Raw genomic sequence first — 115,343 nt, 5'->3', positions numbered from 1 at the left:
CCGCCTGTATGTAAAATTATTGATTTAGGCAAACTAAAATATCAAAATCAAAAAAAAGCAGCTGAAACGCGTAAAAAACAAAAAACTATCGAAATTAAAGAAATTAAAATGCGGCCTAATGTTGATATTCATGATTATGAGGTCAAGCTAAAAGCGATCCGTCGTTTTATTGACAATGGCGACAAAGTGAAGATTACTTTGCGTTTTCGTGGTCGTGAAATGGCGCACCAAGATCTTGGAATAAAGCTTCTTCAGCGGGTTAAAGAAAATACAAGCGAAATTGCCAAAATCGAATCTGAACCAAAGTTTGAAGGTCGTCAAATTATGATGGTAATAGCGCCTAAATAATTTTAATGACAATTTCAACCTTATAAAGCTTATTGAAAATGTATAAATGCGGTTTTGTACATTGCAGAGGTGTTGTGTTATACTTTTTAATAAGAAATTAATGATTAATCCGTAGAAAAAAGGTTATTTATCAGAAGCCCTCCAACTCTCCTATAAAGGATGATTTGATATTGCATAAAAAAGTGATAGAAGTGCTGCATGGCCAAAACACAAATATCCTCTTCTGATAAACATCTCATCATTCGGCTTTTAAAAGAAAATTTTCATAAACATATATGCTGGTATAGTGTAGCCATTGTTTCAATGATCATTATTTCCTTTACCACTGTCATCAGCGCGTGGATTATGCGCGATGTGGTCAATCATATTATTGATGGACAAAATTTTAATATGATTGTTTTTATTTCCAGTGTTATTGCTTTTATTTTCATTCTTAAGGGGATTGCAACTTTTACTCAAACTTATTTTCTAAGCAAAGCAGGCAATAGTATTGTTGCTGAACAACAACGTAAAATTTATACACGCCTCATCAAACAAGGCGTCTCTTTTTATCAAAATAATACTTCATCGGATCTTCTTGTTCGTGTAACCCACAGTGCAACAGCAGCGCGCAATATTATTGATATTATTATCACAACATTTGTGCGTGATTTACTTTCTGTTACTGGTCTTTTGTTTGTTATGTTTATTCAAAATTTCACATTAATTGCCATTACCTTAATAGTAGGTCCATTAGCATTTTTAGGAATTCGAATAGCCTTAAAGCATGTTCGTAACCTTATGGAAAAAGAACTTCTTTCACTCGGAGAAATTATCAAAATCGTACAAGAAACAACGACTGGTATTCATGTCATAAAAGCTTTTTCACTCGAAAAATTGATGCAAAAACGCATGAATAAAGCTATTTATGATGTTGAACAACAAGCAAATAGTATTGCAATGCTTGAAGCTGCTACAAATCCAATTATGGAAACACTTGCTGGCATTGTGATTGCAGGTATTATTTGTTTTTCCGGCTATCTTGCAAGCCAGCGTACAGGCGTTCAAGGTGAATTAATGTCCTTTATTGTTGCTTTACTTTTAGCCTATGAACCAGCCAAAAGACTGGCAAATGTGCGTGTTAAAATTGAATCTGGTCTGGTTAGCATCCGTACAATGTTCGAAATACTCGATCATCCTCTTACAGTTATAGAACATAAAGAAGCTAAAGATCTTAATAAAATAAAAAATTCTATACGCTTTGAGCATGTTTCCTTTGCTTATACTGATAATCATATGGTGCTAAACGATATTAATCTAGAAATTGAAGCAGGGAAAATGACAGCATTAGTGGGGCCATCGGGTTCAGGAAAATCAACCTTTATTAATCTTCTTATGCGCCTTTATGATCCCACTCAAGGGCGTATATTGATTAATGAACAAGATATTCGCTACATCACATTTCGTTCCCTTAGAAACCTTATGGCCTATGTAGGACAAGATACTTTTCTATTTCAAGGAAGCGTTAAATACAATATCAGACTTGGAAAAGAAGGAGCAAGTGATAACGATATTATTAAAGCAGCAAAAGCAGCCAATGCTCATGACTTTATTATGGCTTTACCCGATGGTTATGATACACAAGTTGGAGACAATGGTAATAATCTGTCAGGTGGACAAAAACAACGTATTGCCATCGCCCGCGCCATGCTTCATGATAGTGAAATCTTGCTTCTTGATGAAGCAACAAGTGCGTTAGATTCACAAACTGAGATACAAATCAATGAAGCTCTTGATCACCTTACACAAGGACGTACAACTATTGTTATTGCTCATCGTCTTTCAACGATTGCACGTGCTCATAAAATTATTGTGATACAAAATGGGCGTCTCATTGAACAAGGAACCCAACAAGAATTACTCGCAAAGAAAGAAGGCGTCTATAAAAAACTTCATCACATCCAATTTAAAGAACAGAACTTTTAAATAATAAACTTTATCCCTATCACTAATTTTTAAGTTAATAATCTTTTTCATAAAACAAGCCAAAACTCGTATTTTCTTCACTGCCTATAGCGCCTTTAGCTTTAAGATGGCGTGAAATATCCAAATTAATTGTTCCTTTCGTTGTTCCATTGGATCCTGCTTCAAAACCCAAGTAAATATTATCATGGATATAGCGTCCAACACGTAAACCTGTGTTGCCTTTTTTATCGACAACAACATCAAGATCATCGAGACCAATATGGGTGCGTAAAGTATTCAATAAAGATGTATTAGAAGCACCAGCAAACTCAGCTGCCGCTGCTGTAAGCTGAACAATTTGAAATGGCGATAATTCGTTAAGGGAGCGATTGAAAATCAAACGCGCTAATACCTCATCCTGTGGCAAAACAGGTTGTGAAGAAAACTGAATATCAAGATTATCAATTGTCCCTCTTACTATCACATTAACACGAATATCGCCATTATTATTATTGGTAATAAAATAAACAGTAGGATTAAGATTACCGTTAAAGCTTGCCTGTCCTTTTTCGAAATTGAGACGTTGTGAAAGAATATCAAACCTTCCGCGAATCATTTGTAATTCACCAACCGGACGCATACCTTGCAAAGGACCTTTTAAATTAATACTTCCTTCTAATTCAGCATCTACCCCTCGACCACGTACAAAAAATTTGTTGTGTGCATTAATTTTTATATCCAACCGCACAACAGAAGAGGACTCTTCAGAAACATTTTGATTATGACCGTAAGTTTTAACATTAGCTCGTTCAAGTGTTTTTTGAATCGGTGTGATTAAATTCTTATGTTTAAGATCTAAAAATGCTGAATTTTTAAAATTATCAGGGATAATAAACTCTGCTTTTTCAACTGTGATATCCCCACCAATAACAAGATCACGCAAAAAATAACCAGTTACTGTCATTTCGCCTGTCAATGTTGCAAAAACCATAGATCCATCATTATAATGGGCATGATCAAGATAAATCACTAAATTAGTCTGTAGATCATTAGAAATGCGACCTGAAGCAGAAAGAGACCCTCCATAAGATGAAGAAGCATAAGCATTCTCTAAAATTATATGATCACCATTCAGTTTGCCTTCAAACCTTATATTATTCAATTCTAAATTTGTTTGTGTATCTAAAAAATGACCATTAGATACAGAAAAGTGTCCTTCTAATTGTGGCTGAGACAATGCACCACTGATGGTGCTATCTACCTTTACTATTCCCCCTACATGTGCACCACGTTCAGCTACAAATTGATTCATAAAGCCAAGAGGCATCATGCCTTTAACACGCAATGCAACTTTCGAATTATTCAAAGAAATTTGTCCATTAACAGAAAGATCCAAATCCTTAGCGCCTGATGCTATTATATGCTCAATATGAAATGTCGATTTTTTATAAAAACCACGGATATTCATATTAATTGGCTCTTGTCCTTTATGAGTCATAACTGTCAAATTTTGACTAGAGAGATCAAAATGGGCAGACAAACTCTTCCAATCTCCACCAATATCAATCTTACCAACCACTTCTCCTCCGAGAAGCTGCCCCTTGATAAAACCATTGATCAAATGTGCAGGAAAATTTTTTAAATTAACATGTAAATCAAAATTGCTCTTATCGAGAGGGACTTTTCCTTGTGCTTGCGCTTGCAATCCATCTCCACTCATCTCAGCATATAAAAGAAGATCCTGATTGACCGTTTTACCCTTAGCAGAAAAAGCAAAAGGTTTTACTTTCTTTTCTTGAAAAGAAGCAATCGTCAACTCTTGACCTCTTATATCATAGATTATCTCAGGCTTTGTAAAGCTCCCATGAACCATAATATCTCCTGTTAAAGTCCCGGCAGCATCAAGATCTGGTTTCCAAAGATTCGCTAATGTAGCAGGAACAGCACTCATTGTAAGATGCAAATTAAGAGTATCTTGAATATTGCCTGAAAGCGCGATCTCACCTTCATTGATAGAAATTCCTAACTTACTCATCGTTATTCCATTTTTATCAAAGAGGATGGTCACTGGTTTAAGTAACGCTGCGTGCAAACTGGCTTGTTTCAAATCTATAGTTTCAAGCTGCACTTTTTGTTTCACATCTGCAGATAGCCCTTCTGTTATAACGCGTCCAGAAAGCTTTGCATCCGTATCATTATGCAATACTGCCTGAACATTAAAAACCGTTTGTCCATTGTTATTCACAGCTTGAGCATTCAAATGATTTACCATCATGAATGGTGTCCGAATATGTTCTGCATTAACGGAACCTTTAAATTGTATCGCGCCAAAAGGATTGAATATATCAGCTTGTATAGCCAATTTTTTTATTTCATTTTTTGCAAGTATAAAACGGTTAACATCAGCTTTTAAATTTGCTATTTGTTGGTTATTTACTTCATCAAAGACAAAATCTCCTTTCACTTTCCCGCTCCCTTTTTGCAAAAATAATGCAGAAAGAGTTGAAATATCGTCCGCATCAATATGCAAATTTCCTTTCAAAAAACGTTCAAACGTTTGAGCAATATCACCGGTTATACGCGCATTACCTCCTTGAATATTTATATCCTGAAGTTTCCAGATATGGTCAGTATTATTAAAAGCAGCGGATAGCTGTAATGGTTTCTCAGCAAAAGTCCCCTTTCCCTCTATAAAGCCCGTTAAATAGGAGTTAACTGGTGATGTATTATCCATAAGCACATTAACATTGAATATTGTATTTTGAAGCTTTTTCCCAACCAAAAAAGCTTCAACAATTTGAGCCTTTGTACTGATTGTTATAAGACTATTATGTCCTCTAGCTGCACCTTTAATTGTAGCAGAGCCTTCCATTTTTGAATCTAACAGACTAAGATTAGATATTTGAGCAGAAAAATCCATTTCAGCACTTTCTCTGCCAAAATAGCCATCAGCTTTTATATTGGCAAACTGATTTTTTAAATGGAAATCGTTTACAATTAAACCTATTGCATTCCGCGCAATATCACCTGAAAGAAAAAGTTCTCCCTTTAATAAATTATCAATTGCTCCCCTTCCTACTGTAGCATTGTCAGTTATGCCTAAAAATTTAAGATCAAAAGTACCTTTAATTAAATTAAAATTTCCTTTTGCTTTAATATCCGCACCACCAGAAAATGACTGCCCATTCAACAAACCTAAAGGTGCTAATGTCCGCGCTTTTACGCCAAGATCGCCTTTAAAAATGAAACGATCCATTTGTCCTTTTAACCAAATAGAAAAATCCTGAGCTGTAATACTAAAATCACGGATTGATATTGGTTTCCCAGAAAAAATATCCGTATCAAAATGTATATAAACCGGTTGATTTAGATCTTCTGCAAAACCATCTTTAATCTTTGTAATTCCCTGAAGAGTACCATTAATCTGAATACCTACATGACGAGAAATTAAATCATCAAGATTTTCACTCACACCCCCCATATCAAAAACGGCATCACGAATATGAACATTGTCATTGCTCAAATGATGTATGGCAAGCCGCCCTTTCCAAGTTTGTTGTCCTTTACGGCCATAATCAACTGTTAAAGCAAGATTATCTAGGCGTGTTCGTGTCTCTAATTGTGGTAAGGGAGTTGATGATTTTTCTTTATCAAAAGCTATTTTTCCATCAATAAAAAGACGTCGTAAAAATCCATCATTCGCTATTTCAGCATTAGCTACAACATCAATTGCATCTCCTTGAATAGTCATATGATTAAGCTGCATTGCACCTTCGTTTGTCACCGTTGCTTTTGCTTTTAAAGCAACATTAGATTCAAAGAAACTACGATATTGAGATTGAGCAGGCATTAAAAAACCGATTATTCCTCCTAAATTCGTTACAAGACTATAACCTTCTGGAGCTCCTGCAAGAATAAAATTGCCCTCTACAATAGGTTGCTGATTAACTTTTAAGTGAATCATAATAACCAAATCATCAAAAGTTCCATTACCTTTAATTGAGAGGTTTAATGCAGGACGCTTTTCAAGATCAAGAATATTAGCCATAATACCATTTTGCGGTTCATCAGCAATAATATCAATTGTAGCTGTACGATTGTCCTTGGATATTTTTGTCAAGATAGAAAAATAACCTAATTCATCTAAACGTTGAAACTTTATATTGGTATCCAGCTCATCATTATCTAAGGTTAAATGCCCTTTTAATGATACATCAGAAGCAAAGCCAAAAATGTCCTTTTCAAAGGTCAGACGCTCAACCATCAATGTATTAACAAAAATTGCCATAGGCAATTTGGGTATAGAAAACTGATCGGCTTCAAAAAAAGAAATTGAGGACGAGTTCTGTGGTTTACGTAAAAATATAATTTTTTCTGCTGAAAGTTGATTAATTTCAACACGTCCTCGCAACAAAGGTAAACGATTCCAATCGACCTTAGCGTTGTTAATTTTAAGCCAAATACCTTTATTATCACTTATAGTAATTGTATCAATAGAGGCCTGTGAAGATAATACTCCCCGGATATTATGCAAACGAATTTGTCGATTAGGTGCTGAAATTTTACGTTCAATAAAAGAAACAAGCCATGAACGATCATTTCTTATTTCTTCTCCAGTGAATGAATTTCCTCTCTGAACAAGTAAAAAAAAGCTTATCATCAAAAGAGAAAATCCAAATAAAAAAAACCTCAAATACCACATTTTTTTCATTAGAACGCTTGTCCTATACCCACATAAAAACCAATACGAGGATCACCTTTCTCTCGCTTAAAAGGAAAAGCTACATCAAACCGAAAAGGGCCAAAACCAGTCATATAACGACCTCCAATACCCACTCCCCATTTCATTTGTTGTGAAAAATTAAAATGCGTTTTTTCCCCTACAAAACCGCCATCAATAAAACTCACAAATCCTATTTTATTATTAAAGAAAAAGCGTAATTCAGCTGACCCTTCAACAATAGAACGCCCACCAATAATAGTATCATTTTCTGTTTTTATGCCAATATTGCGATAAGCATAACCTCTAACAGATCCACCGCCACCGGCAAAAAAAAGCGTATCTGAAGGTAATTCAGCTATATTACCTCCAATAATTGTACCAAGCTTTACTCGTGTTGAAAAAATAAAATGATCTTTTACATCAAACGCCCAATAAGACCGACCTTCTATTGTCATTTTTGTCACAAAATTATCAAAACGCATTTCATAAAGCGGTTCAAGAACTGCTTCACCATATAGGCCTTTTGTTGCATTAACTGTACTATTACGGCCATCATAAATCATACCACTCAATAATCCAATTGTGGTGAAATGACGGTTCCCAAAATAATCATCACGTGAATAACCATTAAAAGTAGCTAAAGCAACTCGCCCTGATAACTTATCATTAAAGATATGCGTAATCCCTAACTGCGCTTTGAGAGCTGTCGTAGTATAATTATCTAAAACATCTTGTTCTCCTTTCAATTCTACTGCAAAATCCGTATCAGGAGTAATGATGCCAGGCTTAATGAATGTTGCTCCCAAAAGATAATCAAAATTTTTCGGATGATAAGATTCTTCTTTTCTACTACCAATATCACTTATTTTAGTCTCAATTTTAAGGTGTTCTGCCTGCCCAAAAAGGTTATTGTGCATCCAATAGGCTTCAAGCCCTGCACCATCTAATGTTGAATAGCTACCACCAATGCCAAAACGTCGTGGTTTACGTTCTTCTAAAGTAAGTGTCAGTGGTAAATGACCATCGGAACTAATTGTTTCAGCCTCACGCAAAGTCACTGCACGAAAAACATCAAGTCGTGCAAGCCGTTTATTTGCTTTGATCAACTCATCAGGATTATATTGTTGATCTAATTTTAATCCTGTCATCCATGCAATATAGGCTGAATCCATACGTGGTTGTTCACTCACATTACGCACATTTAAAGAGCCGTAATAAGCCTTTTTTCCAGGATTAACTGTAATCTGCGCATCAACAAAGCGCGCTGCATGATCAGCAACCATATCACGATTCACAATATTTGCCTTAGCATAACCGTGTTGGCGCCATCTTTCTATTAACCACCGTTCTGCTTTAAGAACAGTCTCAGATTTTGCAACAGCACCAACCTTATAACCTAAATTTTCCACTAAAAGAATTTCACCTATTTTATACTTTTCAAGAGAAAAATCTTTATTGAAATTCGCAACATTAAAAACATATTGTGGACCAGCATCAATTGTAATGACAATACTCGACTGCGCAGGTAATTGAGCCAAAGGGCTTAAGTCAGAAACTTCTAAACCATTAATCTTAATACTAATGATACCACCATAACGTCCATCAGCATAAAGAGCTGCAAGTATTGTCCGATAATTTGAACGGGCTTTAGCTAACAAACCAGATGAATTTGCTACTGCTTTACCTTGATCAGAAACAAGAGAAGACGCAGCTTTAGCTATTTTAATCCCTTCTAATGAAGCCCCCGGTGGAGCAACTACCTCAATTGTATAAGATTTTTCTGCACTATTTATTCCATATGGAAAAGAAGCTGATTTTTTTTTTCCAAATAAATGAAAACCAAAAAGCTCAAATGCCACAACTGACCGTGTAAAAGTAAAAATTAGCCATAAGGCTACCATTACGCTGTATGCGGTTATTAATTTCAGCGAAATTCTTGTCCGACATATTCCCAAATCAGGTACTCTTAACAAACATTTTGATGTTTTTTTCTTATAAATAAAATCAACTAAATAACCATAAACATTGTTTTTTATTTAAGTTCTTCACCTCTTTAATTACATTAAATAATATCTTTTTCTTAAATATGTTATTTCATATTTCTTTTCCGTTTTTCCTTTGTATTCACAAAATTTTGAAGAACTGTGAAACAAGGCTTTGTGTAGTGTTATATTTTTATGTTTTTAATACATTCATCTAATTGATGTTAAATACTTTATTGAAGCATATATTATTATAGTTAAATTTATACAAACGGTCCTTCATTACAGTGCTATCAAATCTTTCTATATAACTTCATTAAAAAGCGTGTAGAAGCACTTCTTGATTTTTATACATAGATATGATTGTGTCTTTCAAATAAAAGAAGGGGGGAAATAAAATAATGGTTGCACATATTACAACGGTTGCTTTTCGTGGTTTAGAAGCAATTCCTGTTGATGTACAGGTTATGATTTCCTCTGGTAAAATAGGAATGGCTATTGTTGGATTAGCCGACAAAGCAGTCGCAGAAAGCCGTGAACGGATACAAGCAGCTCTTCATGCTTGCGGGCTTTCTATGCCAAACAAACGAGTTACTGTTAATCTTGCACCAGCTGATTTGCCCAAAGAAGGTTCACATTATGATCTTCCCATTGCCATAGGCTTAATGCTTGCTATGAATCTTCTCCCTTCCGAGATAGGCCAAAAATACATCATTTTAGGTGAATTATCACTTGATGGATCTATTAACTCCGTTAATGGTGTTTTACCTACTGCAATGACGGCATTATCGCTTGATAAAGGATTAATTTGCCCTCACAAATGTGGTCCCGAAGCAGCATGGGCAAATGCAGAAATGGATATTCTTGCTCCTGAAAATCTTCTTACTATAATCAACCATTTTAAAGGAACACAGATTCAAAAAAGGCCACAACCACGTCAATATACCACATTAACCGAATTACCAGATCTCTGTGAGATTAAAGGACAACAATCTGCAAAACGGGCATTGGAAGTTTGTGCAGCTGGACGGCATAATCTTCTATTCGTAGGTCCTCCTGGTGCAGGTAAATCCATGTTAGCCCAATGCTTACCTTCCATTTTACCACCTCTTGATAGCCGTGAGCTTTTAGATGTCGCTCTCATTGCTTCTATTACAGGAGAAACAACACATAATGCTATATCACGCCATTGCCCCTTTCGTTCCCCACATCATTCTGCCTCTATGGCGGCAATGATCGGTGGTGGGCTCAAAGGACGACCAGGAGAAGTATCACTTGCTCATAATGGTGTTTTATTTCTAGATGAATTTCCTGAATTTTCTCCTCAAGTTCTTGATTCTCTTCGTCAACCTTTAGAGAGCGGAGAATGTGTTATTGCCCGTGCCAATCATCATATAAGCTATCCTGCTCGTATCCAACTCATCGCTGCAATGAATCCTTGTCGATGTGGTATGGCTGGTGAAAAAGGCCATGTTTGTTCCAAAGGTATACGGTGCCAAATTGATTATCAATCCCGTATTTCTGGTCCTCTACTTGATCGCATTGATTTACGTATTGAAGTCCCTGCTTTAACAGCTATGGATCTCATGCAACAAAAACAGTCAGAAGAAAGTTATAAAGTCGCAAAACGAGTCGCACAAGCGCGTTCTATTCAAGCTAAACGTTTTGCAACACTTGATCTTCCCCACATCCGCACTAATAGTGACTGTCCTGCAAAAATCATTGAACAAATTGCTATTCCCGATCAAAATGCAGCTACATTACTACGCGATGTTAGCGAAAAGATGCACCTTTCCGCACGTGCTTATCATCGTATTCTCAAAGTCGCACGCACTATTGCTGATCTTGATGAAGCACAACACCTTGCACGCCATCACCTTGCAGAAGCCATTTCCTATCGGTTAAACAACGAAAGACTTGTAACTATCACTTAATGAGTTTTTGAATTAATAAAAACTAACTGGAAAATAACGTAAATAAAGCTCTGTAAGCTTTCCATCACGCTCTAAAGATTTTAGGGCATAATTAAGAACATCAACTAATTCTGCATTCTTTTTTGCAACAGCGATTCGCATTCCTGCTCCTAAAAATTGTGGAGCTATGTAAGCTTCACCAACAAAATGACAACAATCTATTGATTGCGGATCATTTATCCATAAAGACAAAGCCAGCCCATCATCAAAAATAAGATCAATTTCATGATCCTGTAATGCTTTATAGAGCATTTTTCTATCATTAAACCCCTGCCATTTAGCTTTAGGAAAATAACTATGAAACAGTTTTTCATATACACTATTAATCAAAAATCCACTCTTTAAATACTCAAGTTTATCACTTATTAGGTCATTAAGATTCAAAGACTTATATGATACAAAACGTGCAGGAAAACGCAAATAAGTTTGGGTAAAAGCAAAATATTGATGCATTTCCGTTGTTTCTTCTAAACCAGCAATCATTGCCTCTGCTTCATCGCTGTTGAGATGATTTACCAATTCCTCCCGAGGAACAACTTCTACTTCACACAGTTTTTCAAGTGTCAGCTTTACGCAAATAGCACGTAATAAATCAGCATTATAACCTGCAAGATGGCCTGTTTTATCAAGAAAGTTAAAAGGAGGAAAATCAAAAGTTGTAACAAAACGTAAACGCGCTATATTGGCTATATCAGGCTGTATCAAATGTTCGTGCGCATTAAAAAAAGAAGGAAGCCTTCCTCCCATCCCAGCCTGTATAAAAGGTGAAAAAAAAAGGACTGACGCTATAAACAAAATTCTAATAAAAGAATTTAACATATTGATAAATATATTCATTTTTAAAATCTTGCCCCATAAATTATTCATAGCTAAACTGCTCTTTTCTCTTTGTCATAATGTTAAAAACTCAACTAAAAAGAGTTGGTATTTTAAATAGGTTAAAGTATTTGATACTCCTCATAATTATTAAAAAATTTAATAGTTTCCATGTATTTTTAAAATATCTATAATATGGATTTTATAGCGTGCTTTTTGTAGATAGAAATATGGAAAACAAGAGTTCTTTTAGTGCAGAATAAATTTCTATAGTAGTATCGGCTTTATTCCAGTTTTCCTTGTAATTATTGTGACTTTTCTTTATTATGCAAGAATGATACCTTATTTTATAAATACCATTTCTAGACACGATCAATGCAAAACAGTAAGGTCATAACTTCCTTTCAAGGAACGTAAATCTTATTTTAAAGCTATGAAATATAACCAAGGTAACCCTTCACTTTTTATAACAAGGTCTTCTTTCCTCATCATTTTATGATATCGTGCAATAGGTATCGACAAAACATCACCATTTCAATACGAAAAAACCTTTATATCTATTCTAGACATGACATATGTTGAATATAGATTTGATATACGGTAAACATCTAATGTTGTTATTCTATAAATAACGAGCTAAAATATCCAAGCGCACAAAAAATTGATGAAATATTGAAATTAAATACAGAAATGGATTGACCTATGAGTGATGAAACAACTTCGCCAATGTGTGGTGACTATGGTGCATCTTCCATTAAAGTGCTTAAAGGTCTTGATGCTGTGCGCAAACGTCCTGGCATGTATATTGGCGATACCGATGATGGTTCAGGCCTGCACCACATGGTTTATGAAGTTGTAGATAACGCTATTGATGAAGCTTTAGCCGGCTATGCTACTCTTGTAAATGTCACGCTTCATGCTGATGGATCCTGTTCTGTTCGTGATAATGGACGTGGAATTCCAACAGATATTCATCCAACTGAGGGTGTTTCAGCCGCTGAAGTCATTATGACGCAACTTCATGCTGGTGGAAAATTTGATCAAAATTCTTACAAAGTTTCTGGGGGATTGCATGGTGTTGGTGTCTCTGTGGTTAATGCACTTTCTGTTTGGTTGCGGTTACGCATTAAGCGTGATGGCAAAATTCATGAAATGTCGTTTACCCATGGAGTCGCCGATTCCCCATTAAAAATTGTTGGTGATTGCGATTCAGAAAGCGGAACAGAAATAACTTTTTTACCAAGTTCTGAAACCTTTACAATGGTTGAATTTAATTTCGAAACTTTAGAACGTCGTCTACGGGAATTAGCTTTTTTAAATTCGGGCATACATATTCTTCTTACTGATCAACGTCGTGCAGATGTTCAATCAGTAGAACTGCATTATGAAGGTGGATTAATTGAATTTGTCAAACACATTGATCAATCAAAAAAAGCTCTCATTGATAATCCTATTTATATCACAAACGAAAAAGATGGCATGAGTGTAGACGTTGCTTTATGGTGGAATGATTCCTACCACGAAAAAGTATTGTGTTTTACTAATAACATTCCACAACGAGATGGAGGAACTCATTTAGCAGGTTTTCGTAGCGCTTTAACACGTCAAATTAATGGTTATGCGGAATCCTCAGGGATTGCTAAAAAAGAAAAAGTTAGTTTAACTGGTGATGATTGTCGTGAAGGCTTAACAGCTATTCTTTCTGTCAAAGTACCTGATCCAAAATTTTCCTCTCAGACAAAAGATAAATTGGTTTCTTCAGAGGTACGCCCTATTGTTGAAAATTTGGTAAATGAAGGTCTTTCAGCATGGCTAGAAGAACATCCTAATGAAGCAAAAATTCTTATTAGTAAAGTAGTAGAAGCTGCAGCGGCTCGTGAAGCGGCTCGTAAAGCACGCGAACTCACACGACGTAAAGGAGCTCTCGATATCACTTCTTTACCAGGAAAACTTGCTGATTGTCAGGAACGTGACCCTACAAAATCAGAAATCTTTATTGTTGAGGGAGATTCAGCCGGTGGATCCGCTAAAAGTGGGCGTTCACGTCAAAATCAAGCGATTTTGCCCCTGCGTGGTAAAATTCTTAACGTCGAACGAGCACGTTTCGACCGAATGCTCTCATCTGAAATGATCGGAACACTAATCACCGCTCTTGGTACTTCGATTGGGAAAGACGAATTTTCACCAGATAAGGTACGTTATCATAAAATTATTATTATGACAGATGCAGACGTTGACGGAGCACATATCCGTACCCTACTTCTCACCTTCTTTTTTAGGCAAATGCCTGAATTGATTGAACGCGGATATTTGTATATTGCCCAACCACCTCTTTATAAAGTATCACGTGGTAAATCTTTTCAATATATAAAAAATGAAGCAGCATTCGAAGAATTTTTAATTGATAGTGGATTAGAAGAAACAACATTAGAACTTTCAACAGGTGAAATTTTTGCCGGCGCTGATTTGCGTAAGCTTGCTGAAGATGCTCGTATGTTACGCCAACTTCTGAATGGTCTTCACACACGCTATGATCGTAATATTGTTGAGCAGGCAGCAATTGCTGGTATTTTTAGCTTTAAAGCCTTTACAACACCAGAAAAAGCTCAACAAACAGCAGACAAGGTAGCAAATCGCCTGGATTTAATTGCTGATGATATGGAGCGTGGTTGGAAGGGTATCTGCGCACCAGAAGGAGGACTGTATTTTGAGCGTATTTTGCGTGGTGTTAAAGAAATTATTACGCTCGATGCAGGGCTTATAAATTCATCGGATGCGCGCCAAATTGATCGTATTGCTCAAAATCTCACAGATATCTATAGTTCCCCTCCTCTTTTGCATCGCAAGGATAAATCAGAGCGCATTTTTGGACCTATTGGTTTATTAGAAAGTATTTTTAAAAATGGCAAAAAAGGTTTGACTTTACAGCGTTATAAAGGTCTTGGAGAAATGAATGCCGACCAATTGTGGGAAACGACCCTTGATCCTGATGCACGGACTCTTTTACAAGTTAAAATTAATGATGCAACTGATGCAGATTCACTCTTTTCTCGCTTAATGGGTGATGAAGTTGAACCACGGCGATCTTTTATCCAAGATAATGCTTTAAGTGTTGCTAATCTGGATATCTAAAAGCACTTTTTTATCTTAAACTGTATATAAACATTATGATTTTATCTGTTATTTTTTCGTATTTGAGCATTTTTTCCACGTGTCGTTTACAATAAAAGAAAAATAAGAAAGGTCATGTATTATGGCAACGGAAATAGAACGCGTAGGAATCGAAGGAGGCATGGAACATTCTTTTGGCTTCACAAAAGTTGACGAAATGCAAAAACAATCTATGGTTGATAATGTATTTCATTCTGTTGCTGAAAGCTATGACAAAATGAATGATATCTTATCTCTTGGACTCCATCGTATATGGAAAAATTCCATGGTAGCGTGGCTGTCTCCCCCAGCCATTTCTAACTGGAAAGCTCTTGATGTAGCTGGTGGTACCGGTGATATTGCTTTTCGTATTCTCAATGCCTCACGTAAAAAAGCTCATGTTACAATTCTTGATATTAATGGCTCAATGCTAAGCATTGGTAAAAAACGTGCACAAAAAAATAATCTTGCTTCCTTTATTGACTTCATTGAAGCCAATGCAGAACTTTTACCTTTCGAGGATCAAAGTTTTGATGCTTATACTATCGCCTTTGGAATTCGCAATATACCACATATTGATAAAGCTCTCAGAGAAGCTTTTCGTGTTTTAAAACCAGGTGGACGTTTTTTATGTTTAGAATTTTCAAATGTTGAAATGCCTCTACTTGATAAAATTTATGACCTTTGGTCTTTCCATGCTATTCCAAAACTGGGTCAATTCATTACAGGTGACCGTGATGCATATCGTTATTTGGTTGAATCAATTCGTAAATTTCCTAAACAAAATGACTTTGCCCATATGATTAAAAAAGCAGGTTTTTCCTCGGTATCATATCGCAATCTTACAGGTGCTATTGCAACACTGCATTCAGGTTGGAAGACTTAAAAAATGGTGCAAATTTCTACCTATTTTCAACTACTACGTGCATTGTTTATCTTTACGCGAGAAGGAGTTATTAGCGCTCTCCCTTGCGATGGCCTTCAAGGATTTCCAGCAGTATATCACCGTATAGCGAGCGCCTTAGCGCGCCGCAAAACGAAAAAAAAGCACCGATCTGAAAATATATCATATGCTATCAATAAACTTGGCCCGTCTTACGTCAAACTTGGTCAATTTCTTGCTACTCGACCAGATATTGTCGGACGCGATATTGCAGAGGACCTAGCTCAACTCCAAGATCGTGTTCAAACTTTTCCCTGTACCGATGCAATTATTCAAATCGAAAATTCTCTTGGCCAATCTATTAATGATTTATTCACAGATTTTTACCCACCTATTGCAGCCGCTTCTATTGCCCAAGTTCATCCAGCTGAATACTATGATAAAACAGGTCACAAAAAAAAATGCGCTGTTAAAGTTATCCGTCCTAATATTAGAAATCGTTTTGCAAAAGACCTTAAAGGCTTTTATCTCATTGCCCATTTACAAGAACGTTATATACCTGCCTCCCGACGTTTATGTCCTGTTCGTGTTGTTGATACTTTGGCACAAACAACACAAATTGAAATGGATTTGCGCTTAGAAGCTGCTGCTATATCAGAAATGGCTGAAAACACCCAACATGATGCAGGTTTTCGGGTACCTAAAATTGATTGGGAACGAACAGGAAGAAATGTTTTAACAATGGAATGGATCGATGGCATAAAAATGTCTGATATTCCAGCACTTAAAAAAGCTGGTTTTGATTTAAAAGCTTTAGCCATTACGCTCATTCAATCCTTTCTCCGTCATACTTTACGGGATGGCTTTTTTCATGCTGATATGCATCCTGGTAATTTATTTGTTGATCCACAAGGATGTATTGTTGCGGTTGACTTAGGAATTACAGGACGGCTTGGAAAAAAAGAAAAGCATTTTCTTGCTGAAATTCTTTATGGTTTTATTACTCGCGATTATCATCGTGTAGCATACGCCCATTTTGAAGCAGGCTATGTCCCATCACATCATAATATGGAGAGTTTTGCTCAAGCCAACCGAGCTATTGGTGAGCCTATTCACGGACAATCTGCACAAAGTATTTCTATGGCCAAATTGCTTACACTCTTATTTGAAGTTACTGAACTATTTGACATGAAAACGCGACCTGAACTCTTATTACTGCAAAAAACCATGGTTGTTGTTGAAGGAGTAGCACGCTCATTAGATCAAGATTTTAACATGTGGAAAGCCTCTGAACCAATTGTCAAAGAATGGATTAGCAAAAACTTGGGACCGGTTGGACTTGTAAAAGATTTGAGTGAAGGAACACAAGCGTTGCTTTCACTCGTACGTCAAACTCCGCAATTGATACAAAATTTCCAACAGATAGAAGAAGGATTAAGTAAAATGACAAAGACAGGACTTTATCTTTCTCCTGCTACGCTTAAACAACTTGCTTTTGAACAAAGCCGCACTAACCGTTATGGCCGCTATAGCTTATTCATTATTGCTTCTTGTTTGCTTCTTGTTACTTTTTTTCTTTTTCCTTCTTTCTAACTTACGCAATATATTAAAGAAAACACAATTAATGAAATTACTGCTATCATTTTAATATCTCGGAGATATATTATGGCCAATATTACCCTTCGAAATGTATCACTTGAGATTCAAGAATTTTTACGTATACGCGCTGCACAAAAGGGTATTTCTATAGAAGAAGAAACTCTTCACCTATTAAATAATCTCGCAGAAACATCTATTATATCACCACGACAAACAAGCACTACTGAACAACAATCATTAAAATCAAAATCGATTCTTCTTATTATTGGTGGAAGTATTGCCGCATATAAAGCGCTTGATCTGATTCGCCGTTTGCGAGAACGTGGAGCTCATTTAAACATTGTTATGACAAGAGCAGCTCAAAAATTTATTACCCCTCTAGCCGCTGAAGTTCTCAATGGTGGTAATGTATATAACGATTTATTTTCACGTGAAGAAGAACAAGACGTTGCTCATATCCGGTTAGCGCGTCAGGCAGATTTAATTATTGTAGCTCCAGCCACTGCGAATCGTATTGCAAAAATAGCTACTGGAATAGCAGATGATTTAGCCAATTGCACCATTTTAGCAGCACGTTGTCCACTTTTGATTGCCCCTGCAATGAATCCAACTATGTGGACACACCCAGCAACTATTCGTAACATTGCAAAATTGCGTGAGGATGGAGTTCACATAGTAGGACCAGAAGTGGGCGAAATGGCTGAACAAAACGAAAGAGGTTGTGGACGTATGAGTGAGCCTCTAACCATTGTAGCTTCAACAGAAGCGCTTTTGAGTGCACAAAAAAAACCACTTTCTGGTCGTTACTTCACTGTAACTTCCGGTCCTACTCATGAACCAATAGATCCAGTACGTTATCTAGCTAATCGCTCATCAGGTAAACAAGGACATGCCATTGCAATAGCCTTAGCTAACTTAGGTGCAACCGTGACACTTATTTGTGGACCTGTCGATCTTATGGATCCAGAAGGAGTAAAAACTATTCATGTGAAAACAGCTTGCCAAATGTTACAAGCCGTACAAGAAACACTCCCTACTGATGGTGCTATTTTTGTTGCTGCTGTTTGTGACTGGCGCAGCCAAACACAATCTTTACAAAAAATAAAAAAGGAATCCAACAAAACACCATTTTCTCTGCACATGGTTGAAAATCCTGATATTCTAGCTACAATCGGTCATGCTACAAATCGTCCTCCACTTGTGATTGGCTTTGCTGCTGAGACATGCAATATCATTGCTAATGCACAAAAAAAATGTATTCAAAAAGGGGCAAACTTCATTCTTGCAAATGATGTTTCTCTTCATGCGGATGGTACAAACGTCATGGGTTCTGATACAAATGAAATTTTTTTCGTAAGCAAAGACAATGTCGAACATTGGCCACATATGAGCAAACAAAAAGTAGCTGAGAAATTAGCAAGTGTTATTGTATCATTTTTTTCTTCTCTTACTCTCATTTCATGAATAACGAATAAAATCTTATTCTAAATGAATAATAATTGATCCTAAAGATATAATTTACGAAATAAATATTATATATAAAATACTTTTCAGTCTATCTCTTGTTTTTTACTCTTCATCTCTTACTTATCGCTCATGATTTTTACAGCTGCTTATTATGCTCTACAACGTCTTTTCACTCAGCAATATCGCTCAATGATATGGAAAGTATTAGGACTCACTTTTATTATCCTTGTTATTATATGGGTATGTACATACCAGTTGTTTATGTCCTACTTTTTGGCTTTGGATTGCTCATTTTGCTTCTGGATTAACTAATTGGGAAAACTGGATAGAGTTAAGCATACTTATCATTTTTAACCTTGGTTTGTCTTTATTGATAGCCTTTTTTATTGCTCCACTTGCAGCAATGATTGGCAGTTTTTTCATTGATAACGCTGCTGCAATTATTGAAAAAGAAGATTATCCAAATGAGCCTACTGGACAAGCTATGTCATGTGGATATTCTTTTATTTTTGCTTTTAAATTTCTTATTTTAAGCCTTTTCGGAAATGGAATTGCTTTTTTCTTGTTTTTTATACCGAATATTAATTTAATTGCCTTTTATATAATTAATGGCTATCTCTTTGTCCATGAATATTTCCTATTTGCTGCTTACCGTTTTCGATCTAAACAAGAAGCTCATGTTTTTTTACATACCCACCATACCACTGTTTTTTGTGCAGGTTTATTGATAGCGTTTTTTGTTTCTATTCCTATCCTTAATTTAGTCACGCCGCTTTTTGCAGCTGCCTTTATGACGCATTTACATAAAATGCTTTCTTCCACACCAGACTCTATAACCGTCACACTAAAATAATAGCATCTGATCAATTAAAATAAGAATATACTTTTACAAAACTAACACAACTTAATACATTTTTATATTTATAATATAAAAAACATGCACTCAAATTTAGAATATGCCATCTTAAAATTATTGAAATAATTAATGTTAGAATAAAAGATCATACCTATTTTCTAACGATATTTTCTCAAAAATCCCTTACAATAAAGTTATTATTGACAATTACTCACATAATAGCGCCGCAATGTAATTTGACATTAAAATAAAAAACTAACAAAATAAATTATCTTAATTATAGAAAACATTTTTATTTGAGCTATTATCATCGCATTAAATGAAGCAGTTTATTGTCTGTTTGGAGCAAAGATAAGTTTCATTATTCGGTCCTACATTCCCTCAACCCACACATAAAGCATATAATATTTCATAGAGAGGTGACAAAGATGAACTGGATTACAAATTATGTTCGTCCTAAAATCAATTCCATATTAGGGCATCGTGAAATTCCAGATAATCTATGGATCAAAGATCCCACTAATGGTCAAATGGTCTTCCATAAAGATCTGGAAGCTAATCAATATGTGATTCCTAATTCTGGCTATCATATGCGTATTAGTGCCAAAAATCGTCTTATGCATTTCTTTGATGATGGAATTTACACACTCATTGAAAATCCGAAAGTTGTCATAGATCCATTAAAATTTCGCGATGAAAAACGTTATATTGACCGATTAAAAGACTATCGTTCTAAGCTTGGTGTTGAAGATAATATTTTAAATGCACGAGGAACTATTGAAGGTTTACCAATTATTGCTACTGTTCAAGATTTCGCTTTTATGGGCGGATCACTTGGCATGGCTGCAGGAGAAGCTATTATAAAAGCTTTTCATACTGCCATTAAAGAAAAATGCCCTTTAGTTCTTTTTGCAGCTTCAGGTGGAGCAAGAATGCAAGAAGGAACATTATCATTGATGCAAATGCCACGTACAACGGTAGCAATTGAAATGATAAAAGAAGAAAAACTACCTTATATTGTGGTTCTTACCAATCCGACCACTGGTGGTGTTACTGCTTCTTATGCTATGCTAGGCGATATCCATATTGCTGAACCTGGTGCTATGATTGGCTTTGCAGGACCACGTGTTATTCAACAAACAATTCGTGAAACTTTGCCCGAAGGTTTCCAAAGTAGTGAATATCTCTTTGAACACGGTATGATTGATATGGTTGTCTCTCGTTTGCAAATGAAAACTACTATTGCACGACTTTTACGCTTAATGACAAAAAGTCCTGCAATTCCTAAATCTTCTAATCCATCACCAATTAAATCTGCAAAAACTGCCTTCTAAAAACAAATCCATCAAATTATGAAAAAAAGCTGCATGCAACAAGTGATAGATGATCTACTAAAAATCTATCCGCAAAAGTGTGATCTTTCTTTAAACCGTATTTTACGTCTTTTAAAATGTCTTGATAACCCACATTTAAATCTTGCTCCTGTTATTCATATTGCTGGAACAAACGGTAAAGGATCTGCTTCAGCTATTTGTCGTGCTCTCTTAGAAAGTGCAGGCTATCGTGTTCATGTATACAGTTCTCCTCACTTAGTTAATTGGAATGAGCGTTTTCGACTAAATCACAAAGGAGAGAGTCAATTTGTCACAGATAGTCTATTAATCAAAACAATTCATCAAATTATAGAAGTAAATTGCAACCAACCTATCACTATTTTTGAAGTTTTTACGGCTGCCGCCTTTATGCTGTTTAGCACATACCCAGCTGATGTCATTATTTTAGAAGTTGGATTAGGAGGACGTTTTGATGCCACAAATGTCATTAACAAGCCAGCTGTGTCACTTATCATGCCTATTGATTATGATCATGAATCTTTTCTTGGTAACACAATTGAACAAATTTCTTTTCAAAAAGGAGGAATCATTAAACCAGAAGTTCCTGTAGTTATTGGTAAGCAAGATCATGATATAACTTATTCTTTTCTTAGTTCTCTTGCTATCAAAAATAAAGCACCCTATCATCTTTTTAACCAAGATTATCAAAGCTATGAAGAATACGGGCGTATGGTATTTCAAAATAATCAAGGTCTAATGAATCTTCCGCTCCCTAAGCTTATTGGTGCTCATCAAATTGCCAATGCCGGTGCTGCTATCGAGGCAATTTACCAAGCAGGTTTTCAACTTTCAGAACAAGCCATAAGCAACGCTTTGCAAAATCTTTATTGGCCAGCACGAATGCAGCATCTTACTTACGGAAAATTAGTCGATCAACTTCCTCCTGATTTTGATTTATGGTTAGATGGAGGTCATAACCCTGCCGCTGGAAAAGCCATCGCAAAAATATTAACCCAATGGAAAAAAAAATCAAATTGTCCTATTGTGATGATTGCTGGTATGCTTAATACTAAAGACAACATTGGTTATTTTCGCCCTTTAGTCAATCTCGTTAAGAAAGTATATACAGTTCCTTTGACTTCCAGTAATGCAGGTATTTGTCCTAAAATTTTAGCAGAATTAGCTCAAAAAGCAGGGCTTATCGCCAATCCACAGGCTAATCTACAAGCTGCATTTCACAAAATTAGTTCAGAATACAAAGAAGCAATTGTCCTAATTGGTGGTTCTCTGTACCTTGCAGGCGAGATTTTGCGTGACAATCAAACGCCGCCATGTTAGCAATCAGATGTTTTTAGCACTTTAATGATAGAATTTTTGATCATGAAACTTGATTACGCCCTTTATCAAAATCCTAAACTTATTACTGTTTTTGGTGGATCCGGTTTTGTAGGACGACATGTTGTGGAAACCTTAACTAAGAGAGGTTATCGGGTGCGTATTGCTGTGCGTTGTCCACAAAAAGCTTATTATATGTTACAAATAGGCGAAGTAGGACAAACACAAATGCTTAAAACTGATGTCAGGAATTATGCTTCAGTAAAACATGCATTATTCGGAGCAGATGGTGCAGTTTTTCTTCCTGGAAGCTTAGCCCAAGCAAACAAACCAAATTTTCAAAATATACAGGTTGATGGTACGAAAAATGTTTCTGAGTTAACAGCTAAAGCTGGAATTCCTCTCATCTATATGTCAACACTTATTACTGATAAAAATACCTCATTTTCTTATGCACGTACTAAAGCTATAAGCGAACAAATCGTTCGCAATACGCATTCTCAAGCAGTTATTATGCGTTCATCTGTTATTTTCGGACCAGAAGATTATTTTTTTAATTTTTTAGCAAATTTATCTCGTTTTATGCCAATCATGCCACTTTTTGGTGGTGGACAAAGTAAATTGCAACCTGTTTATGTTGGTGATATTGCTAAATTCGTTGTATATGCTTTAGAAAAACGCGTTATCTTAGGAAAAAATTATGACCTTGGTGGACCCAAAGTTCTTACATTCGAAAATACTCTTGAAGAGATATTAAAAGTTATTCACCGCAAAAAAAGAACACTTCCTATACCCCTTTCTATTGGATTTTTTATCGGAGGTTTCTTCGGAGCTCTTAGCAAATTACCCTTTTTTCCAACACTCATAACAGCTAATCAAATACGTTTTTTACAAAAGGACCATATTGTTTCCCAAGAAGCTAAAGATAATGGATATACTTTAGAAGGAGTAGGAATTACTCCTAAATCAATAACTGCTATTTTGCCAAGTTATCTGTGGCGATTCCGTCCGCAAGGACAGTTTTCTCATAATTTATCAATTTAATGTATTTCGCTTTTATAACCTGATTCACTTTCCTATAAAAAAGAAAAAGTTTAGAAATATCTGTAAGTTTTACATTTTACTCAAAATAAAATTTTATAAGAGTTTTGCTTGTATCTAAAAAACTTTAAAATTTTCTACTCAGCTTCTCACATCACTATTTAAAACGTTAATACATATTTGTTGCACAAACTTATGCACGTTTAAAAAGGTTTTTTCATATAGACAAATATTTGTATTCGCTTGCATTTCTTTTTAATTTCTCCTACCGTTTCGGAAAAATAATTTTGAAAGAAAAAAATGACTGCTCAAGATTATGTTATCAAAGATATCGCACTTGCTGCTTATGGTCGTAAAGAACTTGATATTGCAGAAACGGAAATGCCTGGTTTAATGGCTTGCCGTAAAGAATTTTCTTCCAGCCAACCTTTACGTGGAGCGCGTATTTCTGGTTCATTACATATGACCATTCAAACAGGCGTTTTAATTGAAACATTAAAAGCAATTGGTGCCGATATACGGTGGAGCTCTAGTAATATTTTTTCTACACAAGATCATGCAGCAGCAGCTATTGCAGCGATGGGGACCGCCGTCTTCGCAGTCAAGGGAGAAACACTTGAAGAATATTGGACCTATATTGATGCAATCTTTCAATGGCCTGATGGTAAACTTTCTAATCTTATATTAGATGATGGAGGCGATGCCACCAACTATATTTTAATAGGTAGCTGTGCAGAGGAAAATAAAAACATCCTATCGCATCCTAAAACAGAAGAGGAAGAATTATTTTTCAAACAAATTCAAAAACGTATAGCTACCACACCAGGATTTTTTACGCGTCAGCGTGCAGCAATCAAAGGTGTAAGCGAAGAAACTACAACGGGAGTAAACCGTCTTTATCAATTACAGAAAAAAGGGCTTTTGTTTTTCCCTGCTATTAATGTCAATGACAGCGTTACAAAATCAAAATTTGATAATAAATACGGATGTAAAGAATCATTAGTCGATGGTATCAGACGTGGAACAGATGTGATGATAGCAGGTAAAATAGCCATTATCTGTGGTTACGGTGACGTCGGCAAAGGGTCAGCAGCTTCTCTTTCAGGCGCTGGAGCACGTGTAAAAATAACAGAAATTGATCCAATTTGCGCTCTTCAAGCCGCTATGGATGGTTATGAAGTTGTTACTCTGGAAGATGCAGCTTCTAGCGCCGATATTATTATAACAACTACTGGAAACAAAGATGTTGTCCGCTTAGAACATATGCAACAAGTTAAAGATATGTGTATTCTAGGAAATATTGGTCACTTTGACAATGAAATACAAGTATCAGCTCTTAGAAATCTACCATGGACAAATATTAAACCACAAGTTGATATGATTACATTTCCTGATGGTAAACGCGTAATTCTATTATCTGAAGGGCGTTTATTAAATCTTGGTAATGCCACAGGCCATCCTTCTTTTATTATGTCCGCTTCATTTACTAACCAAGTATTAGCGCAAATTGAACTATTTACCAATGCAAAAAACTATAAAAATGAAGTAACATGTTTGCCTAAACATCTTGATGAAAAAGTTGCACGTCTTCATCTTGATCGGCTAAAAATAAAATTAAGCGTTTTATCAGAAGAACAAGCGGCCTATATTGGGGTTCCCCTACAGGGACCGTATAAGCCAGAACATTATCGTTATTAGGATATTGTCTTAGTGCAAAAGAAAAAAAGACGCATTATGCATAGCTTTGATGACTATACATTCAAAAAAAAACTACAAAAAATTACTCAAATTTGTGTTGGCGCTTTTTGTCTCTTATTTCTTTTATTTCTAGCACATGCTGCCACTCAAACCTCAGTATTTCATTTATTTTCTTTTTTCGCTCGGCCAAATGAACCGTGGCTTATCATAGTGATCTTTGGAAGTATTGCTTGCTCGTCACTTCTTATATGTGTAACAATTATTATAAATACAAAAAGAGCTTTATGGAAATCTTGGACAATGATTCAGGCTCATCTTTCTGAAAAGCTTAAACAGTATGAATGGCTTCTTGAAGAAACAGGCCAATGCCTCTTTATTTGGGACAATCCAACAGCCTTACCTTATACAGTTGGTAATATTCCTACATTACAAAAAGCAGGTATTTATAAAAAAGATTTTCAGCATTTTGATAAATGGCTTGAAAAAAGCTCTTTGCAGCAACTTGATCAAGCACTCATTGAACTACGTTGTAACGGTTGCTCTTTTGAATTTTCTGTCACTACTACAACTAAAATACTCTTGCAAGTTACAGGAATTATTGCTGGAACAGCAGCCATTGTGCGATTTCAAGATATTTCAGTACAGCAGAGTGAAAATATCCGATTACAGAAAGAAGTAACCCAAATTCTCACGGAACTGAAAATACAGCGTAATCTTCTTGAGCATATTCAAGAACCAGTATGGATTCGAGATTGTGAGGGAAAAATTTGTTTCACCAACCGCGCTTTTCGGGAAATGACAAATTTTCAAGAAAAGAATAACATTGTTGATCTTTTTGATGAAACAACACAATGCACAACAGATGAAACAGAAACAATTTTTCAAAAGCATGTTTATACAGTGGTTAAAGGAGAACGACATCATTTTCATCTCACACGTATTACAACAAAAGAAGGAATGGCAGCCTTTGCGCGTGATGATAGTGCGTATGAAAATCTTGTCAAAGAAATGGAACGAATTCTTCAAAGTCATTGTGAAACACTTGATCAAATTTCAACGGCTGTAGCAATTTTTGATGCTAACCAAAAATTAAAATTCTGCAATCATGCTTTTAAAATTTTATGGCCATTGGAAATTTCTTTTCTAGAAAGTGAACCAAGTCATTCATTGCTTCTCGAGCATTTGCGTGAGAAAGGTTTTATTGGTGAATATCCTGATTGGCGTGCATGGAAAGAAGAACTTTTTAAAGCTTATCGACAAACAGAATCGAATCAACAAATTTGGAATCTTCCTGATGGACGTACAGTACGTGTCATTTCTAGTCCTCATCCTCAAGGGGGTATTACCTGGCTTTATGAAAATCTTACAGAAAAAATTGATCTTGAGCGACGTTATAATACACTCATTAAAATACAAGGTGAAACACTTGACAAACTATCTGAAGGAGTTGTGGTTTTCGGTACTGATGGACGTCTGCGTTTATCAAACCCATCTTTATCGAAATTGTGGTCACTCCCTCATAATTTACCTGTAGAAGGAACACATATTACCGAATTAGAAAACCACTGTTCTGCTTTAACAATAGGAGAAGAATGGAAACAATTTACACAATTCATTACTGGTTTTGCTGAAAAACGTGATACCTATTCAGGCCGCATAGATTTAAAAAGTGGAATAATAATTGATTATACACTTACACCTTTATCTAATGGGCAAACAATGCTCACATTTGTTAATGTCACTGACACTATTCATATCGCACGAGCCCTACAAGAAAAGAATGAAGCCTTAGAAAAAGCTGATCGTCTACGCAACGAATTTGTTCAGCATGTTTCTTATGAATTACGCACGCCTCTTACTAATATTATCGGATTTTCTGATATTTTACGCGATCAAATTTTTGGCTCTACCAATGAGCGTCAAAAAGAATATCTTGGTTATATTCATTCAGAATCAGGCGTTCTTTTGAATATTGTTAATGATATTCTTGACTTAGCAACTCTTGATGCAGGTATTATGATATTGGATATAAAACCGGTTCACATTGCTGAAGCGATGGCACAAGCAGTCGCACGAGTAGAGGAACGTCTCCATGGACGTCACATCACACTTTTACAAAACATTTCTCTTTCCTTGAAATTTATGTCTGCAGATGCAACACGTTTACATCAGATTTTTGTGAATGTTCTGAGTAATGCTATCAATTTTGCAACGGAAAAAAGCACAATTGAATTTTGTGCAGATACACAAGATAATTATATAGTCTTTAGTGTTCATAATGAGGGATCTGATATTCCAACCGATATTCTTGATCGGATTTTCAAACGTTTTACTTCTCATTCCCATCATGGTGGACGTGCAGGAGCAGGTCTCGGTCTTTCTCTTGTTAAAAGCTTTGTTGAACTGCATAATGGACGCGTTGAAATTTTTACTGGTATGGGTAAAGGGACAACAGTTAGGTGCTTTTTCCCTAATCAAAAAGATACAGAAGTTTTGTAATCTTGTTTTTTGTATTGTTTTTATGGAAATTTGAATGAATTTTAGTTTTTTTCTTGACAATGAAGAAGCAACTATACTTTTCGCACAAGATTTAGCTCTTGCCCTAAAATCTGGTGATCTTGTTACATTTCAAGGTGACCTTGGAGCAGGAAAATCAACTCTTATACGCGAACTTATTCGTACACTTGCTAATAATTGTACTATGGATATCCCAAGTCCTACTTTCACTCTTGTTCAAAGCTACCAACTTCCACAATTTGAAGTTCTTCACGTTGATTTTTATCGAATTTCAAACATTGAAGAAATTTATGAATTAGGGCTTCATGAATCACGTAAAGAAAATGTTTTGCTCATTGAATGGCCAGAAAAAGGAGTAGAGGTTTTAGGACCGGTTACTTTTGCTATCACTTTACAACACAAAGGATGTGGACGTCATATCACCCTTGTCTCTGCAGAAAATGCTACTGAACGTCTGCAACGATCTTTTGCAATTCGTACCTTTTTAAGAATACATGGACGCGACAATATTCAACGTCGTTTTTTAGCTAGTGATGCCTCAGCACGTTCTTATGAACTGTTAGATAATGGAAATAATCAAGAAGTCCTTATGAATGCACCAACCATGCAAATGGCGCAAAACATAGATTCTTCCTATGCAGACACAACACATCTTGCAAAAGATATCAGCCAATTTGTAGGTATTAGTCAGATCATTTTAGATAATGGGTTCTCTGCTCCCCGTATTTTTGCTCAAGATCTTGAAAATGGTATTTTGATTTTAGAAGATTTAGGATGCGAAGGAATTGTAGATCAATCAGGTAATCCTATAGAAGAGCGTTATATTGCTTGCAGTGAATTGCTCGCTACTTTTCATCAAAAGTCATGGCCTTTTAAAAAAAAATTTGCAACATTTCAGCTTCAGATCCCCTTTTATGATTGCCAAACTATGCAAGCAGAACTTTCTTTATTACTGGACTGGTATCTTCCTTTTCAGCAGAAAAAAACTTTAAACATAGAACAGCGTAAAGCTTTTTTTACCTGTTGGCAACCTTATCTCGATCTTTTAACTCAAGGAGAAAATACCTTTGTTATGCGTGATTATCATTCACCTAATATTCTTTGGCGTAAACATAAAAAGGGTATTGACCGCATTGGTCTTATTGATTTTCAAGATGGTGTAAGTGGACCAACAGTTTATGATCTTGTTTCTTTAGCACAAGATGCACGTCTCTTTATTCCACCAGAACTTGAAGATAAAATTTTTAACACCTATTGCAGTGCACGCAATCAAGCACTCCGTCCCTTTGATAAAGATGAGTTCCACAAACTTTACGTACTTGCAGGGACTCAGCGAGTTTCGAAAATTTTAGGAATTTTTGTACGCCTTCACCAACGAGATGGGAAATCATTTTATCTTAAACACCTATCCCATCTTCAAAGTTATCTCATTCGTAATCTTTCACATCCAATCCTTGCTCCTTTAAAAAGCCTTTATCAAGAAATGGGACTTTTATCAGAAAATGAAGCTCTTAACAGAGATATTTTAAACACCTAACTATTTTATTCCCGAAACAACATCCTCTAGGTAATTATACATGCATTTTTTTACATTCACGTCCGCTCAACTTTTGACGAAAATAAATAAACAGGGCTTTTCGGTTTCCTCTTGAATAAAAATTGATATACAGTGGAAAATAATCAATACCGTAAATTATACATCAAAATGAAGCCAAATGACTCATAAACCCCGTGTATTTTCTATTTCTCCCGGAACTCCTTTTCTGCCTCATTTTGTTGATGCACTCCTTTCTGGAACTCTTATTGATAACTTTGCATCAAACGGGAATATCCAAATAGCTCTTACTGACACTCTTATTTATGTACCAACACGTCGCGCCGCTCGTGCTTTACGTACAGCTTTTTTTGAAAAAAGCCATACGCAATCTAGTTTTTTGCCTACTATATGCCCTTTAGGGGATATAAATGAAGAAAGTTATTTTTTTACTGAAAATAATACAAATACTCTGGTCAATACTTCCCCCATTGGAGAGAGTGAACGTCTCCTTCTTTTAGCGCGTCTCATCCGCCTTTGGCGTGAAAACTTGCCAACTCATCTACGGTCTATGTTTGGCACAGAAGATATTTTTATCCCTGCCACTACTGCTGATGCAGTCTGGCTTGCCCAAGATTTAGCACGCTTGATGGATGAAGTAGAAACAGAAGACGTAGATTGGTCAAGACTTAAAGAAATTGTACCCGATATGGTTGCCGAATGGTGGCAAATAACCCTAGATTTTCTCACTATTGTGACACAAAGTTGGCCACAAATTTTAAAAGAAAGACAACAATGCAACCCTGTTGAATGGCGTAATCAAGCATTTAAAATACATGCAGATATTTTATACCGCACACAACCTCATAAAACTATTATTGCTGCTGGTGTAACAAGCTCCATTCCTACAATTGCAAATCTTTTAAAGGTGATTGCCTGCTTACCAAAAGGAGCTGTGATTCTTCCAGGCCTTGATCTTCAAATGGATGAAACACAATGGGACGCCTTAGGTGCGCTTAATAAAGAAAAAACAACCTTTGATCCTTCTCACCATATTGCTGCTTTTAGCCATCCTCAATATCATTTAAAAAAACTTTTATCTCTCATGAAGTGCCAACGCATTCATGTCCGCGAAATTGGTCAGCAAAGCATTATAAAAACTCAACGTGCTGCTCTTTTATCGGAAGCATTACGACCAGCCTCTACAACAGATTTATGGGCCAAAATCATACGTGATGATTATGAAAATATTTGCGCAGATTGGTCATTGATTGAAGCTCCCAATGAGCGCGAAGAAGCTTTAGCTATTTCTATTGCCTTACGCAATGCCATTGAAGACCCTAAAAAAACTGCAGCACTTATTACAAATGACCGCAATTTAGCACGTCGTGTAGCAGCTGAATTACAAAGATTCGGAATTGAAGCCAACGATTCAGGTGAAATACCACTTGCACAAACTTTACCTTCAACTCTATTACGACTTCTTTTAGAAAACATTTTTAAACCTGGTGATCCCATTGCTTTTCTTTCTCTTCTTAAACATCCACTCACAACATTAGAATATAATCGTAATTATTTGCGTGAGATGGCTGAGAATTTTGAATTACTTGTCCTTCGAGGGAATGCTTGTCGTATTAATCTTTGTGAATGTGATCAATTTTTTAGAACATGGAAGCAAACACATTCTCATAATATTTCTAATAATTGTATCCCTGATTTACAAAAGATTGAAGAAGCAGATTTTCTTTGTCATCTTTTAGTCAAAGCAGTTGAACCTTTAGTATCCTTAATAAAACAAGATAGAGAATGCACCATCAATGAAGCTGCTATAGCAACTGTTGAAGTTTTTGAAAATTTTGGTCGTGATGCTGATAATTCTCTTGCACATCTTTATCAAAATGAAGCAGGAAAAGCCTTAATAACTTTTTTTCGTGAATTGGTTAGTGATCAATCAGGATTAAAATTTTGTCTTCACGAATGGCCCGCTCTGTTTTCAGCTCTTATGGCCACCCGCTCTGTGAGTCCTTCTCCTGGAGGACATCCGCGTTTGTTCATCTGGGGAACTTTAGAATCACGATTACAAACCGTTAATACAGTAGTTATCGGTAGTTTGAATGAGGGATCATGGCCGATAAAAACCCACAACGATGCTTTCTTATCACGGCCAATGAAAATAACTTTAACTCTTGAACCACCAGAACAACGTATTGGCCTTTCTGCCCACGATTTCCAATGGGCTATGGGAATGGATCAAGTGATTATGAGCCGAGCCACACGTGTTAATCATACTCCCTCTGTTCCCTCACGTTGGTTACAACGTTTAGAAACAGTTGTAGGGAAACAAGTTTGGAAGCAAATCTGTACACGAGGAGAACTATTACTGCATTGGGCAAAAATGCTGGATAATACAAACAGCATCACCCCTGCGGAACGACCTTGCCCTGTACCACCACTCGATATACGTCCGCGCCATTTTTCAATCACTGAAATAGAAACATTACGGCATGATCCTTATGCTATTTATGCAAAAAAAATCTTGCGACTCAAACCACTTAAAGCACTCATTCATGATCCTTGCTCTGCTGAGCGCGGAACACTTTATCATACCATTCTAGCTGCTTTTTGCACACAAATAAAAAATCACAACGCTACCGATATGCTCGATATATTGCTCACTATTGGACGTAAAGAATTTGATAAATTAAATTTACCTCCTGATATTGAAGCAGTTTGGTGGCCAAATTTTGAAAATCTTGCTCCTTTTCTGATTCAATGGGAACAAAGCCTTGGACCACGAGAGCGATATGCTGAAGTCATTGCTCAAAACACGCTTATAGGAGAAACAGGAGTAACTCTTTCAGGACGCGCTGATCGTCTTGATATTTTGCCAGATAAAACAGTTGAAATTATTGATTTTAAAACCAGTATTCCCCCTTCAGCAACACAGGTTATTAACTTATTTTCTCCACAATTAGCATTAGAAACAGCTTTATTAATGCAAGGAGCTTTTATAGACTTTAAAGGTCTCATCCCCTCAAATTTACTTTATATTCCCTTAAAAAGAAAAGGGGAAATTAAACCCATAGCCGTTATAAATAAAAAGACAAAAGATCAAGAAAATGCAATCTCTCTTGGTAAAAAAGCATGGAAGTATCTTATCTCACTGATTAATTATTATCAGAATCCACAACAAGGCTATCTTTCACATGCAGTTCCTTTAAAAAAATCTTATGAAGGCGACTATGACCATTTAGCGCGATTGTTGGAATGGTCTATCGGTTTCGATAAAGCAGATCAATCATGACTATTTTTTCTATTCCTCAAACAGCTCTTGATACACAAGCAAAAGCTACCCATCCAACAACAAGTGTATGGGTTTCTGCTAATGCAGGATCTGGAAAAACACATGTTTTAACCGAACGTGTCATCCGCTTACTTTTAAATGGAACACCTCCAGCGCGTATTTTATGTCTTACCTATACCAACGCAGCCGCTTCTGTTATGCAATCGCGTATTTTTCGTACACTTTCCAGTTGGAGTGAGTTTGATGATAAACAGCTTCAAATAATCTTATCGAATCTCGAAGATAAACCTGCTAATGCACAAAAACTTGCCAATGCGCGTCAATTATTTGCCCGTGCTCTTGAAACACCAGGTGGCTTAAAAATTCAAACTTTTCATGCATTTTGTGAATCTTTATTACATCAATTTCCACTAGAAGCTAACATTGCTGGCCATTTTGAACTGTTAGATGATATAAACCGAAAAAAATTATTACAACAAGCTCGTCGCAAACTTTTAACCCATCGTGATGCGCAATTAGCATTAAAAGAATTGTTTAAAATCATCAGTGAAAATACCCTCTATCAATTGCTCTATGAGGCTGCCCAAAAACAGCATGAATTATCTGATTTTTTTCCTTTTATCTTTTCTGAAAGTGGAAAAGAGCAATTTCGTGCATTTTTTAATTTAGCACCCGATGAAACAAACCAAAAACTGCTAGACAAAATCCAACAAACTGCTGCACTCCCTTCTTATGCAATCAAACATTATCAAACCTATAATACCTCAAAAAACAAACATATAATTGAGAAATTTGTACAGTTAGCAACAGCATCTGATGAATCAAATATCATCAATCTTGTTTCAAATATTTATTTTGAAAAAACAGGAAAACCACGTAATTTTTCACGCTTATTCTCTAAAAAATCAGACGAAATCTGGCCTTTTGTTGAAAAGGAAATTGAAGACAAACAAAACCAACTTCCTAGCCTTTTAGAGAAATATCGATGTGTAAAACTTATTACACTTAATATAGCTGTTTTTCAGCTTTGCGATATTTATCTCAAAATCTATGCTGATTTAAAAAAAGCCAATAGCTTTTTAGACTTTGACGACCTTATTGAACGTACACTCAATTTATTACAGCACAAAGATGCAAGCCAATGGGTACAGTATAAACTCGACCGTGGAATTGATCATATTTTGCTTGATGAAGCACAAGATACCAATCCTAAGCAATGGCAAATTATTCAACTTTTAGCGCAAGAATTTTTTACAGGTCACAGTCAACGCACAAATACACGAACTGTTTTTGCTGTTGGTGATGAAAAACAATCCATCTATTCTTTTCAAGGAGCCGTACCAGAAAATTTTGCTGAAAATGGCCGAATGATTCAAAAGAAAGTTAAACAAATTGAACAAAAATTTGAAAAGATACAACTCAATTATTCTTTTCGTTCTACAGCTGATGTCCTTAAAAGTGTTGATCTTGTATTTGAAACACCCGAAAATTATAAAGGGCTTTCAGCAGAACATGTAAAGACAGTGCATGAACCTATCCGTATTCATAGTCCAGGTGATGTCATTATATGGGACGCCATTTCTCAAAAAACAAATGAACTTCCTGATGACTGGCTCTCAACTGTTGATCATCTGAATACACCTCAAATACGTTTAGCAGAAAAAATTGCTGAAACAATTGCCAATTGGTTAAAAAATGGTGAAATTCTCTCAGCAAAAAAACGTTTACTGCGTGCCGGTGATATTATGGTTTTAGTGCGTAAACGTGACCAATTTGTTCCTGCCCTTTCTCGTGCACTCAAATTACGTCATGTTCCTGTAGCTGGTGCTGATCGTTTACAACTAACTGCCCATATTAGTGTACGTGATTTAATGGCACTTGCGCGTTTTGTTTTGCAACCGCAAGATGATCTTTCTCTTGCCTGTGTTTTAAAAAGTCCACTTTTTGCTCTTAGTGAAAACGAACTTTATCAGCTTGCCGCTCAACGAACGGGATCTCTTTGGGAAAGCCTTTCGACTCATGCTTCATCACATGCCTCTTTTAAAACTATTTTTGATCGTCTCAACACATATCGGTCTTTAGTTGATAAAATGCCTGTTTTTGAATTTTATAGCTATATTCTCAACAACGATAAAGGACGGCAGAAAATCCTTGCCCGTTTAGGAACTGAAGCAAATGAAGTGCTTGATGCTTTTATGGATCACACGCTCGCTATTCAAAAAACTGGACTACCAGGATTACAAGCTTTTTTAGAAATATTGAGTATAAATGAACCAGAAATCAAACGTGAACTTGATCAAAACTGTGAAGAAGTAAGAATTATGACAGTTCACGCTGCCAAAGGACTTGAAGGAGCTGTTGTTTTTCTTGTTGATCCAGGAAGTGCAATATGGCATCCACAATACGCACCATACTTTCTTAAATTTTCTTTAGGAGATAAACAAGCTTTCATCTGGCGTCCAAATACACAATACCACACAAAGCATTTTGACAAGTTGCTCTCACGTTTAAAAGAACGCGCCGAAGAAGAATATAAACGTCTTCTCTATGTCGGGATGACACGCGCTGAAGATCGACTCATTATTTGTGGTTATTCTAATCAGAAAGAAACCCCAAACACATGGCTACAATTAGTGAAGAAAGCCCTTAAACCTCATGCAGTTCCTATAAAAGGTCCTGCAGAAGATATTGCAGCTTGGCGTTATTGCATCACCTCTTCCTGTTCAACACCAACGTATAAAGAAATGTCTCGTGAAACTCACCAAGCTTTTCCATCTTTACCTGCTTTTTTTCATGATAAAATGCCTACAGAATCGACATTATCAAAACCTTTAAGACCTTCTGTTGCGAGTATCATCGATACCAAGACTGAATTTTTTTCTAATAATAAACACTTTAGCCTCTCACCTGTTTTAGGAGAAAAAAATACCAAAAGAACTTTTTCTATTGAATATGGTAATTTTATTCACCAATTACTGCAACATCTGCCTGATCATCCCCCTATAAAGCGCCAAGATTATGCGCAATTTTATTTAAATACCAAAGCTTCTCATTGGCATAAAACCCAAAGAGAAAATGCTCTTCATCATATTTGGACAATCTTAGATAATCCGCAACTTAAACCACTTTTTTCTAGCCTTTCACACGCTGAAGTTGCTCTCATGGGTATCGTAAAAATTAATGGTAAAGAACAAATGGTTTCTGGTCAAATTGACCGTTTATGTATCACCCATAATAGCGTTTTTTTTGCTGATTTCAAAACTGGTCTTGCACCCAAAAATGATACGGATATTGCGCAACGCCATTTATTACAAATGGCTCTTTATCAAAAATTGTTGCAAGCTATTTATCCTAATAAAAATATGCACGCTCTTCTCATTTATATTAAAAAAGCCAAGATCTTTAAACTGCTTCCTGAGAAACTTGACATACTCCTTGATGAAATCATTTTATAAAAATAAAAGGGAAAATTTTTTCTAAAAAATCTATTATAATTTATTTTTGCAATAATTTAACATAAATAAATCATACTCATGTATAAAAATAGTAAAGGATAAATCAATGACATGTATAAAAATTGATAGTAGCAACTTTGAAAGTGAAATTCTCACTTCTCCTTTTCCTATCGTTGTTGATTTTTGGGCAGAATGGTGTGGTCCTTGCAAAAGCATTGCACCAATCCTTGATGAAATTGCAACAGAAATGCAAAGCCAAATTAAAGTTGCTAAAATTAACATTGATGAAAATCCAGAATTGGCTACCCAATATGGAATACGATCGATTCCTACTTTATTGATGTTTAAAAATGGAAAGGTATCATCCAATAAAGTTGGCGCTGCTTCTAAAGGACATATTGTTGAATGGATTAAAAATAACCTTGATTAAATTCCTTCGTGACTCTTTTTCTACAATAAAGGAGCTCAAATCGCTCCTTTTCATTAAAAAATAGTTTTTTCGAATTGTAATACTATGTATCAACTTTATCAATACAATTTAAGAAAAAGAAAATCATTTAAAAGATGATGAATTATTATTAAAGTTGAAAAAACTGATAAATGCATCAGATAATAACTGTTATCATTGATGTAATTATAACGGTTAATATTTGTTTGGTTTTTCAATTTCTACTTAGATTAAATTTTGAACTGATTATTGCAGTGATTATTTTTTTATCTCTTATAAATTAAAAAATAAATATGTATGTAAATATTAAAAATTTTTAAAATTATTATAGCTTAAGTAAATATGTAGATGTTTAGAAAGAAAATACACCATAAATCTAAATAAATTAATTGCGAAGAACATAACTATTTCGATACTTAAGGAAAATTCGAAAAAAATTTACAAATTTTAGCTAAAAAGTTATATTGTCATGAATTATCCTTCAATCAAAGTAGCTTTATGGAGAAAAAAGTTATTTTTGTGAATATTATTCTTCCCTATTTTATTTTGTATCATTGTGGTTGATGATTTTATAATAGATACAGAAGTCTTAATGTTTAAAAAAAATCTAGATATTGAATAAAAAATTCATGTTTTAGTAATAACTAAAAGGTCACAATTGAACGAAAGACTTATTTTAACTAGAATAATATTTTCTTTTGTGAACAATTGAAAAAATTACCTTATATATTACACCGGCCTTTATTAAACTTTGCGAATGTAAAGAAATTTAAAAAAAATAAAAAAGGGAGCGAGATGAAGATGTTGAAAAAGATTTTTATTGTTGTATGTACTATAATTATGACTCTTGTTGGTCCAACTTGGGCACAAACACCAAACCGTTTACAGCAGTTTGAAGCTTGGGGAACTTATTCTTATAAATCACCAGAAAATATGATTTGTTATATATTATCAGTTCCTTTAAAAGCACTCCCAACAACCGTTAAGCATGGCGATAATTTCTTTTTGGTAACCAAACGTTCTAATTCCCCTATTTCGTTTGAACCACAGTTTATGGCTGGTTATACCCTTAAAGAGGGATCAAAAGTTACTGTCACCATTGGAGATAAGAATTTTGACTTTTTTACAAAGGATTCATCCGCTTGGTTAACGTCATCAGGAATGGAAAAACAACTCGTTGCAGCTATGCGTTCAGGAACAAACATGACAGTGAGAGCTATCTCAAAACGAGGGACTCATACTACCTATACTTATTCTTTAAAGGGAGTAACTGCTGCGTTAAATATGGCACAAAAATGTCACTAAATATTTGTAATTCTAAAATAGCTGATAAAATGGAAAATCATGGCCATTTCATATGACCTTAGATCTGTTGAAACATATCAAATACTAAAAGCAAAGAGTACTATAGTAACGAAACAACCTAAATTACCTTTAATTGGTTTATCGCAGGATGAAATGGCACAGGCTTTACGGGTGATCGGTGTTCCAGAACATCAAACGCGAATGCGTGTACGTCAACTTTGGCATTGGCTTTATGTACGTGGGGTTTCTCATTTTGATGAGATGTTAAATATTTCTAAGCCAATGCGGGAGATACTCAAAGATCATTTTTCTATTGCGCGTCCCGAAATTGTTGCGGAACAAATATCACAAGATGGTACTCGTAAATGGCTTTTACAATTTCCAGCTTCTGGAGCTGGGAAACCTGTTGAAATTGAAATGGTTTATATCCCTGAAGAAGGACGTGGTACTTTGTGTGTTTCATCTCAGGTAGGATGCACATTAACGTGTTCTTTTTGTCATACAGGAACACAAAAACTTGTTCGCAATTTAACAGTTGAAGAGATTTTAGTGCAATTATTGGTTGCTCGTGATTGTTTAGGTGATTTTCCTGATAAGAATACACCTGATGGTGCGATTACTCCAATTGAAGGACGTAAAATTACTAATATTGTTATGATGGGCATGGGAGAACCGTTTTATAATTTTGAAGCAGTTAAAAAAGCTTTATTGATTGCTTCTGATGGCAATGGACTTTCTTTGTCGAAACGCCGAATTACCCTTTCAACCAGTGGAGTGATTCCTGGGATTATACGAACAGGAAAAGAAATTGGTGTTATGTTAGCGATTTCGCTCCATGCAGTGCATGATACATTGCGAGATATACTTGTTCCAATTAATAAAAAATATCCTCTTGCTTTGTTAATGGAAGCTTGCCGTAATTATCCTGGCCTTTCGAATGCTAAGAGAATTACATTTGAATATGTTATGCTGAAAAATGTGAATGATAGTTTAGATGATGCGAAAAAATTAATTCAATTGCTTAAAGGTATTCCTGCTAAAATCAATCTGATTCCTTTTAATCCATGGCCTGGAAGTAATTATCAATGTTCTGATTGGGAACAAATTGAACGTTTTGCTGATATCATTAATAAAGCAGGTTATGCTTCACCTATTCGTATGCCACGTGGACGTGATATTTTGGCTGCATGTGGGCAGCTTAAATCAGCTTCAAGGCGTTTATGTAAATCTGAACGTATGCGACTTGAAAATATAACTGATAATGAATAGATTCAATTTTTTCAGATAAGTAAGAGTAGAGCAAAACTGGTAAAAATTCCTACAATAAATCAATCAAGAAAACGAACGCCAAAAGGATTGTGCAAAAAATTTTTAAAAAGTTTATTTGTAATAAAAACTATAAAAATTATAATGGGAAAAGAAATAGGAATATTAAGAAATTCCCTAAATAAGCAATTTTGTGTAACCGTCGCATCATTAATATTGATAAATTTTGGCAAGAAGGTTCCTGTAAAAAAATAACTTTAGGATTTAAGATATTTATTGCAATACCGGTTAAGTAGTCGCCTTCAAGATTATGGCGTTCTGAAAATGTTTCTTTTAAAGAAAATATTGAGTGTTAACGCAAGATTTGAAAAGTAAGCCATAAAAGCGCGTAGTGATGTGAAAAGAAGTGCTGATAAGCCGTAGCTGCAGCGATAACTTGGATAGTAAATCTATTGCACTTGCGAAAGCGCATATCATTGCAGCTTATTTACCTTATGCAATAATAAGCTCGACTGAGAAAATAATATCAAGTTCTGGAATAAGAGCTAAAATTAACATTGCTAGGGTCCAATTGTGCAACAATAGACTATTCTCGAGTAAAAATGACATACTAATTTCTTTTATGCTTAAAAATAAGTGGTCGTGACTTATATCTTTTATAGACTTTTTCTTTACACTTTTTCATTTTTTTGCATCTTTTTTTATGTTGCTTTAAAAAAGTTGTTTTAACTTATTCAGGGGGATTAGACACATCTATCATTCTCAAATGGTTCAAAGTAAACTAGAGGCTAAAATTGTAACTTTTACGGCAGATTTAGGTCAAGGAGAAGAACTGGAACTTGCAAGTCGTAAAGCCGAAATGCTTGATGTTAAAGAAATTTATAAATTTATATTGAAAATTTACGGGAAGAATTTGTGCGTAATTTTGTGTTCCCGATATTTCCAGTAAATCCAGTTTATGAAGGAGTTTATCTTTTAGGAACGTCGATTGCTCGTTTACCTATTTCAAAACATCCTGTTGAAATTGCCAAAAAAACCAACGCAAACGCTATCCCTCATAGAGCAACGGGGAAAGGCAATGATCAAGTACGTTTCGAATTTTCTGCTTATGCTCTTAATCCTGATATTAAAATTATTGCTCCTTGGCGTGATTGGAATTTTAAAAGTCAAACAGATTTAATTGAATTTGCACATGCGCATCAAATTCTGTTAGAGAAAGATAAACAAGGTGAAGCGTCTTTTTCAGTGTATGCAAATTTATTGCACTCATCATCGGAAGAAAAAATTTTAGAAGATCCAGCAGTTTCTGCTTCTGAATATGTCCATATATGCGTACTCTTTCACCAGAAGTTCACCAGATCAAGCAACCATAATCACGATTGTTTAAAAAAGGAGATGCTATTTCAATTAATGGAGAAGTTTTATCTCCTGTGGATTTGTTAGATCAATTAAATAGTTATAGGCGTGAAAATGGTATTGGCCAGTTAAATTTAGTAGAAAATCGCTTTGTAGGTATGAAATCACGTGGTATCTATGAAACACTAGGAGGAACTATTCTTTTAATAGCTCACCGAGCAATAGAATCCTTAACATTGGATCGTGGTGCAACTCACTTAAAAGATGAATTAATGCCACGTTATGCGGAACTTATTTATTACGGTCTTTGGTTTTCACCTGAGCGTAAAATGTTACAAGCAGCTATTGATTTATCTCAAGAAAATGTTGAAGGAGAAGTAACACTAAAACTTTATAAAGGAAATGTGATTGTTGAAGGTCGCCAAAGCAAAAAATAACTTTATTCTGATCAGTTGGTGATTTTTGCTGCTTTTAAATGACTATTATTGACGAAAAAGTTTAACAATCATACACCTTGTCATTAAGTAATTTATTTTTAGGACAAAGATGATGGACAATCCGTATGGTACCTATAACCTTCCACTTGAATTAATAGATTCAGCAGCTCAAGCAAAAGCTTGGCCGTTTGAAGAAGCGCGTAAGCTTATTAAGCGCTATGAAAAAACCGGCTATCCAGAGCATATTTTATTTGAAACAGGTTATGGGCCTTCTGGTTTACCACATATTGGAACTTTTGGAGAAGTTGCACGTACAACTATGGTGCGTCATGCGTTTCATATTCTGACCGAAAATAAAATTAAAACAAAACTTCTTTGTTTTTCTGATGATATGGATGGTTTGCGCAAAGTTCCTGATAACGTGCCTAATCGAAAAAAAATGGAAGACTATCTTGGTCAACCGCTTAGCCGCGTTCCTGATCCTTTCGGAGATGTGTATCCTTCTTTTGGAGCTGCTAATAATGTACGTTTACGTACTTTCCTTGATCGTTTCGGTTTCGATTATGAATTTGCTAGTGCTACTGATTATTATAATTCAGGCCGTTTTGATGAAACACTTTTAAGAATACTTTCCTATTATGATAAGGTTATGGAAATTATTCTACCAACATTGGGTGAGGAACGGCGAGCAACTTATTCACTTTTTTTACCTATTTCTCCACTTTCTGGAAAAGTATTACAAGTCCCAATGATTGCTCGAAATGTTGAGAAAGGGACTGTGACCTATATCGAACCTGAAACAGGTGATGCCATTGAAACAGAAATTACAGGTGGAAAAGTTAAGTGTCAGTGGAAAGTGGATTGGGCAATGCGCTGGACTGCACTTGGAATTGATTATGAAATGGCGGGAAAAGATCTTATTGATTCAACAAATCTTTCTTCTAAAATTTGCAAAATTCTTGGTGGAAAACCTCCTGAGGGATTTAATTATGAGCTTTTCTTGGATGATAAGGGACAGAAAATTTCCAAATCTAAAGGAAATGGTTTGACTATCGATGAGTGGTTAACTTATGCACCAACAGAAAGTTTAGGACTCTATATGTTTTTAAAACCAAAAACAGCAAAACGGCTTTATTTTGATGTTATTCCAAAAGCTGTTGATGAATATTATGCACATCTTTCAGCTTATGAGCATCAACAATGGAAAGAGCGTCTTAATAATCCCGTATGGCATATTCATCATGGGCGTCCTCCTAAAGTCAATTTACCTGTTTCTTTTGCTATGCTGTTAAATTTGGTCAGTGCTTCTAATGCTGAAAATAAAGAAGTTCTTTGGGGATTTATTTCTCGTTATGCTAAAGAAGCTAACGTGCAAATATATCCAATGCTTGACCAGTTAGTAGAGTTTGCTCTTAAATATTTTGATATTTTCGTAAAACCAAACAAAAAATTTCGTATACCCGATGAAAATGAACGCTCAGTATTGATTCAAATTGATGAAAAATTGGCTAGTTTGTCAAAAACTGTTGATGGAAATACCATTCAAAATGCACTTCTTGATATCGCACGCTTGACGGAACGTTATCAAGATCATAGCAAAAAAGGTCCAGAAGGGGGACCTGGTGTTTCAAGTGTATTTTTTCAAATGCTTTATGAAGTACTTTTAGGACAGGAACGAGGACCACGGCTTGGGTCATTTATAGCGCTGTATGGAATTGATGAGACACGCGCACTCATTGCTGCAGCACTCGCACGATCGGTGGAGGAATAATGGAACGTAGAGTGCAAGAAGTAAAACGACGGCGTACATTTGCGATCATTGCGCATCCTGATGCGGGAAAGACAACCCTAACAGAAAAGCTGTTATTATTTGGCGGTGCTATTCAGCTGGCTGGTGAGGTGAAAGCAAAAAAAGACCGTATTCAAACCCGTTCTGATTGGATGAACATTGAACGTGATCGTGGTATTTCTGTTGTCACATCAGTAATGACATTTGAATATCAAAATCATATTTTTAATTTGTTAGATACCCCAGGTCATGAAGATTTTTCGGATGATACATATCGTACTTTAACAGCTGTTGATAGTGCAATTATGGTACTCGATGGGGCACGCGGAATCGAACCGAGAACTCTCAAACTGTTTGAAGTATGCCGACTGCGCGATATTCCTATTGTTACTTTTGTTAACAAAATGGACCGTGAAGCGCGCGATCCCTTAGAAATTTTAGACGAAATTGAAGAAAAACTTGCGCTTGATACTGCTCCAATTACTTGGCCTATTGGTATAGGAAAGAATTTTGTTGGCACTTTTGACCTTCATCATAATTGTTTTCGCCAACAAGACCATGAGGTTATTTCACAAACGATTTCTGATCTTCGTGAAGTCGCAAATTTGCTTCCTGAAAATCAACAGACACTTTTTGTTGAAGAAGTAGAGCTTGCCCGCAGTGCTTGTAAAAAATTTAATCTTCAAGCTTTCTGTGAAGGGCATATGACACCCGTTTATTTCGGCTCAGCTTTACGAAATTTTGGTGTTCGTGATTTGATTAATGCATTGGTTGATTTTGGTCTAAGCCCTCGTGATCAGGTAGCCGATCAACGCAACATAATAGCTACTGAACCCAAAATGACCGGTTTTGTCTTTAAAATTCAAGCTAATATGGATCCCAATCATCGTGATCGTATTGCATTTTTGCGGGTGTGTTCAGGAATACTTGAACGCGGTATGAAGACGAAATTAGTAAGGACAGGAAAATCAATGACACTCTCAGCACCGCAGTTTTTCTTTGCTCGTTCACGCCAAATTGCTGATCAAGTGTATGCTGGTGATATAGTAGGTATCCCTAACCACGGAACTTTGCGTATTGGAGATACCTTGACTGAAGGAGAAGATATTCTCTTTAAAGGTGTACCAAATTTTGCACCAGAAATTTTACGTCGCGTTCATTTAAGCGATCCCATGAAAGCAAAAAAACTAAAAGAAGCTTTGCAACAAATGGCTGAAGAGGGAGTAGTACAATTATTTATCCCTTATGATGGTTCGCCTGCTCTTATTGGTGTAATTGGTGCTTTGCAAATTGATGTTTTGACAGAACGGCTTAAAGCAGAATATTCTCTACCTGTGAGCTTTGAATCATCGCGCTTTAACGTATGTCGTTGGATTTCTGCAGAAAATAAAGAAGAACTTAAAAATTTTCTTGCTTGTCATCAATCCGCTGTTGCGCATGATTTGGACAGTGATCCAGTTTTTTTAGCAGAAAATCATTTTTCGTTAAATTATGAAGCAGAAAGAGCGCCAAAAATTAAATTTGTAGCTTTTAAAGATTATCAGGTACGCTCTAAATAAAAAAATAAATTATTATAACTAAAAAACGTCAAAAATGAGCTATGATTCTTTAGTTAAGTTTAAAAAGTTTATAATGAGCTAGACTATTGTTTTTCTAATCCTCATAAAACACTTATACTTTATACGACAATACTTTTATTAATTTGAATATTTTAACGATAGTATCATGATTTCTTACAAAAATATACATTTATATTGTTTCTATTAAAACAGAATCAAGTCCCTATTGAAATCAATAAACGCTATTGGCTATGATAAACAATTGTATTTATTGTAAGGTTTTTAAACTTGAATATTCTTTAAAAACGGAGAAACTAAAGAGAAAACTGATTTCCCAAATAAATTTCACGAACATCAGCATTATTGATAATGTCGTTCGGGCAACCATGAACTAACACTTCTCCTGCATGAATAACATAAGCACGATCAACAAGCTCCAATGTTTCGCGCACATTATGATCCGTTACTAAAACGCCGATACCACGTTGAGTTAAATGACGAACAAGCTGTTTAATATCAGAAATAGCGATGGGGTCAATTCCTGCAAATGGTTCATCAAGTAACATAAAATTAGGGCGAGAAGCTAAAGCGCGCGCAATTTCAAGACGCCTGCGTTCACCTCCCGATAAAGAAAGAGCTGGCATTTTGCGTAAATGATCAATTTTAAATTCATGCAAAAGCGCATCTAACTCTTCACAGCGTTTCAAGCGATCTTTTTGAATTAATTCCAGAACAGCTTTAATATTATTTTCTACTGAAAGACCACGAAAAATTGAAGCTTCTTGCGGTAAATATCCAATCCCTAAACGAGCACGCCGATACATTGGCAAATGGGTAATGTCAAACCCATCAATCTCGATTGAACCACCATCCGATTTAACTAAACCTGTAACCATATAAAAACAGGTCGTTTTGCCAGCACCATTAGGACCTAAAATACCGACAATCTCTCCAGCACAAATATTAAACGAAACACGATTAACAACCTGTCTTCCTCGATAAACTTTAATTAAATTATGAGCAACTAAAGTCCTACTTGAGGTTTTTTTTAAAGCCTTACTCATAAGATTGTGTTCAATTGTCTGCTTTTCTCTTTTGATTCCAAACATGAAATCTTAACGACCATTCTTTGAGCTTGATTCTAAAATAATCGAAACACGATTCTTCTTTCCGGGCTCCTTACATCCTTCAAGAGAAGCTTTTCCTGTTTTCATATTAGCTGTTAATATGCACCCTTCAGCCACATTATCGCCATCGGTTAATACAACATTATTACCTGTTAAGATTATCATATTCGATTGTCCATCAAAAATAGCTTTATCACCCTTAGCAGTTTGTGTTGCCATTTTGATATAAACCTCACCTGAAGCTTCTACTTGTTTAATATCTGTCGAACCAATCTTTTCAGGAAAAATTGATTGTGTTTTCAACTGATTTATACCACCTGTTATATGTGCTTTATTATAATAAATAGCTAATTTTGATGTTCGTAAAAGTCGCTCACCCTGCATCACTGAAACATTGCCATTAAAAATAGCAATGCCTTCTTTATCACGTATTTCTAAAGAATCTGCGTAAAGTTCCATTGGCTCTTTTCCATTTAATCCATCGATTCCGAAATGAGTTACTGCAGCATATCCATTAATTGATCCCAATATCGCCAAATTTAAAGCTAAAATACTCACCCACTCTTTACACGATTTTTTTGTCTTCATTCTTGATTTTTTTTCTCGTATAAACCTACATATGCCTTCTATAAACACTACTCCAAATTCCTTCTGTTATTTTTCCTTCTGATCAAGAACAATACGTACTCCTTTTTGAAAATACATAACTTGCTCTTTCTCATAAATTTGCAGAGCATTCGCCATAAGATGAAAACCTGCACTTTGAATATTTAAAGGTTGATCTGTATTAAATTGACTTTTAGATAAATCAATCTTTGCAGTTGTAAATTTTGCAATTATTCCATCTTGCGTTGTAACCGTAAAAGGTTCATCCAATTTTAAATGACTCTTAATATTATCATAAACTCCTCCTTGTGCATCAATAAAAATTTGCCCCCGTCCCTCTGTAGGCACTTCAGCTGTAATATTCTTTAATCCAATAATTCCAGAAAACTTACGATCTTGAAACGCTTTTTCTGCTTTAATTCTGTAAGGCTTATGAAAATTCGTATAGCCTTCTAATCTTGGATTAAGCATTGTTAATTGTGCTATTTCCTCTTCTTCATGATTCAAAAGCACCTTATCAAAAGAAACAAAAATAGAAAAAAATGTAAACCAGCAAAAAATTAATGCTATAATCAATGCAAGAAGTGGTAAACAAATTTTTAGCAAGCGAACTTGATGGGAATGAAAATATGTTTTTTTTAAAATATTGCTAAAAGGTGATTCTATCGAAAAAAATTCATATTGGTTATGCACAGTCATGTTTTTAATTTCTCAGATATTTCGTTTTTTTATTTATAGAGTTTTTATAAGACATATTTTAAATTTTATTTATTGCAATCTTCCTTTTACTAGCTTTATTTTACTTTTAATGATTTATATATTGGAATATGCATATTCTATATATGTAACGTGCATATATGAAACACACAATTGCAACAAAAAATCTTTTTTCGTATGAATATGAAAGAGAGGCTATTTTGGTTAAATCGGAACTTGTACAAATCATTGCTCGTCATAATCCGCATCTTATGCAACGCGATGCAGAAAATGTTGTAAGTGCTATTTTTGAAGAAATTTCAGCAGCTCTTGCCAATGGTCAACGTGTTGAACTACGTGGTTTCGGTGCTTTTTCTATAAAAGCACGTTCAGCCCGCAATGGCCGCAATCCACGAACAGGTGAAACTGTTATGGTTGAAGAGAAATGGGTTCCTTTTTTCAAAACAGGTAAAGATTTACGCGACCGGCTTAATAAATGAGTAAATCCATGATCATTAAACGCTTTCTCTTAGCGGTTATTTTGGTGCCTATTACAGCTTTCTTGATTGGCTTCACCGTTGCTAATCGCCAAATCGTTATACTAACTGTTTATCCTTTTCAAAACAACTCTGAATATTTTACTTATCAAGCCCCTCTTTTTGTTTGGCTTTTTATTTTTTTTTGTTTTGGTATTGTGTTGAGTAGTATAATCAATTGGTTTGCACAACATAAAAACCGCAAAGCCTTAAAAGAAAGCAAAACTGAGATAGAGAAATTAAAAATATCAATTGCTAATAAATCTAATATAACGACACTATAGGAAAATTTCCTCTATAGTGCCCGAAAGATAATAAATCTAGAGATATTTTCTCTTGTTTCCTATACATAGTTTAATTAACTTACAGCTCTTAACCTCATAAGGACTTTAGCGAATATTTAAAATAATCCCTTTTTAGAATAATGTATTACGACACTCAATATGCCTGCACAATCTTTCCAACCACGCTCTAGTAAAGTATACCCACGAGAGAAATTACCTTTTATTTTAGAAACAAAAACGAGCACAGATTATGCTTTAATTGATTCTGGTAATGGAAAAAAACTAGAGCGTTATGGTTCCTACCGTATTATTCGACCAGAAAGTCAAGCGCTATGGCAACCAGCTTTATCACAAAAAAATTGGGCTAATGTCGATGCAATTTTTACAGGTAACCGAGATGAAGAAGGGATTGGTCGTTGGTATTTTCCTAAAAAGCCTCTTGGTGAAACATGGCCACTTTCTTGGAATGGTTTATCTTTTCTGGGACGTTTTACTTCCTTTCGCCATGTAGGTGTTTTTCCTGAACAAGATGCTCATTGGCGTTCACTAGAAGAACAAATTATTAAAACCAACCGTCCTGTCAAATTGTTAAATCTCTTTGGCTATACAGGCATTGCTTCTCTAATTGGGGCACGTTCAGGTGCAATTGTTACCCATGTTGATGCTTCTAAAAAGGCTATCATCTGGGCGAAAGCTAATCAGGAAAAAGCAGGATTATTAGATCGTCCCATTCGTTGGATATGCGACGATGCAATAAAATTTGTTGAACGTGAATTACGCCGTCAAAAAAGCTATGATTTGATTCTCCTCGATCCTCCTGCTTATGGACGCGGACCTCATAACGAAATTTGGCAATTGTTTGATCACTTACCAACCATGATTAAAAACTGCCGCAAACTCTTATCGAACAAACCACTTGCTGTCATTCTCACAGTTTATTCTATTCGTGCTTCCTTTTATACATTTCATACTTTAATGCGTGATGCATTTACAAATCTTGGTGGTACAATAGAATCGGGAGAATTGATTTTGCGTGAAGAATCGGCTGGACGTGCTCTTTCTACTTCTCTTTTTAGCCGTTGGATTGCTTGAACATGTGTAAACAAAAAATCGGCAAAGTTAAAGAAATTACATCCCTTAGCAATCCTATCATTAAAGATTTTAAAGCGCTAAACAAAAAGAAAAATCGCAATCGAGAAGGTATCTTCATGGCAGAAGGACTAAAACTGGTCATTGATGCTTTAAATCTTGGTTGGACAATTCACACACTTATCGTTTCTAAAAATTCACTGCATAATTCCATCATTGAAAACACCGCTGCAAAAACTATAGCCAATGGTGGTTCTGTAATTAAAGCCTCACAACAGGTTTTAGAATCCATTACCCACCGTGACAATCCGCAAACAGTTGTTGGTATTTTTAAGCAACAATGGCACTCTATTGAAAAAATAATAAGACGAGTCGATGATGTCTATATCGCACTTGATCGTGTGCGTGATCCTGGAAATCTTGGAACTATCATCCGTACTGCTGACGCAGCAGGAGCAAAAGGAATTGTTTTGATTGGAGAAACAACAGATCCTTTTTCACCAGAAACAGTACGTGCAACAATGGGATCTATATTTTCCATACCACTTTATCGTTGTAATGAAAGTACTTTTCTAAATTGGTCTACCCATTTTAGAGGTATGATCGTTGGTACGCACCTTAAAGGACCTGTCGATTACCGCACAATTGATTTTAAAAATGGTCCGATTATACTTTTAATGGGAAATGAACAACAAGGTTTATCGGATGTTCTCGTAAATCACTGTAATAATCTGGCGCGTATCCCACAATGTGGACATGCAGATTCACTTAATTTAGCAGTAGCAACAGCTATTATGCTCTATGAAATTCGCCGCTCTTACTTAACTTTTGAATCATGCAAGGATAAAAAATGACACGCAAGTCATTGCTCTTTCTTTTTTTCATCTTAATCTTTACAGTAGGGCTTGATCAGGCAATCAAATATTGGATTATACATACCCTACAATTAGGAGAAGAAATACCGATTTTTTCTTTTATTTCTCTCTATCATGTCCGCAATTCTGGCATTGCATTTTCATTTCTTTCTTCGTATCCTCATTGGGGGATTGTTGCTCTTACGCTCATTATTATTGTTTTTCTTTTATGGTTGTGGAAAAATACTGAAAATGACAAATTTTTATCGCATATTGGTATTGCCTTTATTATTGGTGGGGCGATTGGTAATCTTATAGATCGCATTCGTTTTCATTATGTCATAGATTACCTACTCTTTCATATTAGTGATATCTTTTCTTTTGCTGTTTTCAACCTTGCTGATACTTTTATCACACTCGGTGCTGTTGCTGTTTTAATTGACGAATTTTGTATATGGACTAAAAAAAAATGTTATTCTAACAACATATCTCTTGAATAAAGAAAACCAGATTTTTTCAAATTCTACATTACCAGTTCCTGGCGTTTTTTCTATGGGACTATCACAACGTGAGAAAAAATTGTTTCAATGTTAGTGCATAAACAGAAGTAAATAGAAAGGGCATACTTTCTCGTAGATCTGTTAAGTTTTTTATGATTATAGGATATAGATAAAAGCTATTTAAAACCTTCTTACAAATTCTAAAACTAAAGATTAATGCTCACAGAAATCATCTGTTATAACTAATTATAAAAAATTAATAGAGCTTACTCAAAAAGAAAAAGAATTCAAAAACGTTCTTGCCCCTTATGAATCGTATTGTATTCACTTTTTTCATTTTACAAGTGCATAGAAAACATCAACCATATTATATTTCTTTTTTATTTTTCTTTAGCCATTAAAACTGACAAAATCTGTATTATTGTCATGATACCGTTTTTTACATCAAGCACATTACACTTCTCTTAATAATTTAGAAAAAAATAACCTTTCACTACTAATTTTTAAACTTTATTTCCAACAAAAAACTCTTGTAATTTTCAAATAAATCTCCATAATAGGGAGAAGTGTGCTAGAATTCTGTTAGGGTCTTAAGAGTATTTATATTCGCCTTATAAATAAAGGCTTATATTAAGAACATAAAGGAGTGGTAAGCTTCTTTTGACTTGAGTGCCTTACGGAAAATATGCTAAAGGACTTATATTATGGCTGATTTTAAAAATTTACGTTCGGCATCTGTTTCTCATGCCGATGCATCAATTGATCAAGGCTTGCGCAGTTACATGCTAGGCGTCTATAACACGATGGCCATTGGTTTGCTTATTACAGCTGTTGCCGCTTACGCAATTGCCTCATTAGCTACAACAACAAATATGAGTCAAGCTGCAGCTCAAATTAATGGAAGTGTTTATTTAACATCATTTGGTGTGACGTTTTATATGTCACCGTTTTCTTATGTTATTATGTTTGCACCGCTTGTAGCTGTATTATTTCTCAGTTTTAAAATTAATGCGCTTAGTACTGGTGTGGCGCGGAGCCTCTTTTTTGGTTATGCTACTCTTGTAGGACTCTCGCTATCGTCGATTATTCTGCGTTATACGCCAGAAAGTATTGTACAAACATTTGTTATTACTTCTGCTGCTTTTGGTTCTTTATCACTATACGGTTATACTACAAAACGTGATCTCACAGCTGTAGGGTCGTTTTTGTTTATGGGTTTAGTTGGTTTAATGCTTGCTGTAATTGTGAACATTTTTCTCGATTCAAGTGCCTTGCAATTTGCGATCTCTGTGATTGGTGTTCTCGTTTTTGCTGGTTTAACGGCTTACAATACACAAAACATAAAGTTGATGTATTATGAAGGAGATGGATATGATACTCGCGGCCGTAAAATTATTATGGGTGCGTTGAATCTGTATCTTGATTTCATTAATATGTTTGTTTTTTTGTTGCAATTTCTTGGTTCAAACCGCGATTAATAAAACTATTTAATTTAAAAGCCTTGCTTTCTTTAGAAAGCAAGGCTTTTTATCTTTAATAGTAAATGCTGTCTTTAAACACATTAACATGATTAAATATTAGAAAATAACAAAAAACTAAAATTTTATTGGCTTTTTATATTGATCCAGAGAAAATTTCATAATCCTTCACTAAGAACAACTTATAATCACTCTGGTTATCATAAAAATGTAACCAATCGTAATGATAACTATGACCTTACTGTAGCCTCTTATAATATCCATAAATGTGTTGGTGTTGATAAAATTTTTAATCCTGCTCGTATTGTGCGTGTTATCACTGAATTACAAACAGACATTCTTGCTCTTCAAGAAGCGGATAGGCGTTTTGGAGAACGTACAGGTTTGATTGATCTTCAACTCTTAAAAGCTGAAACGGGGTTAATTCCAGTACCTCTAAAGACTATGTCACCGAATGGCCATGGCTGGCACGGCAATGCTCTTTTTTTGCGCCAAGGACGTATACATAATATCTCACAAATCACTTTACCTGGTTTTGAACCCCGTGGTGCTATAATTGTAGAATTAAAAATGAAATCAGGTTTTATTCGTGTTATAGCAGCTCATTTTGGTTTGTTCCGCCATTCTCGTAATAAGCAAGTAAAAATGCTTCTTGCACTTCTTAAAAAATATTCTGTTATGCCTACACTTCTCATTGGTGACTTAAATGAATGGCGTAAAGGTAAAGGTTCATCATTAAATTTTTTTTTCCCTTACTTTGATATCACATTTGGTAGCGTACCAAGCTTTCCTTCTCCCTTTCCTTTTTTAGCTCTTGATAGAATTTTTGCTTTTCCTCATCAATTAATAATAAATGTTGAAAGCCATTATTCACCACTCGCGCGTATTGCCTCTGATCACTTGCCTATCAAAGCATATCTTAACCTTTCAAAAGCAATGGCTACTCTTAAACATAAAATAAATGAAAAAAATTAATGTGCTTCGTCCCAATTTTGAGCTGCTACAACTTTTACTTCAAGCGGTACAGATAAAGATAATGCCGGCATTGTAGCATTTTCCATAACTTTTCTAATGAGAATCGCAGTTTTTGTACTTTCGGATTTAGGTACTTCGAAAATGAGTTCATCATGTACTTGCAATAACATTTTAGCCGATAATTTTTCTTTTTCTAAAGCATTTTCCATTTGAATCATAGCACGACGAATAATGTCTGCTGCTGATCCCTGGATTGGTGCATTGATAGCAGCTCGCTCATTAAAGGCACGAATTTGTGGATTAACTGCTTTTATTTCAGGATAGTGGATACGACGTCCAAAAATGGTCTCTACATAACCATGATGACGTGCAAACATTTTTGTTTTTTCCATATAATCCTCTATTCCCGGAAATCTTTCAAAATATAGCTGAATATAATGGCTAGCTTCCTTGCGCGAAATTCCTAATTGATTTGCTAATCCAAAGGGCGAAATGCCATAAATAATACCAAAATTAATAGCTTTTGCACGCCGACGTATCTCTGATGACATTCCTTCAACCGCAACTCCAAACATTTGGGATGCAGTCATAGCATGAATATCCTGACCTTGTGCAAATGCTTCTTTTAATGCCGTTATATCAGCAAAATGTGCAAGGATACGTAATTCAATCTGACTATAATCAGCTGATAACAGTAAATGTCCTTCTGAAGCAATAAAAGCTGTTCGGATTTTTCGTCCCTCAGCAGTTCGTACTGGAATATTCTGCAGATTAGGTTCTGATGATGACAATCGTCCTGTCGATGTTGTTGCTAGAGAATAATTCGTATGAACACGACCAGTTTTAGGCAAAATATAAGAAGGTAAAGCATCTGTATAGGTAGATTTTAGTTTTGTAAGTTGACGCCAATCAACAATTTTTCTTGGTAAAATATGGCCTTCAGCAGCTAACTCTTCTAAAGTCTGCGCCGATGTTGACCATTGGCCACTTTTCGTCTTAGCGCCGCCAGGTAAGCCTACTTTACCAAAAAGGATATCTCCTAGTTGCTTTGGTGAAGCAATATTAAACTTTTCACCAACGAGCTGATAAATTTCCTCTTCTAAAATTAAAGCAGCCTGTGCCAACTCTCCTGAAAGGCGTGATAAAATCTGTCGATCAACAAGAATTCCACGTTCTTCCATTCTTGCGAGAATTTCTATTAATGGACGATCAAGACGTTCATAAATTTTTGTCATCCTTTGTGCAACAAGCTGTGGTTTTAATACTTGCCATAAACGAAGTGTTATATCAGCATCTTCTGCTGCATATAGAGTTGCCTGTTTCAAATCTATTTGTGCAAAAGAGTTTATTTTTCTTCCATTATAAGTCAAATCTTTATAGGTGATTGGTTTGTGCCCAAGCCAACGTTCAGATAAAATATCCATACCATGTGTTGAAATTCCAGCCTCTAAAGCATAAGATAAAAGCATTGTATCATCAAAAGAACGTATTAAAATATTGTATTGTTTCATCACTAACCAGTCATATTTTATATTTTGGCCAATTTTTAATACGGCTTGGTTTTCCAATATAGGTTTTAAAAGTGTTAAAGCTTTTTGTGTCTCAATTTGAGGAACAATACGCCCACCTCCCAAAAGATCATTCTCTCCTGCAACATGTTCAAGTGGAATATAGGCTGCTTTCCCAGGCTGTAAGGCCAATGAAAAACCAACAAGTTTTGCTTGCATAGGATCGAGAGAAGTTGTTTCAGTATCAAAAGCAAAATAACCTTGTTCTTTTGCTTCTAATAGCCATTCTTTTAGAGTTTCCTCATCAACAATAGTCTTATAGGCATCTCTTACAATTTTTTGAATGAGAACTTGATCTTTGCGTTTTTGTGCTAAAATCTGTGGGGAATTCTCAGAAAAATCGTGAAATAAGGCTGTATCATCTTCCTTGGCGCTCAGATCAGCCTCGCATGTAATTTTTTTCCACTCAATATCTATCTCTAACGCATCAATAACCGCAGCATCACATGATGTCTCTTTTGCTACACGACGTGTTAGTGCCGTAAACTCCATAGCTTTCAAAAAAGCGATCAAACGCGGACCATTTTGTGGTTCCAAAACAAAATGATCTAAGTTTTTATCTATAGGAACATCTGTTTTAAGTTTAACTAGTTCACGAGAAATTTTTGCTTGCTCACTATAAGCTTGGATATTTTCACGTCGCTTTATTTGCTTAATTTCTGTCACACGTTGCAGTAAAAGATCAAGAGAACCAAATTGATCTAATAATTGTGCTGCAATTTTGGGGCCAATACCTGGTATGCCTGGTATATTATCTGTTGGATCTCCAGTTAAAGCCTGCAAATCAATCATTTTTTCAGGCATTACACCCCATTTCTCTATGACTTCAGAGATACCTATATGCTTATCTTTCATGCTGTCATATAGAGACACATGCATGTTTACTAATTGCATCAAATCTTTATCAGAAGAAATAATAGTTGTTTTTGCTCCGACCTGTGTCGCTAATTGCGCATAGGTAGCAATTAAATCATCTGCTTCAAATCCTTCTTTTTCGATACAAGGTAAATTAAAAGCTTCTGTTGCTTGTCGGATTAGTGCAAACTGAGGAATAAGATCCTCTGGAGGTGCTGCTCGATTGGCTTTATATTGAGGATAAATTTGCTTACGAAAAGTGTTAGATGAATAATCAAAAATGATAGCAATATGGGTTGGGATAACACCAATAGCGGTATTACGAGCATCACAGAGTAATTTCCATAGCATATTACAAAAACCAGCCACGGCTCCTACAGGAAGCCCATCCTTTTTGCGTTTTAAAGGTGGTAGAGCATGATAAGCACGAAAAATATAGCCTGATCCATCAACTAAAAAAAGGTGGTCATTTTCTTTCATAACGATTTTATCTCTCCCTTTTCATACAAAAAAATATACTTTTATGTTTTTATTGATCCTATTTTAAAATTTGCTGGTTTTGCCTCTAAAAAGCCATTTTTTATTGTCATAGGTTTAGGATATCGCTGCGTTTTATGTTCAGTACCTAGAGCTTTTCTTTGCTGTTACAGGATATAATAGCTTTATTTTGTTCCTCCTATGATAGCTGGGGTACAATGTAGTGATGAGGTCGTTGTGGTGTTCCCCTCCCCACAACGGCCGTATTTTTTGAGAAATTTTCTAACAAAAACGCAGAACAGTTTTTATTTAAGTGATTTCGAAGCGATTCCACAAAGCCTTATCACCTATCTTTTTGATTAAATTAGCATGCATATTTTTTTCCTGTTTACTTAATCTTTGAGGCAAAGCTTGAGAGCGAATTTTGTCTGTATGAAAAACATTCTTGCTATCTTGAACATTCATAACATCAAAATTTTCATAATTATCAAAACTAAATATTCCTTGTTTTCCACCAATTAACTCGATATATACATCGGCAAGAATTTCTGCATCAAGTAGAGCCCCATGAAGTACACGATGACTATTATCAATTCCAAAACGTTTACATAAAACATCAAGGGAGTTAGGTCCCATAGGGAATCTGCGCCGTGCTATAGATAATGTATCAATGACATTATCACTATTGACAAGGGGTTTATTAACTCGTTCTAATTCTGCGTTAAGAAAACCGATATCAAAATTTGCATTATGAGCAACGATCGTTGCACTATCAATAAAATCCAAAAGCGCATCGACAATGTCTTCAAAATTTTTTTCATCTTTTAAGCGTTCATTGGTTAATCCATGAATAGCGATAACTTCATCAGGAATAATAACTCCTTGTGGATTTAAATAAACATGAAATCTGCGTCCTGTAAGATAACGGTTGATCATTTCTATACAACCTATTTCAATTATGCGATCACTTTCTTTATTTAATCCTGTTGTTTCAGTATCAAAAATAATCTCACGCATTCTTTAACTCTCTTTAGAAGCATCTTTTAATAAGCTTTTTATCACCTGTAAAACTTGTTGACGAGTATCTTCCAAATCTTTCCCCGTATTAATAACAAAATCAGCATATTTTCGTTTTTGTTTATCAGATACTTGTCTAGTATTAATAATTGAAAATTTTTCTTCGTTCATATTCGGTCGGTTCATTGCACGTGCCTTTTGTATTTCTGGTGGAGAAGATACAACGACTATGCTATCAACACGATTTTCACTCTTTGTTTCAAAAAGAAGAGGAATATCAAGAACAACTAATTTTTTTTTCTGCTGACGTGCTATGTTAATAAATTCCTCTTCTTTTTTTTGTACTAAAGGATGAATTATTTTTTCTAAAATCTTTAATTTTTTACTGTTATTGACTACAATCTCAGAAAGTTTCATACGATTAACCAGGTTGTTTTCAATAACACCAGGAAAAGCGCGTTCTATAAGAGACACCGTTAGTTCATCGCTATAAAGTTGGTGTACAGCTTCATCTGCACTGAAAACAGGAACACCTGCTTGTTTAAAAAAATCAGCCGCTGTTGATTTTCCCATTGCTATTGATCCAGTTAGTCCTATAATTTTCATAATTTATCTTCACACATGTTTTCTAAAATCGCTTTCCGCAATTTCTTTGTTATCAAAGATTTCATTCCAAACTACTGTTCAAAATCAGGAACAACTTAGTGTAAAAGCATTCTAAATCCATCAACCATTTTTATTTACCTGTTATAAAAAATATTATTAATGGAATATAAATAATACCTGTTGCCAATATTATTGGCTCAGTTTTATAAAAATCACAAATTTTTTTCATTTTCAAAAATGCTTGGTATAAGCTATCGACTTCCCAAAACACTCAACCAAACCCTCTGCATGTTGTTTTATACTACTAAGTAAAGAATTTTTTCAATTTTATGTGCTTTAAGAGTATACAGAATAACACTTACAATCACCACTCATACCAAAAACGAGAGCTGTTTCCCCAACCCATTTAGGAAAAAAATCGTCAAGATTAGCAAAAAAACATAAGTATCGTGATTTGTGGTGTAAAGCTTTTTCCTTAAAATCATATTGTATTAACAACACCAACAACTGTAGCTATCTGATCTTTATAAGTTACTAAATGGAAAGCATCCTGCTTAATATAGTAAAGTAACATCACTTTCATAAAAATTTCTTCTTTTTATAGATATAAGGGGAATCTTTGAATTTTCTAAAGATTACTTTTGTGCAATATATTCATTTATCAAATTGTATTGCTTGAGCCAAAAACTATGAATTTTTAGTGATTTTAAATGATAAATTAAATAATCAACAATAAAAGCACGTAGATACATTCCCTTTTTATAATTCATTACCAAGTCAGTCATCAATAATTCCTAAGTGACGTAATTTTATTAATAAAGGTAGTAAAGGTAAACCAACAATAGTAAAAAAATCTCCTTCAATTTTTTCAAAAAGGCGGATTCCTTCTCCTTCAATCTGATAGATTCCTGCACTTCTTAAAACATTTATTCCTACACGCGCTAAATAACTTTCAATAAATTTTGGTGAAAGAGAACGTACCGTCATGTGAGCACTAAAAACCTCAGACCAAATTTCTTCACCATTTTGAACTAAAGCAATGGCACTATGAAGAATATGTTTTTTTCCTGACAAAATAAGTAAACGTTGATGTGCTTCCTGATCGTTTTTTACTTTATGAAGAATTTTACCTTCAAAATCAAAGACTTGATCACAACCAATTACTAATGCGTTAGGAAAACGATCAGAAACATTTTTTGCTTTCATATTTGCAAGAAAGCAACTGAGTTTTTCAGGATTCTCTATTTTTACTGTTTTTTCTATTTCTCTTTCGTCAAAAGAAGCTCCTTCAACAGAAAATTTTAAACCGGCTTTTCTTAATAGCTGGGCGCGATAAGGACTAAGAGATGCTAATATTAATGATTTTTTTATCATTTTTTTTCTTTTTTTCCTTCGCGAAATTGTGATAAAAGTTCAAGAACAGCTGCGGCTGTCTCTTCAATGGAACGCCTTGTAACATCAATAACAGGCCAAGAAAAACGTTCACAAATACGTTTTGTATAAATAAGCTCTTCTGCTATACTAATACGATCAGTATAACTCTCTATAAAAAAATCATCTCCTAAATCTCTATTTTCACGAATATGTGAAATTCTTTCAGCTGAAGCAATAAAACCAACAATTAAAGCATTACTTGCTTCAAAAATGGTTTTGGGTAAATCAATTCCTTGAATAAGAGGAATATTAGCGGTTTTAATTCCACGGTTTGCTAAGTAAATACTTGTTGGTGTTTTAGAAGTCCTTGAAATACCTATAAGAATTACATCCGCATCTAATAAACTATTAGGACATTGTCCATCATCATGCTCTATTGTAAAATCTAAAGCCTTAATGCGACGGAAATAATCTGCATTAAGTTCATGTTGTGCACTTACACGTAAATTTTTAGGTGTTCCAATATAAGATTGAAAGACATTAAAAATAGGATCTAATATATCAACACAAGGGATAGATATTTTTGCGCAAGTTTCATCAATCAACTGTTTAATTTCTTTATCTATAATCGTGTAAAGAACAATCCCTGGTTTTTTTCTTATCTCATTAATAACTCGCTGCAACTGCATTTTACTGCGAATCATTGGATAAACATGTTCTATAGCCTGCCTTACCTTATATTGTGATGCTACAGCTCTTCCAGCAGAAATTAATGTCTCTCCCGTTGCATCAGAAATCATATACAAATGAAAAAAATTTTTTTCACCCACAGAAAAATTAATCCCTTGTTAATCAATGTGTATAAAATTTTATAAATTTTAGAAAACTAAAATTTTTAAAAATATCATTATCATTATGCACAAATTCAAAAAAAATAATAAATAAATTTACCCTGTGGAAAAAAACAAGGATAATACTCTTAAAAGTTTATTTATTATTGTTCTTTTTTTTTTTCCTTGTTGATAAAATTGAGGATAAATAAAGTGTAAATAATAATTCACACTAAACACAGGTCTTAATAAGAAGAATCCTCTTAAATCTCAAATTTATTTATTATATATTCCGGAATTAAATTAATATGCTTTTATTAAAATATGAATGATATATATTAGCTATTAAGTTCATTTGAGCTTAAATAAAATCTTATTATAAAGGGCTAAAGTGATATAATTACCTAAAATAACTTATGAAAAAAACTCTTTTAGAGAACAAATCTATTTTTTCTTCAATATTTATGATTGAGTAATGCTTGCAGTTTAAAAGAGTTGAGTATATGATGTTTTTATCTATAGGAATATTCTTTTCCTTTTAAAATTCTAGAAACAGTTCCCCATTAATCAAAGAGCATATTTTATGCAAGAAATGAAATTACAAGAACTCAAAAGTAAAAATCCAGTTGAACTTGTTTCTTTTGCTGAAACATTAGAAGTTGAAAATGCTTCATTAATGCGCAAACAAGAATTAATGTTTGCTATTTTGAAAAAACTTACCTTACAAAATGTAGAAATTATAGGCGAAGGTGTTGTTGAAGTTTTACAAGATGGATTTGGATTTCTTCGATCTGCTGATGCTAATTATCTTCCAGGACCAGATGATATTTATCTTTCACCAACACAGATACAAAATTTTTCATTAAAGACAGGAGACACTGTTGAAGGTCCAATAAGAGGGCCAAAAGAAGGAGAACGTTATTTTGCTCTTCTTAAAGTTAATACAATTAATTTTGAAGATCCTGAAAAAATTCGTTATAAAATTCATTTTGATAATCTTACTCCTCTTTATTCAAATGAACGTTTCCAGATGGAAGTGCAAAATCCTACAGATAAAGATATGTCATCGCGAGTAATTGATTTGATATCTCCTTTAGGAAAAGGGCAAAGAGGTTTGATTGTTGCACCACCGCGAACAGGAAAAACAGTTTTATTGCAGAATATTGCTCATTCTATTACAACAAATCATCCTGAATGTTATCTTATTGTTTTATTAATAGACGAGCGTCCAGAAGAAGTTACTGATATGCAACGTTCTGTAAAAGGAGAAGTTGTTTCTTCTACTTTTGATGAACCAGCAATACGTCACGTACAAGTAGCCGAAATGGTTATTGAAAAAGCTAAGAGATTAGTTGAATATGGGCGTGATGTCGTTATTCTTCTTGATTCAATTACACGTCTTGGACGTGCATATAATACTGTTGTTCCTTCATCAGGAAAGGTTTTAACAGGTGGTGTGGATGCGAATGCTTTACAACGTCCTAAGCGTTTTTTTGGTGCAGCTCGTAATATTGAAGAAGGGGGATCTCTAACTATTATAGCAACAGCTTTAATAGATACGGGAAGCCGTATGGATGAAGTTATTTTTGAAGAGTTTAAGGGAACTGGTAATTCAGAAATTGTTCTTGATCGTAAAGTTGCTGATAAGCGTACTTTTCCAGCTATGGATATTCTTAAATCAGGGACACGTAAAGAAGAACTTTTGGTAGCTCGTCAAGATCTACATAAGATTTTTGTTCTTCGTCGTATATTAGCACCTATGAGTGTAACAGATGCTATTGAATTTTTAATTGATAAATTAAAACAAACAAAAAATAATAGTGAATTTTTTGATTCAATGAATACGTAATTTTTTTGTTTTGAATTAGGATTAAATCTGTGGATACAATCTTTGCTGTCTCAAGTGGGTTGTTGCCTTCAGGAGTTGCAATTGTTCGACTTTCTGGTCCTCATGTTAGGAATATTGTTAAGACACTTTGTGGTTGTTTGCCTAAAGCGCGATTGATGCATTATGGAGATCTTATTGCTCGCGATGGAAGCTTTTTAGATTCTGCTCTAACAGTTTTTTTTCCTGCACCTCATAGTTTTACAGGAGAAGATTGTGCAGAATTTCATTTACATGGAAGCAAAGCTGTTGTTAATCGTTTTCTTGATGAATTAATTACTTTTGAAAACTGTCGTTTTGCAGAAGCTGGAGAATTTTCACGTCGAGCATTTGTTGAAGGTAAATTGGATTTAATTCAAGCAGAAAGTCTTGCTGATTTAATTCAAGCAGAAACGGAAAGTCAAAGACGTTTAGCTATTATAGGCACAAATGGTACTTTAACAAAACTTTATAGTGATTGGCGCCAAAGACTCATAACAGCGCGTGCTTTAATAGAAGCGGAGCTCGACTTTTCTGATGAAAGTGATATTCCTAATTCCGTATCTGATAAGGTTTGGCAAGATATAGAGAAACTTCGTGATTCACTATATGAACATATTTCTGCAGGAGAGCGTGCAAGTATTTTAAATGATGGAATTAGAATTGCTATAGTAGGTGCTCCAAATTGTGGAAAATCAAGTATTATTAATCGTCTTTCTGGAAGATCTATTGCTATTGTATCAGAAGAAGAAGGAACAACACGTGATGCTTTAGAAGTTAGATTAATACTTGGTGGTTTACCTGTTTTTTTTACCGACACTGCTGGTTTAAGAGAGACAGAAAATAAAATAGAATTATTGGGAATAGAAACTGCGAAAAAACACATTATAGAAGCTGACTTAGTTATTTTTGTTTATGATATGAATAATCCTCAAGAAGTTCTTTTACCAAAGACTTCAGCTGAAATATGGCATGTAGGTAATAAACTCGATCTTTGTGAAGGAGATAAAACACGCTGGCCAATACAATTTTCGACATTAAATGGTTTAAACTTTGATTATTTTATAAAAGAAATTGAATTATTTTGCTTGCGGTGTAATACTGAAATTGGAAATGTTATTCCAGCAAGAAAAAGGCAACTTCAATTATTGAAGGAGGTTGTTGAGGAAATTAATGCATCATTGAATTCTTTTTCTCTTGATTTAAGTTTACGTGCAGAACACCTCCGTCGAGCGAGTCATGCGCTTGGACGAATTACAGGTGATATTGATATTGAAGATTTACTTGATACTATTTTTTCACGATTTTGTGTCGGTAAATAGTGATTCACGTGAAACATTTAAATTTGTTTTAATTATTTGATAGACAGATTTATAATATAATATTATGTATTTTATACATTCTTTTTTATATAAAATTAAAAATCAATTCTTTATGGAATGAATTAAATGCAATCATATGATGTCATTGTTATAGGAGGTGGACACGCTGGTTGTGAAGCAGCTTCAGCTTCAGCACGTGTTGGAGCAAGGACAGCACTTGTTACATATCAAATATCAACAATTGGAACGATGTCATGTAACCCAGCTATTGGTGGACTTGGAAAAGGACATTTGGTTCGTGAAATAGATGCTTTAGATGGTTTGATGGGGCAAGCTGCAGACGCTGCTGGAATTCAGTTTAGACTTCTTAATAGACGAAAAGGACCAGCAGTGAGAGGTCCACGTACACAAGCTGATAGAGAATTGTATAAAAATAAAATTCAACAACTTTTACAGAAACAAGATAATTTAATTCTTATTGAAGATGAAGTTATTGATTTAATTGTTAAAGATGGTCATATATCAGGTGTTTTTTTAAAAAAACAAGGAAAGATTCTTTCGAATGCAGTTGTTTTAACAACGGGCACGTTTTTACGTGGACTTATCCATATTGGTAATAAAACATGGCCCGCTGGTCGCATGGGTGAAAAATCAAGCATACAACTCGCTGAACATCTGGAAAATTATGGTGTGAATCTTAGACGATTAAAAACAGGAACACCTGCTCGTCTTAGCAAAAAAACAATTTCTTGGAATAAACTTCCTAAACAACAAGCTGATGAAGAACCTATTCCGTTTTCTTTACTAACAGAAAAAATTGAGCAACCTCAAATTGAATGTGCAATAACACGAACAAATGAAAAAACGCATCAAATTATTCGTGAAAATATTCATAAATCAGCGTTATATTCTGGAGCTATTGAAGGATTAGGACCACGATATTGTCCTTCAATTGAAGATAAAATTATCAAATTTGGTGATCGTGATGGACATCAAATTTTTCTAGAGCCAGAAGGATTAAATAATGATACGATTTATCCAAACGGTATTTCCACATCTCTTCCTGAAGAAATACAATTCTCTTTTTTGAGAACAATTGAAGGACTAGAAAATGTCGAAATTTTACAACCTGGCTATGCAATTGAATATGATTTTGTTGATCCTATACAACTTTCCAAAACGTTAGAATTAAAATCTTTACCAGGTTTATTTTTAGCAGGACAAATTAATGGTACAACAGGCTATGAAGAAGCAGCTGCTCAAGGTCTTTTAGCTGGGTTAAATGCTGCTCGTCAGGTTGGTGGTTTGGAAGAAATTATTTTAAGTCGTTCTACAGCTTATATAGGTGTCATGATAGATGATTTAGTTTCACGCGGGATTTGTGAACCTTATCGAATGTTTACATCACGGGCTGAATTTCGCTTATCACTTCGAGCTGATAATGCGGATACTCGTTTAACACCTTTAGCCCAAAAATGGGGAATTGTTAGCCAGACTCGTTGGATTTGTTATCAACAAAAACAACAGCTTCTTGATCAAGCACGTTTAATGTGTCAAAAACTTTTTTTAACACCTAACGAAGCATCTATTCATGGTTTGCAAATAAATCATGATGGAATTAGACGTTCTGCTTATGATCTTTTAGCACGTCCTCATATGAGTGTAGCACGTCTTGCACATTTTTGGCCACAATTACGTTCAATTGATGCTAAAACAGTTGAAGCTTTGGAAATTGAAGCTCAGTATGCGGTCTATTTAGAAAGACAAACACAAGATATTATAGCTCTTCAACGAGATGAGCGTTTAGAAATACCTTCTTCTCTTAATTTTCAAAAAATTTCTGGTCTTTCGAATGAGTTAAAAACAAAAATTCAACAAATATCGCCGCGGTCAATTGCTGATGCACAGAAAATTGATGGTATGACACCAGCAGCATTATCACTAATCCTTACATATATTCAACGCCAACGACGTGAAAAAGCGAAATTAGCTTAATGGTTATTTCTTCAGAACAAAAATATCAAGATACTTTAAAAATAATACCCTCCGTTTCACGTGAAACGATAAAACATTTAATAGAATTTGAATCTCTAGTAATTCAATGGAATGTACATATTAATTTGATCTCTACTACAACAATACCAGTTTTATGGACACGTCATATTTTAGATTCTGCACAAATTTATCCTTTAAAAAGTCAATTTTTACATTGGTGTGATCTTGGATCAGGAGGAGGTTTTCCTGCTATTGTTATTGCTATTTTTCTCAAAGAGAAAAAAGGTGGACATATTGATTTAGTTGAAAGTAATGGAAAAAAAGCAGCTTTTTTACGAAATGTTATTGCACAACTTAACCTTCCAGCAACAGTTCATAATTGTAGAATCGAAGATGTATACAAAAAAATAAAAACACCGGATATCTTAACAGCAAGAGGTTTAGCTTCATTAGACACTCTTTTACACTTTATGTCACCTTGGTTAACACAAAAAACAATTGCTCTTTTGCAAAAAGGTAGGGATTACGTTAAAGAAATAAAAAATGCTACTGCCAATTGGCGCTTTGATCTGCTAAAACATGAAAGTAAAATTGATGAAAATTCTGTTATCTTAGAAATTTCTCATGTTCGATCATGTAAAAAGGGTAAAGCAAAATGAGCGAAACACGAATTATCGCTATTGCAAACCAAAAAGGTGGGGTAGGTAAAACAACAACAACAATTAATCTTGCAACAGCTTTGGCTGCTGTTGGTAAAAACATTCTTATTATGGATATTGATCCACAAGGAAATGCAAGCACAGGATTGGGAATCGATCGTAATAGTCGTCCTTTATCATCTTATGATGTTTTAGTTTCTGGAGTTTCAGTTGCAGATGCTGCTTTGAAAACAGCTGTGCCTAATCTGCATATTGTTCCGTCTACACTTGATTTATTAGGCATTGAAATGGAAATTGCTTCTTCACAAGATCGTATTCAACGATTGCGTAAGGCTCTTTGTCATGATTCCAAAATAACCACAAAATTTAACTATATTTTAATTGATTGTCCTCCTTCTCTTAATCTTTTGACATTAAATGCTATGGGAGCTGCAAATTCTGTTCTAGTGCCAATGCAATGTGAATTTTTAGCTCTTGAAGGTTTAAGCCAATTACTTGAAACTGTAAAACAAGTACGGTCTGTTTTAAATACATCTTTAGAAATTCAGGGTATTGTTTTAACAATGTATGATGGGCGGAATAATCTTTCAAATCAAGTTGTTGAAGATGTTCGCTCTTTTATGGGAGAAAAAGTTTATCGTACTGTTATTCCACGTAATGTACGTGTATCTGAAGCTCCTTCTTTTGGCAAACCAGTATTACTTTATGATCTCAAATGTGCTGGTAGCCAAGCCTATTTGCGGTTAGCATCGGAAGTTATTCAACGTGAAAAACAAGGGCAAGCTGCAGCTTAGAAAGTGTAAAAAATAATTGTAAAAAGTTAAAGAGAAAAATTATGAGTGATGATCAATCAAAAAAAAGACTAGGGCGTGGGTTAGCGGCATTGATTGGGGATATCAACTTAAACGGCAATCCTGCATATTCAGCAAGTTTTGATAAATTCACGTCGAAACCAAGTGTTGCTCCTATCGCTTCTGAAAGGTTTGTTCCTATTGAATTTATTTCTCGTAATCCAAATAATCCAAGACGCCAGTTTACTGATTCGGAACTTGATGATTTAGTGCAATCAATTCGCCAGCATGGTATTGTTCAACCCATTATCGTTAGACCTTCACGTACTCACCCTAATCAATTTCAATTAATTGCTGGTGAACGAAGATGGCGGGCTGCACAAAAAGCTAATTTGAATCAATTACCGGTTATTATTCGCGATGTAGATGATAAAACTGCTTTGGAATTAGCAATTATCGAAAATGTTCAACGGACTGACCTTAATCCTATTGAAGAAGGAATGGGATATGAGCTTTTATTAAATGAACATGGATATACTCAAGCAGATTTAGCAGAAATTATTGGAAAAAGTCGTAGTCACGTTACAAATACCCTTCGCTTGTTAAAGCTGCCACAAAAAGTGCAACAATTTTTAATAAGCGGTCAAATTTCGGCTGGTCACGCACGCTGCCTTATTACAGTTGAAAATCCACAAGAATTAGCTGAAAAGGTTATTCGTGAAGGACTCTCTGTGCGTCAAATAGAAATACTTGCACAAGAGTATGGAAATTCTAAGATAAAAAAACAAATTCCATTAAGAAAAGATATAGAAACACAATCCTTAGAAAAATTACTTACCGATGTGATCGGAATGAAAGTCATCATTCGTCATGGTAAAAAAGGTGGTGATTTAAAGATTCATTATTCTTCATTAGAGCAATTAGATGATATTTGTCGACGTTTGCAAAGCTAATCTAAAGATGTAAATCCAATTAGATGTATTTAAAACTGAATTTCAGATTGATCTGTTTTAAATAAGAGAGGATAATTATCATAAATATAGCTAAAAATGATCTTTTCTTTTACGGATTTCAGCAAAAACTTCTTCATCTGTTGCGTTTTCCATTGCAAGATTTTTTCGTAAAATAGAAGCATCCCAACGAAGAAATGGATTTGTTTCTTTTTCTTGTCCTAAAGTTGTTGGTAAGGTCATAGCATTTTGTGCACGTAAAGAAAAAACCTCTTCTACTCTTTGATGAAGCTTTCTATTTTGAGGCTCAATAGTCAATGCGAAAAGAGCATTTATTTGAGTGTATTCATGTCCGCAATAAAGGATTGTTTCATCAGGAAGTTGACGGAGTTTTTTTAAGGATGTTAACATCTGTGAAGGTGTTCCTTCAAAAAGACGCCCACAACCGAGCGAAAAAAGTGTATCTCCAGTAAAGAGTAAATTGGCTTGAGGAAAATAATAGGATAATGCTCCTAATGTATGGCCAGGTGTTGAAAGAGCCGTAAGAGTGTATGTTCCAAAACAAAAATTTTCGTCAGGTTGTAATGCATAATCAAGAGGGGTAATTTTTTTGCTTTCTGCTTCTGGTCCAATAATCATAGCATTATAGACTTGTTTTAATTCTGCCAGTGCTTCTATATGATCATGATGATGATGAGTGACAAAAATAAATTGAAGTGTCCAGTTACGCTGCTTTAGCATGTTGTGAATTGCATTGCCTTCAGGTGCATCAATAGCAGCTGTATAACCGCTTTTTTCATCATGAATGAGAATACCGAAATTATCTTCTCGACAGATAAATTGTTCAATTAACATCTATCTTCTCTACAGTATATGTTAAACTTATGAAGCAATTCATTGTGATGAATTCGCGATGTAAAAATAAGATTGTTAATCTTCTTTTGTTAAATTTTTTGAATGTTTTATGATAAGAGGCATTTGTGTAAGCATAAATAGAAGTGTTATAGGCATAACACCAAATACTTTAAAATTGGTCCAAAAATTATCACTAAAATTACGCCAAATGAGTTCATTCAAAACAGCAAGAAAAATAAAAAAATATGCCCAACGATAGGTAAGTTTATTCCATCCACAATCATCAATTTTCAGACCGGAATCAAAAACATAACGCAAAAGCGGTTTTTTAAAAAATAAGCCACCAAATAAAATAAAAGAAAATAGGCCATTAATGATCGTAGGCTTCATCTTAATAAAAGTATCATCGTGAAGCCAAAGAGTTAGAAAACCAAAAACAAGGATGAATATTCCTGAAATAAGTGGAATTATAGGAATTACACGCGCAAGAAACCACGATAAACTTAAGGCAAAAGTGATTGCAATCATAAAAAGAGCTGTTGCTGGAAAAATTGGTTTATCAAAGTTTTTAAAAAGCTCGATATTATTTATCAACCACTCACCTTTATAGTTAGCAAGGAAAAAAACAACCAGTGGTCCCATTTCCAAAAGAAATTTAAGAATTGGCATAGAGGTTTTTTTGTGAGTGTTATCATTTTTTTTTAAATTAGAGTCATTAGGTGAATTCGGTTTAAAAAGAGAAGTTTTCATGCATATTTTCCTATAATAGCCTCGGCAAAATCAGAGGCAGAAAAAGGCTCAAGATCCTCTACATTTTCGCCTATACCAATAAAATGAACAGGTAGTTTATGTTTGGATGCAATGGCAACAAGAATTCCCCCACGGGCAGTACCATCAAGTTTTGTCATAACTAAACCATTCACACCAGCAATATCACGGAAAACATTCACTTGGTTAAGTGCATTTTGCCCAGTGGTTGCGTCAAGTGTTTGAAGAACTGTATGAGGTGCTTGAGGATTATGTTTACCTAAAACACGAATAATTTTTGCCAATTCATCCATTAATTCAATTTTATTCTGCAAACGTCCTGCTGTGTCAATAATTAAAACATCACTATTTTCTTTTTTAGCTTTTTCATAAGCATCGAAGGCTAAGCTTGCAGCATCTGCACCAAGTTTGGCTGAAATAACAGGAGCTTTTGTGCGTTCACCCCAAATATGTAATTGTTCAATAGCTGCAGCGCGAAATGTGTCTCCAGCAACAAGCATAACTTTTAGACCTCCTGCAGTTAGTTTAGCAGCTAATTTTCCTATGGTTGTAGTTTTTCCAGTTCCATTTACGCCGACTAATAAAATCACATGGGGTTTATGATTAAGATCGATTTCTAATGGAAATGCAACTGGTTCGAGTACTTTTTTGATTTCGTCAGTTACAATAGTATAAATATCTTTTGGAGAAAAATTTTTTTCATAACGATTAGTAGCTAAGATATCAATAATACGTGTGGTTGTTTCTATACCAAGGTCTGCTTGAATGAGGATATCTTCTAATTCTTGTAGTGTGTTTTCATCGAGTTTTTTCTTGACAAAAAGTGTACCAATTGAATCACTTAATTGCTGTGAAGAGAGAGATAATCCTTTTTTAAGGCGTTCAAACCACGCTACTTTTTTTTGTTCAACAGTTGGGATGGATAAAGACGTTTCAATTTTTTTTTCTATAATCGTATCAGAAACGATCACTTTACGAGAAGATTCCTTAGAAGGAAAATTTTTAGTAGGTGCGATCTCTTCTATTTTCTTTTGCTTTTGTTTTTCTTTTTTTACATCTATGGAAGAATCTTTGCTTTTTGTATTTTCATTTTTATATTCATTTTGTTTTTCTTCATCGATTTCATGAGGGGTAAGAATCTGCCTTTTTTTAATTTCTTTTTCTTTAGATGTATTAAAGGAGAATATTTTTTTGATAAAAGACTTTGTCATGAAGACTTTCCCGCTTAGGCTGCATTCGATTCAGGAAGTGCGGCAATTAATTTATTTCCATCGTGATCAATAATGAGAGCTTTAACAATTGTTCCAGCTTTAGCACCTTTTATTTGTGTAAGTGTATAATCCTCTGTTCGTCCAATTTCATCTTTTTCAACAAGAATTGTTTGTTGACTATTTTTTAGATGAATGAGATGTTTTTTGTATGCTTTTTCTCCCTCTTTACGTAATTTTTCTGCGCGAATTTTGATTGTTTCATGGTTAATTTGTGGCATACGCGCAGCTGGTGTTCCCTCTCTTGGGCTGAAAGGGAATACATGGAGATGCGTCAAACCACATTCGTTAATTAAATTCAGACTATTTTGAAACATTTCTTCTGTTTCAGTAGGGAAACCAGCAATTAGATCAGCACCATATACTATTGTAGGACGTTTAGCACGTAAGTTTTGGCAAAACTCGATAGCGTTTTCACGCAAATGTCGTCGTTTCATTCTCTTTAAAATCATATTATCGCCTGCTTGTAAGGATAAATGCAAATGTGGCATTATTCTTTTTTCATAAGCTAAAAGATTAATCAACTCTTGATCCACTTCAATGGAATCAATGGATGAAAGACGCAATCTTGGTAAATCGGGAACATGGTGCAAAATACTTAAAACCAGTTTTCCTAAAGTAGTTTTTCCAGGTAAATCGGGGCCATAACTTGTTAGATCAACTCCTGTTAAAATAATTTCTTGAATACCATTGTCTACGAGCTGTTTAATTTGTTCAATAATGATCCCCATGGGGACAGACCGTGATGGTCCGCGGCCATAAGGGATTACGCAAAATGTACAACGATGATCACATCCATTTTGCACTTGGACAAAGGCACGTGTACGTCCTTCTAATGCGTTAATCATATGTGGAGCAATTTTATGGACTTCCATAATATTATTGACGCGGAGTTTCTCATCATGATTAATACCGAAATCAGGAAGCTGGCGGTAGGAATCGGCGTGGAGTTTTTCTTCATTGCCTAGAATCAGATCAACTTCTTTCATAAGAGCAAAATTTTTTGCTTCTGTTTGTGCTGCACATCCCGTAACAATAATGCGGGCATGAGGATTTTTACGTCTCGCTTTTCGAATTGCTTGTTTCGCTTGTCGTACAGCTTCAGCGGTGACTGCGCAAGTATTGAAAATAATGGTGTCATCTTTCAGTTTATCAAGACCAGCGGAAGTACTTTCTTTGCGTATGATCTCCGATTCATAACTATTGAGTCGACAACCAAAAGTCATAATTTCTATTGTCATTAAAAAGCATCCTTTTTGTAGTCTCCCGTTAAAGGGTTTAAAAGACCGCTAAATTCATGTTCTACTGGTCCTGTCATAATGATATGATTATTTTCTTGATAAAAAATAGAAAGATTTCCTCCCGGTGAATTAATATCAATACGGCGTTCTGTTAATCCGCGGCGATAGGCCGCTACTGCACTAGCGCAGGCTGCACTGCCACACGCTTTTGTTAAACCTACTCCACGTTCCCATGTTCGTAAAATTAAACTGTTTCGTGATGTTACAAAGGCAATAGAAATATTACACCGTTCTGGAAAAAGTGGATCATGTTCGAGTTTAGGTCCGTATTTTTCTAAAGGAATATGCTGAATGTTGTTCTCAACAAAAAAAATAGCATGAAGATTTCCAATAGAAATAAGAGAAGCATCTTTTAAAGGTCCAGCTGTTATTTCTACGTGATTGGTATCAGCTATTTCATGAGCAATAGGCATGTTTTTTGCATCGAAATTTGGGCACCCCATGTTAACAGAGATCAGACCATTGGTTTGACGTTTTCCTTCAACAATACCAGCAGGTGTTTCTAGTTGAAAACTTTCACCAAGATTATGATTTGTAAGCCATTCGATAACGCAACGCGTACCATTACCACAAGCTTTTGCTTTTGAACCATCAGCATTCCAGATTTCAATGCGAAAATCAATTTCACTTTTGGTTGACGGATGAATCGTCATGATTTGATCAAAGTGAGTTTGTGGATTTTTAGCTAAAGTAAGAATTGCTTGCAGTGTAATGTTATGTGTGCTTTCACGCATATCAGCAACAATAATTTTGTTTCCAAGACCGTTCATTTTGCTGAATGGTGTTTCCATAAGATTTCTCTATTTTTTGTGCAATAGTAAGTCTAGTAGAAAATATAATGACTGAAAATTTTCAAAATTACCAGTATTGACAGAAATAAAATGAGTGGGAGTGAATATGTTATTAAAGATGAACAATTGTCGTTGTGATCACATATTTTTTATTAGGTTTTTCTTATTTATTAATTTATCCTTGTAAAATGGCATATTTATATAAAATATGCTCACTTATTTTTTTTGAGTGAGTTTGTTATTGTCATGAGAAAGAGTAAAAATATGACATTTTCAAAAATTTCATTTTTCGTTGCATTGTCCATTATAGCGATCTTAAGTGGTTGTTCAACGTCAAGGTTTGGTAAAAGTGATGGAAATAACATAGCGGAAGTTTTTTATCCTGTTCAGCAATTATTAGAACCTGAAGCATCTGATATATTAAAGTCTGAAGTGTTAACTTCCTCAAGTGATGAAAAAGAATATACTCAAAATGATGCACAGTTAACTCGCTTTGAAGTACCGGATAATGCGATTGATTTGTTCCCTGCAAATATTGCTGGTGTATGGAATCTCTCTATTGGTGGTAAGTCTTGCCGAATAGCAACCCCACAAACAAAGTTTGGTTTAGGGTATCGTGCTGGTCCTTTAAATTGTCCAAGAATATTTGCTAAAGTCAACTCATGGGCTGTTAAGGGAAAAAAATTATATTTTTATGATCGATCTGGAAGTGTTGCTGCAGTTCTTTATTCCTTTGGGAGAGATTATTTCGAAGGACATACGTTCGATAACCAACCCGTTGTTTTAGATCGTTAATTTCTTTATAAAAAGGGAAGTATATGTGCACAAATTTGCATCATTTAATCACAGAATGATGCAAAAGGAAGTATTTATGTCTATGAAATTTGTATTTGTTGAGAATGATTTGAAAAAAGGATGTTTGGATGGTTTTAGTTTCAGAGCGTTATGAAGAGCTTGTTTCCAAAGGAGAAATTAGTTTTGATACAGCTCAACGGAATTTAACAAAACATTTTGATTGTTTATTACAAGAAATTTCAACACAAAAGATTTCTCGACCTTGGATGTTCTGGCGTTTTTTCAAAAAACAAACGCATTCTCATGCCTCAAAACAATGTGGTACTGATGATTTTGTCCAGGGATTGTACATTTATGGTGAGGTCGGGCGAGGCAAAAGCATGCTTATGGATTTGTTTTTCTCTTGTTTGCCAGAAGAGAATAAAAAACGCGCTCATTTTAATAATTTTATGGCTGATGTGCATGAACGTATTAATGCACATCGGCAAGCGTTTAAACATGCAAAATCCGGGCAAAGTGATCCTATTTTAGTGGTTGCAGAAAATCTTGCACGAGAAGCACGTGTGTTTTGTTTTGATGAATTCACGGTAACAGATATTGCGGATGCAATGGTTCTAGGTCGTCTTGTTACTGCTTTATTCAAGCAAAGAGTTATTTTTGTTGCTACGTCAAATGTCGCTCCTGATAATCTTTATTACAATGGTTTGAATCGAGAGCTTTTTATACCTTTCATTCAAATTTTGAAAAAACATGTTCGTGTTATTAATCTTGACGCAAGGACGGATTATCGTCTTGAAAAATTAAATCCACAACATGTGTATACAACCCCATTGGGGAAAGCAGCAGATGAAAATATGGATCAAGCATGGATATTAGTTTTACAAGGTCAAAAAGAAATGTCTGGTGATCTATCTGTAAAGGGACGTTCTATTCATATTCCACGTTTTGGTGCAGGATGTGCACGCTTTGATTATCAAGATCTTTGCGCAAAGCCTTTAGCAGCAGTAGATTATTTAGCGTTAGGAGAGCATTACCATACGATTTTTATTGATCATGTTCCTGTTATGGATGATGCACATCGCAATGAAACTAAACGATTTATTTTACTTATTGATGTTCTTTATGAACGCCACATAAGACTCTTTATGTCGGCAGAAGCAGAACTTGAGCAGTTATACAAAGGGCAAGCACAAACAACAGAAACATTTGAGTTTCAAAGAACGCAATCGCGCCTTTTTGAAATGCAAAGCCAGAGTTATCTCAATAGTTGGGCAGAACAATTTTTAAAGGAATAAATGAATCTTTACTTTACCTTTACGTAAACTGCTAAAATAATAACCCATTGAATTTAAAAATGTTGTAATAATTCTGTTGTATTTTTTTTTGATTCATTTTATCGATATTATTGTAATCAGTCACTAACTTTAATATTTAGGAATGAATTTCTAGCAGTTAAAAGGGAGTTTGATTAATTTTGATTATCTTATTTCTAAGTTTATTCTTAAGTGGTCTTATAAAAAAGGATTAGATTTAGGGGAAAATATTTAATCTGTTAGCGCAGGGGATCTTACGTTTAATAAAAGGAAATAAAATGGCACGAAAGAAAATAGCTTTAGTCGGCTCAGGTATGATTGGTGGTACTTTAGCGCATTTAATAGGACTCAAGGAGCTTGGAGACGTTGTTTTATTTGATGTCGCAGAGGGAATGCCGCAGGGTAAAGCTTTGGATATTGCGGAATCATCACCAATTGAAAATTTTGATGTAAATTTAACCGGGACCAGTACTTATGAAGCTATTGCAGATGCTGATGTTGTTATTGTAACAGCAGGTGTTGCACGTAAACCTGGTATGAGTCGTGATGATCTTTTGGCTATTAATTTAAAGGTTATGGAACAAGTTGGTACGGGAATTAAGAAATATGCGCCTTCAGCATTTGTGATCTGTGTTACCAATCCTCTTGATGTAATGGTGTGGGCATTACAGAAGTTTTCTGGTCTTCCAACACAAAAAGTTATTGGTATGGCTGGTATTCTTGATTCAGCACGTTTTCGTTATTTCTTATCTGAAGAATTTAAAGTTTCTGTTAAAGATGTGACAGCATTTGTTTTGGGGGGTCATGGTGATTCGATGGTACCTCTGATTCGTTATTCTACTGTTGCTGGTATTTCTTTACCCGATCTTGTGAAAATGGGCTGGACGACACAGGAAAAGCTTGATCAAATTATTCAACGTACAAGGGATGGAGGGGCAGAAGTTGTGAATTTGCTAAAAACAGGTTCTGCTTTTTATGCGCCGGCTTCTTCCGCTGTTGTGATGGCTGAGGCTTATTTAAAAGATACTAAGCGTGTTGTTCCTGTTGCTGCTTACCTTTCAGGTGAATATGGAGTTAGGGATACGTATGTTGGTGTTCCTGTTGTTATTGGTGCTGGTGGTGTTGAACGAGTTATTGAAATTGATTTTAATGACGATGAAAAAGCTGCTTTTGAAAAATCAGTAAATGCAGTGCACGCGCTTTGTAAAACATGTGTTGCTATCGCACCTAATCTCGGATGACTCAAAAGAGTTTTGTTAGGTAAGGTGTCTTAAGTGCTTTTAGGATCAATTTAGTATTTCATAGAAGAAAAGGACAAATAAATGAATATCCATGAATATCAGGCCAAACGTCTGCTTCATGAATACGGTGCACCAATAGCGAATGGTGTTGCTATTTATTCTGTAGAACAGGCTGAAAAATGGGTGAAAAAATTACCAGGACCACTTTATGTGGTTAAAAGTCAAATTCATGCTGGAGGTCGTGGGAAGGGGAAGTTTAAAGAACTTGGTCCTGATTCAAAAGGTGGTGTTCGGCTTGCAAAATCAGTTGAGGAAGTTATTACTAATGTAAAGGAAATGCTTGGTAAAACTTTGATAACTAAGCAAACAGGTCCAGAAGGTAAGCAGGTTAATCGTCTTTATATTGAAGATGGAGCTAATATTGAACGGGAACTGTATCTTTCACTTTTAGTTGATCGTACAGTTGGTCAAGTTTCTTTCGTTGTGTCGACAGAGGGGGGCATGGATATTGAAACGGTTGCTGAAGAGACACCGGAAAAAATATTTACTCTTCCTATTGATCCTACAAAAGGTGTTACTCCTACTGATTGCACGAAGCTTTGTGACTCATTAAAATTACGCGATAGTGCACGTGAAGATGGCGAAAAGCTGTTTCCAATACTCTATAAGGCTTTTTGTGAAAAAGATATGAGCCTTCTTGAAGTCAATCCCCTTATTGTAATGGATAATGGCCGTTTACGTGTTCTTGATGCGAAAGTTTCTTTCGACAATAATGCTTTATTTCGTCATCCAGATATTTTGGAGTTACGCGATATTTCAGAAGAAGATCCAAAGGAAATTGAAGCATCAAAGCATGATCTTGCTTATGTTGCTCTTGATGGGACGATTGGTTGTATGGTGAATGGTGCTGGTCTTGCTATGGCAACAATGGATATCATCAAACTCTATGGTGCTGAACCAGCAAATTTTCTTGATGTTGGTGGTGGTGCTTCAAAAGAAAAAGTAACTGCTGCTTTTAAAATTATTACGGCTGATCCGAATGTCAAAGGCATTTTGGTCAATATTTTTGGTGGGATTATGCGTTGCGATGTTATCGCTGAAGGTGTGATTGCCGCTGTTAAGGAAGTTGGTTTAAAAGTTCCTTTAGTTGTTCGCCTTGAAGGAACTAATGTTGAACAAGGTAAAGCAATTATCAGTGAAAGTGGTTTGAATGTTATTTCTGCTGATGACTTAGATGATGCTGCACAAAAAATTGTTACAGCAGTGAAGGGAGCTTAAACCATGTCAATTCTTATTAATAAGGATACAAAAGTTCTTGTTCAAGGACTTACGGGGAAAACGGGGACATTTCATACAGAACAAGCGCTTGCTTACCATGGCACACAAATGGTTGGTGGCATTAATCCCAAAAAAGGGGGAGAGACATGGAAGGGGTTAAAAGGTGAAACTCTTCCTATTTTTGCTAGTGTTGTGGAAGGTAAGGAAAAGACTGGAGCTGATGCTTCTGTTATTTATGTTCCTCCTGCGGGGGCTGCTGATGCTATTATAGAAGCTATTGAAGCTGAAATCGGTTTAATTGTCTGTATTACAGAAGGTATACCGGTTATGGATATGGTTAAGGTTAAAGCTAAATTAGAGCAATCAAAATCACGTCTAATTGGTCCTAATTGTCCAGGTATTCTCACTCCTGATGAATGTAAAATTGGTATTATGCCAGGTTCTATTTTCAGAAAAGGTTCTGTTGGAGTTGTGTCGAGGTCAGGGACTCTAACGTATGAGGCGGTTTTTCAAACGAGTCATGAAGGACTTGGACAGACGACAGCTATTGGTATTGGGGGGGATCCTGTTAAGGGGACTGAATTTATTGATGTGTTGGAAATGTTTTTAGCTGATGATGAAACCCAATCTATTGTTATGATTGGTGAAATTGGTGGTTCTGCTGAAGAAGAAGCGGCACAGTTTTTAAAGGATGAGGCAAAAAAAGGCCGCAAAAAACCAATGGTTGGCTTTATTGCTGGTCGTACAGCTCCTCCAGGACGAACAATGGGACATGCTGGTGCAGTGATTTCTGGTGGTAAAGGTGGTGCAGAAGATAAAATTGCGGCAATGGAAGCAGCAGAAATTCGGGTTTCTCCTTCACCGTCACAAATAGGCAAGACTTTAGTTGCAGTGTTGAAGGGTTAAAGGAAAATTTTATCTGAATGGGTGATATCCATTCAGATAATATAGAATAAAAAATAAAAACTTTTTTACAATTTTCCGATTCTTATTTTAAAAAGAAAAGCGGGTATATTAAGGAGACGGAACAGTTGTTCCGGAAATATATATGGCAAGGCAGGATGAGAAGAATGATCTTTTTACACAAACATCATTTTTATATGGTGGAAATGCGGATTATATAGATCAACTTTATGCTGAATATAAAAAAAATCCTACCAATGTTGATCGACAATGGCGTGATTTTTTTGAAACTTTTCAAGATAGTAAAGAAGATGTGTTCAAAAATGCTGAAGGAGCAACATGGCAACGGGATCATTGGCCATTAAAAGAAAGTGGGGAGCTGGTTTCTGCTTTAGACAACGATTGGTCTGCACTTGAAAAGCATTTTGGGGATAAATTAAAAGAGAAAGCAGCTGTTAATGCTGTACAAAATGGAAAGACATTTTGCAAAGAAGATATTATTCAAGCAACGCGGGACTCTGTTCATGCACTCATGATGGTTCGTGCTTTCCGAGCTCGAGGACATCTTCATGCGCAGCTTGATCCGCTTCAACTGGCTCAAAATTCAGAAGACTATAAAGAATTATCTCCAGAAGCTTATGGTTTTAGTCCTGCTGATTACGAACGTCCGATCTTTATTGATAATGTTTTGGGATTAGAGTACGCAACCATCCCGCAGATGCTTGAAATTCTTAATCGTACGTATTGTTCGACAATTGGTGTAGAATATATGCATATTTCAAATCCTGCTCAAAAAGCCTGGATTCAGGAGCGTATTGAGGGACCAGATAAACAAATTTCTTTCACACAAAGGGGTAAAAAAGCTATTCTCAACAAGCTTATAGAAGCGGAGGGTTTTGAACAATTTTTGGATACAAAATATAAAGGGACGAAACGTTTTGGCCTTGATGGGAGTGAAGCACTTATCCCAGCTCTTGAACAAATTATTAAACATAGTGGTGCTTTAGGAGTACAAGAAATAGTTTTTGGGATGGCTCACCGTGGTCGTTTAAATGTTCTTGCTCAAGTTCTTGAAAAACCGCATCGAGCTATTTTTCATGAGTTTAAGGGTGGCTCTTATAAACCTGATGATGTAGAAGGATCAGGTGATGTAAAATATCATTTGGGGACTTCTGCTGATCGTGAATTTGATGGTAAAAAAGTTCATTTGTCGCTTTTGCCTAATCCATCTCATCTTGAGATTGTTGATCCAGTTGTGATTGGAAAAACACGTGCTAAGCAAGATCAACTTGTTGGTTCTGAGCGTACGGAAGTTACACCGTTAAGTGAACGGTCAAAAGTTTTGCCCCTTCTTATTCACGGTGATGCGGCTTTTTCAGGACAAGGCGTTATTCAAGAAATGTTTGGTCTTTCAGATCTGAGAGGTTACCGTGTTGCTGGCTCAATTCATGTGATTATCAATAATCAAATCGGATTTACAACTGATCCAGGCTTTTCACGTTCGTCGCCTTATCCATCAGATGTTGCGAAAATGATCGATGCACCAATTTTTCATGTAAATGGAGACGATCCTGAAGCTGTTGTGTTTGTAGCAAAAGTAGCAGCAGAATTTCGTCAAATTTTCCATAAACCGGTGGTTATTGATATGTTTTGTTATCGCCGTTACGGGCACAATGAAGGCGATGAACCTTCTTTTACACAGCCGCTTATGTATAAAGCGATCCGTAATCATAAAACAACAGTTCAACTTTATAGTAGTCAGCTAATAGCTGAAGGAGTTATTGATTCTCAAGAAGTTGAACAAAAGAAAAAAATGTGGCGTGATAAGCTTGAAAGTGAATTTGAAGCCAGTGCTTCTTATAAACCTAATAAGGCGGATTGGCTTGATGGGAGCTGGACGGGTTTTAAAGCTGCCAGTAATAGTGATGAACAACGCTGTGGAACGACAGGTGTTGAATTAAAAACTTTAAAAGAGATTGGACGAAAACTTGTCGAGGTTCCATCAGGTTTTCATATACATAAAACGATTCAGCGTTTTTTAAATAATCGTATTCAAATGTTTGAAACTGGTGAGGGCTTTGATTGGGCAACAGCTGAAGCTTTAGCTTTTGGTTCTTTGTGTTTAGAAGGGTCACCTGTTCGCCTTTCTGGTGAAGATGTTGAACGTGGAACTTTTTCACAACGTCATGCGGTTCTTTATGATCAAGAAAATGAAGACCGTTATATTCCTTTAAATAATTTACAACAAGGGCAAGCTATTTGTGAAATCGTAAATTCCATGCTTTCCGAAGAAGCTGTTCTTGGTTTCGAATATGGATATTCACTTGCTGAGCCACGTGGTTTAACACTTTGGGAAGCACAATTTGGTGATTTTTCTAATGGTGCACAGGTCATTTTCGATCAATTTATTTCATCTGCTGAGCGTAAATGGCTTCGTATGTCTGGTCTTGTGTGTTTATTACCTCATGGTTTTGAAGGACAAGGGCCAGAGCACTCTTCAGCGCGTTTAGAGCGTTTTCTGCAACTCTGTGCAGAGGATAATATGCAGGTTGCAAATTGTACAACTCCTGCAAATTATTTTCATATTTTGCGTCGCCAAATTAGACGTGATTTTCGTAAACCATTGATTTTAATGACACCAAAATCACTTTTGCGTCATAAACGAGCGGTTTCTTTTTTAAGTGAAATGGGGCCCGAAACAAATTTTCATCGTTTATTATTTGATGATGCAGAATTCCTTAAGAACTCTGTGATTAAATTACAAAAAGACAATAAGATTCGCCGTGTTGTTCTTTGTACAGGTAAAGTTTATTATGATCTTTATGAAGAGCGTGAGAAGAGAGGAATTGATAATGTTTATTTGTTACGTGTTGAACAGCTTTATCCTTTTCCAGCAAAAGCTCTGGTGAATGTGTTGTCGCGCTTTTTAAAGGCAGAAATTGTTTGGTGCCAAGAAGAACCCAAAAATATGGGTGCGTGGTCATTTATTGAGCCTTATTTAGAATGGGTTCTAACTCATATTCGTGCACGTTATTCGCGTGCACGTTATGCTGGGCGTCCTGCAAGTGCATCGCCTGCGACTGGTTTAATGTCGAAACATCTTGAACAGCTTGCCGCGTTTCTTGAGGACGCGTTAGGTTCTTAATTTATTATTATATTTATTATTACTCTGATGTATGGAAAAATATTATGGCTACTGAAATCCGTGTTCCTATTTTGGGCGAATCAGTTACTGAAGCAACAATTGGCAAATGGTTTAAGAAAATTGGTGAAGCGGTGGCTATGGATGAGCCTTTGGTCGAATTAGAAACTGATAAGGTAACTGTTGAGGTTCCTTCTCCTGTTGCTGGAAAGTTATCTGAAATCATTGCAAAAGAAGGTGATACGGTTGAAGTGAATGCTCTCTTAGGGATGGTTGAAGCGGGAGCTGATGGTGTTTCTGCATCACCTGCATTGTCATCTTCTGTAACATCTACACCAACATTTGCTCCTATGGAAGCGTCTGTATCAGCCTTCTCTTTAGGAGGAACAATGCCTCCTACACCTTCAGCAGCAAAATTAATGGCTGAAAATAACATAGAGAAAAGTGATCTTTCAGGTTCTGGAAAGCGTGGACAGATTCTCAAGGGAGATGTTCTTGATGTTTTAGCACAAGGGACAAAAACATCAGCTTCTGTTTCTTCTGTTGCATCTGTGGATGCAGTGAATGAAGAGCGTGTTCGTATGACAAAATTGCGTCAGACAATTGCACGTCGTCTTAAAGATGCGCAAAATACAGCAGCAATGTTAACCACATTTAATGAAGTTGACATGTCTACTGTGACGGATTTGCGTAAACGTTACAAAGATCTTTTTGAAAAGAAACATGGTGTTAAACTTGGCTTTATGGGCTTTTTTACCAAAGCTGTTTGCCATGCATTAAAAGAACTTCCTGCTGTTAATGCGGAAATTGATGGAACAGATATTGTTTATAAAAACTATGTTAATGCTGGGATTGCTGTTGGAACAGACAAAGGGCTTGTGGTTCCGGTTGTTCGCAGTGCAGATCAAATGTCAATTGCAGAAATTGAAAAAGAAATTGGTCGTTTAGGGCGTCTTGCTCGCGATGGAAAATTGGCGGTCGCGGATATGTTGGGTGGAACATTCACTATTACTAATGGTGGTGTTTATGGGTCGTTAATGTCGACACCGATTTTGAATGCACCACAATCTGGTATTTTGGGAATGCATGCGATTAAGGAACGTGCGATGGTGGTTGGAGGACAAATTGTAATTCGTCCAATGATGTATTTAGCGCTTTCTTATGATCACCGTATTGTAGATGGGCAAGAAGCTGTTACTTTCCTTGTGCGTGTTAAAGAAAGTTTGGAAGATCCGGAACGTCTTGTTCTTGATTTATAAAAAACCAGTTTTTGAGGATGAAAGGGGAGACAGATGTCTTATGATATTGTTGTGATTGGAGCTGGTCCAGGTGGTTATGTAGCAGCAATAAAAGCTACTCAATTGGGTCTCAAAACTGCGATCATCGAAAAACGTGCAACATTGGGTGGTACGTGTCTTAATATTGGCTGTATTCCTTCTAAAGCATTGTTACATGCCTCAGAATTATTTGCTGAAACACAACATGGCTTTGATAAGCTAGGTATTTCTGTTTCTCAAGTTAAGCTTGATCTTGATAAGATGATGGCACATAAAAAGGCTGTTGTGACAGCCAATACAAGTGGCGTTTCTTTTTTGATGAAAAAAAATAAAATTGATACTTTTCATGGCCACGCAAAAATTTTAGATGCAGGTCAGATTGAAGTTCTTACCAAAGATGGGAATCAACACAAGGTTGCAACAAAAAATATTATTATCGCTACGGGTTCAGATGTATCAGGTATTCCAGGTGTGAATGTTGAAATTGATGAAAAGGTGATTCTGTCTTCGACAGGAGCGCTTGCACTTGAAAAAGTTCCTACACGCATGGTCGTTATTGGTGCGGGTGTTATCGGTTCAGAGCTTGGTTCAGTGTGGAGTCGTTTGGGCGCTAAAGTTACTATTGTAGAGTTTCTTGATAAAGTTTTAGGATCAATGGACGGTGAAGTTTCACGGCAATTTCAGAAGTTAATGGAAAAACAAGGGATTGAATATAGGCTTGGTGCGAAGGTAACAGCCGTTACTCAATCTAATTCAGTTGCTAAGGTAACTTTTGAAGCTGTTCGAGGCGGTGCTGCAGAAACTTTAGAAGCTGATGTTGTTTTGATTGCCACAGGACGCTCTCCCTATACAGAGGGGCTTGGTTTAGCTGAAGCAGGTGTTCAGATGGATGAACGCGGTTTTATTAAGATAGATGCACAGTGGCAAACCAATATTCCAGGAATTTATGCGATTGGTGATGTCGTCAAAGGTCCAATGTTGGCCCATAAAGCTGAGGAAGAAGGTGTTGCTGTGGCTGAAATTTTAGCTGGTCAAAGAGGTCATGTTAATTTTGATGTTATTCCCAGTGTTGTTTATACACAACCAGAAATCGCTAGTGTAGGTAAAACAGAAGAAGAGCTTAAAGCGTTAGGTGTTAATTATAACATTGGAAAGTTTCCCTTTATGGCAAATGGGCGTGCTCGCGCAATGCAAAAAAATGATGGATTTGTTAAAATTCTTGCTGATAAAAAGACAGATCAGGTTTTGGGTGGGCATATTCTTGGGTTTGGTGCGGGTGAAATGATTCATGAAATTGCAGTTCTGATGGAATTTGGTGGTTCATCGGAGGATTTAGGGCGTTGTTGTCATGCGCATCCTACCTTATCGGAAGCAGTGCGGGAAGCAGCTTTAGCGACATTTTCTAAACCTATTCATACCTAAAATTACTTTTTAACAGGGTTTCGTAGTCCTTTTTGAAAGCAGGATGGGAGAGTTTGTCCCCCTAATATCTTTATGTTTTGATAAAACCGCCTTTAAAAAAAGCGGTTTTATTGTATTTTCGTTGTACGAATAAACTAAAATTGTAATTTCTTATCGTTCTGTTGTTCTCTTACATAAGTTGGAAGTCCCATATGATCGAGATATTTTAGAAAAGGATGTGGTGGCAGTTCTTCCACATTCACCATAGTTTTTACATCCCATTCGCCTGTAGCAATAAGGATGGCAGCAGCCGCTGCAGGGACTCCAGCTGTATAAGAAATTCCCTGTGCACCAGTTTCATTAAAAGCTTGTTTATGGTCAGCTATATTATAAATAAAAACTTCTCTTGAATTTCCATTTTTTGTGCCTTTCACAAGATCTCCAATACAAGTTTTTCCTGTATAATTTGGTGCTAAAGAGGCTGGATCAGGTAAAACAGCTTTCACAACTTTTAAAGGAACAACTTCTTGACCTTCTGCTGTTTTGATAGGCTGTTCGGATAAGAGACCAAGATTTTTAAGAACGGTAAAGACAGTAATATAACGTTCACCAAAACCCATCCAAAAACGAATATTGGGAACATCAAGATTTTTGGACAATGAATGGATTTCATCGTGTCCTGTCATATAAGCTTTTTGTTTTCCAACGATGGGTAAATCCCATTCACGACTGATTTCAAACATTTGGTTAGAAGTCCATCGTCTATTTTGCCATGACCATACTTGTCCTGTAAATTCCCGAAAGTTAATTTCTGGATCAAAATTTGTAGCAAACCAACATCCATGATTTCCAGCATTGATATCAATAATATCAATATCGGTAATCGTATCAAAATAATTATCACGTGCTAATGCTGCATAAGCGTTAACAACACCAGGATCAAAACCTGCTCCTAAAATAGCAGTGATGCCAGCTTTTTTGCATTCTTGACGTCTGGGCCATTCATAATTGCCATACCAAGGGGGTGTTTCACAAATTTTCAAAGGGTCTTCGTGAATTGCTGTATCGATATAAGCGCATTTGGTTTCAGTACAGGCTGAAAGAACTGACATATTAAGAAAAGAGGAACCAACATTGATAACGATTTCGCATTTTGTTTTTTGAATAAGTTTGACAGTTTCTCCGACATTCATTGCATTGAGTGCATGACTTTTAATTGTGCCTTCTATTTTCATGGCTTTTTTTTCTTGAATGGAAGAAATGATTGCATCACATTTTTTTTGTGTTCGTGAAGCAATATGAATTTCACCAAGAATATCATTGTTTTGGGCACATTTATGTGCAACAACTTGTGCAACACCGCCAGCACCAATAATGAGAACGTTTTTTTTCATTGTAAGTTCATCTCCTTTTATACTGCTGCATGATGATTTTTATCTGTTATATTCATTATGAAAGGCTATTTTTATAGTCATTATAGCTAAATTTACGTTGAAGTGTTAAGACTCCATTACATTCTTTAGTAACAATGGCAGGCATTGCAACGCCATTAAACCAATTTTTTTTAACCATTGTATATCCTGCAGCGTCTTGAAAGGATAGTTTATCACCTATTTTCAGAGGTTTAGGAAATTGAAATGTTCCAAAAATATCTCCAGCAAGACAGGATTTACCGCAAACCATAATCTCATAGGGACCGTGATTTGGTTCTAATTTGGCATTTTCACGATAGATTAAAAGATCGAGCATATGCGCCTCAATTGAGCTGTCAACAATAGCGAGATTTTTTTTATTATATAATGTGTCAAGAACGCTAACTTCTAATGTGGTGCTCTTGGTAATAGCGGCTTCTCCTGGTTCCAAAAAGACAGTTATGCCATAAGTTTGAGAAAAACACTTTAAACGTTCTGCTAAATCTTCTAAAGGATAATTTTCAGCGGTAAAATGAATTCCCCCGCCGAGGCTAATCCAGTCAACTGCAATAAAGAGGTCTTTAAATTTTTCCTCAATTTGGTTAAGCATTTGATTAAAAAGATTAAAATTACTGTTTTCGCAATTGTTATGGATCATTAAACCGTTAATGAGAGGTAAGACTTCTTTAATAGCATCCTGATTGGTTTCTCCTAAGCGACTAAAAGGGCGAGAGGGATTTGCAAGATCAAAATTTGATGCACTTATCCCTGGATTCAATCTTAAACCCCGTTGCATAGTTTTTGTTGCGTTAGCAAAGCGTTGCAATTGTTGAATTGAATTAAAAATGATTTTATCTGCGTAACTACAGGCTTCGTCAATTTCATCATCGGCCCATGCAACTGAATAAGCATGAGTTTCTTTGCCAAATTTTTCTTTTCCTAAACGGAGTTCATAAAGGGATGATGATGTGGTGCCATCCATATACTGGGACATAATATCAAAGAGACTCCATGTTGCAAAACATTTTAAAGCAAGTAAAACTTTCACTCCTGATATTGCTCGTAAATGGGCAATAGTCTTCATATTTTTTATGAGTTTAGATTTATCGATAAGATAATAGGGAGTCTCAATCATTTGTTATTTGTTCTCATTTGAAGGATCTTATTGTTCATATTAACGTTTAGTACATATAGCAACAGAATGTCTCAAGGAAAAAATAGCAGTGAGAAAATCTATTTTTATTTGGCAGTAAGAAGACTTTCTGTAATTTGTTTTTATTCAGTTGTTTTGAGATGTATATTATGTTTACTATTAAAAACTTAAATTCCATTTTGTCTATTGCAACGATTGTCAGTATTTTCATTATAACGACCAATATTTCTAATATTGTATACAAGAGTGGTGCTAAGGCAAAAGCGGTTGATCAGCTTTCTGTTCAAAATGATTCACCTCTTTTGACAATTACTGGGCGTAAGGAACTGAATGGTTTTAAAGGTTATCGTCATTATCGGCATGGTTATCGCAAATATAGCGATGGCTGGTGGTATCCTGAAAAAGCATTTGTTGCATATACATCTTCAGATGTGAAAGATATGCCCCTAGAGATTATATCAACTCAAAAAGATAAATTCATTACTTCTTTAGAAAAAAAAGAGCTGTGGAATGTGAAGCAACATATTGATTATTGTAAAGCTCATTATCGTTCTTATACTCAAAATGATAATAGTTATCAACCTTTTCATGGGCCCCGCAAACAATGCTTGTCGAGCTTTTTCAAAGGGTAAAGAATATAAAAGGTAAAAACTTTGAAATATTTTATATGGGTTTTGTGCATGAAGTGATCATTTTGTAAAAAATTTTTACATTTTTAAGTTTTATTTAAATCTATTATTGTAAGTGTGAAAGGAAGAATGATTTTACATTTTTTATTTTACCAATGATAGAATATTAAAAATAAAATGGAGTTCAGCTAATGACAACACGGGAAGCAATATTAATATTGCTTGTTTTGCTTCCTTTTAGTGGTAGTGTTATCATTGGTTTTTTTCGTTCAACTGCTAGAAATAATGAAGCCTGGTTTGCTGGAGCTGTTGCACTTTTTAGCCTTCTTTTGACAATTATGCTGTATCCAGCGGTTTGTAGAAGCGGTGTGGTACGTTTAGATCTTGCTTGGATTCCAGAATGGGGAGTTAATCTAACCCTCCGCATAGACGGTTTATCATGGCTTTTTTGCCTTTTAATTACAGGGATAGGATTTCTTGTTGTTGTTTATGCGCGCTATTATATGAATCCAGCAGATCCAGTTCCACGATTTTTTTCCTTTTTTCTAGCCTTTATGGGATCAATGACAGGAATAATTTTATCAGGAAATCTCGTATTTTTGGTGATTTTTTGGGAACTTACCAGTATTTTTTCTTTTTTATTGATTGGTTACTGGTATCATAATGCCAGTGCACGTGATGGTGCGCGTATAGCTTTAACAATTACCGGTTTAGGGGGTTTTGCACTGCTGATCGGAGTTTTATTGATTGGCCATATTGTTGGCAGTTTCGATCTGGATAAGGTGTTAGAATCTGGAAATCTCATTCGGTCGAGTTCTCTTTATATTCCGGTTCTTATTTGTGTTTTATTAGGGGCATTAACAAAAAGTGCACAATTTCCATTTCATTTTTGGTTACCCAACGCAATGGCTGCTCCAACGCCCGCATCGTCTTATTTACATTCGGCGACAATGGTAAAAGCGGGTTTATTTTTACTTGTTCGATTATGGCCTGTTTTATCTGGAACAGAAGTTTGGTTTTGGCTTATTGGGATTTCGGGATTGATAACATTGCTTCTTGGTGCTTATTGTTCAATGTTTCAGCAAGATTTGAAAGGTCTGCTTGCTTACTCAACGCTTAGCCATCTTGGTTTAATTACCACGCTTTTGAGTCTTGACAGTCCCCTTGCTTGTGTTGCAGCAATTTTTCATATGGCTAATCATGCTACTTTTAAAGCATCATTATTTATGGCAGCTGGTATTATTGATCATGAAACAGGTACGCGTGATATGCGTAAACTGACAGGCCTTTTTCGTTATATGCCTATTACAGGAACTCTTGCTTTAGTTGCGAGTGCTGCAATGGCTGGTGTTCCTTTACTTAACGGTTTTTTATCAAAAGAAATGTTTTTTGCTGAAACAGTTGAAATTCATATGGAATCTTGGTTGAATAGGATCACACCTTATATAGCAACGTTAGCTAGTTTGTTTAGTGTAACTTATTCTATACGTTTTATTTATAGTGTTTTTTTTGGACCTGATCCTGTTCATTTACCCAAACAACCGCATGAACCACCACACTTTATGCGTTTTCCAATAGAATTATTAGTTTTTATTTGTTTGGCAGTGGGTATTTTTCCTAATTTAACAATGGGATCTATTTTAGATAATGCCATAGTAGCTGTTTTAGGACCAACAACATTTTCTTATAATTTGGCTGTTTGGCATGGTTTTAATGCTCCATTAATTATGAGTTTTGTTGCCTTATCAGGGGGGACATTGCTTTATATTTTAGGGCATCGCTATTTTCTATCATGTGATGAGGGAGTTCCTCTTTTTCGTTCTTTAAAAAGATTGCGTATTTTTGAGCGAATTTTTATGATTATTTCTTGGAAATGGCCATGTGCAGCAGAAGCTTTTTTATCAACACGTCGTTTACAAGTTCAATTATGTTGGGTACTTTGTGTGTGCTTTGTGTTTGTTGGTCTTTTATTGTGGCGTGACGGGTTAGTTTCAGCAGGACCAGAGCCGCTTTTTCCTCTTGATTTTCCTTTTATTGTTATTTGGTTGATTGGTGGATTTTGTGCATTTTTAGTTGCCTGGCAGGCAAAGTTTCACCGTTTTGTGTCATTAATGCTGTTGGGAGGCGCTGGTTTAATGACTTGTGCAACATTTTTGTGGCTTTCTGCTCCTGATTTAGCGGTAACACAATTGGTTGTTGAAGTGGTGACAACAGTATTGTTACTTCTTGGTTTGCGCTGGTTACCTAAGCGTTTGCATTATCCTACCTCTTCTGTATCTGTTGGATCTTTAGTGTATTTACGTCGTGTTCGTGATTTTATCATAGCATTTGTCAGTGGTGCAGGTATAGCATGGCTGTCATTTGCGGTAATGACGCGTCCACAAAGAATGACAATTTCTGATTTTTTTCTAACACGAGCTTATTCTGATGCTGGTGGGCGCAATGTTGTGAATGTTTTGTTAGTTGACTTCCGTGGCTTTGATACAATGGGAGAAATAGTAGTTTTAGGCGTTGTTGCACTTACTGTTTTTGCGCTTTTACGGCGTTTTCGTCCTGCACCTGAAAGTATAACCCCTTTTCAACAACATATGCATATGGCTTTTAATAAAGAACAGCTTAATCGTCAAGACGAGGATACTTTGTTCGATTATTTAGCTGTTCCTTCTGTTATTATGCATTGGCTTTTTCCTATTATTATTACTTTTGCAATTTATTTATTTATGCGTGGCCATGATCTTCCAGGAGGTGGATTTGCTGGAGGTATTACTTTGGCAATAGGATTTATTTTACAATATCTCGCTACTAATATTCGTTGGGTGGAAAGTCATTTAAGGGTTTTGCCTTTGCGTTGGATGGGTTTCGGTTTGTTATTATCGGTAGCAACAGGGGTAGGTTCTTGGTTTTTTAAATATCCTTTTTTAACGTCTTTTTTTCAATATACGAATCTTCCTTGGATTGGAAAAGTTCCTACTGCATCTGCCTTTTTATTTGATTTAGGTGTGTTTTCTTTAGTGATGGGCGCAACTGTTCTTATTTTAATTGCAATTGCGCATCAATCAATTCGAGTTTATCGAATTAGTAAAAAACCTAATTTGAAAAAAGGGGAAAATTAATGGAAGTTGTTCTTTCTTTAGCTATTGGTGTTCTCGTTGGATCAGGTATTTGGCTTCTTTTACGTCCACGAACTTTTCAGGTTATTCTTGGTTTGTCATTAATTTCTTATGGCATAAATCTTTTTATTTTTTCAGTAAGTAGACCTCGTAGTAATGCAGCCCCTATTGTTGATCCATCTCATACGATCAATCCAGCAAATTATGCTGATCCTCTTCCGCAGTCTTTGGTTTTAACAGCAATTGTGATTAGTTTTGCGACGACAGCTTTATTTTTGGTTATTCTCTTGGTATCACGTGGCTTAACGGGTTCCGATCACGTTGATGGACATGAGGCAAAGTGATGGAAGCTTGGTTACATCATTTACTTATTTTGCCTATTCTTTTGCCATTAAGTACTGGAGCATTTCTTCTTTTTTATGATGAACGTAATTCACAGCTTAAATCGCTTATTAGTCTTTCTTCTGTGGGTTTATTGATTATTATTTCTATTTTGCTGTGTATACGTACTCTTGAGGTAGCGCCGGCTTCAGATGTTTATCGGCTTGGTAATTGGCCTTCTCCTTTCGGTATCATTTTGGTTCTTGACCGTTTAAGTGCTTTGATGCTTTTACTTTCAAGTTTATTGATTGCCGCCACGTTTGTTTTTTCACAAACTTATTGGTGTAAGGTAGGGCCTCATTTTCAGTCATTGATGCAGTTTTTAATAGTAGGGATTAATGGTGCTTTTTTGACAGGTGATTTATTCAATTTATTTGTATTTTTTGAAGTTATGTTAACCGCTTCTTATGGGCTTGCTTTACATGGATCGGGGCAGTCACGAGTTCGTGCTGGTATGCATTATATAGTGATTAATCTTTTTGCTTCATTTTTGTTTTTAACTGGTACGGCTTTGATTTATGGAGTAGTAGGCACGCTTAATATGGCTGATTTGGCAATTAAAATAAAACATATAGCTTCTACGGATATTATTTTATTTGAAATAGGTGCAGCACTTTTGGGTGTTGCTTTATTGCTTAAAGTCGGTATGTGGCCACTTAATTTTTGGTTGGTACCAACTTATGATGCAGCAGCAGCTCCTGTGAGTGCTGCTTTCGTGATTTTGAGCAAGGTGGGCATTTATGTTATTTTACGTTTAACATTGTTATGGTTTGGTCCTGAAAGTGGATATTTTACTCATTTTGGTTATACGATTTTATTTTATGGTGGACTTGCGACTTTAACTTTTGGTTTTATTGGAGTATTGGCGAGTCAAGCTTTGGGACGTTTAGCGGCTTATAGTGTTCTTGTATCTTCTGGAACATTGTTAACAGCAATTGGAACAGGGAATATAGTGTTAACAGCGGGGGCACTTTTTTATATTGTTTCTTCAACTTTAGCGCTGGGAGCTTTTTTTCTTTTGATAGAATTAGTTGAGCGGAATCAGGATGTCGCTGCTGATGTTTTAGCTGTTACAACAGAAGTGTATAATGATGAAGAAGAGGAAGAGGAGGATGAAGTAGGTACTTATTTACCAGTAACTTTAGCAATTCTTGGTGCTTGTTTTGGTATTTGTGCTATTTTAATTATCGGATTACCACCTTTGTCTGGTTTTATTGCGAAATTTATGATGATTATGGCAATTTTTAATCCAAAAGAAGGGGATTCTGCTGCATATATACCAGTTGTACAAGATTGGCTTTTTATAATTTTTGTTATTATTTCTGGTTTTTCAACTTTAATTTCAATGACAAGAGCCGGTATTCGGATTTTTTGGGTTTCTCTTGAAGGTAAAATTCCACATGCGCAAGTAATCGAATTTACACCTATTGCTGTTCTTTTAGCTTTGTGTTTTGTTACAACAATTATGGCTGGATCTGTTAGCCATTATATGTATGAAACGGCTAAAGTTTTACATTATCCTAAAAATTATATCAGTAGTGTTTTAACTGATTTTTCTCTACAAAAGATGGAGAAAAATTGATGAATCGTTTTTTTTCTTATCCTTTTTTTAGCTGTGCGATTGTTTTAATGTGGATGATTTTAAACGGTTTTAATTTAGGTCAATTTCTTTTAGGCATTATTATTGCTTTGTTAAGTAGTTTTATGATGCAGCTTATTGAGATGAAAACAGCCACCATTAAAAATTGGAAAGCGGTTTTTCTATTATTATTTCGGGTATTTATAGATTCTATTTCTTCAAATATTTCAGTCGCTTGGTTAATTTTAACAAAAAGGCGTGAAAAACAAAAATCTGGTTTTGTTGTTATCCCTCTAGTGCTTGAGAGCCAGATAGCTTTAGCTATTTTAGCATGCATCTTGGCAGTAACTCCAGGTACCGTTTGGATTGCTTATAATAGCAAAAATAGTGAACTTTTAATTCATGTCTTAAATTTAATAGATGGAAATGATTATGAACAGTTGATCAAACAGCGATATGAGCAGTTGCTTTTGGAGATTTTTTCATGAGTATGGTTATTCTTTATTGGGGACTTTATCTTTCACAGCTTTTTTTAAGTTTGGCAATGATTCTAGCATTTTTTCGATTGATTCGTGGTCCAAGAGCACAAGATCGAATTGTTGGTTTGGATGCTCTTTATATGACAGCTATCCTTTTATTTCTGACGTTTGATATTCGTTCAGGGACAACTATTTATTTTGAAGCTGCTCTCATTATTAGCCTTTTAGGTCCTATATCAAGTATCGCTTTGGCAAAATTTTTAATGCGTGGAGAAATTATTGAATGAAGGATGATATTTCACTTTGGAGTGCTATTATAATTAGCATTTTTTTAATACTGGGATCTAGTCTTACTCTCATTGGAACGATAGGACTTGTACGTTTTTCCAACTTTTATGAACGTTTGCATACATCTTCATTGAGTACAAGTTGGGGAGGGAGTAGTATTATTATTGCTTCCTTTTTTTATTCAATGCTTGTGGATCATAAATTTGTTGTTCACGAGATATTGTTGATAATTTTTTTGTTTATGACAACACCAATAACTTCTATGTTGTTGTCACAAACAGCATCTTACCGAAATCAATCAGAGGATTCTTTAAAAAAACCACTTTCTCTTTTATTTCATAAAAAGAAAAAATCATAAAATTTAAAAGAATGTAAAACTAATTGATAAAAGCTTATTTTATTGCTTATCTTCTATTGTACAAAAAATAGGTTTCTTTTCTTCTGGATCATTGATAAGATCAAAAAGTGTAACTTCATTTTTAGCTTCCCACCAAATATACTGAGCTCCTGCATATTTTGATCCTGAAGCAGCGATAACATTTGCTCCGATAATGCGCTCGCCTTTCCATTTAAAATCGACTAACGAAATATTATCAGCATTAAGATAAGTTGCTTCGACTTTTTCTTTATTTGTTCCAGTATCACATTGATAAACAACATTTTTTATCATAGGTTCTGGAACATCTGGTACATTGATTACCAAAGAGCCAGCGAAGGCAGTAATTGGATTGAACAATAATAAACTTAAGTAGAGTTTTTTCATAATGTTTCCTTAATTATTCAAAGTAATAATTGTAATTTAAGGAGTGGTGTCTACGGCAGGATTCGAACCTACGACCCCAGGATTCATACCACTTCGATTTTCATCGCCAGCTTTATCAGAAAAACTGTTTGTGGTCTGGACTGTCTCTTCACCTTAAAGTTTATGCTTTTTAGGTGCTGCCCGTTCAGTCTCTACACTTTTCTCTTTGATTTAAAAAGAGACTTAGCTCGGGATTGACATACAAATTCTTGTGAAGTTTTCCCCGAATTTGAGCAGATTCACTTTTAGAATTTCTTCTGAAAGTGCCCAATTTTTAGGAATCCTGTGCTCTATCCTACTGAGCTACGCAGACCCAATCACATTAATTTTATAGCGAAAGCGTTAAGGTTAATCAATCATTATAAGTATTTATTAACGCGTTTTCATTAATTTTTGTTTTAAAAAATTTAGAATGACATTCGGTGTAATATGTTTTGCAATAAATAATTGATTGAGTTTGCATGTTAGGATGATAGTTAGACTATTTTTTGAAATTTTCTTATCTTGTGCTATAAAAGTCATTAACATTTCAGTCTCTGGAATATCCTGTAATTTTGTAGGTAAACCAAATGTGTTGCCAAGATTTAGTAAAGTGTATGCTCCAGTTTCATATATTTTTTTGTGCAAGGAGCATTGTGCGGATCGTATAATATTTTGTGCTACTCTACGTTTTCTGTGATTGTTAATCATTAAGTTTACTTTTAAATGGATAGGGTAGCGTTGTTCTATGAGTTCTTGATGATTTTTTTAAGTCTTTTTTTGAAGCAATAGTCGAGTGGGATACTTTAAAACACATTTAATGAGAATATTAAGATCTGTTTTTGAGCCATATAGATATCTCATTTTGATATATGATTTTCGGTATATAAGCTCTTACGCTTGTTGCTAAAATGAGAGAGATTTTTAAAGGATATTTAAATGATGCTTTGCTCAAGAGTGTGAAACTCTATTTTATTAGCATCATAAAAAAGTAAATTAGGCATGATGACAACATGTTTTTCAATGACTGATTTTTCTGTACCCATGAGACCAACGAATATGAGTGTTCATCGGTTAATATAAAGTAACAGTTGATTTTTTATTTGTGTTGTGAGGATATTTTTAGAATAATTATTATTTATGATTTTATTTCGATATCTATCTATCTTAAAGTCAATACCTGTTAATCTTTATCAGATACGATAGAAAATTAAGATTTTTTTAGAATAGTTTGTTTCATGCCAACATTAACCCGATTTTTAATAATATTTTTCATTTTAATTATTATTCTTTTTAGCATTATGATCGCACTTGTAGTTTATGTTCAACCAGTGATGGTTGATATAAATCTTGATGTGCCTTTAGATTTATTAAAGGAATCTTTGAAAGAAAATACATGAAAAATAATGCTGCCATAGATCGTTTTCTTGAAATGATGAGTGCGGAACGAGGAGCTTCTGTTCGTACACTTTTAGCTTATCAACATGATTTACAATGGGCACAAAATAAATTGTCTTCGTGTTCTATTTCATTTTTTTCGGCGCAAAGAGAAGATTTGGTCAATCTTTTATCGCTCATGCAGATTGCTGGTTGCGCTGCAACTTCACAAGCACGTCGGTTATCAACTTTACGTCAATTTTTTCAATTTCTGTATGCTGAAGGATTAAGAGAAGATGATCCTTCTAGTGATATTGATTCACCGCGCCAAGGCCGCTCTTTGCCGAAAATTATCAGTGAAGATGCGGTGACAAAATTACTTGATTTTGCACAGTTGGAGACAGATCAAGCGGAGTATGGATCGCAGGATTATTACCGTGCTTTGCGTCTTCAGGTATTGCTTGAAATGCTTTATGCAACAGGATTACGTATCAGTGAGCTAGTCAGTCTTCCGGTTCAAGCTGTACGAAGAAAAGAGCAATTTATTTTAGTTCGCGGTAAAGGTGAAAAAGAGCGAGTGGTACTTGTATCAGAGAAGGCACGTCAAATTCTGTCGCAATGGTTAATTTTGCGTGATCAGGGAAAAGATGCAAAAAGTTTTTACCTTTTTCCTGCTCGTTCATCGACCGGATATATTGCACGCCAATTTGTTGCTCGCGGATTAAAAGATCTCGCTAAAAGAGCAGGAATACGAAGTGAAAACTTTTCTCCTCATGTGTTGCGCCATGCTTTTGCAAGCCACCTGTTGCAAAATGGGGCTGATTTGCGTGCGGTTCAACATTTATTAGGTCACTGTGATATCTCTACAACTCAAATTTATACACATGTATTGGAAGCTAGGCTGCATCGTTTGGTTAATGAACATCATCCGCTTATTGATCAGTGTAAGAGTGGGTAAAAAAGATTATCTTTTGAAAAATACTTTAAAAATAAATTATAAGTGTATAAATTATACAAAATAAGTTGGATGCAATGTATAATTATCTTGATTTTGAAAAACCAGTTGCTGATCTTGATCTGCAAATTCTTGAATTAAAGAAAATCGCTCAGGAAAAGGATAGCCTTAATATGAGTGATGAGATTGCGCGTCTTGAAATGCGTTCTCAAACAGCTTTGAGAGATCTCTATAAAAAATTATCACCGTGGCAAAAAACACAGGTGGCTCGTCATCCTGATCGACCTCATTTTATGGATTATTCAGCGCAATTGTTGACTGATGTTACGCCTTTGGCAGGTGATCGTAAATTCGCTGAAGATGCAGCTATTCAAGCTGGTTTTGCACGCTTTAAAGGTGACGCAATTGCTTATATAGGTCAAGAAAAAGGTTATGATACGCAAACCCGTTTGCACTATAATTTTGGTTCTGCACGTCCAGAAGGATACCGCAAAGCTGCGCGTATTATGGAAATGGCTGATCGTTTTCAGTTACCATTACTGACTTTTGTTGATACCGCGGGTGCTTATCCTGGAGTGAGTGCTGAAGAACGTGGACAGGCAGAGGCAATTGCTCAATCAACAGCTGCAACTTTACGCTTACAGGTTCCGGTTGTTTCTGTTATTATTGGAGAAGGAGGTTCTGGGGGAGCGATAGCAATTGCTGCAGCCAATAAAGTTTATATGTTGGAGCATTCGATTTATTCGGTTATTTCACCAGAAGGTGCGGCTTCTATTTTATGGCGTGATTCAGCTCGTGCAAAGGATGCTGCAACGAATATGCGCATTACTGCTCAAGATCTTTATAAGTTACAGATTATTGATGGTATTATTCCTGAGCCTTTGGGAGGAGCGCATCGGGGAAAAGAAATTGTAATTGAAGCAACAGGTAATATGATTTCAGATGCTTTAAAGTCTATGGCTGGGAAAGATGGAGAAACTATTAAAAAAGAGCGTTGGGAAAAATATCTTCAAATTGGTCGTTCTTTGAGTTGATATATTTACTGTCGGAGACTTTTTATTCAATGAAATTAAATAAATTGTTTTCAGCCGTACTTTTTATTGTAACTGGAATGTTGATGGCATGCCAGGAGAGATTACCTACTTCTTTTAAAGCTAAAATTGAACAGTCGTTGCCTCGAGAAATTCTCGATAAAATGGCGATGCATGATATTGATCAATATGCACCAATTATGATGCGATTTTTTAAGGAAGATAATATTGCTGAAATTTGGAAGCAAAATCGTTCAGGAGTATTCGTTCTTGTTGTAAGTTATGACATTTGCAAATGGTCAGGCCAGCTTGGGCCTAAATATCGAGAAGGCGATTTTCAAGCCCCAGAAGGTTTTTATACCGTTCAGGAAAATCAAATGAACCCTTATTCAAAATATTATCTTTCTTTTAATATAGGTTTTCCTAATCTTTATGATCAGATTCATGGCCGTACAGGGAGTTATCTTATGGTTCATGGAGCCTGTACTTCTGTAGGCTGTTATTCAATGAATGACAGGAATATGGCTCAAATCTATGCCTTTGCGCGAGATGCTTTTAGAGGTGGGCAAAAAGAGTTTCAGTTACATGCTTTTCCTTTTCGTATGACCGATGTTAATATGCAACGCCATCATATGAGTCCTCATTATGAATTCTGGATGATGCTCAAAGAAGGTTATGATTTTTTTGAAACAAATCGTAAACCTCCCAAAATTACTGTTTATGATAAACGTTATGTTTTTGATCATTTTATTGATGAAACTTCAGTTGCTGTAGCTTTATAAGGATGAGCTATATTGAGAATATACGATCCTTCAGTTATAAGAGTGATATAAAGTAAATTGTATGTGAGTAGTTGATTTTTTAATGTACAAAGGAGATTAAAATTTTACTCCTGGAATAGCTAAAGGATTATCTAAAATAGCAGTTTTATCTGGAGTATCTATTGCTGGTTTATTTAAACAAGCATCAAACAGTTTTTGTATTGCCTCTTTTTCAACACTATGGGTAATAATGACAAAGCGAGTCTTTGTGATGCCTTTTGGCCATGCCGGAAGCCTTATTGGTGGATGAAAAAATGTTTGTACCCCATGAAGAATAAGTGGACTATGCGGATTATCTTGCAATGCGATAATGGCTTTTACACGGAGTAATTTTTCACCATAAAGATCTTTTAAGAGATTTAGAAAAATTTTTAACGTAGCAGGATAAAGCGGTTCATTACAGTCTAATGAAAAAGCGCGAAAATTTTGATAATGAGAATGATCATGTGAAACAGTGGGGAGCCATTTTTTTAGCTCTATGTTACCTTCTCTTTTATTCCAAATTATTTTATTTATTAATTCATGTGGGCTGCATTGGTCAGAATGGGAAGTGATGATTTGCGCTGTGGGATTAAGAGCTTTGAGTTTATTGGTGAGAAAATCTAGGGGAATTGTATGGTCAGTAAGATCGGTTTTTGTAAGAATAATTTTGTCAGCAAAAGCCAGTTGTTTTTGTATTTCAGGATGAGATTCGAGAATAGGAGGAGCGTTTAATGCATCAAATGTTGTAATAACAGCATCAATATCTAATGCTTGAGTTAAGAGAGGATGGCTTAAAAGAATTTGTAAAATAGGGGCAGGATCAGCTAAACCTGTTGTTTCAATTATAATGCGATTCAATTGTTTGAGATGTTTTGTTTGAGTGTAATCAATTAAATCAACTAACGTATCGACTAAATCGCTGCGCAAATTGCAGCATAAACAGCCATTTGTTAATTCAATAATTCCTTCTGTTGTTTTTTCAACAAGAAGATGGTCAATGCTTACTTCACCGAATTCGTTAACAATAACAGCACTGTTAGCTAAGAGAGGATCTCGCAGCAAATAATTAAGCAAAGTTGTTTTACCAGAACCTAAAAAACCGGTAATAAGAGTGACAGGAATACGTGTTGTTTGCATTTGAAATATTAAATGTGATTAACTGCTTTTGTCATATAGTGATAGGGAGGCCGTTTATGTGGAATGGGAATTTCTCGTATTATTTTTCCATTGATTTTCAATGTTTTCGGTGCGCTAATGAGTTTTACTTGCAAAGGAAGAATAGAAGAAGGTAAAGCAGTGATTAAAGGCGAGGTGAGAATAATATTTCCTTTTTCATCATAAGAATCTAAACGCATTTTTATAGCTTCAGGTGTACATATTTGTTGTCTCATATCGGTTATTTGTGATATTTTTGTACCATAAGGTTCTAATGTTGCTAATGTTGATTGAGGAGACCCTTTATCTGAAAATCCTGCATTGAGCAATTGTGCTGCTTTTTCTTCTCTTTTATTGATACTGTCTGATCCCAAAATAACAACGATAATTGTTCGCTTATTTCTGGTTGCTGAAGCGACAAGATTGAAACCGGAAGAACAAATAAATCCTGTTTTCATGCCATCTATGCCATCAAAACGACCAATAAGATTATTTGAATTAGGTTGAATTTTTTGTCCATTGCCAAAATCAATAGCTGGAATAGAAAAATAATGAGTATATTGAGGAAATTCTCGACGGATTTGAACCGCTAAAAGAGCAATATCCCGTGCTGTGGAGTAATTATTTGGATTTGGCAATCCACTTGTATTTGTAAAATTGGTTCCAAACATACCTAGACGTTGAGCTTCTGCGTTCATTTGTTTCACAAAAGCTTCTTGTGAACCCGAAATAGCTTCACTTATAGCAATAGCTAAATCATTTGTAGATTTAACCAAAGTAATTTTTAAAGCCGTATCAAGTGTAAGAACAGAACCGGCTTTATAACCTGAATTGATGGCAGGCGCTTGCGCTGCATTTTTGCTTATGGTGATATGCTTGTGGGGTGAAATTTTTCCTGTGCTCATAGCTCGGAAAATAACATAAGTCATCATTAATTTTGTTAAAGAAGCAGGATACCAACGTTCAAAAGCTTGATTATGCTTTAATATTCGTCCAGTTGTAGCGTCAACAGAGATGAAAGGATGGGCTAGAGTTAGAGAGCTTATTATACTTAGAATGAAAGAGAAAAAAAGTGTGTGGAAGAGTTGGCGCATAAAGTAAATTCCCCCATTATTTTTAGATTTAAGTAATCCAGTACTGTTTTAATTTTATTATAAAGATTTTTGTATATACATAAAGAGGATGAATATTTAATCACGCACAGGTCCTTTCCAATTATGACCAAGTGTTTGAAGTCTTTTAACTGCAGAAGGTGGCATAGGGGGAGGATTGGGATCTTGAGCAGCTAATAGAAGTAACTCATCACAAGCTTTTTCTGTTTTTTGAATGAGTTGGTCCAAAAAATCACGTTTATTTAAGCCGGCTTTAATAGGCGGAAGAATACGGACACGAATTGTTCCTGGATAGCGACGAAAATTATTACGTGGCCAATATAAACCAGCATTGTGGGCAATGGGTACAACTTGAAGTTTAAGTTCATTGTAAAGAGCAGTAATTCCTGGTTTATAATCTGGATCTTGACCAGGTTGTTTACGCGTCCCTTCGGGAAAAATGAGGATTTCACGTCCTTGCTTCGCTTTTTGTTTTGCATTGTGTAAAATAATTTTAAGAGCTTTAATAGGACTTGTCCGGTTAATCGGAATGATTTGTGTTTTTGCCATGTACCAACCGAAGAAGGGAATCCACATTAATTCACGTTTGATAATGAGAGCGGGATCATTAAAGTAGGGAACAAGGCTGAAAGTTTCCCATGCGGATTGATGTTTTGGAGCAATGATGTAAGCCCCACTCGGGAGGTTTTCTATGCCTTCAATTTCATAGTTTGTTCCAGCAATGTGTTTTTGCAAAAACAATGTAATACGCGCCCATATTTTAGGCACAATCCATGCTTGCTTACGCGGCATCAAAAAATAAAAAGGTGCGTAAAGAATCATCTGTACAAAGGTTGTTATGTAAAAAACGAATGTAAAAAGAAGAGAGCGAAAGATAAGCACTACATTTTCCATTTCATGTCTACCAAGAAATTTTATTTATAATGCAATTTATATGAGAAAACATCTTTAATTAAAACTTTTTCAAGTACTTCTTTTAAAGTATTTAAAATTATAAGGAAAGAACCATATGACGTTACAGATTGGTAAAGATAAGTTTATTCCACGAATTTTGTCCATTGCTGGTACTGATCCTTCTGGTGGTGCTGGAATGCAAGCCGATTTAAAGGTTTTTTCAGCAATGAAAGCTTATGGTATGAGCGTAGTTACAGCTGTTGTTGCACAGAATACACAGGGTGTACGTGCTTTTCAAGCATTGGATTCGTCTTTTGTTGCTGATCAAATTGATTCGGTGTTTGAAGATATTTGTGTGGATGCTGTTAAAATTGGGATGGTTGTGAATGCTCAGATTGCACAAGTCATTGCAGAACGTTTGGCTTATTATAAAGCCCGTTTCATTGTTTTTGATCCAGTTATGGTGGCAAAGAGTGGTGATGTTCTTTTGAAACCTGATGCGATTGAAGTTATTCGTAATGTTCTTATTCCTATGTCAACATTGATTACACCAAACTTACATGAGGCAAAAATATTGTTGAATCGTGAAATACAATGGTCATTAGATGCTATGTATCAGCAAAGTCCGCAACTTTTGGCATTGGGTTGTGGTGCTGTTTTATTGAAAGGAGGGCATTTAGATGTTCTTGCTTGCAAGACTACAAATCATTACGATTTTTCTAGTCCTGATATTTATTGTGATTCCAAGGGGAGTGTGATGTTGGAAGCTTCTCGTCTCAGTACAACCAATAATCATGGTACAGGTTGTACCATTTCCGCTGCAATTGCAGCACTTTTACCTACAGAATCTTTATTTGATGCGGTCAAAAAAGCTAAAAATTATTTAAATAGCGCTTTATCTGCTTCAAATACTTTAAACGTAGGAAAAGGACGCGGCCCACTTCAGCATTTTTGTGAACTTTGGGATCATAGATAAGAAGGATTCTTAGAAAAAAATCTATAGCCTGAAAATAAGCTTACATTAACTAATGGAGCGGGCGATGGGATTCGAACCCACGACCCCAACCTTGGCAAGGTTGTGCTCTACCCCTGAGCTACACCCGCTTAAGAATTTGAACTACTGTTCATCTAAACGCTATCTGTATGGCGTAGGCTTTTCCGAATTGCAACAAAAAAATAACGTTTCACTAGATTTATTTTTTGTTGTTTTAAAAATAAGAATAAAAATTGATTTTAAAAGTGCTTAAGCTCTACAATTATTTTACACGCAATGGTAATATGATCGTGTTGAAAATAGTGAGATAGTGTGCTGTTGTAATTATTTTTTGGGACACCAGCGGTTTTTCTTTTGCATAATCTGCGGATTTTAATTTATTTTTTAAGATGCAAAAATAGAATTTTAAATGTGCTTCTACAACAATCATATTTACTAAATGCCTTTTTAAATCTGTGTTTTTTATCACAATATTTGAGCATAACCTTTCTTAAGGGGTTGATATTTATCCTTATTTCTTGTTTCTATTTCAGGATCAAAATCGATAAATGCTCATTAAAAATAGAGTCTTTTTCTTCTGGTACGATAATGTTCATCAAATAGGTGTCTTTTTATCTATTTTGTCTGAACTAACAAAAACTCTTAAAATTGGTCCTGTCAGAGATAAAATATTCATTTGTGGAAAAGGGAAGAAAAAAATTAACCCAAAAGGGCTTTGGTAATTTATTTAGAGAGTTTTGTAATGAAGCCGGCATAAAAAATCAGCTCATGGATTAAGGAAAATTAGCGACAGCAAAAGCTGTAAACTTAAATGCAACAGTGTTACAATTCAAAGCGATTTTTGATTGGATAAGTGATAACATGGCAGCTCTTTATATAAAAGGCATTGATTACAAAAGGCTAGCTATCGAAATGATAAAAAGCTCCAAAAAAGTAAGGAATAGGATAAAAAAACGCAATAAAATCAATAACTATAAAATCCTTTATCTTTATAATAAAATATTGATTTATTATTATTTTGCTTTTTGGCATGGAAATTTAATAAACGCAGAAAATCAAATTAGCATCGCTCTGATAGAGGATTGTAAATCAATAGCAACAGTAGTTTTGCGAAATAAGAACGTTTAATGGAATCTTAAAAATATCTTCAGAACTACTAAACAATAACTTTAATGGGCACTATCAAGGAAATTGTAGTTAGCTACTTCATGTAAGCTAATGCTTTGTTGCTTGATGTCATTTTCTTAGTATTAGTTCAGAAATAGCTGATTTTGTGATATTTTTGACTGAAGAATTATTAAGGAGAAACTGTTATTATAGTGGTGAATTCCATGTATTAGATTTTTGATTATAAGGGATCAGATTCTAATGTTGCATAGTGCAAAGTTTTTTTGGACAGTTGTTAAGAAGAATATAAAAGTTTAGATATAGGCAACGAAATTAAACTATTTCAGAAAGTTTGTAGTGAAGTTTTTGATGATAGATTTTTAATGGATTAATATTTTGGCTCAGAAAAAAGCACATGAAGTTGATCAGTTTTTAAAACATTTTTCACGTTCTTTTCCTATCGTTTTAATTTATGGACCAGATCGGGGTCTTGTTTGTGAGCGTGCACAACGTTTTGCTAAGCTCTCTCAGGTGGCGATAGAAAATCCTTTTACCACTGTTCGTTTAGATGCGGCTGAAATTGATAAAGATCCTGCACGATTAGGGGATGAAGCACGCACTTTATCGCTCTTTGGTGGTGATCGTTTAATATGGGTATCTAATGGTGCTAACCAAAAAGGTTTTCTTAAGGCGCTTAAACTTTTAATAACAGAACCACCAGAAGCAAGTTTTATTTTAATTGAAGCGGGAGATTTAAAAAAAGGAGTAGGACTACGTAATATTATTGAAATGGCATCAACAGCGATTGCTTTGCCCTGTTATGCGGATAATGCTCATTCTCTTGACATCTTGATTGACGAAATTTTAGGTGAATTCAATATAACTCTCTCTTTGGAGGCGCGTCAATGTTTGCACCAAAATATCGGAGAAGATCGTCTTGCATCACGTAGTGAATTGGAAAAGCTTTGTCTTTATACCTTAAAAAAGGCTCATGTTGCTTTTGAAGATGTAAAAGCTATTGTTAGCGATGTGAGTACCCTTTCTCAAGATGAAGTAATTGATGCTGTTTTACTAGGAGATTTAGTAGGTTTTGAAACTTATTTTAGCTGTTGTATAGCTGTAAACAAAACATCTCTCTTTGTTTTAAATACGGCTCAAAGACATTTTCAACAATTACAGCTTTTACGTTATCAAATAGAAATTGAAGGTAAAAATTCTTTTGTAGTAGTTTCTCAGGCACAACCACCAATTTTTTTTCAAAGGAAAAAAATAGTTGAACAAGCCTTAAGGTATTGGAACTTAGAGAAAATTTTGTATGCAATGAAAAAAATACAATCGGCTATTTTAGAAAGTCGTAAAAATCCACTTTTAAGTGAAGCAATCATTCATAAAGTTTTACTGAAACTGACGATTATTGCAAAGAACCAAAAGAATTCTTAGGATATCTGATTAAGGAAGAAGTAATGATAAATCACTTAACTCTACTAATACCAGAAAGACGATTGTACAAATTACTTTATAATTCATGTGAATTCTTGGTTGGTAATATCATGAAGAATATTTACATAATTATCTTCTCATATCTCTCAAGAACAGATATTTCTTATTACTAAATTTTCTTAGATTCATATTTTTGTCAGAATTTTTAGTAGAAGGACTTCTTATAAGTAAATTATAATTTGTTGTGATATATCTAAGACTTAAAAATACATAAACTAAGAATCTGATCTAGTTTGTACTATCCTTATAAGTAGCTATCACTGGTTTGATAGCTATTTCTGATGATTCCTTGATATAAAATTTTCTCTCATATTTACATAGCAACCTGTGCAGACTTAGCACGAGGAGGAACTTTGGAAACACTGGAATCAGTAAGGGCATTGTCATTATTATTATCAGTTACATAAACCTTCTCAGCCATATGAATCTCCTTCGCTACATGAATCTCCTTCGCTATATGAAGCTCTTTAACAGTATGAATCTCTTCATCTGTTTTAACCTTATAAGTTACAACCTTTTGATCATCATGATCTTCAATTTCAATTACACTTTCATTAAAAGTTCTAGTTATGCTTTTATTAAAAGATCGCATTTTTCTTGTATGAAAAGCGTTCTCTTCTTTTTTATGAAAAACTTCAATTTGTGTTTTGTCAAGAACTTCCATGTTGCGATCAAAAATAACATCTGTCATGTAAATTGTTTCAAAATCAGAAACCCGTACATCATTAACTTCAGCATCACCGAAGATTTTGACTTGACCAGCAATTATGGAGTTACCGAAAACTTTTGCATCACCGAAAACTCTGGCATGCCCATGAATTGCAGCATGACCACCAATCTTAGCATTTTCAGTAATTGCAGCAGCGTCATAAACTTTTGCCTCATTAGATAGCTCGCTATTACCGAAAACCTGAGCTTTTCCAAAAACACGAGCATTTCCATCAATTCTGGCAGACTCCCAAATTTCGGCAGCATCATAAATTTTGGCATGCCCAGAAACTTTGACTGTACCAGAAACTTTGGCATTATCGAAGATTTTAGCATATCCGAAACATTTAACCTGCTCATTAAGTATAGCATGTCCATAAACTTCAGCATGATCATATACTTGAGTGTTTCCTCCAATTATAGATTTCCCAAAAATTCGAGCATCACTATAAATTGCAGCGTGATTGCAAACTTTAGCATTATCATAAACCTTGGCATCATCAAAAATTATACTGTAACCATAAATTTTGGCATTTCCCCAAATTTTCGCATTGCCTTTAATATGAGCATTTTGAAAAATCTTGGCTTTTTCTTTAACTTTGGCGTTTCCATAAATTCGAGCATTACCATAAACGCTAGATTTACCAAAAATTCTTGCAGTTTCATAAATCTTGGCGTTGTCGTAAATCTTGGGGTTATCATGAATTTCTATATTCCCCATAATTTCTGCATTGCCGTAAATCTTACCACCAGTAATAATGGCATTTTGACAAATGTGAGAATTGCCGTAAATCCTGCAATTTCCAGAAACCTTGACATTATCATAAATATTAGCAGCACCATAAATCCGGCTTTTGCCATAAATTTCACTGTTCCCAGCAATCTTAACATTACCGTAAACTACAGCTTTCTCATGAATTTTGCTTTTTTGACTAATATAAGCATTTCCATAAATCTCAGCATTATCAAAAACTTGGGCGTGGTTAGTAATCTGAGCTTTGCCATAAACCTTTGCATTACCATAAATTTCTGCATGTCCGTAAACATCGGCGTGTCCATACACTTCTGCCTTACCACGAACTTTAACATTACCACTAATGTGACATTTGCCATGAACTTTAGCATGATTATAAATTTCAGCGCTCCCAGAAACCAGAGCTTTGCCATAAACTTGGGCATTTCCGTGAATTCTGGCAATATCCTGAATCTTAGCATTCCCATAAACTCTAGCGTTTCCAAGAACCTCAGCGGTACCATAAATCCAACAATCACCTTCTTGCGATAAATTTTCTTCATTGTCAACAAAACCACCCCAATCACCTTCTGTTACATCTGAAAAAGATCTAATTGCTTTAATACGATAAGGTGCGGGATTTTTCCCTGTTAATACACAGATATATTTCGGTTTTGGAGGCTCTTTTAGTAGGTTCAAATCCTTTAATTTTGGTACGATAACGTTCTGTTTGGAAGATTCCTCTTTTTGTTCCGATTCCTTTTTTTGTTTCTTTGAGAGAACTTTACTTTTTAATTGTTCTAAAACTTCATTTTTAAAAAAAAACTTTAAATCTTTAGGCATATGAAACCTCCATGTTCTACAATAAAGCTATTTGGAATAATGAATTTTCTCAAGAATAATGACGTTATGTGTTTTAAATTTTTACGTATTGTGTTATTCAAATCACATAATACTGGATGTTAATAGTGCATAATCAAGAAAATTTTAAAAATAAAAATAATTTGTAATCAAAGTTGAATATTTTTCATGAATTATTCATTTGTTTTTATTGTTGCTAAACTAATAGTAATTCATTGAAATGGTTGTAACCCTTAAGTTTTATTGCTAACTATTTCAACAGGATAATAAGTAAAATCATTAACGCTTCTATTTTATTTGCAAAGTGAAATTCTTTGCATCTTTATTTATTCATGATACGTGTATCTTTTAAAGATATTCTATAATGTAAGATTTGACCTAAGATGCGTTTGTTGGGAATAGAAACAAGTTGTGATGAAACTGCTGTCGCTGTTATTGAGCGCAATGATGAAGGAAAAAGCCGTATTCTTTCTAATATTATTTGGAGCCAAATTGATCACCATGCACCTTATGGTGGTGTTGTTCCTGAAATTGCTGCACGTGCTCACGTTGAAGTTCTTGATGGTTTGATTCTCCAAGCGCTTACAGAAGCCGATCTAAAACTTAAAGATATTGATGCCATTGCAGCAACAAGTGGTCCTGGTTTGATAGGAGGACTTTTAGTTGGACTCATGAGTGCAAAAGCGTTAGCTTTTGCTACCAAAAAGCCTTTTATTGGAGTTAATCATTTAGAAGGACATGCTTTGACAGCTATGTTAACGCATAATGTTAATTTTCCTTATTTATTACTCCTAGTTTCAGGTGGTCATACCCAAACAGTTCTTGTTCATGATGTGGGTCATTACCAGCGTTTAGGAAGCACTATTAACGATGCATTAGGAGAGTTTTTTTTCGTTCTGATTCGAGAACTTGCTTTTCTGGTCTTGGTTTAAGCTCTTGTAGTTCTAATTCGAGAACTTGCTTTTCTGGTCTTGGTTTAAGCTCTTGTAGTTCTAATTCGAGAACTTGCTTTTTTAATTCTGATGAGAAAATTGCATCTTGTGGTTCATCTTGTGGTAATTGTTTGTATCCATTTTTAAAAAAAGATTTTAAATTCTTAAGCATATCTAATTCTCCATGCCCCACGTAAATTTAATTTATTTGAAATAATGGATTTTTTCAAGAATGAGTATATTAGTTTTTTTTAATTTTTACTTATTGTGTTATTTAAAATACGTAATAATAAATGATTAATAGTCCATAATCAATAAAATAACACTTTAGATATAATTTGTAATCAAAGTTGAAGATAATTTTCATAAATTATTTATTTGTTTTTATTGTTGCTAAACTGATAGTGATTCATTGAAATGGTTTTAACCCATAAGTTGTATTGCTAATTATTTCAACAGGATAATAAGTAAAATTATTAACGATTCTACTTGCTTTATTAAGTTTTAATAATTTGTCGCTTCATTACTCATTTGAAGGGAGATCAATCATTTACAATATACTTATAGGACTTTTTAAAGATTGCTAGATAGTTTACACTTTCGCAATTTTTTGAAGTTTCTCATTTCCATTCAATTGTAATAAATGTCCAAAAATCTTCAAAACTTTGATTAATACAATTAAGACAGGAGATACCAGATAATTTTTAAAGAAAAATTGTTGGTATAGTTGGCATAATAAGTAAATATAGTTCTCTAAATGCAAAAGCTTATAGATCTATTAGAATGATTTTTTCCGTAATTGTCTCAGGGCAAGCAATCAAAATGTGTTAATTTGTCATTGGTGAGAATCATGCTGTCGTAAGCCATTGATTTGTTTTCTTTGTAGCATTTATAAGAAGATGAGGTTGTAACTCACTTGTCCCAACGAATACATCAGTGTCCTCATATTCATATAAATAAAGTAAGAAGTATTGATTATTATATTATGTAAGTATTTTTCACAAATTTGCACTCTCTAAAAAGTACGTAATTTATGCAATTATTTTTTTAATATTAGTATAGAGACAATTTATCATTACTTTTTAATATGAAAAAACAATTATAGCCAAATAATTGGTAATCTTAGGCCAGAATTTATTAAAATCAGTGAAATCTAACAAACAAATAATATTTATAACTCATCCAGTAAAATAAGACAATGCAATGTATATTTACTTTGCCAGAAAATCAGAGAAATAAGCTACTTTGTGATGAAATAAATCAAACTGCAGCATCATATTTTATGCGACTGAATCATTTCCATACAGCACTTTAATGATGGTATAAAAATTATACAAAACTTTATAAAACTATACAAAAAGCTATTGGTATGAAGCATTTTGTTTGATTAGTGTAAAAATTGCTATCATAACTATTATAGACTATATAGTGGAATTTATTCTCAGATCAACCAATTTAAAGTGAAATTCTTTGCATCTTTATTTATTCATGATACGTGTATCTTTTAAAGATATTCTATAATGTAAGATTTGACCTAAGATGCGTTTGTTGGGAATAGAAACAAGTTGTGATGAAACTGCTGTCGCTGTTATTGAGCGCAATGATGAAGGAAAAAGCCGTATTCTTTCTAATATTATTTGGAGCCAAATTGATCACCATGCACCTTATGGTGGTGTTGTTCCTGAAATTGCTGCACGTGCTCACGTTGAAGTTCTTGATGGTTTGATTCTCCAAGCGCTTACAGAAGCCGATCTAAAACTTAAAGATATTGATGCCATTGCAGCAACAAGTGGTCCTGGTTTGATAGGAGGACTTTTAGTTGGACTCATGAGTGCAAAAGCGTTAGCTTTTGCTACCAAAAAGCCTTTTATTGGAGTTAATCATTTAGAAGGACATGCTTTGACAGCTGTGTTAACGCATAATGTTAATTTTCCTTATTTATTACTCCTAGTTTCAGGTGGTCATACCCAAACAGTTCTTGTTCATGATGTGGGTCATTACCAGCGTTTAGGAAGCACTATTGATGATGCATTAGGAGAGGCCTTTGATAAAACCGCAAAACTTTTAGGTCTTTCCTATCCTGGTGGTCCAGCACTTGAAAAAGCTGCTTTATTGGGGGATAAAAATCGTATTTCTCTTCCACGACCATTGAAGGGTGATAAGCGATTGGATTTTTCCTTCTCTGGCCTTAAAACTGCTGTTCGACAAGTAGCAACAGCTATGGCACCCTTGACAGAGAGTGATGTTTCCGACATTGCTGCAAGTTTTCAAGCAGCTGTTATCGATATATTGCAGGATCGGGTTGGTTTATCGTTACAACAATTCATTTATCATTATCCTTTTTCTCATCATGAGGCCTCCACTCTTCCTGCTTTAGTAGTTGCTGGAGGAGTCGCTGCTAATCAAGCTATTCGTTCTAGTTTGCAAAAGCTTGCTCATCAACACGGTTTTGAATTTATTGCTCCACCTCTTTCTTTATGTACAGATAATGCTGCAATGATTGCTTTTGCTGGTGCTGAACGTCTAGCACGGGGACAAGTAAGTTCTCTTGATATCGGACCTCGTTCACGCTGGCCATTAGATGAAAAATCTCTTCCTTTAATCGGGACAGGGCGTCGTGGAATAAAAGTATAAACCTGAAAAATCATTAAAATTTATAAAAGGAGACTTCATGGCTTATTGGCTTTTCAAATCTGAACCGCATAAATGGTCATGGGACATGCAAAAACAAAAAGGAGGTGATGGTGAACAATGGGATGGTGTGCGCAATTATCAAGCACGCAATAATATGCGGGCTATGAAATGTGGTGATAAAGGTTTTTTTTATCATTCAAATCAAGGATTAGAAATAGTTGGTATTGTAGAAGTATGTGCTGAAGCACATCCTGATTCTACTAGTTTAGATCCACGCTGGGAATGTGTAGATATTCGTGCTATTTGTGATATACCAAATCCCGTTTCATTAAAACAAATCAAAGCTAATCCAAGATTAAAAAATATGATGCTGGTTAAAGCTATGCGCTTATCGGTACAATCAGTTACAGAAGATGAATGGAAAGAAATCTGTTCTATGGGAGGATTGAAACTAGCATATCTTTAACCTAAAATGATAATTTTTGTTTGCTGATTAATGTAAGGCAAAATACGTTGCATATCACGATATGAGAGTGCAATACATCCTTCTGTTGGCATATAATTGTTTCGTGCTAAATGTATAAAAATAGCACTTCCTTTTGCCATCTTTCGCTCTCTAATATTCCAATCCAGAATAAGTCCCATATCATAAATGCCATCTTCACGTTGCATCTTTTCAGCACTTTTGGGATAAGGAAGACGTACCAAACGATTATAATTGGCATCTCCACTTGCATCACACCAGCCATCGTGTGCTTGAATATGACGGATTGCTAACTTTGAACGTGGAAAATAACGGTAAAAATTATTGCGAAATCCCCCTAAACAACGCATATTTGCTAAAGGAGTAGCACCATCGCCTTCACGTTTAAAAGCAGAAATACCAGCTCGCCCTAAAGCACAAAAAAAACGATGCTGACCGATACAAAGAATACCCTGTGTTTGCATACCTGTTTGTCGTCGGATAACAATAGAAGAAACGAAAGTTTGTTTTATATATATTTTCTTTTTTAATGCCACTTGCATGCAATCCTATTTTCATGAAATTATTCTTCACCCAATTTTATTGTAAATATACCTTATAGGGAAAAAAATGAAGGACCATACCCTTTTAATCGTTGAGGATGATAACGATCTTCGTTCTATTCTTGTAGAACAATTGCAAATTCATAGAGAATTTGAAGTGCTTCAAGCAGAAACTGCTGAAATAGGGATTACAGTGGCTCAAAAAGAAAATGTTGATCTAGCTATTTTTGATGTGAGACTTCCTGACCTTGACGGTCGTGAAGCCGTAAAAAAATTACGTTCCCAAGGATTTCGCGCTCCTATTATTATGATTACTAATTGTGATACAGATTGCGATACTATTTTAGGTTTTAAAATGGGTGTTAATGATTACGTGACAAAACCTTTTCGTTTTTCAGTGTTGTTAGCTCGTATTCGCGCCCAATTACGGCAATATGAATACAATGAAAATGCAATTTTGTATATTGGCCCTTACATTTTTAAACCTAGGGAAAAATTCCTTATTGATAAACAGAACGATAAAATCTATCTCACAGAAAAAGAAACAGCAATTCTTCAATATCTTTATGATAACAGAAATAAAATTGTAAATCGTGAAACATTATTGGAACACATTTGGGGCTACAACACAGATATTATCACTCATACATTAGAAACTCATATTTATCGTTTGCGTAAAAAAATTGAAAAAGATCCTTCTAAAGCAAAAATTCTTGTTACAGATCATAATGGATATCGTTTGAATCTTTAATTGTTCTGCATGCGCACTATTTAAATACAGTTCGGAGAACATTTTCTCTAAAATAAAAATCAGATTAAGGTGATTTATCTCTTTCACATGCTTGTGGTGTTAACGTGGGAATAAAAACGCGTCGCGACTGACGACGCTGCACAAAAGAACCTTGATAGACATGCTTTTCTGCTGAGCACACTAAAAGTCCACCAAAATAAGGGAAAACATGACTTGCTAATGATTCATAAAAGAATGAAAATAACCGGGATACATAGTTTAAAGAAGGTGTATAATGTAGAATTTCTTGTACTGGTCCAGTAATAAAGTTCGTTTCTTTAAATAAACGAACAACTTGTTGTCGGCTATAAGATTCTCCATAGCCAAAAGGTGTGTGATTATTACGTGCCCATAATCCACAACGATTGGGAACAATAACAATAAGACGGCCATTAGGAATCAAAATACGCCATATTTCGTTTAGTGTTTCGTGTGAATTTTTTGTATATTCAAGCGCATGCACCAATAAAACGCAATCAATCGAAGCATCGGGAAGAGGCAAATCTTCTTCAAAAACAAGTGCTGTCGCGACCTTATCAGGATAAGGCCAAGGTGATGCTCCTTGACTAGCAGGCATAAAAGCATAACATTGTTTCGCACGTTTACGCAATACAGAAAGATAAGGAAGCGCATAACCAAGGCCCATAACTCGTTTATCTATAAGATCAGGCCAAAAGATATTTAATTGATTACAAACTGTCGTTTGTACACGTATACCAAGCGTAGAAGTATAAAAATCTTTTAGTGTAATTATGTCCAATTTAAAATACCGTTTAGAAGCAAATTTTAAGTACCGCAAGTTTTTACATACTTAAATTTATATGGAATTCTGCTTTTTTGTCTCAAGAAGAAAAATATTAATCTTTAATTTTCTTTATCTGAATGATCTTAAAAGCACAGGAAAAAGTTATTTTATAGTCTCCTTCATTATAAGTAATGAACTTTATTATTATCTGTAGTGCTTTTCTTCCCATAATTATTTGCAATATATTTTTCAAAAGAGTAGTAACAAATTATTCTTCAATTAAAATGAAGCAATCTTTCAAGATAATTCTTTTCTTCTTCTGAAATATGCTCATTGCTAAGGCGTTTGCGAATTTCATCCAAAATTTGCCGTGCGCGCATCTTATCATTTTCTTTTGGTTCAATTACACCTTCTTGTTTTTGGTCAATTTCTGGGGAGAGTGGACGCCCTAACGGATCTTTACGATTATGAATGGCATTCTGATTATTTTCTGCTTTGTTAAGCATTTCACGCATCTTTTTTAACACATTTTGTGCGCCTTGTCGTAAAGCTTCTAAAGCATCTGATTGATTTTGTATTGACAGCTCATGATCTTGTTTATCAAGAGCATCTCTTGCAGAATTCATTTTCTCTTCTGCTTCTTTCAAGGCATCACTTGGTTCAAATCCTTCTGCTGTCAATTCTTTTTTCAATATTGATAATTCAGACTGCAATTCATTTTGGCGTTTTTTCAAGGTTTCACTCTCTACTTTGGGGGTAATGTTTCCATGTCTCTGATCTGTTTCTAAATTGTGTGTATCATTAAGAATTTCTTGCTGACGGCGCATTAAATCACCAAGTTGATCTATTTTTTCTTTCATTTGTGTCGTTTGGTTCTTGTTTTGCTCATTTGTTTGATGATTTTTCCGTATTTGCAAATGATCAAGTGTTTGTTCAATTTCAGCTAAAAGCTGTTCAGCTGCAGAAGAAGAGCCCATTTTAGCCATTTCCTCAATTGAATTCAGTTTGTTTTGTAATGTATCTGTAGAAAGATTAGCCTCTCTCGAATCGTTATCTTCTGGTGTTTTTTCAGCTAAAGCATTGATATAATCACTTACAGCTTGTCGTAAATCTGCCATAAGTCGCTCGATTTCAGTAGTAGAAGCACCATGCCGCAACGCATCACGGAGAGCAGCTTGTGCTTGTTTTAATCTCTGTTGAGCAGACTCGAACTGATTATCTTCAATACCTAAAGCAATTTTCCATAAATGATCAACGACATCTCGCAATTGATCCTCTGTTTGTGCCATAGAAAGCCTTGTCCATGCGCTCTGTAAAAGAAGAAAATGAGTTGTATTTTGAAGACCATTTTCTGGACGTAAAAGCAGAGCAGAAAGCATATCAAGCACATACTCGGGTTTAGACGCGTTAAGAGCCAATAAACGACGTTGTTCATTGATTGCACGTGCAACAGGATTCGCAAAAATACGCTGTGGTAATGTCATGATAAAAGTTTTACTGCGCCCCTGTTGGCCAGCTCCATCTTTTACGACCAAAGTGATTTTTACTTCTGAACCAGCCCATGGATGGCTTGATAAATCTTGCACTGTCCGCATTTTACCTTTTCCACCACGTGCTAAAAGAAGCTTTATTTCAGGTGCTTTATAAAGGGGAGGGCTATTTTTTTTCTGATCAAATAAAGGTTCTATTTCAACAAAAGCATTTGTAACTCCATAATCATCATCCATTTCATACTTTAATTCTAATGATCCAGATAAAATTCTCTCTGGTTTTTCTAACCAATGAATCGTCGGTAATTGATCTTTAATCATGTGTAAATGCCATTGTTGTTGCTTATGGCGCGACGATAAAGATAAATATATTGAACGCTCTAAATGTGTTTCAAAACGAATAATTGAATTATTTAAAGCCGGTTGTTCATTCTTCTTAGTAAGTGGAATTTTCTGTCCATCTTCTTCAGAGATTGCTGTTACTGTAATACCAGCACCATTGACAATACGAACAACAACCTCACTGCCTTCAGGAACTGTAAATTGTGTTGTTTCATTTTGCGTTAAATAAATGGGTGCAACTCCTGTATAAGCAGGTGGTGTAACCCAAGCATCAATTCGCATTGATGTTTCATCAACGGGAGGACGGAAATCAAATGCATCTGCTAAACGTCCACCTGATGAACCAAAAGAAAAACTGAAAGCACAGACACAAAATAGAACAAATAAAGCTCTAAGAGCCATAGGATCGTAGGAAGCACTCTTAAGATGAATTAATCCGACTCGCAAATGATGCAATTGTTCTGCCATACGGCGCTGATGTTCGCGCCAAATATTTGTAGTTATATCTTTTTCATCTTCAAAGTGTAAACGATCCGTTTGAACATTTAGAGGTTGGTGTTTGAGATTATTTGTTCGTTCGATATGGTCATTAATATCTTTAATTTTAGGCAAACGGAAACCGAAAAGCAGAGAAAGACTCCCTGCTGCTATAAAAAGCACTAGCCACAAAAGAAATAAATGCGCCCAATAACCAAGAACATTGAAAATGCCAAACCAACTAAGCGAAAATAAAAGGCTTAGAGCAAGAAAAAAAGGTAATAATCGTGGCCATATTCGCTCACAAAACAGGATACACCAAACAAGAATGCGCACAAACAAAAGCTTTAGTTCTGAAAAACTTTTGATGTTTTTATGTTTCATAAATAAATATTTACCCTCTTTTATAGCAGCGCTTTAAAATTATAAGATTCATACAAAATAATTATCAGAAAATAAATTGTTTCATTAGAGTTGAGTGAAAATAAGACTAAGATATTTAAAAATTCTCAATCCAATTTGGAATTTGATCGAGACCTATTAATTGTCCATAATCAAGACGTGGACGAATAACTGCATAACGCATGTCTTGAACTAAAACCTCTGGTATTAAAAGCCGACTATTATAAGTATTTGACATTACCGCGCCATAAGCCCCTGCTCCTGTAATTACCAAAAGATCTCCTGTTGACAATATCGGCAAAGAACGATTCAAGCCTAAATAATCACCTGTTTCACAAACAGGACCAACAATATCTGCATTGATAAGTAAAGCATCACTTGGTTTCTCCTTTACCAGTAGCACATTTTGCCAAGCTTCATAAAGTGTTGGGCGAATAAAATCATTCATTGCTGCATCAACAATAACAAAATTTCGCTCTTTTCCCCTTTTTAAATGTATAACAGATGTGACTAATATACCAGCTTCACCAACAATACTGCGTCCAGGCTCTAGGATAA

Annotated in this window: 85 protein-coding genes, 1 tRNA gene and 4 pseudogenes (2 of these 90 running past the window's edge); 60 read left to right on the top strand and 30 right to left on the bottom strand. The window is 35.1% G+C overall.

The window, feature by feature from the left end:
* On the top strand, nt 1-348 hold the 3' portion of the coding sequence (gene infC, locus ACJTDF_RS06890; RefSeq protein WP_407966243.1) for a translation initiation factor IF-3. Its footprint begins 171 nt before the window's first position; only the last 348 of its 519 coding nucleotides appear in the window; the start codon falls outside the window, past its left edge; the stop codon is at nt 346-348.
* A 198-nt stretch (nt 349-546) separates the two neighbouring features.
* Nucleotides 547-2,313, top strand: a complete 1,767-nt coding sequence (locus tag ACJTDF_RS06885; RefSeq protein WP_407965538.1) for an ABC transporter ATP-binding protein — start codon at nt 547-549, stop codon at nt 2,311-2,313.
* A gap of 34 nt (nt 2,314-2,347) precedes the next feature.
* Here the strand turns inward: ACJTDF_RS06885 and ACJTDF_RS06880 are convergent, their stop codons facing one another.
* Both ACJTDF_RS06880 and ACJTDF_RS06875 read right to left on the bottom strand, forming a co-directional pair.
* Nucleotides 2,348-7,003: a translocation/assembly module TamB domain-containing protein gene (locus ACJTDF_RS06880; protein ID WP_407965537.1), complete on the bottom strand. Its 4,656-nt coding sequence runs from the start codon at nt 7,001-7,003 to the stop codon at nt 2,348-2,350.
* Entirely contained in the window at nt 7,003-8,916 is a 1,914-nt protein-coding gene (locus ACJTDF_RS06875; RefSeq protein WP_407965536.1) for an autotransporter assembly complex protein TamA, read from the bottom strand. Before ACJTDF_RS06875 ends, ACJTDF_RS06880 begins: the two co-directional genes overlap by 1 nt.
* A gap of 482 nt (nt 8,917-9,398) precedes the next feature.
* On the opposite strand from ACJTDF_RS06875, the gene ACJTDF_RS06870 reads away from it, so the two are divergent.
* Entirely contained in the window at nt 9,399-10,931 is a 1,533-nt protein-coding gene (locus tag ACJTDF_RS06870; RefSeq protein WP_407965535.1) for a YifB family Mg chelatase-like AAA ATPase, read from the top strand.
* Between the two features lie 12 nt (nt 10,932-10,943).
* On the opposite strand, the gene ACJTDF_RS06865 is transcribed toward ACJTDF_RS06870, so the two are convergent.
* Nucleotides 10,944-11,807 carry a transporter substrate-binding domain-containing protein gene (locus tag ACJTDF_RS06865; RefSeq protein ID WP_407965534.1) on the bottom strand — a complete coding sequence of 288 codons (864 nt, stop codon included), beginning with the start codon at nt 11,805-11,807 and terminating at the stop codon, nt 10,944-10,946.
* Nucleotides 11,808-12,488: 681 nt separating this feature from the next.
* Between ACJTDF_RS06865 and gyrB the strand changes: the two genes are divergently transcribed.
* From gyrB to ACJTDF_RS06770, 19 genes and pseudogenes are all read left to right on the top strand, one after another.
* The gene (gene gyrB / locus ACJTDF_RS06860) at nt 12,489-14,918 is read left to right on the top strand and encodes a DNA topoisomerase (ATP-hydrolyzing) subunit B (protein ID WP_407965533.1); all 2,430 of its coding nucleotides are present in this window, start codon (nt 12,489-12,491) and stop codon (nt 14,916-14,918) included.
* Between the two features lie 121 nt (nt 14,919-15,039).
* On the top strand, nt 15,040-15,822 hold the full coding sequence (gene ubiE / locus ACJTDF_RS06855; protein ID WP_407965532.1) for a bifunctional demethylmenaquinone methyltransferase/2-methoxy-6-polyprenyl-1,4-benzoquinol methylase UbiE: 783 nt from the start codon (nt 15,040-15,042) through the stop codon (nt 15,820-15,822).
* Between the two features lie 3 nt (nt 15,823-15,825).
* Nucleotides 15,826-17,412, top strand: a complete 1,587-nt coding sequence (gene ubiB / locus ACJTDF_RS06850) for a 2-polyprenylphenol 6-hydroxylase (RefSeq protein ID WP_407965531.1) — start codon at nt 15,826-15,828, stop codon at nt 17,410-17,412.
* A gap of 72 nt (nt 17,413-17,484) precedes the next feature.
* On the top strand, nt 17,485-18,882 hold the full coding sequence (gene coaBC / locus ACJTDF_RS06845) for a bifunctional phosphopantothenoylcysteine decarboxylase/phosphopantothenate--cysteine ligase CoaBC (RefSeq protein ID WP_407965530.1): 1,398 nt from the start codon (nt 17,485-17,487) through the stop codon (nt 18,880-18,882).
* A 132-nt stretch (nt 18,883-19,014) separates the two neighbouring features.
* Nucleotides 19,015-19,738: pseudogene (locus ACJTDF_RS06840) on the top strand (sulfate transporter family protein).
* Between the two features lie 431 nt (nt 19,739-20,169).
* Nucleotides 20,170-21,075 (top strand): acetyl-CoA carboxylase, carboxyltransferase subunit beta, encoded by a 906-nt coding sequence (accD, locus tag ACJTDF_RS06835; protein WP_407965529.1) that lies wholly within the window; start codon nt 20,170-20,172, stop codon nt 21,073-21,075.
* A gap of 18 nt (nt 21,076-21,093) precedes the next feature.
* Nucleotides 21,094-22,413: a bifunctional folylpolyglutamate synthase/dihydrofolate synthase gene (locus ACJTDF_RS06830; RefSeq protein ID WP_407965528.1), complete on the top strand. Its 1,320-nt coding sequence runs from the start codon at nt 21,094-21,096 to the stop codon at nt 22,411-22,413.
* Between the two features lie 42 nt (nt 22,414-22,455).
* Entirely contained in the window at nt 22,456-23,454 is a 999-nt protein-coding gene (locus ACJTDF_RS06825; protein WP_407965527.1) for a complex I NDUFA9 subunit family protein, read from the top strand.
* Nucleotides 23,455-23,751: 297 nt separating this feature from the next.
* A complete protein-coding gene (gene ahcY / locus ACJTDF_RS06820; RefSeq protein WP_407965526.1) occupies nt 23,752-25,149 on the top strand; it encodes an adenosylhomocysteinase in 1,398 nt (465 codons plus the stop codon).
* Nucleotides 25,150-25,185: 36 nt separating this feature from the next.
* A complete protein-coding gene (locus ACJTDF_RS06815; protein WP_407966242.1) occupies nt 25,186-27,648 on the top strand; it encodes a PAS-domain containing protein in 2,463 nt (820 codons plus the stop codon).
* Between the two features lie 34 nt (nt 27,649-27,682).
* On the top strand, nt 27,683-29,203 hold the full coding sequence (tsaE, locus tag ACJTDF_RS06810; protein ID WP_407965525.1) for a tRNA (adenosine(37)-N6)-threonylcarbamoyltransferase complex ATPase subunit type 1 TsaE: 1,521 nt from the start codon (nt 27,683-27,685) through the stop codon (nt 29,201-29,203).
* 178 nt (nt 29,204-29,381) lie between these two features.
* Nucleotides 29,382-32,504, top strand: a complete 3,123-nt coding sequence (gene addB, locus ACJTDF_RS06805; RefSeq protein ID WP_407965524.1) for a double-strand break repair protein AddB — start codon at nt 29,382-29,384, stop codon at nt 32,502-32,504.
* Nucleotides 32,501-35,959, top strand: a complete 3,459-nt coding sequence (gene addA / locus ACJTDF_RS06800; protein ID WP_407965523.1) for a double-strand break repair helicase AddA — start codon at nt 32,501-32,503, stop codon at nt 35,957-35,959. The genes addB and addA overlap by 4 nt, the downstream gene beginning before the upstream one ends.
* 106 nt (nt 35,960-36,065) lie before the next feature.
* Nucleotides 36,066-36,389, top strand: a complete 324-nt coding sequence (gene trxA / locus ACJTDF_RS06795; RefSeq protein WP_407965522.1) for a thioredoxin — start codon at nt 36,066-36,068, stop codon at nt 36,387-36,389.
* Between the two features lie 819 nt (nt 36,390-37,208).
* Nucleotides 37,209-37,712: an invasion associated locus B family protein gene (locus ACJTDF_RS06790; RefSeq protein WP_407965521.1), complete on the top strand. Its 504-nt coding sequence runs from the start codon at nt 37,209-37,211 to the stop codon at nt 37,710-37,712.
* A 39-nt stretch (nt 37,713-37,751) separates the two neighbouring features.
* Nucleotides 37,752-38,981 carry a 23S rRNA (adenine(2503)-C(2))-methyltransferase RlmN gene (gene rlmN, locus ACJTDF_RS06785; protein WP_407965520.1) on the top strand — a complete coding sequence of 410 codons (1,230 nt, stop codon included), beginning with the start codon at nt 37,752-37,754 and terminating at the stop codon, nt 38,979-38,981.
* A gap of 686 nt (nt 38,982-39,667) precedes the next feature.
* Nucleotides 39,668-40,768, top strand: a pseudogene (locus ACJTDF_RS06780) (argininosuccinate synthase); the annotation flags it as partial.
* 115 nt (nt 40,769-40,883) lie between these two features.
* Nucleotides 40,884-42,542, top strand: a complete 1,659-nt coding sequence (locus ACJTDF_RS06775; protein ID WP_407966241.1) for a lysine--tRNA ligase — start codon at nt 40,884-40,886, stop codon at nt 42,540-42,542.
* Nucleotides 42,542-44,119 (top strand): peptide chain release factor 3, encoded by a 1,578-nt coding sequence (locus ACJTDF_RS06770; RefSeq protein ID WP_407965519.1) that lies wholly within the window; start codon nt 42,542-42,544, stop codon nt 44,117-44,119. Before ACJTDF_RS06775 ends, ACJTDF_RS06770 begins: the two co-directional genes overlap by 1 nt.
* Before the next feature lie 314 nt (nt 44,120-44,433).
* On the opposite strand, the gene lptB is transcribed toward ACJTDF_RS06770, so the two are convergent.
* The 3 genes from lptB to lptC form a co-directional block, all read right to left on the bottom strand.
* The gene (gene lptB, locus ACJTDF_RS06765; RefSeq protein WP_407965518.1) at nt 44,434-45,228 is read right to left on the bottom strand and encodes an LPS export ABC transporter ATP-binding protein; all 795 of its coding nucleotides are present in this window, start codon (nt 45,226-45,228) and stop codon (nt 44,434-44,436) included.
* Nucleotides 45,229-45,234: 6 nt separating this feature from the next.
* Nucleotides 45,235-45,834, bottom strand: a complete 600-nt coding sequence (locus ACJTDF_RS06760) for an LptA/OstA family protein (protein ID WP_407965517.1) — start codon at nt 45,832-45,834, stop codon at nt 45,235-45,237.
* Between the two features lie 66 nt (nt 45,835-45,900).
* Nucleotides 45,901-46,551: an LPS export ABC transporter periplasmic protein LptC gene (gene lptC / locus ACJTDF_RS06755; RefSeq protein ID WP_407965516.1), complete on the bottom strand. Its 651-nt coding sequence runs from the start codon at nt 46,549-46,551 to the stop codon at nt 45,901-45,903.
* Nucleotides 46,552-46,769: 218 nt separating this feature from the next.
* Here lptC and ACJTDF_RS06750 point away from each other — a divergent pair, with 218 nt between their 5' ends.
* The 7 genes from ACJTDF_RS06750 to ACJTDF_RS06720 all read left to right on the top strand — a co-directional run bounded on the left by ACJTDF_RS06750 (nt 46,770) and on the right by ACJTDF_RS06720 (nt 52,264).
* Nucleotides 46,770-47,048: an integration host factor subunit beta gene (locus tag ACJTDF_RS06750; protein WP_407966240.1), complete on the top strand. Its 279-nt coding sequence runs from the start codon at nt 46,770-46,772 to the stop codon at nt 47,046-47,048.
* A gap of 8 nt (nt 47,049-47,056) precedes the next feature.
* The gene (locus ACJTDF_RS06745; protein WP_407965515.1) at nt 47,057-47,368 is read left to right on the top strand and encodes a LapA family protein; all 312 of its coding nucleotides are present in this window, start codon (nt 47,057-47,059) and stop codon (nt 47,366-47,368) included.
* Nucleotides 47,369-47,527: 159 nt separating this feature from the next.
* A complete protein-coding gene (locus ACJTDF_RS06740; protein WP_407965514.1) occupies nt 47,528-48,460 on the top strand; it encodes a class I SAM-dependent rRNA methyltransferase in 933 nt (310 codons plus the stop codon).
* A gap of 2 nt (nt 48,461-48,462) precedes the next feature.
* Complete coding sequence (locus tag ACJTDF_RS06735) at nt 48,463-49,311, top strand: TrmH family RNA methyltransferase (RefSeq protein WP_407965513.1); 849 nt, start codon at nt 48,463-48,465, stop codon at nt 49,309-49,311.
* Complete coding sequence (gene lspA, locus ACJTDF_RS06730) at nt 49,308-49,811, top strand: signal peptidase II (RefSeq protein WP_407965512.1); 504 nt, start codon at nt 49,308-49,310, stop codon at nt 49,809-49,811. Before ACJTDF_RS06735 ends, lspA begins: the two co-directional genes overlap by 4 nt.
* 704 nt (nt 49,812-50,515) lie before the next feature.
* A complete protein-coding gene (locus ACJTDF_RS06725; protein ID WP_407965511.1) occupies nt 50,516-51,289 on the top strand; it encodes a Bax inhibitor-1 family protein in 774 nt (257 codons plus the stop codon).
* A 96-nt stretch (nt 51,290-51,385) separates the two neighbouring features.
* A complete protein-coding gene (locus ACJTDF_RS06720; RefSeq protein ID WP_407966239.1) occupies nt 51,386-52,264 on the top strand; it encodes an endonuclease/exonuclease/phosphatase family protein in 879 nt (292 codons plus the stop codon).
* Here the strand turns inward: ACJTDF_RS06720 and polA are convergent.
* The 5 genes from polA to ACJTDF_RS06695 form a co-directional block, all read right to left on the bottom strand.
* Nucleotides 52,261-55,167: a DNA polymerase I gene (gene polA, locus ACJTDF_RS06715; protein ID WP_407965510.1), complete on the bottom strand. Its 2,907-nt coding sequence runs from the start codon at nt 55,165-55,167 to the stop codon at nt 52,261-52,263. The two genes, ACJTDF_RS06720 and polA, sit on opposite strands and share 4 nt — an antisense overlap.
* Nucleotides 55,168-55,473: 306 nt before the next feature.
* Entirely contained in the window at nt 55,474-56,181 is a 708-nt protein-coding gene (gene dnaQ, locus ACJTDF_RS06710) for a DNA polymerase III subunit epsilon (RefSeq protein ID WP_407965509.1), read from the bottom strand.
* Between the two features lie 3 nt (nt 56,182-56,184).
* Nucleotides 56,185-56,787, bottom strand: coding sequence for a dephospho-CoA kinase (coaE, locus tag ACJTDF_RS06705; protein WP_407965508.1), 603 nt, complete (start codon nt 56,785-56,787; stop codon nt 56,185-56,187).
* Between the two features lie 777 nt (nt 56,788-57,564).
* Nucleotides 57,565-58,161: a Maf family nucleotide pyrophosphatase gene (locus ACJTDF_RS06700; RefSeq protein WP_407965507.1), complete on the bottom strand. Its 597-nt coding sequence runs from the start codon at nt 58,159-58,161 to the stop codon at nt 57,565-57,567.
* Complete coding sequence (locus ACJTDF_RS06695) at nt 58,158-58,961, bottom strand: pyruvate, water dikinase regulatory protein (RefSeq protein ID WP_407966238.1); 804 nt, start codon at nt 58,959-58,961, stop codon at nt 58,158-58,160. Before ACJTDF_RS06695 ends, ACJTDF_RS06700 begins: the two co-directional genes overlap by 4 nt.
* Nucleotides 58,962-59,574: 613 nt before the next feature.
* Here ACJTDF_RS06695 and rho point away from each other — a divergent pair.
* From rho to ACJTDF_RS06665, 6 genes are all read left to right on the top strand, one after another.
* Complete coding sequence (rho, locus tag ACJTDF_RS06690; protein WP_407965506.1) at nt 59,575-60,840, top strand: transcription termination factor Rho; 1,266 nt, start codon at nt 59,575-59,577, stop codon at nt 60,838-60,840.
* A gap of 29 nt (nt 60,841-60,869) precedes the next feature.
* Complete coding sequence (gene mnmE, locus ACJTDF_RS06685; protein WP_407965505.1) at nt 60,870-62,177, top strand: tRNA uridine-5-carboxymethylaminomethyl(34) synthesis GTPase MnmE; 1,308 nt, start codon at nt 60,870-60,872, stop codon at nt 62,175-62,177.
* A 126-nt stretch (nt 62,178-62,303) separates the two neighbouring features.
* Nucleotides 62,304-64,172, top strand: coding sequence for a tRNA uridine-5-carboxymethylaminomethyl(34) synthesis enzyme MnmG (mnmG, locus tag ACJTDF_RS06680; RefSeq protein WP_407965504.1), 1,869 nt, complete (start codon nt 62,304-62,306; stop codon nt 64,170-64,172).
* A complete protein-coding gene (rsmG, locus tag ACJTDF_RS06675; protein ID WP_407965503.1) occupies nt 64,172-64,831 on the top strand; it encodes a 16S rRNA (guanine(527)-N(7))-methyltransferase RsmG in 660 nt (219 codons plus the stop codon). The genes mnmG and rsmG overlap by 1 nt, the downstream gene beginning before the upstream one ends.
* On the top strand, nt 64,828-65,625 hold the full coding sequence (locus ACJTDF_RS06670; RefSeq protein ID WP_407965502.1) for a ParA family protein: 798 nt from the start codon (nt 64,828-64,830) through the stop codon (nt 65,623-65,625). Before rsmG ends, ACJTDF_RS06670 begins: the two co-directional genes overlap by 4 nt.
* Before the next feature lie 41 nt (nt 65,626-65,666).
* Nucleotides 65,667-66,575, top strand: coding sequence for a ParB/RepB/Spo0J family partition protein (locus ACJTDF_RS06665; protein WP_407965501.1), 909 nt, complete (start codon nt 65,667-65,669; stop codon nt 66,573-66,575).
* Between the two features lie 90 nt (nt 66,576-66,665).
* Here the strand turns inward: ACJTDF_RS06665 and gloB are convergent, their stop codons facing one another.
* From gloB to dapF, 5 genes are all read right to left on the bottom strand, one after another.
* A complete protein-coding gene (gloB, locus tag ACJTDF_RS06660; protein WP_407965500.1) occupies nt 66,666-67,427 on the bottom strand; it encodes a hydroxyacylglutathione hydrolase in 762 nt (253 codons plus the stop codon).
* Nucleotides 67,428-67,502: 75 nt separating this feature from the next.
* Complete coding sequence (locus ACJTDF_RS06655) at nt 67,503-68,177, bottom strand: septation protein A (protein WP_407965499.1); 675 nt, start codon at nt 68,175-68,177, stop codon at nt 67,503-67,505.
* Nucleotides 68,174-69,406, bottom strand: coding sequence for a signal recognition particle-docking protein FtsY (ftsY, locus tag ACJTDF_RS06650; protein ID WP_407965498.1), 1,233 nt, complete (start codon nt 69,404-69,406; stop codon nt 68,174-68,176). The genes ACJTDF_RS06655 and ftsY overlap by 4 nt, the downstream gene beginning before the upstream one ends.
* 14 nt (nt 69,407-69,420) lie before the next feature.
* Nucleotides 69,421-70,704: a tRNA (N(6)-L-threonylcarbamoyladenosine(37)-C(2))-methylthiotransferase MtaB gene (gene mtaB, locus ACJTDF_RS06645; protein ID WP_407965497.1), complete on the bottom strand. Its 1,284-nt coding sequence runs from the start codon at nt 70,702-70,704 to the stop codon at nt 69,421-69,423.
* Nucleotides 70,704-71,555, bottom strand: coding sequence for a diaminopimelate epimerase (dapF, locus tag ACJTDF_RS06640; protein ID WP_407965496.1), 852 nt, complete (start codon nt 71,553-71,555; stop codon nt 70,704-70,706). The genes mtaB and dapF overlap by 1 nt, the downstream gene beginning before the upstream one ends.
* 264 nt (nt 71,556-71,819) lie before the next feature.
* On the opposite strand from dapF, the gene ACJTDF_RS06635 reads away from it, so the two are divergent.
* The 8 genes from ACJTDF_RS06635 to lpdA all read left to right on the top strand — a co-directional run bounded on the left by ACJTDF_RS06635 (nt 71,820) and on the right by lpdA (nt 82,926).
* Nucleotides 71,820-72,350: an AprI/Inh family metalloprotease inhibitor gene (locus tag ACJTDF_RS06635; protein WP_407965495.1), complete on the top strand. Its 531-nt coding sequence runs from the start codon at nt 71,820-71,822 to the stop codon at nt 72,348-72,350.
* A 128-nt stretch (nt 72,351-72,478) separates the two neighbouring features.
* The gene (zapE, locus tag ACJTDF_RS06630; protein ID WP_407965494.1) at nt 72,479-73,645 is read left to right on the top strand and encodes a cell division protein ZapE; all 1,167 of its coding nucleotides are present in this window, start codon (nt 72,479-72,481) and stop codon (nt 73,643-73,645) included.
* A gap of 296 nt (nt 73,646-73,941) precedes the next feature.
* Nucleotides 73,942-74,904: a malate dehydrogenase gene (gene mdh / locus ACJTDF_RS06625; protein WP_407965493.1), complete on the top strand. Its 963-nt coding sequence runs from the start codon at nt 73,942-73,944 to the stop codon at nt 74,902-74,904.
* Between the two features lie 81 nt (nt 74,905-74,985).
* The gene (gene sucC / locus ACJTDF_RS06620; RefSeq protein WP_407965492.1) at nt 74,986-76,182 is read left to right on the top strand and encodes an ADP-forming succinate--CoA ligase subunit beta; all 1,197 of its coding nucleotides are present in this window, start codon (nt 74,986-74,988) and stop codon (nt 76,180-76,182) included.
* Nucleotides 76,183-76,185: 3 nt separating this feature from the next.
* The gene (sucD, locus tag ACJTDF_RS06615) at nt 76,186-77,088 is read left to right on the top strand and encodes a succinate--CoA ligase subunit alpha (RefSeq protein WP_407965491.1); all 903 of its coding nucleotides are present in this window, start codon (nt 76,186-76,188) and stop codon (nt 77,086-77,088) included.
* Between the two features lie 142 nt (nt 77,089-77,230).
* Nucleotides 77,231-80,230 carry a 2-oxoglutarate dehydrogenase E1 component gene (locus ACJTDF_RS06610; protein WP_407965490.1) on the top strand — a complete coding sequence of 1,000 codons (3,000 nt, stop codon included), beginning with the start codon at nt 77,231-77,233 and terminating at the stop codon, nt 80,228-80,230.
* Between the two features lie 44 nt (nt 80,231-80,274).
* Nucleotides 80,275-81,486: a 2-oxoglutarate dehydrogenase complex dihydrolipoyllysine-residue succinyltransferase gene (gene odhB / locus ACJTDF_RS06605; protein WP_407965489.1), complete on the top strand. Its 1,212-nt coding sequence runs from the start codon at nt 80,275-80,277 to the stop codon at nt 81,484-81,486.
* A gap of 33 nt (nt 81,487-81,519) precedes the next feature.
* Nucleotides 81,520-82,926, top strand: a complete 1,407-nt coding sequence (gene lpdA / locus ACJTDF_RS06600; RefSeq protein WP_407965488.1) for a dihydrolipoyl dehydrogenase — start codon at nt 81,520-81,522, stop codon at nt 82,924-82,926.
* A 134-nt stretch (nt 82,927-83,060) separates the two neighbouring features.
* Here lpdA and ACJTDF_RS06595 read toward each other — a convergent pair whose 3' ends face one another.
* Together ACJTDF_RS06595 and ACJTDF_RS06590 are read right to left on the bottom strand one after the other, a co-directional pair.
* Complete coding sequence (locus ACJTDF_RS06595; protein ID WP_407965487.1) at nt 83,061-84,299, bottom strand: saccharopine dehydrogenase NADP-binding domain-containing protein; 1,239 nt, start codon at nt 84,297-84,299, stop codon at nt 83,061-83,063.
* Between the two features lie 55 nt (nt 84,300-84,354).
* Nucleotides 84,355-85,452 (bottom strand): carboxynorspermidine decarboxylase, encoded by a 1,098-nt coding sequence (locus ACJTDF_RS06590; protein ID WP_407965486.1) that lies wholly within the window; start codon nt 85,450-85,452, stop codon nt 84,355-84,357.
* A 167-nt stretch (nt 85,453-85,619) separates the two neighbouring features.
* Here ACJTDF_RS06590 and ACJTDF_RS06585 point away from each other — a divergent pair, with 167 nt between their 5' ends.
* From ACJTDF_RS06585 to mnhG, 7 genes are all read left to right on the top strand, one after another.
* A complete protein-coding gene (locus tag ACJTDF_RS06585; protein ID WP_407965485.1) occupies nt 85,620-86,102 on the top strand; it encodes a BA14K family protein in 483 nt (160 codons plus the stop codon).
* A gap of 188 nt (nt 86,103-86,290) precedes the next feature.
* Nucleotides 86,291-89,212, top strand: coding sequence for a monovalent cation/H+ antiporter subunit A (locus ACJTDF_RS06580; RefSeq protein ID WP_407965484.1), 2,922 nt, complete (start codon nt 86,291-86,293; stop codon nt 89,210-89,212).
* Nucleotides 89,212-89,553 (top strand): Na+/H+ antiporter subunit C, encoded by a 342-nt coding sequence (locus tag ACJTDF_RS06575; RefSeq protein ID WP_078680796.1) that lies wholly within the window; start codon nt 89,212-89,214, stop codon nt 89,551-89,553. The genes ACJTDF_RS06580 and ACJTDF_RS06575 overlap by 1 nt, the downstream gene beginning before the upstream one ends.
* Nucleotides 89,553-91,172 (top strand): monovalent cation/H+ antiporter subunit D, encoded by a 1,620-nt coding sequence (locus tag ACJTDF_RS06570; RefSeq protein ID WP_407966237.1) that lies wholly within the window; start codon nt 89,553-89,555, stop codon nt 91,170-91,172. The genes ACJTDF_RS06575 and ACJTDF_RS06570 overlap by 1 nt, the downstream gene beginning before the upstream one ends.
* Nucleotides 91,172-91,657, top strand: coding sequence for a Na+/H+ antiporter subunit E (locus ACJTDF_RS06565; protein WP_407965483.1), 486 nt, complete (start codon nt 91,172-91,174; stop codon nt 91,655-91,657). Before ACJTDF_RS06570 ends, ACJTDF_RS06565 begins: the two co-directional genes overlap by 1 nt.
* Nucleotides 91,654-91,935: a K+/H+ antiporter subunit F gene (locus ACJTDF_RS06560; RefSeq protein WP_249674295.1), complete on the top strand. Its 282-nt coding sequence runs from the start codon at nt 91,654-91,656 to the stop codon at nt 91,933-91,935. Before ACJTDF_RS06565 ends, ACJTDF_RS06560 begins: the two co-directional genes overlap by 4 nt.
* Nucleotides 91,932-92,294 carry a monovalent cation/H(+) antiporter subunit G gene (gene mnhG, locus ACJTDF_RS06555; protein WP_249674297.1) on the top strand — a complete coding sequence of 121 codons (363 nt, stop codon included), beginning with the start codon at nt 91,932-91,934 and terminating at the stop codon, nt 92,292-92,294. The genes ACJTDF_RS06560 and mnhG overlap by 4 nt, the downstream gene beginning before the upstream one ends.
* A gap of 39 nt (nt 92,295-92,333) precedes the next feature.
* Here mnhG and ACJTDF_RS06550 read toward each other — a convergent pair whose 3' ends face one another.
* A complete protein-coding gene (locus ACJTDF_RS06550; RefSeq protein ID WP_407965482.1) occupies nt 92,334-92,699 on the bottom strand; it encodes an MliC family protein in 366 nt (121 codons plus the stop codon).
* Nucleotides 92,700-93,110: 411 nt separating this feature from the next.
* Nucleotides 93,111-93,305: pseudogene (locus ACJTDF_RS06545) on the bottom strand (3-dehydroquinate synthase); the annotation flags it as partial.
* Between the two features lie 808 nt (nt 93,306-94,113).
* Between ACJTDF_RS06545 and ACJTDF_RS06540 the strand changes: the two are divergent.
* The 3 genes from ACJTDF_RS06540 (at nt 94,114) to ACJTDF_RS06530 (ending at nt 96,862) form a co-directional block, all read left to right on the top strand.
* Nucleotides 94,114-95,052 carry a site-specific tyrosine recombinase XerD gene (locus ACJTDF_RS06540; RefSeq protein ID WP_407965481.1) on the top strand — a complete coding sequence of 313 codons (939 nt, stop codon included), beginning with the start codon at nt 94,114-94,116 and terminating at the stop codon, nt 95,050-95,052.
* 74 nt (nt 95,053-95,126) lie between these two features.
* Nucleotides 95,127-96,083: an acetyl-CoA carboxylase carboxyltransferase subunit alpha gene (locus ACJTDF_RS06535; protein ID WP_407965480.1), complete on the top strand. Its 957-nt coding sequence runs from the start codon at nt 95,127-95,129 to the stop codon at nt 96,081-96,083.
* 29 nt (nt 96,084-96,112) lie between these two features.
* Nucleotides 96,113-96,862, top strand: a complete 750-nt coding sequence (locus ACJTDF_RS06530; protein WP_407965479.1) for a hypothetical protein — start codon at nt 96,113-96,115, stop codon at nt 96,860-96,862.
* A 96-nt stretch (nt 96,863-96,958) separates the two neighbouring features.
* Here the strand turns inward: ACJTDF_RS06530 and ACJTDF_RS06525 are convergent, their stop codons facing one another.
* From ACJTDF_RS06525 to ACJTDF_RS06515, 3 genes are all read right to left on the bottom strand, one after another.
* The gene (locus ACJTDF_RS06525; RefSeq protein WP_407965478.1) at nt 96,959-98,020 is read right to left on the bottom strand and encodes a CobW family GTP-binding protein; all 1,062 of its coding nucleotides are present in this window, start codon (nt 98,018-98,020) and stop codon (nt 96,959-96,961) included.
* An 8-nt stretch (nt 98,021-98,028) separates the two neighbouring features.
* A complete protein-coding gene (locus tag ACJTDF_RS06520; RefSeq protein WP_407965477.1) occupies nt 98,029-99,132 on the bottom strand; it encodes a D-alanyl-D-alanine carboxypeptidase family protein in 1,104 nt (367 codons plus the stop codon).
* Between the two features lie 96 nt (nt 99,133-99,228).
* A complete protein-coding gene (locus tag ACJTDF_RS06515) occupies nt 99,229-100,044 on the bottom strand; it encodes a lysophospholipid acyltransferase family protein (RefSeq protein ID WP_407965476.1) in 816 nt (271 codons plus the stop codon).
* Nucleotides 100,045-100,159: 115 nt separating this feature from the next.
* Between ACJTDF_RS06515 and thiD the strand changes: the two genes are divergently transcribed.
* Nucleotides 100,160-101,020, top strand: coding sequence for a bifunctional hydroxymethylpyrimidine kinase/phosphomethylpyrimidine kinase (gene thiD, locus ACJTDF_RS06510; RefSeq protein WP_407965475.1), 861 nt, complete (start codon nt 100,160-100,162; stop codon nt 101,018-101,020).
* 53 nt (nt 101,021-101,073) lie between these two features.
* On the opposite strand, the gene ACJTDF_RS06505 is transcribed toward thiD, so the two are convergent.
* A tRNA-Gly gene (locus ACJTDF_RS06505) sits at nt 101,074-101,148 on the bottom strand.
* A 751-nt stretch (nt 101,149-101,899) separates the two neighbouring features.
* Here ACJTDF_RS06505 and ACJTDF_RS06500 point away from each other — a divergent pair.
* On the top strand, nt 101,900-102,166 hold the full coding sequence (locus ACJTDF_RS06500) for a hypothetical protein (RefSeq protein WP_407965474.1): 267 nt from the start codon (nt 101,900-101,902) through the stop codon (nt 102,164-102,166).
* A 375-nt stretch (nt 102,167-102,541) separates the two neighbouring features.
* Nucleotides 102,542-103,585, top strand: coding sequence for a DNA polymerase III subunit delta (holA, locus tag ACJTDF_RS06495; protein ID WP_407965473.1), 1,044 nt, complete (start codon nt 102,542-102,544; stop codon nt 103,583-103,585).
* A 373-nt stretch (nt 103,586-103,958) separates the two neighbouring features.
* Here the strand turns inward: holA and ACJTDF_RS06490 are convergent, their stop codons facing one another.
* Nucleotides 103,959-105,929 (bottom strand): hypothetical protein, encoded by a 1,971-nt coding sequence (locus tag ACJTDF_RS06490; RefSeq protein ID WP_407965472.1) that lies wholly within the window; start codon nt 105,927-105,929, stop codon nt 103,959-103,961.
* 401 nt (nt 105,930-106,330) lie between these two features.
* Between ACJTDF_RS06490 and ACJTDF_RS06485 the strand changes: the two are divergent.
* Nucleotides 106,331-106,837 (top strand): annotated as a pseudogene (locus ACJTDF_RS06485) (tRNA (adenosine(37)-N6)-threonylcarbamoyltransferase complex transferase subunit TsaD); the annotation flags it as partial.
* Here ACJTDF_RS06485 and ACJTDF_RS06480 read toward each other — a convergent pair.
* Entirely contained in the window at nt 106,812-107,051 is a 240-nt protein-coding gene (locus ACJTDF_RS06480) for a hypothetical protein (protein WP_407965471.1), read from the bottom strand. The pseudogene ACJTDF_RS06485 and the gene ACJTDF_RS06480 overlap by 26 nt on opposite strands.
* 1,367 nt (nt 107,052-108,418) lie before the next feature.
* Between ACJTDF_RS06480 and tsaD the strand changes: the two genes are divergently transcribed.
* Together tsaD and ACJTDF_RS06470 are read left to right on the top strand one after the other, a co-directional pair.
* On the top strand, nt 108,419-109,513 hold the full coding sequence (tsaD, locus tag ACJTDF_RS06475) for a tRNA (adenosine(37)-N6)-threonylcarbamoyltransferase complex transferase subunit TsaD (RefSeq protein WP_407965470.1): 1,095 nt from the start codon (nt 108,419-108,421) through the stop codon (nt 109,511-109,513).
* 37 nt (nt 109,514-109,550) lie between these two features.
* Nucleotides 109,551-109,979 (top strand): EVE domain-containing protein, encoded by a 429-nt coding sequence (locus tag ACJTDF_RS06470; RefSeq protein WP_407965469.1) that lies wholly within the window; start codon nt 109,551-109,553, stop codon nt 109,977-109,979.
* Here ACJTDF_RS06470 and ACJTDF_RS06465 read toward each other — a convergent pair.
* Nucleotides 109,976-110,539 (bottom strand): L,D-transpeptidase, encoded by a 564-nt coding sequence (locus ACJTDF_RS06465; protein WP_407965468.1) that lies wholly within the window; start codon nt 110,537-110,539, stop codon nt 109,976-109,978. The two genes, ACJTDF_RS06470 and ACJTDF_RS06465, sit on opposite strands and share 4 nt — an antisense overlap.
* Nucleotides 110,540-110,606: 67 nt before the next feature.
* Between ACJTDF_RS06465 and ACJTDF_RS06460 the strand changes: the two genes are divergently transcribed.
* A complete protein-coding gene (locus ACJTDF_RS06460) occupies nt 110,607-111,290 on the top strand; it encodes a response regulator transcription factor (protein WP_407965467.1) in 684 nt (227 codons plus the stop codon).
* Nucleotides 111,291-111,354: 64 nt separating this feature from the next.
* Here ACJTDF_RS06460 and ACJTDF_RS06455 read toward each other — a convergent pair whose 3' ends face one another.
* The 3 genes from ACJTDF_RS06455 to lysA all read right to left on the bottom strand — a co-directional run.
* Nucleotides 111,355-112,089 carry a class I SAM-dependent methyltransferase gene (locus ACJTDF_RS06455; protein ID WP_407965466.1) on the bottom strand — a complete coding sequence of 245 codons (735 nt, stop codon included), beginning with the start codon at nt 112,087-112,089 and terminating at the stop codon, nt 111,355-111,357.
* Between the two features lie 260 nt (nt 112,090-112,349).
* Complete coding sequence (locus ACJTDF_RS06450; protein ID WP_407965465.1) at nt 112,350-114,767, bottom strand: TIGR02302 family protein; 2,418 nt, start codon at nt 114,765-114,767, stop codon at nt 112,350-112,352.
* Between the two features lie 115 nt (nt 114,768-114,882).
* A protein-coding gene (gene lysA / locus ACJTDF_RS06445) for a diaminopimelate decarboxylase (RefSeq protein WP_407965464.1) crosses the window boundary here: on the bottom strand, nt 114,883-115,343 show its 3' end. It continues 814 nt past the right edge of the window; 461 of the gene's 1,275 nt are visible here — the last part of the coding sequence; its start codon lies off the right edge, out of view; the stop codon is at nt 114,883-114,885.

It is taken from the genome of Bartonella bennetti, from assembly GCF_045945445.1.
Taxonomy (GTDB): domain Bacteria; phylum Pseudomonadota; class Alphaproteobacteria; order Rhizobiales; family Rhizobiaceae; genus Bartonella.
This window is presented reverse-complemented; position numbering and strand designations above follow the sequence as displayed.

Bases quoted from the DNA above. Each gene is read 5' to 3' on its own strand.
- sucD (WP_407965491.1), top strand. From the start codon at position 76,186: ATGTCAATTCTTATTAATAAGGATACAAAAGTTCTTGTTCAAGGACTT.
- ACJTDF_RS06450 (WP_407965465.1), bottom strand. From the start codon at position 114,767: ATGAAACATAAAAACATCAAAAGTTTTTCAGAACTAAAGCTTTTGTTT.
- ACJTDF_RS06725 (WP_407965511.1), top strand. From the start codon at position 50,516: ATGGCTGATTTTAAAAATTTACGTTCGGCATCTGTTTCTCATGCCGAT.
- ACJTDF_RS06815 (WP_407966242.1), top strand. From the start codon at position 25,186: ATGCATAGCTTTGATGACTATACATTCAAAAAAAAACTACAAAAAATT.
- ACJTDF_RS06525 (WP_407965478.1), bottom strand. From the start codon at position 98,020: ATGCAAACAACACGTATTCCTGTCACTCTTATTACCGGTTTTTTAGGT.
- ACJTDF_RS06550 (WP_407965482.1), bottom strand. From the start codon at position 92,699: ATGAAAAAACTCTACTTAAGTTTATTATTGTTCAATCCAATTACTGCC.
- ACJTDF_RS06530 (WP_407965479.1), top strand. From the start codon at position 96,113: ATGAAATTAAATAAATTGTTTTCAGCCGTACTTTTTATTGTAACTGGA.
- ACJTDF_RS06865 (WP_407965534.1), bottom strand. From the start codon at position 11,807: ATGAATATATTTATCAATATGTTAAATTCTTTTATTAGAATTTTGTTT.
- rsmG (WP_407965503.1), top strand. From the start codon at position 64,172: ATGGTTATTTCTTCAGAACAAAAATATCAAGATACTTTAAAAATAATA.
- ACJTDF_RS06655 (WP_407965499.1), bottom strand. From the start codon at position 68,177: ATGAAAACTTCTCTTTTTAAACCGAATTCACCTAATGACTCTAATTTA.
- addB (WP_407965524.1), top strand. From the start codon at position 29,382: ATGACTCATAAACCCCGTGTATTTTCTATTTCTCCCGGAACTCCTTTT.
- ACJTDF_RS06585 (WP_407965485.1), top strand. From the start codon at position 85,620: ATGTTTACTATTAAAAACTTAAATTCCATTTTGTCTATTGCAACGATT.
- zapE (WP_407965494.1), top strand. From the start codon at position 72,479: ATGGTTTTAGTTTCAGAGCGTTATGAAGAGCTTGTTTCCAAAGGAGAA.
- lpdA (WP_407965488.1), top strand. From the start codon at position 81,520: ATGTCTTATGATATTGTTGTGATTGGAGCTGGTCCAGGTGGTTATGTA.
- rlmN (WP_407965520.1), top strand. From the start codon at position 37,752: ATGGCCATTTCATATGACCTTAGATCTGTTGAAACATATCAAATACTA.
- addA (WP_407965523.1), top strand. From the start codon at position 32,501: ATGACTATTTTTTCTATTCCTCAAACAGCTCTTGATACACAAGCAAAA.
- lspA (WP_407965512.1), top strand. From the start codon at position 49,308: ATGACACGCAAGTCATTGCTCTTTCTTTTTTTCATCTTAATCTTTACA.
- ACJTDF_RS06520 (WP_407965477.1), bottom strand. From the start codon at position 99,132: ATGCGCCAACTCTTCCACACACTTTTTTTCTCTTTCATTCTAAGTATA.
- ACJTDF_RS06745 (WP_407965515.1), top strand. From the start codon at position 47,057: ATGATCATTAAACGCTTTCTCTTAGCGGTTATTTTGGTGCCTATTACA.
- mtaB (WP_407965497.1), bottom strand. From the start codon at position 70,704: ATGACAATAGAAATTATGACTTTTGGTTGTCGACTCAATAGTTATGAA.
- ACJTDF_RS06490 (WP_407965472.1), bottom strand. From the start codon at position 105,929: ATGCCTAAAGATTTAAAGTTTTTTTTTAAAAATGAAGTTTTAGAACAA.
- ACJTDF_RS06830 (WP_407965528.1), top strand. From the start codon at position 21,094: ATGAAAAAAAGCTGCATGCAACAAGTGATAGATGATCTACTAAAAATC.
- coaE (WP_407965508.1), bottom strand. From the start codon at position 56,787: ATGAAAATTATAGGACTAACTGGATCAATAGCAATGGGAAAATCAACA.
- ACJTDF_RS06880 (WP_407965537.1), bottom strand. From the start codon at position 7,003: ATGAAAAAAATGTGGTATTTGAGGTTTTTTTTATTTGGATTTTCTCTT.
- ACJTDF_RS06735 (WP_407965513.1), top strand. From the start codon at position 48,463: ATGTGTAAACAAAAAATCGGCAAAGTTAAAGAAATTACATCCCTTAGC.
- ACJTDF_RS06695 (WP_407966238.1), bottom strand. From the start codon at position 58,961: ATGATTTCTGATGCAACGGGAGAGACATTAATTTCTGCTGGAAGAGCT.
- dnaQ (WP_407965509.1), bottom strand. From the start codon at position 56,181: ATGCGTGAGATTATTTTTGATACTGAAACAACAGGATTAAATAAAGAA.
- ACJTDF_RS06885 (WP_407965538.1), top strand. From the start codon at position 547: ATGGCCAAAACACAAATATCCTCTTCTGATAAACATCTCATCATTCGG.
- ACJTDF_RS06665 (WP_407965501.1), top strand. From the start codon at position 65,667: ATGAGTGATGATCAATCAAAAAAAAGACTAGGGCGTGGGTTAGCGGCA.
- mnmG (WP_407965504.1), top strand. From the start codon at position 62,304: ATGCAATCATATGATGTCATTGTTATAGGAGGTGGACACGCTGGTTGT.
- ACJTDF_RS06460 (WP_407965467.1), top strand. From the start codon at position 110,607: ATGAAGGACCATACCCTTTTAATCGTTGAGGATGATAACGATCTTCGT.
- polA (WP_407965510.1), bottom strand. From the start codon at position 55,167: ATGAAAGAAAATGACCACCTTTTTTTAGTTGATGGATCAGGCTATATT.
- mnhG (WP_249674297.1), top strand. From the start codon at position 91,932: ATGAAGGATGATATTTCACTTTGGAGTGCTATTATAATTAGCATTTTT.
- ACJTDF_RS06760 (WP_407965517.1), bottom strand. From the start codon at position 45,834: ATGAAGACAAAAAAATCGTGTAAAGAGTGGGTGAGTATTTTAGCTTTA.
- mdh (WP_407965493.1), top strand. From the start codon at position 73,942: ATGGCACGAAAGAAAATAGCTTTAGTCGGCTCAGGTATGATTGGTGGT.
- ACJTDF_RS06470 (WP_407965469.1), top strand. From the start codon at position 109,551: ATGGCTTATTGGCTTTTCAAATCTGAACCGCATAAATGGTCATGGGAC.
- trxA (WP_407965522.1), top strand. From the start codon at position 36,066: ATGACATGTATAAAAATTGATAGTAGCAACTTTGAAAGTGAAATTCTC.
- ACJTDF_RS06775 (WP_407966241.1), top strand. From the start codon at position 40,884: ATGGACAATCCGTATGGTACCTATAACCTTCCACTTGAATTAATAGAT.
- ubiB (WP_407965531.1), top strand. From the start codon at position 15,826: ATGGTGCAAATTTCTACCTATTTTCAACTACTACGTGCATTGTTTATC.
- ftsY (WP_407965498.1), bottom strand. From the start codon at position 69,406: ATGACAAAGTCTTTTATCAAAAAAATATTCTCCTTTAATACATCTAAA.
- ACJTDF_RS06500 (WP_407965474.1), top strand. From the start codon at position 101,900: ATGGCAGCTCTTTATATAAAAGGCATTGATTACAAAAGGCTAGCTATC.
- ACJTDF_RS06565 (WP_407965483.1), top strand. From the start codon at position 91,172: ATGAATCGTTTTTTTTCTTATCCTTTTTTTAGCTGTGCGATTGTTTTA.
- odhB (WP_407965489.1), top strand. From the start codon at position 80,275: ATGGCTACTGAAATCCGTGTTCCTATTTTGGGCGAATCAGTTACTGAA.
- accD (WP_407965529.1), top strand. From the start codon at position 20,170: ATGAACTGGATTACAAATTATGTTCGTCCTAAAATCAATTCCATATTA.
- ACJTDF_RS06825 (WP_407965527.1), top strand. From the start codon at position 22,456: ATGAAACTTGATTACGCCCTTTATCAAAATCCTAAACTTATTACTGTT.
- ACJTDF_RS06670 (WP_407965502.1), top strand. From the start codon at position 64,828: ATGAGCGAAACACGAATTATCGCTATTGCAAACCAAAAAGGTGGGGTA.
- gloB (WP_407965500.1), bottom strand. From the start codon at position 67,427: ATGTTAATTGAACAATTTATCTGTCGAGAAGATAATTTCGGTATTCTC.
- thiD (WP_407965475.1), top strand. From the start codon at position 100,160: ATGACGTTACAGATTGGTAAAGATAAGTTTATTCCACGAATTTTGTCC.
- lptC (WP_407965516.1), bottom strand. From the start codon at position 46,551: ATGACTGTGCATAACCAATATGAATTTTTTTCGATAGAATCACCTTTT.
- tsaD (WP_407965470.1), top strand. From the start codon at position 108,419: ATGCGTTTGTTGGGAATAGAAACAAGTTGTGATGAAACTGCTGTCGCT.
- rho (WP_407965506.1), top strand. From the start codon at position 59,575: ATGCAAGAAATGAAATTACAAGAACTCAAAAGTAAAAATCCAGTTGAA.
- ACJTDF_RS06515 (WP_407965476.1), bottom strand. From the start codon at position 100,044: ATGGAAAATGTAGTGCTTATCTTTCGCTCTCTTCTTTTTACATTCGTT.
- dapF (WP_407965496.1), bottom strand. From the start codon at position 71,555: ATGGAAACACCATTCAGCAAAATGAACGGTCTTGGAAACAAAATTATT.
- sucC (WP_407965492.1), top strand. From the start codon at position 74,986: ATGAATATCCATGAATATCAGGCCAAACGTCTGCTTCATGAATACGGT.
- ACJTDF_RS06465 (WP_407965468.1), bottom strand. From the start codon at position 110,539: ATGCAAGTGGCATTAAAAAAGAAAATATATATAAAACAAACTTTCGTT.
- ACJTDF_RS06580 (WP_407965484.1), top strand. From the start codon at position 86,291: ATGACAACACGGGAAGCAATATTAATATTGCTTGTTTTGCTTCCTTTT.
- ACJTDF_RS06610 (WP_407965490.1), top strand. From the start codon at position 77,231: ATGGCAAGGCAGGATGAGAAGAATGATCTTTTTACACAAACATCATTT.
- coaBC (WP_407965530.1), top strand. From the start codon at position 17,485: ATGGCCAATATTACCCTTCGAAATGTATCACTTGAGATTCAAGAATTT.
- ACJTDF_RS06575 (WP_078680796.1), top strand. From the start codon at position 89,212: ATGGAAGTTGTTCTTTCTTTAGCTATTGGTGTTCTCGTTGGATCAGGT.
- ACJTDF_RS06560 (WP_249674295.1), top strand. From the start codon at position 91,654: ATGAGTATGGTTATTCTTTATTGGGGACTTTATCTTTCACAGCTTTTT.
- ACJTDF_RS06540 (WP_407965481.1), top strand. From the start codon at position 94,114: ATGAAAAATAATGCTGCCATAGATCGTTTTCTTGAAATGATGAGTGCG.
- ACJTDF_RS06875 (WP_407965536.1), bottom strand. From the start codon at position 8,916: ATGGTAGCCTTATGGCTAATTTTTACTTTTACACGGTCAGTTGTGGCA.
- ACJTDF_RS06480 (WP_407965471.1), bottom strand. From the start codon at position 107,051: ATGCTTAAGAATTTAAAATCTTTTTTTAAAAATGGATACAAACAATTA.
- ACJTDF_RS06570 (WP_407966237.1), top strand. From the start codon at position 89,553: ATGGAAGCTTGGTTACATCATTTACTTATTTTGCCTATTCTTTTGCCA.
- ACJTDF_RS06590 (WP_407965486.1), bottom strand. From the start codon at position 85,452: ATGATTGAGACTCCCTATTATCTTATCGATAAATCTAAACTCATAAAA.
- ubiE (WP_407965532.1), top strand. From the start codon at position 15,040: ATGGCAACGGAAATAGAACGCGTAGGAATCGAAGGAGGCATGGAACAT.
- gyrB (WP_407965533.1), top strand. From the start codon at position 12,489: ATGAGTGATGAAACAACTTCGCCAATGTGTGGTGACTATGGTGCATCT.
- ACJTDF_RS06700 (WP_407965507.1), bottom strand. From the start codon at position 58,161: ATGATAAAAAAATCATTAATATTAGCATCTCTTAGTCCTTATCGCGCC.
- ACJTDF_RS06535 (WP_407965480.1), top strand. From the start codon at position 95,127: ATGTATAATTATCTTGATTTTGAAAAACCAGTTGCTGATCTTGATCTG.
- ACJTDF_RS06595 (WP_407965487.1), bottom strand. From the start codon at position 84,299: ATGAAAAAAAACGTTCTCATTATTGGTGCTGGCGGTGTTGCACAAGTT.
- ahcY (WP_407965526.1), top strand. From the start codon at position 23,752: ATGACTGCTCAAGATTATGTTATCAAAGATATCGCACTTGCTGCTTAT.
- ACJTDF_RS06790 (WP_407965521.1), top strand. From the start codon at position 37,209: ATGTTGAAAAAGATTTTTATTGTTGTATGTACTATAATTATGACTCTT.
- ACJTDF_RS06635 (WP_407965495.1), top strand. From the start codon at position 71,820: ATGACATTTTCAAAAATTTCATTTTTCGTTGCATTGTCCATTATAGCG.
- lptB (WP_407965518.1), bottom strand. From the start codon at position 45,228: ATGTTTGGAATCAAAAGAGAAAAGCAGACAATTGAACACAATCTTATG.
- ACJTDF_RS06740 (WP_407965514.1), top strand. From the start codon at position 47,528: ATGCCTGCACAATCTTTCCAACCACGCTCTAGTAAAGTATACCCACGA.
- ACJTDF_RS06870 (WP_407965535.1), top strand. From the start codon at position 9,399: ATGGTTGCACATATTACAACGGTTGCTTTTCGTGGTTTAGAAGCAATT.
- tsaE (WP_407965525.1), top strand. From the start codon at position 27,683: ATGAATTTTAGTTTTTTTCTTGACAATGAAGAAGCAACTATACTTTTC.
- ACJTDF_RS06770 (WP_407965519.1), top strand. From the start codon at position 42,542: ATGGAACGTAGAGTGCAAGAAGTAAAACGACGGCGTACATTTGCGATC.